Source organism: Pseudomonas sp. RAC1, assembly GCF_030658255.1.
Taxonomy (GTDB): Bacteria; Pseudomonadota; Gammaproteobacteria; order Pseudomonadales; family Pseudomonadaceae; genus Aquipseudomonas; species Aquipseudomonas boreofloridensis.
In genome coordinates, this window is sequence record NZ_JAUTXS020000027.1 from 113,605 (window position 1) to 225,964 (window position 112,360).

Here is a 112,360-nt window from a genome sequence, read left to right on the forward strand (position 1 = left end):
CAGTTCCAGCTCCAGCGGCACGAACGGCCGCATGGAACTGCCGCCCTTGCCCCGCGCCCGGCGCAAGACGGCACGCACACGGCCCTGGGGCGTGAAAAAATCCACCAGCGCACTGGTTTCCTTGTAGGCGCGGCTGTGCAGGACGTAGGCGAGTTGTGGTGTGGGTTGGTCCATGGCGATCTCACGCAGCGAAGATACCGGGAGGCGCGGGTGACCCCATGGAAGCGGCGACAGCGCCGCTTTCCCAGGTCAATCGCAGCGCCTGCCTACGCGCTCATAGAAAGCCGCGCCGTCGCGAGCCGTTTAGAGGTCGCCGTAACCCAGCGAGCGCAGCGCCCGCTCGTCATCGGACCAGCCGCCCTTGACCTTGACCCAGAGGTTGAGCATGACCTTGGCGTCGAACAGCACCTCCATGTCCTTGCGCGCATCGGAGCCGATGCGTTTGATGCGCTCGCCCTTGTCGCCAATGATGATCTTCTTCTGGCCGTCACGCTCGACCAGGATCAGGGCGTGAATGTGCAGCACATGCCCCTGCTGCTTGAACTCTTCGATTTCCACGGTGATCTGGTACGGCAGCTCGGCACCGAGCTGACGCATGATCTTTTCACGGACCAGTTCGGCGGCGAGGAAACGGCTGCTGCGGTCGGTGATCTGGTCTTCCGGGAAGAAATGCTCGTTCTCGGGCAGGTGCTTGGCGATCAGTGCCTCGAGAGACTCCAGGTTATGCCCCTGCTGCGCCGAGATCGGCACGATTTCGGCCTTCGGCAGTTGCGCCTGAAGCCATTGCAGGTGCGGGATCAACTCGGCTTTCTCGTCCATGCGGTCGGTCTTGTTGACCGCCAGGATCAGCGGGCCTTCCACGTACTGGACACGCTCGAGCACCAGTTGGTCCTCATCGGTCCAACGGGTACGGTCGACCACGAAGATCACCACATCGACGTCTTTCAAGGCCGCCGATGCGTTACGGTTCATGTAGCGGTTCAGGGCCTTGTCGTTGGCCTTGTGCATGCCGGGGGTGTCGACGTAGATCGCCTGCACATCGCCCTCGGTCTTGATGCCGAGCATGTTGTGGCGCGTGGTCTGCGGCTTGCGCGACGTAATCGCCAGCTTCTGCCCGAGAATATGGTTGAGCAGCGTGGACTTGCCCACGTTGGGACGGCCGACGATGGCCACATAGCCGCAACGGATCGGGGTGTTCTCAGTCATTGCCATTCTCCACGCCCAGGGCGATCAGTGCGGCGGCGGCAGCGACTTGCTCGGCGATACGCCGGCTAACGCCCTGTCCACGGCTCTTGTTGTTCAGCAGCACCACTTCGCATTCGACGAAGAACGTACGGCAGTGCGGTTCGCCCTGGATGTCCACCACTTCGTAGCGCGGCAACTCGCAGGCACGCGATTGCAGGAACTCCTGCAGGCGGGTCTTGGGATCTTTGTTGGTATCGACCAGGGTCAGGCCGTCGAACTCGCCCGCCAGCCAGGCGAGGATGCGCTCGCGGGCGGTCTGCATGTCGGCGTCCAGGTAGATGGCGCCGATCAGGGCTTCGAGGGCGTCGGCCAGGATCGATTCACGACGGAAGCCGCCGCTCTTGAGCTCGCCCGAACCCAGGCGCAGGTACTCGCCCAGGTCGAAGCCGCGTGCCAGACGGGCCAGTGTTTCACCCTTGACCAGGCGAGCGCGCAGACGCGAAAGCTGGCCTTCTCGCGCTTGGGGGAAACGCTCGAACAGCGCTTCGCCAGCCACGAAGTTGAGAATGGCATCGCCAAGAAACTCCAGGCGCTCGTTGTTGCGCCCGGCATAGCTGCGGTGCGTCAGCGCCAGGAGCATCTGCTCCCGGTCCCTGAAGGTGTAGCCGAGCTTGCGCTCGAGGCGCTCGAGGGAAGCGCTCATGCGGCCACCCCATCGTTGTTAAACGCGTTCAAATCAACATCCTGAAAGACTGTTTGGCCGTGTCGCACCACAACGTGGCGCTGGATTGATTCATCCCTGAGAACACAGCCTATGTCAGAAATGCATTCGGCGCCGTCCGTGGACAGCGCCGAGGGGTATCAATGGATCAGACCCACCCGCGACAGGTTCGGCAAGTGGCTGAGCTTGGGCTCTGGCCAGCTCATCCACACCGCGAAGGCCTTGCCGACGATGTTGCGGTCCGGGACCATGCCATGCAGCTCGCGAGGGATGTTCGGGTCGTCCCAGAAGCGGCTGTCATTGGAGTTGTCGCGGTTATCGCCCATCATGAAGTAATGCCCGGCCGGTACGGTCCATTGCTGGTCCGGCGGCATGCGGTAGCGGCTCATTTCCTTGCGGATCAGATGCTCGGTTTCGCCGAGTTTTTCCTTGTACAGCTCGGCGCTACCCAGCGAGCCAGCTTCGCTGCCGACCAACTGCTCGGCGACCAACTGGTCGTTGACGTACAGGCGCTTGTCGTTGGTGTAGCGGATCCGGTCGCCCGGCAGGCCGACCACACGCTTGATGTAGTTGACGTTCGGATCGCTCGGATAGCGGAACACCATGACGTCCCCGCGCTGCGGATCACCCACCTCGATGACCTTCTTGTCGATCACGGGTAGACGGATACCGTAGGAGAACTTGTTCACCAGGATGAAGTCGCCCACTTCCAGGGTCGGTTTCATCGACCCCGAAGGAATCTGGAAGGGCTCGACCAGAAACGAGCGCAACACCAGCACGATGAACAGCACCGGGAAGAAGGACTTGCCGTATTCGACCAGCAACGGCTCCTTGTTCAGGCGCTCGACGACGGCCACTTCGGGCTGGCTGACGCTGCCCTGGTAGTTGGCGATCGCCGCTCGCCGGCGCGGCGCCAGGAACAGCAGATCGATCAGACCCAACAGACCGCAGACGGCTACGGCGATGACGAGCAACAGCGGGAAATTTAGCGACATAGGACCTAGCTATCCAACCTGAGCACAGCAAGGAAGGCTTCCTGTGGAATCTCCACGTTGCCCACCTGCTTCATGCGTTTCTTACCGGCCTTCTGCTTCTCCAGCAGTTTTTTCTTACGGCTCACATCGCCGCCGTAACACTTGGCCAGTACGTTCTTTCTGAGCGCCTTGACAGTGGTCCGCGCAATGATCTGACCGCCGATGGCTGCCTGGATCGCCACATCGAACATCTGCCGAGGAATCAGTTCCTTCATCTTCTCGGTCAACGCACGGCCTTTGTAGGCCGCGTTGTCGCGGTGCACGATCAATGCCAGGGCATCGACCTTGTCGCCGTTGATCAGCACGTCCAGCTTGACCAGGTTGGCCGACTGGTAGCGATCGAAATGATAGTCCAGCGAGGCGTAACCACGGCTGGTGGATTTGAGGCGGTCGAAGAAGTCCAGCACCACCTCGTTCATCGGCATGTCGTAGCGCACCTGCACCTGGCTGCCGAGGAACTGCATGTCGCGCTGCACGCCACGCTTCTCGATGCACAGGGTGATCACGTTGCCCAAGTGTTCCTGGGGCACGAGGATGGTTGCGGTGACGATCGGTTCGCGGAAGTCGGTGACCGCCGAGACGTCCGGAAGCTTGGAGGGGTTGTCGACGACAATGGTTTCACCCGTCTTCAACTCCAGCTCGTAGATCACGCTTGGCGCGGTGGTGATCAGGTCCAGGTCGTATTCGCGCTCCAGGCGCTCCTGAATGATCTCCATGTGCAGCATGCCGAGGAAGCCGCAACGGAAGCCGAAGCCCAGGGCGTCGGAGCTTTCCGGCATGTACTGCAGCGACGAGTCGTTGAGCGTCAGCTTCTGCAGGGCATCGCGGAAGTCCTCGAAGTCGTCGGAACTGACCGGGAACAGACCCGCGTAGACCTGCGGCTGAATCTTCTTGAAGCCTGGCAGCACCTGGACTTCAGGCGTCGAGGAGAGGGTCAGGGTGTCACCCACCGGGGCCCCGTGAATGTCCTTGATGCTGGCAATGATGAAGCCCACCTCGCCAGCCTTCAGGTCAGCGGTGGCCGTGTGTTTCGGGGTGAAGACACCGACGCTGTCGACCAGGTGCACCTTGCCGGTGGACTTGACCAGGATCTTGTCGCCCTTCTTGACGCGACCCTGGCGCACACGCACCAGCGAGACGACACCCAGGTAGTTGTCGAACCAGGAATCGATGATCAGCGCCTGCAACGGCGCCTCGATGTCGCCCACCGGCGCCGGGATGGTCTGCACCAGGCGCTCGAGCACCTCGTCCACGCCCATGCCGCTCTTGGCGCTGCACGCCACGGCGTCGGTGGCGTCGATGCCGATGATCTTCTCGATCTCGTCCTTGACGCGGTCCGGATCCGCCTGGGGCAGGTCCATCTTGTTGAGCACCGGCATCACTTCCAGGCCCTGCTCGATGGCGGTGTAGCAGTTGGCGACCGACTGTGCCTCGACGCCCTGACCCGCATCGACCACCAGCAGCGCGCCTTCGCACGCCGCCAGCGAACGCGAAACTTCATAGGTGAAGTCGACGTGGCCGGGGGTGTCGATGAAGTTCAACTGATAGGTTTTGCCGTCCTGCGCCTTGTAGTGCAGGGTAACGCTGTGGGCTTTGATGGTGATACCGCGTTCACGCTCAAGGTCCATGGAGTCGAGGACCTGTGCTTCCATTTCGCGCGAGGTCAGGCCGCCGCACATCTGGATGAAACGGTCGGCCAGCGTCGACTTGCCATGGTCGATGTGGGCGATGATGGAGAAATTGCGGATATGACTCAAATCACTCACAGATCAACACTCGATAAGGCTGCGAGCCGGACGCCCGCCGAAAAATAGCCGGGCATTGTAACGCAAGCCGACGGGATATGGGAGGTTCCTGTATGGCCGCTGACCCGCTCGGTGCATTGGGGTTTTCAGGTCAAACCAGGTCCACTCGTGAAAAAGGGCAGCCGCAGCTGCCCTTCTCTCAGACTGAATCGATCACTCGGCCAGTTTGAAGGTGATGAAGCTGGCACGCCCTTGACGCAGTACGCGCATGGACACCGAGCGATTCTTCGGCAGTTCCTTGGCAATTTCAGTGAACTGCTTGGCCGAGCCGATCGCCTGGTTGTTCAGGTGGCTGATGACATCGCCTGGGCGCAGGCCGATCAGCGCCGCCGGACCGTCCTGCACTTCCTTGATGACCACCCCGCCCTTGAGTTCGAGCGACTTCTTCTGCTCATCGCTCAGGTCGGCCACCGATACACCGAGACGGTTGCTGTTGCGCTCGGCGCCGGCCTGGCCACCCGTGCCGATGTCGGCATCGTCCTCGGGCAACGCACCGATGGTCACGTCCAGGGTCTGGCGCTTGCCTTCGCGAATGATCTCCAGCTTGGCTTTCTGACCGTCCTTCAGACCTCCGACCAGATGCGGCAAGTCGGCGGACATGACGATCGGCTGGCCGTTCATGCTCAGGATGACGTCACCCACCTGCAGACCGCCCTTGGCCGCCGGACCGTTTTCCAGCACCTGCGCCACCAGCGCACCGGCCGGTTTGTCCAGGCCGAACGACTCAGCCAAGTCCTTGTTGACCTCCTGAATGACCACACCCAGCCAGCCACGGCTGACCTTGCCGTCTTTCTTCAACTGGTTGGAGACATCCAGCGCCACATCGATCGGGATGGCGAACGACAGGCCCATGAAACCACCGGAACGGGTAAAGATCTGCGAGTTGATACCTACCACCTCGCCCTTCATGTTGAACAGGGGGCCGCCGGAGTTGCCTGGGTTGATGGCCACATCGGTCTGGATGAACGGCACGTAGGTGTCGTTGGGCAGGGTACGCCCCTTGGCGCTGACGATACCTTTGGTCACCGAATGGTCGAAGCCGAACGGCGAGCCGATGGCCAGCACCCACTCACCGACCTTGAGCTTTTCCGAGTCGCCCAGCTTCACGGTCGGCAGATTCTTGCCATCGACCTTGAGCAGCGCCACGTCGGTACGCGGATCGGTGCCCACCAGCTTGGCCTGCAGCTCACTGCGATCGGAGAGACGCACGATGATCTCGTCGGCATCGGCGACCACATGGTTGTTGGTCAACACATAACCATCCGGGGAAATGATGAAGCCCGAGCCCAGCGACTGCGCCTCGCGCTGACGATCACCGCGCGGCGAGCGCGGCTGCTGCGGCATGTTGCGCTCGAAGAACTCGCGGAACATCGGCGGCAGACCTTCCAGATCCGGCATCTGACCGGCAGCCACACGACGATCGGGCAGCTTTTGCTTGGTACTGATGTTGACCACCGCTGGCGAGGCTTGCTCGACCAATGTGGTGAAGTCCGGCAGGGCCTCCTCCGCCTGGGCGGTGAGCACCTGGCCGAGCATCAGCACGGCGGCGAACATCGATAGGTAGGATTTCATGCGTGGTATTGACATACGGCTCCCGTCACAACGAGCGTAATTAGCAGAACGGCCTCTGCAGATACAGGAAAGGCCAGACCCCGGAGAGTCTGACCTATAGAAAATTTACCGGTCGAATGCAAATGACAATGCCTTAATTTGATGTCAGACGCACGCTGGACTAGCCGTACGAAACGTCCTCGCCAATCATTGCCGTGCCTGGATGTCCTGTGGCCGCATCGACAATGCCACACGCTCGGCAGTACCGAGGGGAATTTCACCGACCACCGTTACCATGACCTTGCCCGAAGGCGTGTTGAGGTGTCGCGAAACGGCTGCCGTTGGGCCGAGCTGCACACGCGTGTCGGTGCCCTTGTCGTCGATAGGTTCGAGAAACACCGAGAAGCGGGTGAGCCCGTCATCGTACATGAGGCTGCTGATCGAGCGCTTATCCGCAGAGTTGGTGCGCACTGCGCTGTTGATCAGCTCGAAGCCCGGGGGCAGCCAGTCGGAGCGCCAGCCAGCGACCGACTCGGACTTGGCTCCCGGCTCCGGCGCCACCGGCTTGCAGTCGGCACTGGGTTGCAGGTCGCGGTCACTGGGCAGGTTCGCGGTGTCCAATCGAGTCATCTGGAATCGTTCCAGCAATTGACCCTTGTCGTTGAGCATCAACGAGCGCAGGGGCAAGCCGGTTTCACGGTCCAGATGCAATTCGAAGGCATAACGATGTTGATCGCGAGGCGTCAAGGTAACGATCACGGCATCTCGACCGGCCACGCGGGACGTGCCCGCCATGCTCAGGTCGTACCAGCTCATCAGCTTGAGCGGATCGAGGACACGCGCAGCCGCGTCGGGTGGTGCCCCGACACCGTCGGCGAGTGCACCGCTGACGCACTGCACCTTGCCGTCGACGCGCACAATCTCCTGGGAAGCGCCATCGAGCTGAAGTAGCCGCTCGCTGACCTTGCCCGACTGGACGCGATGCCAGATATCGTGGGAAGAAAAACTGCGGTTACGCTCGTAGACGAAGGCGCCCTGGTAGCTCTGCTTCTGCTCGGCCTGTGCCAGCTTGGACAGCCATTCACCCGCCTCTGGCGAGGAATTGGCCGCCAACACCGGCACCGACATGCATCCGCCGAACAGCAGCGCCAGGAGAGGTAGCGCGCGCATGGTCCTCCTTACTTGGCAGGTTCCAGGCTAGCGGCGCGAGCGTAAGGAAGAGCGTTTTCAGCGCCCTTCAGCGCAGACTCCTGAGCGTGCTGGCGCAGGTAACCTGGCAGACGCTGATCCCAACCGGCTTGATTCTGCAACACGCCGTTGGCCATCGGGCCGGTCGGCTGGTCGCTGCTCTCGGTGTAGCCCGCCAGTACGGCCGGACCTTGCACCTGTGGCACGCTGACACCCTGCTGTACAGGCTGCTGCGAGGCAAGCTGGGCACCGGTGATCTCGTCCTGGTTGTAGAGGCGCACACCGGCCAGGACGGCAACGGTCACCGAGGCAGCTACGGCCAGACGACCGACACTGCGCCATGCCCCACGCTTGGGCTGCACCGGCGCAGCTTCATCAGCAAGCGCGGCCGACACGGCCGAAGCGATGTCGAGGTTGGGCAGCAGCAGCTCCTTGTGCATGGCTGCGCGAGCCACTTGGTAACGCGACCAGGTGGCACGGGTTTCGGCATCGTCGGCGGCGTTCAGCACGCGACGTAATTCCAGTTGGTCCGCTTCGTTATCCATTACCGCGGACAGCGATTCCTGCAAAGCTTCACGACTCATGGCGGTTCCTCTCTTGGCTGTCGCCGCTGTCTCAGGTTTCCTGCAACAGAGGCTGCAGGGCTTTGTCAATGGCCTCCCGAGCGCGGAAGATTCGAGAGCGCACGGTACCCACCGGACATTGCATGACACTTGCAATGTCTTCATAACTCAGGCCATCGAACTCACGCAGGGTCAATGCCGTACGCAAGTCTTCCGGTAGTTGCTGGATGGTGCGATGGACAGTGCCCTCGATTTCATCCCGCAACAACGAGCGCTCTGGTGACTCGAGATCCTTGAGGCCATGATCGCCGTCGTAGAACTCCGCATCCTCGGAGCTGACATCACTGTCTGGCGGCCGTCTTCCACGGGACACCAGGTAGTTCTTCGCCGTGTTGATGGCGATGCGGTACAGCCACGTGTAAAACGCACTGTCACCGCGGAAATTGCCTAGCGCTCTGTAGGCCTTGATGAAGGCTTCCTGCGCCACGTCTTGCGCTTCATGGGTGTCGTGAACAAAACGCACGATCAACCCGAGAATCTTGTGCTGATACTTCAGCACCAACAGATCGAACGCTCGCCTGTCACCACGCTGCACGCGCTCGACAAGCTGCTGATCCTCTTCCTGGGTTAGCATGAACACTCCTCAGTGAACTCAAAGGAGCGTTGCGAAAGCCATCGTTCAGGCTTGCAACCATAGACTCGGCCTTTGCGCAAAAGTTCTCCCCTCCAAGCAAGTTTCCTGCGGCCTCTGGTCGGCTCGCACGAAAAAGGCACAGCGCGGTCGCAGCCGGCTGCGTCGATAATCGGTGTTTCAGATACACAGGTGGCAGCCTGGATAGCGCCGCCGTCCTGCATCGCTTTGGCATTGGTGAAAGACGGGCAGCCTGCTTAAGATTTCCCGTGGTGCCGGAAAGTTCCCACAGCCGGGCTGTACATGCAGTCCCGCCATTGGAAATCTGGCGCTGGAGACTGCTATAAAGACAGCCCGACCGGATTCACGATAGTTTCACAATGCCATACGCGCATGACTATTGTGCCGCCCCCCATCCCCAGTTACTAGTGTCCCGACATGAGCCAACAATTCCAACATGATGTCCTGGTGATCGGCAGCGGCGCCGCCGGTCTCAGCTTGGCACTGAACCTCCCGGCTCATCTGCGCATCGCCGTGCTGAGCAAGGGCGAGCTGGCCAACGGCTCGACCTACTGGGCACAAGGCGGGGTCGCCGCCGTGCTCGATGACAGCGATACCGTGCAGTCTCACGTTGAAGACACCCTCGACGCCGGCGGCGGCCTGTGCCACGAAGCCGCGGTGCGCTTCACTGTGGAGCACAGCCGCGAGGCCATCGAGTGGCTCATCGAGCAGGGCGTGCCCTTCACCCGTGACGAGCAGCACGGCGTGGATGATGGCGGTTTCGAGTTCCATCTCACCCGCGAAGGCGGTCACAGCCACCGCCGCATCATCCATGCCGCCGACGCCACCGGGGCGGCGATCTTCACGACGCTGCTGGCGCAGGCGCGGCAACGTCCGAACATCGAGTTGCTCGAGCAACGCGTGGCCGTCGACCTGATCACCGAGCGGCGCCTGGGCCTGAGCGGCGACCGTTGCCTGGGTGCCTATGTGCTGAACCGCCACAGTGGCGAAGTGGACACCTTCGGCGCACGCTTCACCGTGCTGGCCACCGGCGGCGCCGCCAAGGTCTACCTCTACACCAGCAACCCCGATGGCGCCTGCGGCGATGGCATCGCCATGGCCTGGCGCGCCGGTTGCCGGGTGGCCAACCTGGAGTTCAACCAGTTTCATCCCACCTGCCTCTATCACCCCCAAGCCAAGAGTTTCCTCATTACCGAAGCCCTGCGCGGTGAGGGCGCGCTGTTGCGCCTGCCCAACGGGGAGCGTTTCATGCCGCGCTTCGATCGCCGCGAAGAACTGGCGCCACGGGACATCGTCGCGCGTGCCATCGACCATGAAATGAAACGCCTGGGCGTGGATTGCGTGTATCTGGACATCACCCACAAACCTGCCGACTTCATCAAGAGTCACTTCCCCACCGTCTACGAGCGCTGCCTGACCTTCGGCATCGACATCACCCGCCAGCCCATACCCGTGGTACCCGCGGCGCACTACACCTGTGGCGGCGTGGTGGTCGACGAGCGCGGTCGCACCGACGTTCCGGGCCTGTATGCCATCGGCGAAACCAGCTTCACCGGGCTGCACGGCGCCAACCGCATGGCCAGCAACTCGCTGCTCGAATGTTTCGTCTATGGCCGCGCAGCGGCTGCGCACATCCAGGCGCACCTGGAGCAGGTGCCGTCCCCGACCGCCCTGCCCTGCTGGGATGCCAGCCAGGTCACCGACTCGGACGAGGACGTGATCATCGCGCACAACTGGGACGAGCTGCGACGCTTCATGTGGGACTACGTGGGGATCGTGCGTACCAGCAAGCGCCTGCAACGCGCCGAACATCGCGTGCGGCTGCTGCTCGATGAGATCGATGAGTTCTACAGCAATTACAAGGTCAGCCGTGACCTGATCGAGTTGCGCAACCTGGCGCAGGTGGCCGAACTGATGATCCGCTGCGCCATGCAGCGCAAGGAAAGTCGCGGCCTGCACTACACCCTCGACTATCCCGCACTGCTGGAAACCGCCAGGGACACCGTGCTCAGCCCGTGCTGAGCCGAGCCCAGCGCCGCCGACTGAATTTCAGGCGCACCCGCAGCCGGCGATGCTCCTCGCCGGGCAGCGCATCGAAAGGAATGCATTGGCTTTCGCTCAGGCGGCGGCCCTGACGAACGAAGCGCAGGACGATCACCGCAGGCAGCGCCAGGCTGTCGCGGCGCAACTCGACCCGCTGCCAGCCATGGGCACGGCTGAACAACTGCCAGCCGCTCGCGTCGCGACGCAGGCCGCTCATGGCATCGGGATGGGTCAACAGGATACGCCGAGGGATCGTCCAGTAGGCGTGAGCCATGCAGAGGGAGTGCAGGCTGATGGACAACCACCAGGGCAGTGCACTCCACCACAAGGTGAGGAACACGAGCCCCTGGGCTGCAAGATAGGCCGTCAGCAGCAGGCGCGAGCCTTGCCAACGGCACTCGAACCGCTCACTTGGGCTGGACACGGTCCAGAATGATGCGAACCATGCGCTGCAGCTCCGCATCTTCCGACTCGGTGCGCTCCATGAACCAACCGAACATGTCCTGATCTTCGCAGGTCAACAGGCGGCGATACAGTTCGCGATCCGCTTCGCTCAGGCTCGGGTAGACCTCTTGAGTGAAGGGAACGAGCAGTACATCCAGCTCCAGCATGCCACGCCGGCTATGCCAGAAAAGCCGATTGAGTTCAGTTTGTTCGACCATGGGGCCCTCCTCGAATGGTCGCGCAGTATAGCGCGCCGCAACCGCAGCGGCACGGGGCATTGGTCTGCTCACCTACCTATTTTGTTACTGCCGTTCTATGATGGCCGCCAGTCTTTCTAGCGACCGCGATGACCCATGGCCGACTCCGCTTTTTTCTGCCCCCTGTCCCACGAGGGCATTCTCGCCGTACGCGGCTCCGACGCCGGTAAGTTCCTGCAAGGCCAACTGACCTGCAACCTCGACTATCTCAGCCTTGAGCATGCCAGCCTGGGGGCTCGGTGCATGGTCAAAGGCCGCATGCAATCGAGTTTCCGCATCCTGCCCGAAGGCGACGGTTTCCTGCTGGCCATGACCCGCGAACTGCTCGAACCGCAATTGGCAGACCTGAAGAAATACGCAGTGTTCTCCAAGGCCAAGCTGACCGACGAAAGCGACGCCTGGGCCCGCTTCGGCCTGCAGCACGCGGGCGCTGCGCTGCAGGCACTGGGGCTGGAGGAGCCTCAGGGCGCCGGCACCACCCTGCGCAACGAGGGATTGATGGTCATTGCCGTCTCGCCAGGACGCGCAGAACTCTGGGTGCCCGCCGAGCGCGCCGCCCAGGTGAGCGCGACGCTCGCCGAGGCCGTGCCCGAAGCGCCGTTGGCGGCCTGGTTGCTCGGCCAGATCCGTGCGGGCATCGGCCAGGTGATGGAGCAAACCCGTGAGCTGTTCATCCCGCAGATGATCAACCTGCAGGCCGTCGATGGCGTGAGCTTCAAAAAAGGCTGCTACACCGGCCAGGAAATCGTCGCGCGCATGCAGTACCTGGGCAAGCTCAAACGTCGCCAGTATCGGCTAGCCCTGGACGAGGAACAGGCCCCTGTTCCTGGCAGCGAAATCTTCTCCCCTACCCATGGTTCATCGGTCGGCGAAGTGGTGATCGCCGCACCTGCCGAACATGGCGTGGAACTGCTGGCGGTGCTTACTGCCGAAGCAGTGGCGGACGACAACCTGCACCTGGGCAGTCTCGAAGGCCCGCGCCTGAGGGTGCTGGACCTGCCTTACGAACTGGACCGCGACCGGGAAATTCAGCGCTGACCAGCCGGCCCCGCCGCCGTGCGGGGCAGCCCCACCACTGCGGTAGAGATGTTCATGAACAAGCTGGCCAAGATGGTTCAAGCGCAATTACTGGCGGCCATCGAGAACGACGACCTGGTGCTGCCCACACTGCCTGAAGTGGCCCTGAGCATCCGCGAAGCGGCTGAAGACAGCGAGATCAGCGTGGCCGCCCTGAGCCGCGTGATCGGACGCGACGCTGCGCTGTCGGCGCGCCTGATCAAGGTAGTCAACAGCCCGCTGCTGCGGGCGCTGGTCGAGGTCACCGACCTGCATACCGCAATCACCCGCCTGGGCGTCAACTACAGCTGCAACCTGGCCATCGGCCTGGTGATCGAGCAGATCTTCCACGCGCGCGCCCCTGCCGTGGAGCAAACCCTGCGCACTATCTGGGAGACCAGCCTGGAAGTGGCCGGGGTAAGTTACGAGATCTGCCGCCGTCACACCCATCTCAAGCCGGATCAGGCCGCACTCGGCGGCCTGGTGCACCAGATCGGCGCCCTGCCCGTGCTGATCTATGCCCAAGAGCACAACGAACTGCTGTCCGACCCGGTGTGCCTGCAGTTCGTCATCGAGCAGATCCAGCCCGTGCTGGGCGACAAGATCCTCAGCGCCTGGGACTTTCCCGAGCAACTGGTGCGCCTGCCCAGCCAGGTCCAGGACCTGGCGCGTCAGAGCGACAAGATCGACTACATCGGTATCGTGCAGATCGCCCGCGCCCTGTGCCTGCGCGAGCAGGACCAGGCACCGCAAGCGCTGGCCGCCTACCGTCACCTGCGCTTGCCTGAAGGCAAGGACCTGGACCTGAGCGAGCTGCTCGACGCCCGTGACATGCTGCGCTAAGCGCCCAGCCGCCCTTTTCAGTCGGCGATGAAGCTCACCCGCACTTTAAGACCACCGTTGTCGCCATCATGCAGACTGATCTGCGCCAGGTGCGCCCGGCAAATCTCGCCGACAATGGCCAGCCCCAACCCACTGCCTTGCGCGCTGCGCCGATAGAAGCGCTCGAACACCCGCTCGCGGTCATCCTCAGGGATACCCGGACCATCGTCCTCCACCTCCAGCACCGCAGGCGCCAGTACCCGCAAGATCACATTGCCGCCGGAGGGTGTGTGGGCCAGGGCATTGTCCACCAGATTGCTCAGCAGTTCGTTGAGCAAGGTCGGTTCGCCCTTGAGCCACACCGGCGCTTCGGCTTCCAACGCCAGAGCGACCCCGTGTGCATGGGCCAGCGGCGCCATGGCCATGCCCAGTTCGCGCGCCAACTGACTGAGATCCAGGCGCTGAGCGCCCCCCTCGGCAATGGCCCGAGCACCGTTTTCCACCCGCGCCAGCGACAGCAACTGATTGGCCAGGTGGGTCAGGCGATCGGTGCCCTGCGCCGCCGCCTCCAGCGTCTGGTGCCACTGCTGCGGCTCTCGCGAGCGCAACCCCAATTCGACACGCGCCTTGAGCGCCGCCAAGGGCGTGCGTAACTCGTGGGCAGCGTCGGCGATGAATTGCGCCTGGCGCTGGAACTGACCGCGCAAGCGCTCGGTGAAATGATTCAAGGCGCCCACCAGCGGCATCAGCTCATGCTGCACCTGCACCACCGGCAGGGCACGCAAATCGTCGGGCTGACGCTCCTCCACCGCCGTGCGCAACCGCTCCAGCGGGCGCAAGGCGGCACTGACCGCGAACCACACCAGCACCAGCGCACCCAGCGCCAGCATGCCCAGACGCAGCAGGGTATCGGCCATCAGGCTGCGCGCCATGCTGACCCGCGCCTCCTCGGTCTCGGCCACGCGAATCTCGGCCATACCGTTCATGTTCGGCTCGCTGACGGCCTTGAGCAGGCTGACCACGCGCACGTCCTGGCCCAGATAAGTGGCGTTGTAGAAGCGGGCCAGCGCCGGGTAATCGTCGGTGCGCGGCGTACCCGGCGGCGGCGGCGGCAGCTTTTCATAGCCGGAGATCAGCTTCTGGTCGATGTCCAGGACCTGATAGTAAATGCGTCCGGCACTGTCGTAGGCGAAGGTGTCCAGTGCCACGTAGGGTACGTCGGCGCTGAGCGTGCCGTCGCGCTGCGAAAGCCCGGCAGCGATGGTCCGCGCCGACGCCAGCAAGGTCCGGTCATAGGCCGTGTCGGCCGCTTCGCGGCCATTCCAGTAGGCGCTCAGACCACTGGCCAGCATCAACACCACCAGCAGCAGCGCAAGGTTGCCCAGCAAGCGCCCACGCAAGCTGCCGGCGTCACGCATCGCGGTGCTCGAGCAGGTAGCCCAGCCCACGGAACGTCACGATGGCTACCGAATGGCCGTCGAGCTTCTTGCGCAATCGGTGGATATAGATCTCGATGGCGTCGGGACTGGCCTCCTCGTCCAGACCGAACACTTGGGCGGCCAGTTGCTCCTTGCTCATCACCCGTCCGGGACGAGCGATCAACGCTTCGAGCACGCTCTGCTCGCGAGAGGTCAGGGTCAGCGCGTCGTCACCCAGGGTAAAGCGTCGAGTGTCGAGGTCGTAGACCAGCGGCCCACAACGCTGCTGACGCTCGCCGCCGAGCACGCTGCGCCGCAGCAAGGCCTTGACCCGCGCTTCGAGCTCGGTCAGTTCGAACGGCTTGGCCAGGTAATCGTCGGCCCCCAGGTTCAAGCCATGGACCCGATCCTTGACATCGCTGCGTGCGGTCAGCATCAACACCGGCAGTGTCTTGCCACGGGCGCGCAGGCGCGCCAGCACCTCGAAGCCGTCCAGGCGCGGCAGGCCGACATCGAGTACGGCCACGGCGTAATCCTCGCTGGCCAGGGCCAGGTCGGCCGCCACGCCGTCATGCAGCACGTCCACGGTCAGGCCGTGACTCTTGAGCGCCTGGGCCACGCTGTCGGCCAGCGGCAGGTGATCTTCGACCAGCAGCACACGCATCGGTTTATTCCTGCTCGGATTGGACAGTGGCCCGGAGTGTACCGCTGTCGCCGAGCCTGTGAAGCCCCTGGGTCACAAACCTTTCACGCTGAAAGGTTGGCGAAAGGTTCGTTACCTAGCATCGCCCCAAGGTCGCTCCACGCGCCCAATAAAGCACCAGCAAGGTGCAACGAATAAGAACAATAAACGGAGTCAGACAACGATGCCGTCTCTGCATCCCAACCGGTTCCTGTCCGGTCGCACCCCGAGGCTCGCCCCGCGCGCCCGCTCGAACACAGCCCTCAGCACTCCCCTGCAAGTACCGCGACCTGACCGTTGGCGATGAAGTGCGCCTGCCGATCAGCACACGCCTGACCCTGTGACACCCCATAACAACAACGTTCACGGAGACCTATCATGACCCCTTCACTGCGCCGACTCGTCCTGGCCACCGGTTGCCTGCTGCTGGCGGGCAACGCCCTGGCCGCCGAACCCAAACGCCCGGAATGCATCGCCCCGGCCTCGCCCGGTGGCGGCTTCGACCTGACCTGCAAACTGGCGCAGAGCGCTCTGGTGCAGGAGAAGATCCTCAGTAAGCCCATGCGCGTGACCTACATGCCCGGCGGCGTCGGCGCAGTGGCCTACAACGCCGTGGTCGCCCAGCGCCCGGCGGATGCCGGCACCCTGGTGGCCTGGTCCAGTGGCTCGTTGTTGAACCTGGCCCAGGGCAAGTTCGGCCGCTTCGACGAGAACGCCGTGAAATGGCTGGCCGCCGTCGGCACCAGCTACGGCGCCATCGCGGTCAAGAGCGATTCGCCCTACAAGACCTTGGATGACCTGGTCAAAGCACTGAAGAAGGACCCAGGCAGCGTGGTGATCGGCTCCGGTGGCACGGTCGGTAGCCAGGACTGGATGCAGACCGCGCTGATCGCCAAGGCTGCCGGCATCAACCCGCGCGACCTGCGTTACGTAGCCCTGGAAGGCGGCGGCGAAATCGCCACGGCACTGCTCGGCGGCCATATCCAGGTCGGTTCCACCGATATTTCCGACTCCATGCCGCACATCCAGAGCGGCAACATGCGCATCCTCGCGGTGTTCTCGGAAAACCGCCTGGACGAGCCGGAGATGAAGGACATTCCGACCGCCCGTGAACAGGGCTACGACATCGTCTGGCCGGTGGTGCGCGGCTTCTACCTCGGGCCGAAGGTGACCGATGAAGAATACGACTGGTGGAAAGCGTCGTTCGACAAGCTGCTGGCCTCGGAAGACTTCGCCAAGCTGCGTGACCAGCGCGAACTGTTCCCCTTCGCCATGACCGGCGAAGAGCTGGACGCCTACGTCAAGAAGCAAGTGGCCGACTACAAGACCCTTGCCAAGGAATTCGGCCTGATCCAGTAAGCCACCACGACCTTTCAGCGCTTCCTGTGGCCGCGGCGATCCTTCGCTGCGGCCACAGGCTCCGCGTTCACTGAGGACTCAGCAATGATCCTGCAACGTCTCTTCGCCCTGGCCATGCTCGCGGTCTGCGCGGCCCTGGCCGTGATGGCCTGGCCCTATCAGGCCGCTTTCTCCTACGAACCTGTCGGCCCACGGGCCTACCCGCTGCTGATGCTCGGTCTGATGGGGCTTGGCCTGTTGTACCTGGCCATCCGCCCCACGCCCATCGTGCGCAAGGACGATGAACCGGCCCTGGATCGCGAAACCCTGACCAAGATCGTCGCCTGCATCGGCCTGCTGATTCTGTTCGCCGCAACCTTCGAATCGCTCGGCTTCATCCTCAGCGCCGTGCTCGTCGGCGTGCCCATGGCGCGCCTGTACGGTGGCAGTTGGCTGCACAGCGCCGTGGTGGTGGTCGCCATGAGCCTGCTGCTGTACTGGTTGTTCGACCGGATGATGGACGTGCCCCTGCCCCTGGGTCTGCTGAGCGTACTGGAGAACTGACACATGGATACTTTGAGCTACCTGGGCCAGGGCTTCGGCGTCGCGCTGAGCCCGTACAACCTCGTCACGGCCTTGTGCGGCACGCTGATCGGTACCGTGGTCGGCCTGCTGCCGGGCCTGGGCCCGATCAACGGCGTGGCCCTGCTGATCCCCATCGCCTTCGCCCTCGGTCTGCCGCCGGAATCGGCTCTGATCCTGCTGGCGGCGGTATATCTGGGCTGCGAATACGGTGGACGGATCAGCTCGATCCTGCTGAACATCCCCGGCGAAGCCTCTACCGTGATGACCACCCTCGACGGCTACCCCATGGCACGCCAAGGCCTGGCCGGCGTGGCCTTGTCGCTGTCGGCCTGGAGTTCGTTCATCGGCGCCCTAATCGCCACCTGCGGCATGGTGCTGTTCGCACCGCTGCTGGCGAAATGGGCGATCGCCTTCGGACCGGCGGAGTACTTCGTGCTGATGGTGTTCGCCATCGTCTGCCTGGGCGGGATGGCCGGTGACAAGCCGTTGAAGACCTTCATCGCCGCCTTGATCGGCCTGTTCCTCTCAGCGGTCGGCATCGATGCCAACAGCGGTGTATACCGCTTCACCGGTGACAGCGTGCACTTGGCCGATGGCATCCAGTTCGTGGTGCTGGTGCTGGGCCTGTTCTCCATCAGCGAAATTCTTCTGCTGCTGGAAAAGACCCACCATGGCCACGAAGCGGTCAAGGCCACCGGACGCATGCTGTTCAACATGAAGGAAGCGGCCTCGGTGTTCGTGGTGAACATTCGCTGTGGTCTGCTGGGCTTCATCATGGGCGTGTTGCCCGGCGCGGGCGCGACCCTGGCCAGTGCCGTGGCCTACATGACCGAGAAACGCATCGCTGGCACCAGCGGCAAATTCGGCAAAGGCGACGCCCGTGGTCTGGCCGCACCCGAAACCGCCATCGGCGCCTCGTGCTGCGGCGCGCTGGTGCCCATGCTGACCCTCGGCGTGCCAGGCTCGGGCACTACTGCCGTGATGATCGGTGCGCTGACCCTGTACAACATCACGCCAGGTCCGATGCTGTTCGAGCAGCAGCCGGACATCGTCTGGGGCCTGATCGCCTCGCTGTTCATCGCCAACATCATGCTGGTGATCCTGAACATCCCGATGATCCGCATCTTCACCCGTATCCTCGCCGTGCCGAACTGGGCGCTGGTGCCGGTGATCGCGATCATCACCGCGATTGGCGTATACGCCGTGCATGCCACCACCTTCGACCTGTTCCTGATGGTCGGCATCGGCATCATGGGCTACATCCTGCGCAAGCTCGATTTCCCACTGTCGCCGATCCTGTTGGGCTTCATCCTCGGCGGTTTGATGGAGCAGAACCTGCGCCGGGCGCTGTCGATCTCCAACGGTGAACTGGGCATTCTCTGGTCGAGCCCGATCAGCCTGGGCGTGTGGGCATTGACCCTGTGCATGATGAGCCTGCCGCTGCTGCGTATCTGGCGCCGCCGCAGCCTGCAACGCCGAGCCATGGCCGATGCCTGATCGGTCGTTGCCGCTGTTCTGGGCAACCGGGCTGGTCGGCCTGACGGGCGGTTTCATCGCCAGTCAGGTCGGCTGGCCTTTGCCGTGGATGGTCGGCTCGCTACTGGCGATCATCGCCGTGCGCTGCCTGACACCCTGGCAACTGTCGGAAATTCCCAACGGCCGCAAATGCGGGCAATGGGTCATTGGTATCGGCATCGGCCTGCACTTCACCCCTGAGGTGATCGAGCAGGTCGCCGGCCATTTCGGCCTGATCTTTTTCGGCGCCCTGCTGACCACCCTGTCCAGCGTGGTCGGCGTCTGGCTGCTGCGCCGCGCCGGCGAAGACCGCGCCACGGCATTCTTCGCCAGCATGCCCGGGGGCTCGGGCGAGATGGTCAACCTCGGTGCGCGCAATGGCGCGCTGCTCAGCCAGGTGGCCGCCGCCCAGAGCCTGCGGGTACTGGCCGTGGTGCTGTGCGTGCCGGCACTGTTCAAGCTGCTGCTGGGTAACGGTGTGGCGCTCGATCACGCCGGCAGCGTCAGTTGGGGCTGGTTGGCGCTGATCGCGCCGCTGAGCATCGGCGTGGCGTTGCTCTGGCAACGTCTGCGCCAGCCCAACCCCTGGTTGTTCGGCCCGTTGCTGGTGGCCGCCAGCATCAGCCTGGCGGGCGATCTGCGCATCGGTCTGCCCAATGGGGCCAGTCAGATCGGCCAGTGGCTGATCGGCAGCGGCCTGGCCTGCCATTTCAACCGGGCCTTCTTCCGTCGCGCCCCGGCCTTCCTTGTCCGCACCCTGGTGGCCACGGCCTTGTGCATGCTGATCGCCGGTGGCGCAGCCTGGGTGCTGAGCCTGTTCAGCCACTTGGACCTGCGTTCGCTGACCTTGGGCATGATGCCTGGCGGCATCGCCGAGATGAGCCTGACCGCAGAGACCTTGCAGTTGTCGGTGCCGCTGGTGACTGCACTACAGGTGATGCGTTTGCTGTTCGTCCTGTTCCTGGCGGAGCCGCTGTTCCGTTACTGGGTGCGCAGACGCGGGTGAGCCCCGCGCGCCTCACAGCGGCGGCAAGGCCCAGTCGATGGGCGTCAGCCCGCGCTGCTCGAGGAAGCTGTTGGCGCGGCTGAAATGCCCGCAGCCGAAGAAGCCGCGGTACGCCGACAGCGGCGAGGGGTGCACCGACTTGAGCACCAGGTGGCGGGTGCCGTCGATCAGCTTCTGCTTGCTCTGCGCGTGCGAGCCCCAGAGCAGGAACACCACGCTTTCGCACTGCTCGCTGACCACCTCGATGATGCGGTCGGTAAAGTGCTCCCAGCCCTTCTTGGCGTGCGAGGCAGCGTTGGCGCGCTCGACGGTCATGGTGGTGTTGAGCAGCAGCACGCCCTGTTCGGCCCAGCTCTGCAGGTAGCCATGCGTGGGGATCGGCAGATTCAGGTCGCGTTGCAGTTCCTTGTAGATGTTCACCAGCGACGGCGGCGTCGGCACCCCGGGCTGGACCGAGAAGCACAGGCCATGGGCCTGGCCGGGACCGTGATAAGGGTCCTGGCCGAGGATCACCACCTTGACCTGCTCCAGCGGCGTGCTGTTGAGGGCATTGAAGATCAGCGGACCGGGCGGATAGATCTGCTTGCCGGCAGCGTATTCGCCGCGCAGGAATTCGCGCAACTGATGCATGTAGGGCTTGTCGAACTCGGCGCGCAGCGCAGCCTTCCAGCTGGGTTCGAGCTTGATGCGATCGTCGTCGGTCATGGTGCCATCCTGAATCGGTGAGGCGCGACACTAGGAAAGCCGTGCCAGCTTGTCAATCGCGCCGACCGATGACCAGCAGGATCGGCCAGGCCAGCCATACTTGAGCGACGATTCGCGCGAGGTGGTTCATGTCGATTCACTGCGAGCTACTCACCGGCGCCGATGGCGCCCGTCTCGGCATCGCCACACTGGATGCCGCCAAGACCCTCAACGCCCTCACCCTGCCCATGATCGAGGCGCTCGACACGCGCCTGCGCGAGTGGGCGAACGATCCGGGGGTGGTCTGCGTGCTGCTGCGCGGCAACGGTGCCAAGGCCTTCTGTGCCGGCGGCGACGTCCGCGCCCTGGCCCAGGCCTGCCGCGAATCGCCCGGCGGCGTGCCGCCGCTGGCCGCGACCTTCTTTGAACGCGAGTACCGTCTCGATCATCTGCTGCACACCTACCCCAAGCCGCTGCTGTGCTGGGGGCACGGCCATGTGCTGGGGGGCGGCATGGGCCTGTTGCAGGGCGCCAACCTGCGCATCGTCACGCCCAGTACGCGCCTGGCGATGCCGGAGGTGAGCATTGGCCTGTACCCGGATGTCGGGGCCAGTGGGTTCCTCAGTCGACTGCCGGGCAAGCTGGGACTGTTTCTGGGCCTGACCGGCTCGCCGATCAACGCCCGCGACGCCCTCGACCTGGGCCTGGCCGACCGCTTTCTCGGCGAAGGGCAGCAGGACGCGCTGATCGACGAGTTGCTGCAACTGAACTGGCAGGAACAGACCGAACTGCAGCTGTGCAGCCTGCTGCGGGCCGAGCAGCACCGGGCCCGCGCCGAGCTGCCCGAGCCGCAGTGGTTGCCGCGTCGGGCGCAGATCGACGCCTTGCTCGATGTCTGCGATCCGGTGGCGGCCTGGCGTGCAGTGTGCGGCTTGCAAGGCCACGCCGATCCACTGCTGGCTGCCGCGGGCGAACGCGTGCAGCAGGGCTGCCCGTTGACCGGCCATCTGCTCTGGGAGCAACTGCGGCGCGCCCGCACCTTGTCGCTGGCCCAGGTGTTCCAGATGGAGTACGCCATGAGCCTGAACTGCTGTCGGCACCCGGAATTCAGCGAAGGCGTGCGCGCGCGCTTGATCGACAAGGACCAGCAGCCGCGCTGGCATTGGCCGGACGTCGGCCAGGTGCCGGGGGCGGTCGTCCAGGCGCACTTCAGTCCCGTGTGGGAGGGCGCACATCCGCTGGCCGACCTGGGGCAACCGTCCGGCCTGCGAGCCAGTCCCTGAAGCATGACGCCACTGCGAGGCACGGCCTGTAGCCGCTATACTGCGCGCCTGCCTGCCCCCAGACACGATTTTGCGGACCCGCTCATGCACGACCCTCAACGCTGCCCCGCCTGTGGCGCCGCCAACCAGTGCGCACTGGCCGACCCCCGCAGCGCCACCCAGGCCTGCTGGTGCTACAGCGTCAGTATCGATCCTGCGCTGCTCCAAGCCCTGCCCGCCGAGCTGCGCAACCGATCCTGCCTGTGCCCGCGCTGCGCCGCGGTGGATGAGCAACTCAAGGCCGCGGCCACGCGGCAACACGACTGAGCGCCCGCCATGCGCGTGGACCGGTTTCTGGCCAACTTTCCCCAGTACAACCGCCAACAGGTGCGTATCCTGCTGGCGCAACGCAGCGTGCGCGTGGACGGTCTGACGGTCACCGATCCGCGCCATGAAGTGCGCGAGTTCAGCCAGGTCGAAGTGGCCGAGCAGGTTTTGCAGGCGGGACGCGCAGCGCGTTACCTGATGCTCAACAAGCCCGCCGGGTGCGTCAGCGCCACACGCGATCCGCAACACCCCACCGTGCTGGAGTTACTGCCCCCGCCACTGCGTGACGACCTGCACATCGCCGGGCGCCTGGACTACAACACCACCGGCCTGATGCTGTTGACCAACGACGGCCAGTGGTCGCGACGCCTGACCCAACCGCAGACCAAGCTGCCCAAGGTCTACCACGTGCAGACCGAAGACGAGATCGGCGCGCACTACATCGAGACTTTCCGCGCCGGCCTGTACTTCGCGTTCGAAGACCTCACCACCCTGCCCGCCCAGCTCGAGATCCTCGGCCCGCGCAACGCACGACTGGCGATCGTCGAAGGGCGCTATCACCAGGTCAAGCGCATGTTCGGTCACTTCGACAACAAAGTGATCGCCCTGCACCGAGAGCGCATGGGCCCGATCACGCTGGACCCGGACCTGGCGCCTGGTGCTTTCAGACTGCTGACCGCCGATGAGATCGCGGCGGTGTGAGCCGACTGCATCGATCCCCTTCAAGCGGCATAATGCTCAGTCGCCTTTCTTGACCCTGAACCACGCGGCATACAACGCCGGCAGGAACAGCAACGTCAGCGCCGTGGCGACGATCAGCCCGCCCATGATCGCCACGGCCATCGGCCCGTAGAACACGCTGCGCGACAGCGGGATCATCGCCAGCACTGCGGCCAGCGCCGTCAGCACGATGGGCCGGAACCGACGGACGGTGGCTTCGATGATCGCCTGCCAGCGGTCCAGGCCGGCGGCGATGTCCTGCTCGATCTGGTCCACCAGGATCACCGAGTTGCGCATGATCATGCCGGCCAGCGCGATGGTGCCGAGCATCGCCACGAAGCCGAACGGCTGGCGGAACACCAGCAGGAACAGGGTCACGCCGATCAGCCCCAAGGGCGCGGTGAGGAACACCATCAGCGTACGCGAGAAACTGCGCAGCTGGACCATCAGCAGGGTCAGCACCACCACGATGAACAACGGCATGCCGGCATTCACCGAACGCTGGCCGCGCTCGGCGTCCTCGACCGTGCCGCCGACCTCCAGCAGGTAGCCGTCCGGCAGGTGCTCACGTACTGACTGCAAGGTCGGCAGAATCTGCCGGACCAGGCTGTCGGGCTGCTCCTTACCATAGATATCACCGCGCACGGTGACCGTCGGCAGGCGATTGCGGTGCCAGATCACGCCCTCTTCGAAGCCATACTCCAAGGTGGCGATCTGTGACAGCGCCACGCTGCGGCCGTTGTCGGTAGGCACCGCGAGGCTGGACAGGCTGCCCAGGTCGCGACGCGTCTCGGCGGTGCCGCGCACCAAGATCTCGATCAGTTCGTTGTCTTCGCGGTACTGGCTCACCGTGCTGCCGCTCAAGGCGCTCTGCAGGAAGCTGGACAATTGCGCGGTGCTCACGCCCAGGGCGCGGGCGCGGTCCTGGTCGATCGCCAGGAACACCGCTTTGCTCGGCTCCTCCCAGTCCAGGTGCACGTTGACCAGGTGCGGGTTGTCGCGCACCTTGACCGCCACTTCGCGGGCCAGGGCGCGCACCTGGTCGATGTGCTCGCCGGTCACCCGGAACTGCACCGGGTAGCCCACCGGCGGGCCGTTCTCCAACCGTGTGACGCGCCAGCGCAACTGCGGAAACTCGTCGTCCAGCGTGGCGATGGCCCAGCGGCGCAGAACCTCGCGGTCCTCCAGCGACTTGGCCAGCACCACGAACTGGGCAAAGCTGGTGGCCGGCAATTGCTGGTCCAGCGGCAGGTAGTAGCGCGGCGAGCCGGTACCGACGTAGGCCACGTAGTTGTCGATGCCAGGCTGCTGCTTGAGCAGTGCCTCCAGGCGCTCGACCTGTTCGGTGGTGTTGGCCAGCGAAGCGCCTTCGGCCAGCTTCAGGTCGATCATCAGCTCCGGGCGCGCGGAGGCCGGGAAGAACTGCTGCGGCACGAAGCGGAACAACAGCAGGCTGCCGACGAACGCCGCCAGGGTCAGCAGGATCACCGTCTTGCGCCGGCGTACGCACCACTGCACCACCGCCCGTACGCGCCGATAGAACGGTGTGGCATAGGGGTCGGGACCGTGCTGAGCGCCCTGCGCGGCATGCCGCTTGGCCAGGTCCGGCAGCAGCCGGTCACCCAGGTAGGGCACGAACAGCACGGCGACGATCCATGAAGTCAGCAGTGCGATGGTCACGACCTGAAAGATCGAACGGGTGTACTCGCCGGTGCTCGAGGCTGCGGTGGCGATGGGCAAGAACCCCGCTGCGGTGATCAGGGTGCCGGTGAGCATCGGGAAGGCTGTGCTGGACCACGCGTAGCTGGCCGCCTTGAGCCGGTCGAAGCCCTGCTCCATCTTGATCGCCATCATTTCCACCGCGATGATCGCGTCGTCCACCAGCAGGCCCAAGGCCAGCACCAGCGCGCCCAGGGATATCTTGTGCAAGCCGATGCCGAGGTAGTGCATGGTGGCGAAGGTCATCGCCAGCACCAGCGGAATGGCCAGTGCCACCACCAGGCCGGTGCGCAGGCCCAGGGAGAAGAAGCTGACCAGCAGGACGATGACCAACGCCTCGACCAGCACTTGGACGAATTCGCCGACCCCGGCCTTGACCGCTGCGGGCTGGTCCGAGACCTTGCGCAACGCCATGCCCAGCGGCAGGTTCTGCGCCAGCCGGGTGAACTCGGCCTGCAACGCCTTGCCCAGCACCAAAATGTCGCCGCCGTCCTTCATCGACACCGCCAGGCCAATGGCATTCTCGCCCATGAAGCGCATGCGCGGTGCGGGCGGGTCGTTGAACCCCCGGTGCACGTCGGCCACGTCGCCGATGCGCAGCGTGCGCTCGCCCACCCGCAGGGGGAACTGGCGGATCTGCTCGACACTGTCGAAGCGCCCACTGACCCGCAGTTGCAGGCGCTCGCTGGGCGTTTCGAAGAAGCCTGCGGTGCTCACCGCGTTCTGCTCCTGAAGTGCCTGTTGCACGGCAGCCAGCGACAGGCCCAGAGTGGCCAGCTTGGTGTTGGACAGTTCGATCCAGATCTTTTCGTCCTGCAAGCCGAGCAATTCGACCTTGCCCACGTCCTTGACCCGCTGCAACTGGATCTGGATGCGATCGGCATAGTCCTTGAGCACGGCGTAATCGAAGCCCTCGCCACTGAGCGCATAGATGTTGCCGAAGGTGGTACCGAACTCGTCGTTGAAGAACGGCCCCTGAACCTCGGGCGGCAAGGTGTGGCGGATGTCCGCGATCTTCTTGCGGACCTGATACCACAGCGCCGGGATGTCGGCCGAATGCAGCGAGTCACGGGCCATGAAGGTGACCTGGGATTCACCGGGGCGCGAGGACGAGATGATTTTGTCGTACTCGCCGGTCTCCATCAGCTTCTTCTCGATGCGCTCGGTGACCTGTCGGGCCACTTCTTCGGCGGTAGCGCCCGGCCAGAGGGTGCGAATGACCATGGCCTTGAAGGTGAAGGGCGGATCCTCGCTCTGTCCCAGCTTGGTGTAGGACACAGCACCGATGGCTGCGAGCAGAATCATCAGGAACAGGACGATCTGGCGATTGCGCAACGCCCAGGCGGAGAGATTGAACCCCATCGCGACTTACTCCTTGGCCGCCAGGTCCACCCCTCGGTTGCTGCGATCCACCGGCCTCACCTCCTGGCCCTCGCGCAACACATGACCGCCGGCGGCAACCACCCAGTCACCCGCGTCGAGCCCGGCCAGCACCGGCACGCTCTCGGCGCCATAAGGCCCGATGCGCACCGGCGCGCGTTGCACCCGATGGTCGCGACCGACCCGCCAGACATACGCCTGTCCCTGCTCGGCAGTGACGGCCGAGAGCGGCACCGACAGCGGCGAGCGCTCGGCGCCGGCGATGTACACCTTGGCGCTCTGCCCCAACTGCGCGGGGATCGAGGTGGAGGCGAACGCCACCCGCGCGGCGAATGTACGCGAGCGTGGATCGGCCGCTGGCGACAGCTCGCGAATGCGGCCAACGAAGCGTTGGCCGGGCTGCGACCACAGCTCGACGCTGACCGGCTGGCCGACGGCGAAACGGGCGAACTGCTGCTCCGGCAAGCCGATGGCCACTTCCCGCTCGCCATCGGCAGCCAGGGTGAAGACCGTCTGCCCCGGCGCCACCACCTGGCCGACCTCGACCAGACGCTGGGCGATCACCCCGTCCTGCGGCGCACGCAGCACTGCGTAGGCGGCCTGGTTTCCGGCCACATCGACCTCGGCCTTGGCCTGCTTCAGGCGAGCGAGCCCGGCCCGGTAGAGGTTCTCGGCGTTGTCGTACTGGGAGCGGCTGACCATCTGCCGGTCGATCAGGCGCTGATAGCGATCGCGCTCGGCACGGACCAGCGCCAGGTTGGCCTCGGCCGCTGCCAACTGGGCACGACTCGCATCCAGTTGCAGGCGCACGTCTTGGGGGTCCAACTCAGCCAGTGGCTGGTCGGCCTTGACCCGCTGCCCCTCCTCCACCAGGCGCTTGCTCACCTTGCCGGCAATACGAAACGCCAGCGCCGGTTCGAAGCGGGCGCGCACTTCTCCGGGGTAGCTGTCGGCAGCGGCGACGGCAGGCTGGGGCTGAATCACCAGGGCCGGACGCGGGGCGACGGGCGTCGCGACCTCCGCGCCACAGGCAGTGAGCAGCAGGACACAAGCGAGCGACAACAGAGGCGAGGCGTGACGCAACATGATGACGGACCTTCCTGGCAGGGGACGCTTCTAATAATTGAACTGGCGGGTATATTAAGTCAGGGAACCGAACCGGGGAAGCCGTTGCCCTAGAGAAAAATCGTATTGACCGCATGACCCGGTAAGATGAGCGCCACCTCGGACAAACAAGGACTGCAATGCCCATCGACGCACCCACAGGCCCTGGCCGGCCCAAGGATCTCGCCAAGCGCGACGCCATCCTCGAAGCCGCCAAGTCGCTGTTCCTCAGCCTTGGCTACGCCAACACCAGCATGGATGCGGTCGCTGCGGCGGCAGGTGTTTCAAAACTCACGGTCTACAGCCACTTCAACGACAAACAGACGCTGTTCGGCACGGCGGTCATGGCGACTTGTCAGACGCAACTGCCTGACCTGATCTTCGAGCTGCCAGAGGGCGCCTCCCTCAAAGACGTCCTGCTGAGCATAGCCCGTGGTTTCCAGGCGCTGATCAGTAATGACGAGTCGGTCAAGCTGACACGGCTGATCATGGCCTTGGGTAATCAAGACCCTCGACTGGGGCAGTTTTTCTACGAGGCGGGACCCAGGCGGGTACTGGCTGGCATGGAGGGATTGCTGCGGGAGGTCGATGCACGGTCGATGCTGTCCATCGACCGTCCCGACAGGGCGGCGGAGCACTTCTTCTGCCTGGTCAAGGGGGCGCCGGATTACCGCTTGCTGCTCGGTTGCGCGCCGCCCTTGGCCGGCGAAGAGGCCGAGGTGCATCTGCGCGAGGTGGTGGCGCTGTTCATGCGTGCGTATCGGCGCGAGCCCTGAACGATTCGCGCCCTGCTTCACGGTCGAATCAAGCCTGGGGCTTGAGCGCCTTCTTGGGGTAGATGTCATAGCGGCTGGACTTGCCTTCCAGGCTGTGACTCGGCTTGGGTCCGTCGATGATCGGCGCCTTGCGCGGACGCTTGACCACCACGCGATGGCTCGCCAGTGCAAGGGCCGCTTCGAGCAGCGCCGGAGCGTCCAGGTCGTCGCCGACCAAGGGACGGAACACGCGCATTTCCTTCTTCACCAAGGCGCTCTTGTCGCGATGAGGGAACATCGGGTCGAGGTAGATCACCTGCGGCGCCTCGCCCTGCCATCCGCCCATGTGCGCGATGGCGTTACCCGTCAGCAGGTGCATGCGCTCGACGATCGACGCCACTTCAGCGTCCGAACGCCCTCGCGCCAGACCATCTTCGAGCAATGCTGCGATCAGCGGCTGGCGCTCGATCAGGGTCATCTGGCAGCCCAGGCTGGCCAGCACGAAGGCATCCTTGCCCAAACCGGCCGTGGCATCCAGCACCCGCGGCCGCACACCCTGGGCGATGCCCACCGCCTTGGCGATCATCTGCCCGCTGCCGCCGCCGAACAGCCGGCGGTGGGCTGCCTGACCTTCGACGAAGTCCACGCGCACCGCGCCCGGTGCCTGCGGCCCTAATTGCTGCAACTGCAGCCCCTCGGCACCGACCTGCAGGGCGAACGCCGCCGCGTCATCCACCAACGGCAGGCCCAGGCGCTGCGACCACGCCTGCGCCTGACTGTGAAACGGCGCCGACATTGCCTCGACCCTGATACCTGCGCCCTGCCCTTGCTCTGCCATGCGACCTGCACTCGAAAAAATTAATGAAACCCCGGCCACGGCCGATAGAAGCTCTATCCGCTATTCTGCCAGAGCACAACGCGCGCGACTTGCCATGTCAGAAACTCTTCCCATCGGTTTGACCTACTTGTCGCCTGTCGGCAACTACGGTCGGCAGAATTCCCAAGCCCTGGGCGGCGTCAGCCACCTGTGGCAGGACTTCTTCGCCCGCGCCATGGCCGAGCGCTCCGAGGAAGAGCAGGACAGCTTCAGCCAGGCGCTGACCCGCCAGTACGATCACGATAGCGGCGAACCCCTGGGCGGTGCCAAGGCCCTGGCTTTGATCGAAATCCAGCGTGCGCTGCCCGTGCAGGACCACGAAGTGCGTCCGCCCGAGCCGCTGTTCCTGCCCAAGGCGGAGCTGGAGGCCAACCTGCTGCCGCCTGCGCCGGAGCCGTTCAGCGCCAGCGAACTGATCGAGCAGCAGCGCCAGCTCGACCTCGACGGCAGTTGGCTGCGGCCACGGGTGATGAGCCAGGGCCATCCCCTTCCCGCCCCAGGCCCTGCGCCCTCACCGCGCCCGCTGCACCTGCCGATCGCCGAGCTGGAGCCGCAGTTGCTCGAGCCCGCAGCAGAACCCTTCGACGCGTCCACCCTGGCCCAGCAGCAGAACGCGCTGGAATTCGATACCCACTGGGCGCGACCGGTGGTGCTGAACAACGTGCGCGCCTACGCCTGAATCAGCGACAGACCTGCCAGCGTCCCATGTCCACATGGAAGTGATTGGCGTGGGCGGCGTTGTAGTCCGGCCCTAGTACGCCACTGAAACTGGCGCACGCCGCATCGCGCACCTCGCGCAGAAACTGCGCCTTGGCTCCGCCCGCTTGCCAGTCGCGCGCCAGCACGATGCGCTGGCCATCTTTCAAACGAAAGCCGCTGATGTCCAGGGCGTTTGCCGTGGCGTGCTGACTGAGCCTGCCTTGTGCCCGGTGGTACACATTGCGGCAAGCGAAACTGCCCAGGTGGTCCACCTGCGTGACCGGCTGCCCGAACACCCGCTGCGCGGCCGGCTGCAGACCGTGGATCTCGAACAGCGCATAGGCCACTGCCAGCGGGCAACTGGCGATGAAACTGCTGCTCAAGCGTGCCTCACCGCTTTCCACACGCCAGACATTGCGCAAAGGACAATCGGCTGAGGCCGGGCTGTCGGCCTGTGCCCGATAACGCAGCGCAGAGGTTTCCAGCGCTTGACGGCAAAGCGCCGGGTCATCGCGCAGACGCGAGAGTTTCCAGGCGGTCAGCAGGTTCGGCGGCTGCCGCACATCCAGCGGCGCCCAGGGATTCCACGGCGCCGGTGGCCGCCAGCCCAGATACCAAGCCTGCGCGCCGACCAGCAACAGGGCGCCGAGCAGCAGCGCGATCAGACGCACGCGAGTCAGCGGCGCAGCAAGTCGTTGAGCGCGTCGAACGGCATCGCCTGGTCGGCGTAGCTGAACGTGCCCTGATCACGAATCTCCAGCGCCGCCCGCTGGAAGGCGCCCAGCGCCGCACGCGCCAGCGACGAACCGACGCTGATGCGACGCACGCCCAGGTCCTGCAACTGATTGACGCCCAGCGGTACTCCCGCCAGCCCCATGAGTACGTTCACCGGCGTCGGCGCCACTGCCTGCACCACCGCACGAATTTCCTCGACGCTGCGCAGTCCCGGTGCGTACACCACATCGGCCCCGGCCTCGGCGTACGCCTGCAGGCGGCCAATGGTGTCGTCAAGGTCCATGCGCCCGTGCAGCAGGTTCTCGGCGCGGGCACATAGCGTGAAAGCAAACGGCAAGCTGCGCGCGGCCTGAACCGCCGCGCGCACCCGCTCCAACGACACAGCGAACTCGTAGATCGGCGCATCGGCCCGGCCGCTGGCGTCTTCGATCGAAGCGCCCACCAGGCCCACTTCAGCGGCGCGCAGAATGGCGTTGGCGCAGTCCTGCGGCGCGTCGCCGAAGCCGTTCTCCAGGTCGGCGGAGACGGGCAGCGCGGTGGCGTCGACGATACCCCTGGCGTTGTCGAGCACTTCGTCCAGGCCTAGGGCACCTTCGGCATCCGGCCGCCCCAGGCTGAAGGCCAGCCCCGCACTGGTGGTGGCCAGGGCTTCGAAGCCGAGCGCCGCCAGCATCCGTGCCGAGCCCGCATCCCAGGGGTTGGCGATGACGAAAGCGCCATCGCGCGCGTGCAGCGCCTTGAAGGCTTCGGCTCGCAGGGTTTGCACATCCATGATCACGTCTCCGGGAGGGTCAAAAGGGGTGTCAGAGCAGTCCCAGTTGTTCGACCTCAGGCGCACGAGGCAATTCCGGTAACGCGGCCAGGCCCGGCAAGCGCATCATCAAACGCTGGTGAAAACGCTGCGCCAGGGCGGCGGCCAGGCGGTTGTCGGCGGTGTGCAGGAACATGTACGGGCAGCGCCCTTGCTCGATCCACTCGGCGATCTTGTCCACCCAAGGCGTGAGGAATGGATCGTTGGCGTCCAGTTCGGGATGACCAATGAAGCGCACCTGCGGATGCTGACTGAACGCTGCGGGCCGAGGCGGCACCTTGGGTTTCTTCGACTGCGCGTGCAGCACCTCGGGCGAGCGCGACGTGCAACTGAACAATGCCCGCGAATCCAGGCAGATACGCTCCACCCCGCGCGCGTGCAACAGCCGGTTGAGCAGCCGTTCTTCGTCGCCTCGGGCGAAAAACGCATCGTTGCGCACCTCCACCGCCACGGGCACGCCGATGTCGTCGAGGAACTGGCTCAGTTCGGCCAGACGTCCCGGCCCGAAGGATGCCGGCAGTTGCAGCCAGTAAGGCGATACCCGTTCGCCCAGCGGCGCCAACAGGCGAGTGAAGTCGGCGGCCGAGTCCAGTTGCTGACGCAGATCGTCGCAGTGGCTGACCTCGCGGGGAAACTTGGCGGTGAAGCGGAAGCCTGCAGGCATCGACTGCGCCCAGCGCTCGACCGTGGCGGGTGCAGGGCGGGCATAGAAGGTGGTGTTACCCTCGACAGCGTTGAACACCTGGCAGTACAGCCCGAGAAACTGCGGGGATCGCGAATCGACGGGGTAGAGGTACTCGCGCCAGGCGTTTTCGCTCCAGGACGGGCATCCGAGGTGGTAAGGCAGTGGCGATGGGCTCATCGCTCAAATGTACAGGTCGAGCCCCAGCACTTCCATCTCCCAGTCGCTGAAGCCGGCGGTGCTCAGGTAGCTGGCCAAGGCGGTCGCCGTGCGACGATCACGGGCCCGAGGGAAGATCATGTCCTGCTGGCGGGCCGGCAGGCCAGCGCTGCGGCGCTGGGCGCGGGCGACCTGCACCGCTTCATCGTCGTCCTCGACGAGCTGCGCGTCTTCGATCGACTCGTCGCGCACCGGTCCCTTGCGCGGGGGGCGCTTGACCGGGTACGGCTGTGAGGAGAATCCGTCGATGCGCATGAGGGCATACTCAGAAACAGTAATGGCAATCTAGCAGCATCCGGCATCCATCACCAACGCGGCCGTGATAACTGGACCACAGTTTTTGCCAAATGTTTATCTCGAACCGCAATAGCCGACGAACTGCACTCAGCGCGCCTTTGGTGTGGCCACGTTGTCGCGCAGATACACCGGCTGCGCCTGGTCGGCGGCCACCGCTTCGCCGCGCGCCCAGGCATGCGCGGCGAGGCTGAGGATGTCCTGGGCATGGGGCAAGGCCTGGGCGTCGTGGCTGGCCACCTGAACCGCCAGTCGCTCGCCGTAGCCCCAGCCGGTGCCGGCGCCAAACCACTGACCGCCCTGAGGCAACACCACCTGTTCAGGGGCAATCACGCGTTCCGGTGCCAGCAGACGCATTTCGTCGCCCTGGGCCTGGTAGCAGCCCCAGTACACCTCGTCCATACGCGCATCGATGGCCGCCGCCACCTGCTGCACGCCGTGCTGACGCAACGCGCCCTGGGCCAGCGCCGCCAGGTTGGACACCGGCAGCACCGGACGCTGCAGGGCGAATGCCAGGCCTTGGACCACGCCAATGGCGATGCGCACGCCGGTGAAGGCGCCCGGCCCGCGACCGAAGGCGATGGCGTCCACCGCGTTCAGGGCCACCCCGGCGTCAGCCAACAATTGCTTGAGCATCGGCAGCAGTTTCTGCGCATGCTGGCGCGGAATCACCTCGTAGTGGCTGGTCACCTGGCCGTCATGCAGCAGGGCGACGGAACAGGCTTCGGTGGCGGTATCCAGGGCCAGCAGGGTGGTCATCGAACGTGTATCCAAAGGCGAAAGGGAAAAGGCCGGCAGTATAAACGACTACGGCCCGCAAGCGGGCCGTGGTGCACTGCAAGGGACGATCAGCTCAGGGCTTGCAGTACCTTGGCGGTGATCGACTCGACCGAGCCGACACCTGCGATATGGGCGTACTTGGGCTTGCCGTCATTCGCGGCGGACAGCTTCTGATAGAAGTCCACCAGCGGTTTGGTCTGGGTGTGATAGACCGACAGGCGATGACGCACCGTCTCTTCCTTGTCGTCGTCGCGCTGAATCAGTTCCTCGCCCGTGACGTCGTCCTTGCCCTCGACCTTCGGCGGGTTGTACTGGATGTGGTAGGTGCGACCGGAGGCCAGGTGAACGCGGCGACCGGCCATGCGCCCGACGATCTCTTCGTCGTCCACGGCGATTTCCACCACGGCATCGATGTCCACGCCTGCCGCGACCATGGCTTCAGCCTGCGGGATGGTCCGCGGGAAGCCATCGAACAGGCAGCCATTTTTGCAATCTGGCTGAGCGATGCGCTCCTTGACCAGACCGATGATGAGTTCGTCGGAGACCAGTTGACCGGCATCCATGACTTTCTTCAACTCCAGGCCCAGCGGGGTACCGGCCTTGACCGCGGCACGCAGCATGTCGCCCGTGGAGATTTGCGGAATACCGAACTTTTCGGTGATGAACTTTGCCTGAGTACCTTTACCGGCCCCGGGAGCTCCCAGCAGAATTACGCGCATCTTGTGCTCCTCATATTTTTTTATAGCAAAACAGTGGATTCGGCGGTTCAGGGCCAAGTCCGGAAAATCGGATAGACCGGAAAATCGGTCAAAAGGCTGCTCAAGATACACAGCGCCCGTCAGCCAGACAAGCGTGCGAAAGTGGCACGGACCGGCGTGCCATGCCCCTTTTCAGTGCGGGTTGCGCCCCTCGCAACCGCACCCCGCACCGCCTTGCAAGACACCGTCGCTTGCGCGCATTCGACGGTGCCTCGGCACCTCAGCCGGTGTTGCGCAAACCCGCCGCAATGCCGGCCACGGTGACCAGCAGGGCCTGCTCCAATGGGCTATCCAGAGCGGCTTCGCGCACCCGCGAGCGGGCCAGCAGTTCGGCCTGCAGGCGATGCAGCGGGTCCAGGTAGGTGTTGCGCAGACTGATGAATTCCAAGGTCTCGGGACTGTGGGCCAGTAGCACCGGCTGGCCGGTCAGGCTCAGCACCACCTGGCACGACTGCGACAATAGGTCGCGCAGATGCGACCCCAACGCCAGCAGTTGCGGTTGCACCAGACGTTCGTCGTAGGCTTTGGCGATTTCCGCATCGGCCTTGGCCAAGACCATCTCCAGCATGTCGATACGCGTACGGAAGAACGGCCACTGCGCACGCATCTGCGTCAGCAGGTCACCCTGCCCCCGGGCCAGAGCGTTGCTCAACGCGGTTTCCCAGCCCAGCCAGGCCGGCAGCATCAGCCGTGTCTGGGTCCAGCCGAAGATCCATGGGATCGCCCGCAGACTCTCGATGCCCCCGGCGCGGCGCTTGGCAGGCCGGCTACCCAACGGCAGACGTCCCAGTTCCTGCTCGGGCGTGGACTGCCGGAAATACTCGACGAAATCCGGGTTCTCGCGCACCACCGCGCGGTAGGCCTGGACGCCGTCGGCGGCCATCTGGTCCATCACCTCGCGCCAGGCGGGCTGCGGCGGCGGAGGCGGGAGCAAGGTCGCCTCCAGCACCGCCGCCAGATACAAGTTGAGGTTCTGTTCGGCGATGCCCGGCAGGCCGAACTTGAAGCGGATCATTTCGCCCTGCTCGGTGGTCCGGAAGCGTCCGGCCACCGAGCCCGGGGGCTGCGACAGGATCGCCGCGTGGGCAGGACCACCGCCACGCCCGACGGTGCCGCCGCGGCCATGGAACAGCAGCAATTCGACCTCATGTTCACGACAGATCCGCACCAGGTTTTCCTGTGCGCGGTACTGCGCCCAGGCCGCCGCCGTGGTGCCGGCGTCCTTGGCCGAGTCGGAATAGCCGATCATCACTTCCTGCGGACCGTGCAGCGTGTCGCGATAACCGGGCAAACCGAGCAGGCGCTCCATCACCGGGCCGGCGTTGTCCAGATCGGCCAGGGTCTCGAACAGCGGCACCACGCGCATCGGCCGGGTCAGCCCGGCTTCCTTCAACAGCAATTGCACTGCCAACACATCGGAGGCCGCGCCGGCCATGGAAATCACGTAGGACCCCAGCGAGGCAGCGGGCGCCGCCGCGATCTCGCGACAGGTCGCCAGCACCTCGGCGGTGTCCGCCTCGGGCTGGAAATAGCCAGGCAGCAGGGGTCGACGATTGGCCAGTTCGGCTTGCAGGAAGGCGATGCGCTGCTCTTCGTCCCAGTCGGCGTAGCGTCCCAGCCCCAGGTAGTCGGTGATTTCCGACAGTGCATCGCGGTGCCGGGCTGCGTCCTGGCGCACGTCCAGGCGCACCAGGAACAGGCCAAAGGTCACCGCCCGGCGCAGACAGTCGAGCAGCGGACCGTCGGCGATCACGCCCATGCCGCAGTCATGCAGCGACTGATGGCATCGCTCGAGGGGCTCGATCAGTTCGCGGTTGTTGACCAGCACCTGCGCCGAAGCAGGCTGTGGCCCGGCCAAGGAGGCATGGGCCCAGGCGCGGGTGGCGCGCAAGCGGTCGCGCAGTTGCTTGAGCACCGCGCGATAGGGCTCGGCGCTGTCACCGACCACTTCACGCAGCGCGGCGCTGGCCTGCTGCATGGACAAATCCGCCGCCAGCGCATCGATGTCGCGCAGGAACAGGTCAGCCGCCATCCAGCGCGCCAACAGCAGTACCTCACGGGTTACAGGCGCGGTGACGTTGGGGTTGCCGTCGCGGTCACCGCCCATCCATGAGGCGAAGCGGATCGGCGCGGCGCTCAGCGGCAGTCGCTGGCCGGTGGCGTCGAACAAGGCCTGGTCGACCTTGCGCAGGTGATTGGGAATGGCCTGCCACAGCGAGTGCTCGATCACTGCAAAGCCCCACTTGGCTTCATCGACCGGGGTGGGCCGGGTACGACGGATTTCCTCGGTATGCCAGGCCTCGGCGATAAGACGGCGCAGCCGCTCGCGAATCTGCTGGCGCTCGGCGGGCGTGAGGTCGCGATGGTCCTGGGCGGCGAGTTGGGCGGCGATCGCATCGTACTTCTGGATCAAGGTGCGCCGCGCCACTTCGGTGGGGTGCGCCGTCAGCACCAACTGGATGTCCAGTTCGGCCAACTGCCGGGCCAGGGTGTGATCGTCATGCCCGGCCTGGCGCAGCCGTGCCAGCAGTTCTGGCAAGGCGCGTTCCTCGAAGGGCGCCTGCTGCTCGGCACCGCGCCGATGGATCAACTGGTACTGCTCGGCGATGTTGGCCAGGTTGAGGAACTGGTTGAACGCACGGGCCACCGGCAGCAGGTCGTCATCGGCCAGATCGGCAAGGGTCGAACTCAACTGCTCGCCCGCACCGCGGCGATCGGCCTTGGCACTGTGGCGAATGTCCTCGATCTTCTGCAAAAAACCTTCGCCATGCTGCTGGCGAATGGTTTCCCCGAGCAGCTCACCCAATAGGTGGACATCTTCACGCAAGCGCACATCGATATCGGTCATTGGCTCTCCTTAGATCGCGCGGTCACCCCGCGCCAGCATCCCGGTCGATCCGCCAAGAGTGCCCACGACCGCCCGCCAAGACAAGCGACGCCACGCCAATGCAACTATTGCAACCTGCCGCGGTTCTCAACACAGACCGCGCCGTGGCACGTGCGATGGGCTTGAGTCAGCGGCCTGTGCGCACTGACCGATCAGTCAGAAAAAGTTGCGTTGCCTAGCTAAGTTTTTTCTGAACTATTCTTGAATCGCTCAAGTCGGAGCCAATAGCCATCACGCAAAAACCCTGCGCCCATGGTGTTTGGTGCACCGGCACAAGCCTATGTGATGTCAGGGAGCGATGGACTGTCACGGACATCGTTATCAGGAGTGTTCCAATGGAGTTGACCACCATGAAGACCCGCACCGCAAACTTCCCGTCCAACTCACTGCGCGGGCTGAAACTGGCCGCGCTGGCCCTGGGCAGCAGCCTGGTCCTGGCCGGCTGTGCTGGCAATCCGCCGACCGAACAGTACGCCGTGACCCAGTCCGCCGTGAATTCTGCGGTCAGCGCCGGCGGCACCGAGTACGCCGCAGTCGAGATGAAAGCTGCGCAGGACAAGTTCAAGCAGGCCGAAATCGCCATGCATGACAAGAAGTACGACGAAGCCAAGCGCCTGGCCGAACAGGCCGAGTGGGACGCCCGCGTCGCCGAGCGCAAGGCCCAGGCAGCCAAGGCCCAGAAGGCCGTGCAGGATGCCCGCCAAGGCGTCAATGACGTGCGTGAGGAAGGCCTGCGCAGCGCCCAGTAAGGCCTGCCTGACCGCCCACCTGCCTTCGTTATCGATCAAAGGATGAACACTATGCGCAACTACGTAATGATCCCCGCCCTTCTGGCCCTGAGCGTTGGCCTGGCTGCGTGCTCGCACGACCCGAACGCCAACCTGGAATCGGCCCGCACCAACTTCTCGTCGCTGCAGAGCGATCCGCAGGCGAGCAAAGTCGCGGCGCTGGAAACCAAGGACGCCCAGGACTGGCTGAACAAGGCCGACAAGGCCTACATGGACCGCGAAGACGAGAAGAAGGTCGACCAACTGGCCTATCTGACCAACCAACGTGTCGAAGTGGCCAAGCAGACCATCGCCCTGCGTACCGCCGAAGCTGACCTGAAGAACGCCGCCGCCCAGCGCGCCCAGGCCAAGCTGGACGCCCGCGACGCGCAGATCAAAGCCCTGCAGGACAAGCTCAACGCCAAGCAGACCGACCGCGGCACCCTGGTGACCTTCGGCGACGTGCTGTTCGACTTCAACAAGGCTGAGCTCAAGAGCAGCGCCCTGCCGAACATCACCACCCTGGCCACTTTCCTCCAGGAAAATCCAGAGCGTAAGGTGATCGTCGAAGGCTACACCGACAGCGTCGGTTCGCAGAGCTATAACCAGAGCCTGTCCGAGCGTCGCGCCAACAGCGTGCGCATGGCCCTGGTACGTGCCGGCATCGACCCAGCGCGCATCGTCGCCCAGGGTTACGGTAAGGAGTATCCGGTTGCGGACAACTCCAGCAATTCTGGCCGTGCCCAGAACCGTCGCGTGGAAGTCACCATCTCCAACGACAACCAACCGGTAGCGCCGCGTTCGACCATCCGTTGATAGCGTCTGCTCGGTAATATGAAAAAACCCGCCTCGATGGCGGGTTTTTTCATGCCTGCAGGTTTTATTGCACCTGTTGCGGCGTGTCCTGACCCATGCAGCGGATCGCCCGCTTGCGGTTGTCCACCAGCACGCCCGTCAGGCCCTTCTGCTGGGTATCGAACAGCACCAGCACGCCGTCGACGCACTGCGCCAATTGCGGCGAGGGCTCCAGCGATACCTTGTAGTCTTCGCCCGGGATGGTCTTGAGCATGGTGTAGTCCTGCAGCAGCAGCGCGTCTTCAGGCTTGGCGAAGTGCAGGTAACCGTAGTACCACAAGGCCCCCACGGTGACGATGATGGTGCCTACACCGGTCAGGATCAGCGGGATGGCGTTGCGTTCTTCACTCATTGCGGGTGGTTCTCGTCAGGGTAGTTCGGCACTTCCGCCAATCGGCGCAGGCCGTTGAAATGGCTGGGATCGTCGAGAAAACGCAGCATCACCTGACGCCAGGTCGGGTCGGCGAAGGTCTGCACATGATCGCCCCGGGTCAGTTGCAGCACGCGCGGCGGCGGTGCGTGCTGATACAGCCGGATGCCGTTGGCCATCGGCACCAGGTTGTCGTCGATGCTATGGAAGAACAGCTTCGGTGGGCTGTCCAGACGCTCGATGGAACGGATCGCGCTGTCGCCGTCGGGTACCAGCCAGGACAGCGGCACCTGCAGCGGCCAAGTCATCCACGAGGTGCTCAAGGCAAAGCGCCCGACATCGCGGTAGCTGGCTGGTACGCCGTCGAACACAAGGGCGCTGAAGCGCTGGCGTTGCTGGGGGTGTTCGGCCAGATAGTGGATGGCCATGGCCCCTCCCAGGCTCTGGCCCAGCAATACCAGCGGCTTGCCTTGGACCTCGGGCGCCTGCCCCAGCCAATCCAAAGCGGCTTCGATGTCCTGGTACACCGCCGGCAGCGTAGGCTTGCCGGCAGAGAGGCCATAGCCCCGGTAGTCGAGCATCAGCACCTGATAGCCCTGCTCAGGCAGCCAGTAGCTACCGCCCAGGTGCCAGGCCAGGTTGCCGCCGTTGCCATGCAGGTGCAGCACCGTACCCTTCACCGCGACGCCGGCTTTGGCCGGTAACCACCAGCCATGCAAGCGCGTGCCATCGCGCGCCGTCAGCGTCACGTCGCGGTACTGCAACTGCGCACGCTCTGGCGTGAACGGCTGACCGGGCTCGGGGTAGAACAGCAGACTGCTGCAACCGGCCAGGCACACCAGGCCGAGCCCCAGCAACAGCGTACGGCAGCGCTCAGAGAATGTTGGCGTAGTCGGCTTCAATGCGATCGAGGCTCAGGTGGTTGAGGAAGTTGGAGAAACACATCCAGGCCGACAGCGCGTTAAGGTCGCGGAACTGCTCGGGAAGGTACTTCGGTGGCGCCACCAGGCCCTCTTCGACCAATTGACGCAACGTGCGCATGTCTTCCAGCGTGGTCTTGCCGCAGAACAGCAGCGGGATCTGCTCCAGCTTGCCCTTCCTCACGGCCAACTGAATGTAGTTGTAGACCATGATGAAGCCCTTGAGATAGGACAAGTCTTTGGTGAATGGCAGGCCATTGGGCACGGAACCACGGAACACGCGACTGGCATTGCCGTAGCTGTCGGCCATTTCGAAGCCCTGGTCGCGGAAAAAAGCGTAGACCTGCATGAAGTCGGCGCCCTGCTCCACCATGTGGATGGCGCGGGTACGGTTGGTCAGTTTGCGCAAGCGGCTAGGGTAGGAGGCGAAGGCGATCACCTCCATGAGAATGGCCAGGCCCTCCTGGGTCACGGTGGACGATGGCGGGCCTTTGGAGAGGAAGGTGCAGATGGGCTGGTTGAGGCCGTTGAGGGTGGTGCCGACATGCACCAGCCCTTCATGCACCTCCAGCGCCCGCACGTCCCGGCTGTTGAACAGGGCGTCGCTGCGCACCTTGATGTAGTCGGCACCGGCCGCGGCATCGGCGACGATACCGTCGGACTCGAACACGCGGATGGTTTCTTCCGCCTCGCCGAACACCTTGTTCAGGCGACGCTGGAGAATTTCCACCGCTTCCTTGGCCGTGAGGTTCTTCGGCTCGTCCTTGAGGTCGCCGCGCCCGTCGATGTTGTTCAGGTAATCCGAAAGCATCAGCCCCAGGTCGGCCAGGGTCGGGTCACCCGCGTGGAAGGCATCGGACGCGGCGCCGTACAGCTCCTGGGAGATCAGGCCGAAGTCCTCGGTGCCGCGCGCTTCGAGCATGCGCACCACCATGCGGTACTCCTTGCACATGCGTCGCATGATCTGCCCGACTGGGTTGAACTGGCCGAGCTGGCGGGTGATGTCGCGCTCGATACTCTGGAATTCGGCTTTCACCGCGCTGGAGTCGAATGACAGCGGCCGGCTTTGATAGTAGGCGCGATCTACCGCCGGCGGTTCCTTGCCCTTGGTCTTGTAGAAGCCCTGGCGGATGCCGTCGTCCCACTTCACCGCATCCAGCACCCGTATCGGGGTCTGGGCGGCGACGATACGGTCGGACAGCGCGCGGATGGTCTGTTGGTAATCGTCCACCGGGAACTCCTTTCTGAAAAACGCTGGCCGTGCCGGGCTATAGCTTTGAGGCCAATAGCGAACGCTTCAGCCGCAAAGCGTCCGGCAGGTTTATTTGCTGGTCCGCTGGAACCGCGCCGCTTCCACGAACAGGTCGGAGTTGGCCGGGTCGTCCAGGTATGCCAGAACGCGTTCGGCCGAACTGTCGATCAACACGCCCGCGCCGTTGTCTTGCGGCACCTCGGTGCGGCGACCACTGAGTTCCTGCTTGTCCACGGCCTGCTGCATCTGTTCCACGTCCAGGTTGTAGACCACCAACTGTTTGCCATCGATCAGTTCGAAGCCGCCGATCACATAGTGGCCACCCAAGGACTTGGGCACCGCCGCCGACAGATACCAGCGGTTGCCATGGCGCGACACGGTGAAGTCGTAGGACTGTGGCGCCTTGCCCTGGGTGCGGGCCACCGCCTTGTAGGTGTCGCCAACCGTGCGGCTGATGGTCAACTGCAGCGGCTGGCCCCAGGCATCCTTGCTGCTCCAGTGACCCACCAGGCCCTTGGGCGCCGCCTGGTGCGCCGCCAGCGGTTCGTCGAACGTCACCAGACATCCGCCCAGCAGCAGGAACGACAGGGTCAGCAACAGCACACGCCAGGCTTTCATCGGGTTCTCCTTGAAGAAATCGGCTATGCCTTACACCGCAGCCAGCACCAAGTGCAGATAGCGGGTCAGGATAGCGAGCATCTGTTCGTCGGCCTGGGCATCGGGCGCATCGAGCAGGCCCTGATATTCCATCTGCTCGATGATGGCCGTCAACACCAGGGCGTCCTGTTGCGGCTGACGCGAGCCGACCACCTCGAGCATCTGCCGCGCACCATGCAGCAGGATCTGCTCATGGGCGCGCACCAGTTCGGCCAGACGCGGACACAGCAACGCCTCCTGGCGAAACGCCTGTTCGGCCAGCAGGAAGTCGCGGCGGTTGAGCAATTGGCGGCTCACATAGTCAGCGGTCATGCGCGCCACTTCGTCGGCCAGACGCGCCCGTGACAAGGCGCTGCAATCGCCCTGGGCGAGCAAATGACGCAACACCCCTTCGGTGTTGGCCCACAGCTTGGCCATGTAGGCGGCGCTGCGCTCGACGTACTGGGCGAAGCTGTCGGTGAGCAGGTCCTCGATGTCCTTGAAGTAATAGGTGGTGGCCGACAGGGGCACACCGGCCTCGGCGGCCACAGCGCGATGCCGCACGCCGCGCACACCATCACGCACGACGATGCGCATGGCGGCGTCGAGGATCTGCTGGCGGCGCTGCTCGCTGCCCTGGCGACTGGCCTTGCGGCCTTGATACTGGACGCTCTCGGCGACGGCATTGGCCACGCCGGCAGCCCCTTGCGGGGCAGTTGCGGGTGTCACGGGAAGTACCTCACGAAATGCAAGAAAAAGCCGCCTCGGGAGGCGGCTTGGTCAGTGGGCTCAGGCCTGCGGGCGCATGTGCGGGAAGAGGATCACATCGCGAATCGACGGCGAGTTGGTCAGCAGCATCACCAGGCGGTCGATACCGATCCCCTCACCGGCGGTCGGCGGCATGCCGTACTCCAGGGCGCGCACGAAGTCGGCGTCGTAGTGCATGGCTTCGTCGTCACCTGCATCCTTCTCGGCCACCTGGGCCAGGAAGCGCTCGGCCTGGTCCTCGGCGTCGTTGAGCTCGGAGTAGGCGTTGGCGATTTCGCGGCCGCCGATGAACAGCTCGAAACGGTCGGTGACGGCCGGGTTGTCATCGTTGCGGCGAGCCAGTGGCGAGACCTCGAACGGGTACTCGGTGATGAAGTGCGGTTGCTCCAGCTTGTGCTCGACCAGTTCTTCGAAAATCATCACCTGCAGCTTGCCCAGGCCCTCGTGGCCGAGCACCTTGGCACCGGCCTTCTTGGCGATGTCACGGGCCTTGTCGACATCCTGCAGGTCGGCCGCGGTCAGCTCCGGGTTGTACTTGAGGATCGAGTCGAACACGCTGAGGCGAGCGAACGGCTCACCGAAGTGGAACACCTTGTCGCCATAGGGCACGTCGGTGCTGCCCAGGACCAACTGTGCCAGCTCGCGGAACAGCTCTTCGGTCAGGTCCATGTTGTCGCGGTAATCGGCATAGGCCTGGTAGAACTCGAGCATGGTGAACTCGGGGTTGTGCCGGGTCGAGACGCCTTCGTTGCGGAAGTTGCGGTTGATCTCGAAGACTTTCTCGAAGCCACCGACCACCAGACGCTTGAGGTACAGCTCAGGCGCGATACGCAGGAACATGGCCATGTCCAGCGCATTGTGGTGGGTTTCGAAAGGCTTGGCGGCGGCGCCACCGGGAATGGTCTGCAGCATCGGCGTTTCGACTTCGAGGAAGTCGCGCTCGGCGAGGAACTTGCGGATGTGCGAGATCACCTGGGAGCGCACACGGAAGGTGTGGCGCGTGTCCTCGTTGACCATCAGGTCGACGTAGCGCTGACGATAGCGCTGTTCGGTGTCGGTCAGGCCATGGTGCTTGTCCGGCAGCGGACGCAGCGACTTGGTCAGCAGGCGCACGTCGGTCATCTCGACGTACAGGTCGCCCTTGCCGGAACGCGCCAGGGTCCCTTCAGCGCTGATGATGTCGCCCAGGTCCCAGGTCTTGACCGCTGCCAGAGTCTGCTCGGGCAGGGTCTTGCGGTTGACGTAGACCTGGATGCGCCCGGTCATGTCCTGGATGACCATGAACGCGCCACGGTTGAGCATGATGCGGCCGGCGACCTTGACCGGAATCGCGGCTGCTTCCAGTTCTTCCTTGGTCTTGTCCACGTACTGCTTCTGCAGGTCGTTGCAGTAGCTGTCGCGACGGAAGTCATTGGGGAAGGCATTACCCTTGGCCCGCTCGGCGGCAAGTTTGTCCTTGCGCAGGGCGATCAGGGTGTTTTCTTCCTGTTGCAGGTCTTGCGATTCGGTCTTCAGGTCGCTCATGTCGTCATTGGTTCCATCAGGTGTTCGTTGCCCCTGTCGGGCAGGCCACGCGACACCGGCCCCAGGCCAGGTATCGCGGCGGTGGTGTGCGGTTTACAGGCCCTGCTTGAGGCTCGCTTCGAGGTACTGATCGAGGTCGCCGTCGAGGACTTTCTGGCAATCGCTGCGCTCGACGCCGGTGCGCAGGTCTTTGATCCGCGAGTCGTCAAGCACGTAGGAGCGGATCTGGTGACCCCAGCCGATGTCCGACTTGCTATCTTCCAGCGCCTGGGAAGCGGCATTGCGCTTCTGCATTTCCAGCTCGTACAACTTGGCCCGCAGCATTTTCATGGCGGTGTCCTTGTTGGCGTGCTGGGAGCGTTCGTTCTGGCACGCCACCACGGTATTGGTCGGCACGTGGGTGATACGCACCGCCGAGTCGGTGGTGTTGACGTGCTGACCGCCCGCACCGGAGGAGCGGTAGGTGTCGACGCGCAGGTCGGACGGGTTGATCTCGATCTCGACCTTGTCGTCGATTTCCGGCGAAACGAACACCGCCGAGAACGAGGTGTGGCGACGGGCGCCGGAGTCGAACGGGCTCTTGCGTACCAGACGGTGGACGCCGATCTCGGTGCGCAACCAGCCGAAGGCATATTCGCCCTTGATGTGCACGGTGGCGCCCTTGATGCCGGCGACCTCGCCTTCGGACAGCTCGATGATGGTGGCATCGAAACCGCGCTTGTCGGCCCAGCGCAGGTACATGCGCAGCAGGATGTTGGCCCAGTCCTGCGCCTCGGTGCCGCCGGAACCTGCCTGGATGTCGAGGTAGGCGTTGTTCATGTCCATCTCGCCGCTGAACATGCGGCGGAACTCCAGTTGGGCGAGGGATTCCTCGAGCCCTTCGAGTTCCCCGATCACATCGCTGACGGCTGCGTCGTCACCCTCTTCCACGGCCATGTCGAGCAAGTCCTTGCAATCGGCCAGGCCGCCGGACAGCTTGTCCAGGGTCTCGACCACCTGCGCCAGCATGGCCCGCTCGCGGCCCAGGCTCTGGGCATACTCAGGCTTGTTCCAGACGGCCGGGTCTTCCAGTTCGCGGTTGACTTCGATCAGGCGATCACTTTTGTGATCGTAGTCAAAGATACCCCCGAATTGACTGGGAACGCTCGGTAAGGTCCTTGATGGTATTGAGGATCGGTTGGATTTCCATGGGCGGGCAGCTCTCGCGCGAATTCGGTGAAAAGCCCGCGAGTATATCGCAGTCCGTAGCGGTACGGCAGTGCGGGAGCGGCCATGTGTCGCGAAAGGGCGATCAATCGACCTGGGCACTCAGGCCATCGCCCCCGTTCCCGCAGACGCTGCTTTCAGGCGATACCCACCTGATTGCGACCGCTGTTCTTGGCCTGGTACAGGCCTTTGTCCGCCGCCGAGATCAGTTGCCGGCAATGGCTGCCGATCACCGGGGTCTGGGTGGCCAGGCCGATGCTCACGGTCAGGCTCGAGTCCGCCTGCGGTGCGCTGTGGGGAATCTTCAGCGCCAGGACGGTCTGGCGCAGCTTTTCCGCGATCAGGCGCGCGCCACCCGGTGAGGTGTTGGGCAGCACCAGGGCGAACTCCTCGCCGCCGTAGCGCGCCGGCAGGTCACTGGGCCGCGAACAGGAACCGCGAATGGCCTCGGCCACCTGGCGCAAGGCCTCGTCGCCGGCCAGATGGCCAAAGCTGTCGTTGTAGGCCTTGAAGTAGTCCACGTCGATCATCAGCAACGACAATTGCTGCTGCTCGCGCATGGCCCGGCGCCACTCGAGCTCCAGGTACTCGTCGAAGTGGCGGCGGTTCGACAGCCCGGTCAGACCATCGGAGTTCATCAGCCGCTGCAGCATCAGATTGGTGTCGAGCAACTGCTGCTGGCTCACCCGCAAGGCCCGGTAGGCCTCATCGCGCTGCAACAGGGTCAGGTAGGAACGCGAGTGATAGCGGATGCGCGCCACCAACTCGATGGTGTCCGGCAGCTTGACCAGGTAATCGTTGGCTCCGGCGGCGAAGGCGGCGCTCTTGACCAGCGGATCCTCCTTGGTCGAAAGGACGATGATCGGAATATCCTGGGTGGCGGGGTTGTTGCGGTATTCGCGCACCAGGGTCAGACCGTCCAGGCCTGGCATGATCAAATCCTGCAGGATCACCGTGGGCTTGATGCGCATCGCCTGGGCCACCGCCTGATGCGGGTCGGCGCAGAAGTGGAAGTCGATGTTCTCTTCATGGGACAGCCCGCGACGCACCGCCTCGCCGATCATCGCCTGGTCATCGACCAGCAGGACCATGGCGGCACCTTCGTTGATCGTCGTGAAACCTTCGATCGGTAGATCATTCATCTGTATTCACCAGATCACCACCGACCACTCGGCGTGACTCAACACATGTCGTCATTTCGGAAAGATTTCCACTAGTCGCCCGGCAATCCGTTCCAGCGGCCGAATCTCGACGGCCGCCTGGATCGCTGCGGCCGCTTTGGGCATGCCATATACCGCACTGCTCTGCTGGTCCTGGGCAATGGTCAGAAAGCCCTGTTCGCGCATCAGCTTCAAACCCTGGGCGCCGTCACGGCCCATGCCGGTGAGCAGCACCCCCACCGCCTCGCTGCGCCAGAAGCGCGCCACACTCTCGAAGAACACGTCGATCGAGGGTCGATAGATTTCGTTGACCGGCTCGGCGGTGTAAGCCAATTGGCCGTTCTGCAACAGCCGGATATGGTGGTTGGTGCCGGCCAGCAGCACCTGGCCCGGCTGCGGCGGCTCGCCCTCGCGCGCCAGGCGCACCGGCAGCCCGGACACCCCGCTGAGCCACTCGGCCATCCCGGCGGCGAACACCTGATCGACATGCTGGACCAGCACGATGGCGGCGGGAAAATCCCGCGGCAACGCCTTGAGCAGCACTTCCAGAGCCGCCGGACCACCGGCTGAGGAGCCGATGGCCACCAACGCACAGCGCGACGCCGGAGCACGCGCCGGTGCATCCAGCGAACGTGCCGCACTGGAGCGTTGCTGACCGATCAGCCAGCCGATATTGAGGATCTTGCGCAGCAACGGCGCGGCAGCCTCACGGGCATCGCCCGCGCCCAGCGCCGGCGTATCCACCACATCGAGCGCGCCGTGGCCCATGGCCTCGAACACGCGGTGCACGTTCTGCTTGCGATCCACCGTGACGATGACGATCGCGCAGGGCGTTTCGGCCATGATGCGTCGCGTCGCCTCGACGCCGTCCATCACCGGCATGATCAGGTCCATGAGGATCAGGTCGGGCGTGAGTTCGGCACACTTGCGCACGGCCTCCCCACCGTTACCCGCGACCCACACCACCTCATGGGCGGGCTCGAAGGCCAGCGCACGGCGCAAAGCTTCCACGGCCATGGGCATGTCATTGACGATGGCGATTTTCATCCTTGTGCCCCTCCGATCAGCTCCACCACGGCGTCCAGCAACGCATCGTCATGGAAGCTGGCCTTGGCCAGATAATAGTCGGCACCGGCGTCCAGACCACGTCGTCGGTCTTCTTCCCGGTCTTTGTATGACACCACCATCACCGGTAATGACTGCAATCGATTGTCGCGGCGAACCAAAGTCACCAGTTCGATGCCATCCATGCGCGGCATGTCGATGTCGGTGATCAACAGGTCGAAGTCCTCGCCCCGAAGCGCATTCCAGCCATCCATGCCATCGACCGCCACGGCCACCTCGTAGCCGCGCGTGCTGAGCAGCTTGCGCTGCAATTCGCGCACGGTGAGCGAATCGTCGACCACCAGCACGCGCTTGCGCGGTACGCCTCGACCAGCGCCCGCACTGCGCTCGATGCGCTCCAGGCGACCGGTGCTGAGCAGTTTGTCCACCGAGCGCAGCAAGTCTTCGACATCGATGATCAGCACCACCGAGCCGTCGTCGAGCAACGCCCCGGAAGAAATGTCCTGCACCTTGCCCAGGCGCGGATCCAGCGGCATCACCACCAGCACCCGCTCGCCGATCAGGCGCTCGACCGCCACCCCATAGAGCTGCTCGCGCTCACGGATGACCACTACGCGCAGACTGTCCGCATCAACCTGCGCGGGCGGACGATTGAGCAACTGGCTGGCGGCGACCAGGCCGATATGGCGGTCTTCGTGCCAAAAGTGCTGGCGCCCCTCGATCTGCACGATGGACTGCGCGGGCACGTCGAGGGTGCGCTCGATGTGCGCCAGCGGGAAGGCGTAGGCTTCGCTCCCGACCTCGACCACCAGGCTGCGCACCACCGACAGGGTCAGCGGTACTTCCATGTGGAAGCAGCAGCCGTGGCCTGGCGACTGGGTCAACTCGATCGAGCCGCGTAATTCGCGAACCATGTGCTGCACCGCATCCAGGCCCACCCCGCGTCCTGACACCTCGGTGACCTGCTCGCGCAGGCTGAAACCCGGCAGGAACAGGAAGGTGAGCAGTTCTGCTTCACTCATCTGTGCGACGGTTTCGGCCGGCGACAAGGCGCGCTCGACGATGCTGCGGCGCAGGCGCTCCAGGTCGATACCGGCACCATCGTCGGTCAGCTCGAGGATCAACAAGCCGGCCTGATGGGACGCGCGCAAGCGCAAGGTGCCATCGGCCGGCTTGCCCGCCAGCAAGCGCTGTTCCGGCGACTCGATGCCGTGGTCGACGGCGTTGCGCAGCAAATGGGTGAGCGGTGCATCCAGGCGCTCCAGCACATCACGGTCGACCTGCGTCTTGTCGCCCTCGATCAGCAACTGCACCTGCTTGCCGAGCGACCGGCCGAGGTCGCGGACCATGCGGCTCTGCCCGGTGAGTACATCGGCGAACGGCCGCATGCGGCACGCCAGCGCCGTGTCATACAGCAATTGAGCGCGTTGACTGGCCTGCCAGCCGAACTCGTCGAGGTCGGCGGCCTGCTGCTGGAGGATCTGCTGGGTTTCGGCCAGCAGGCGTTGGGTCTGGGCCAGGGCCTCGAGCACCTCGACGTTCTGAGCGCTGCCCTCGAGCTGGCCCCTGAGCCCGTCCAGCGCACGCATGCCCTGGCCATGCATGCGCTTGAGGCGCTGCAGGGTGGCCAGGTAAGGCTTCAGACGTTGGGTTTCCACCAGGGATTTGCTCGAGAGGTCAAGCAAGCTGTTCAAGCGATCGGCGGTGACCCGCAATACCCGCTCGCCGCCCTCACCGCCTCGCCTGCTGGTCTTGGTAACCGTCGCCGCTTCGGATTCGGGTTCGCGCTCGACCGAGGCCACCGGCAACGCCGGCGGGTACGCTGGGGGCGGGGCGGGCGCAGGCTCGGCGGGCAGACTCGGGCGCGGCACGATGGGCGTGGTGGGATCGAGCAGCGCCGCCATCTGCACCAGGAACGCCGGTACCGCTGCCTCGCCTTGCAGATCGCCCGGGGTGGCGATTCGCATGAGCAGATCGGTGCCCTGCAACAGAGCGTCGATGTGCTCCGGGCGCAGCAGCAGTCGCTGTTCCTGAGCCGCCACCAGGCAGTCTTCCATGACATGAGCCACGCTGACGCCCGCATCGATCCCGACGATTCGCGCGGCGCCCTTGAGCGAGTGCGCGGCACGCATGCAGGCCTCGAGCTGATCGGCCTGGGCCGGATTGCGCTCCAATGCCAGCAGGCCGGCACTGAGCACCTGGGTCTGGGCCTCGGCCTCCAGGCTGAACAGTTCGAGCAGCGAAGCGTCGCGCATTTGCTCCGGGGTCATGACAGGCTCCGCTTCACGGCAGACAGAAGTTGGCGCTCATCCAGCACGCGCACGCTGCGGGCACGCCACTGCAGTACCGCCAGGGTGAAGGTCGCGGCGTCGCGCTCGTCCTGCGCCTGCGCGAGGTCCAGACGATGGATGCCGTCGACCTCGTCCACCGGCAACACCACCGGCCCGCCCTCGGCGGCAAGGATCAGCATGCGCGGCATGATTCGGCCCGGGCGCTCAGCGCCTGAGACTGCGGCCACGCCCAGCAGGTCGGCGAAGGACAGGCACGGCACCAGCGCACCGCGCACGTTGGCCACCCCCTGCAGGACTCGCGAGCGTTGGTGCGGCAGCGAATGTACCGGCAGCAGCGGTTCGATCTCCGCCAGGCAGGCTGTGGCCAGCGCCAGCCACTCCTCGCCCAGCCGAAACAGCAGCATGGAGCGTCCCGCAGCCCTCGGCTCGACGCTGACGGCCTCGACCTGCTCGTCCTGTTGCAGCGCGTAGCGGTCCAGCAGGCGGGTGGCCGCAGCGGCGTGCACTTCGCAGTTGCGACAGTGGATATGCCGTTCAAGCAACGGGCATTGCTTGTCGCCATGAACACCGATGCGGTTCCAGCAATCATCGATATCGTCGTCGGCCCGGGCGATCAGTGGCAGGCCCTGTTGCTCGCTCATCGTTCAGACTCCCGGTCCGCCTTAGCCGCACGCGCCTGCAGGCGCCGTGCGCCGGCACTGTCGCCCTGGGAGGCCAACAACGCGGCCAGGTGCATCAGTGCCTCGGCATGCTGCGGCTCCAGATACAGCGCCTTGCGGTAATGCTTGAGCGCCTCGCCGGCGTCGCCCTGGGTATCGCTGAGCAAGCCCAGCCAGTAATACACCTGGGCCTTGGGCGCGAACTGGCGCAAGTAACGCTCGCAACTGGCGCGGGCCTGGTCGCTGGCGCCGCTGTTGGCCAAGCGCGCAATGCTCGCCAGCAGTTCGGGCTCACCCTCGCTCGCCGCCGGTACTGGCAGCGGCCTGATCGGCGCTGTCAGGGTGCGTGTAGCCTGCAGCGCATTCGGCGCCCAGGCAGTCGCTCGCGGTGGCGGTGCGGGCGTCGCCGCCACACGCACGACAGGTGCGGGACTGGGCGGCGCAGTGACGCTGGCGGGATCCTGGCGCACATAGGCGAACGACTGCGCGATACCGACCGGGCGCATGCCCAGGCGTGCCAGCAAGCTGCCCTCGGCCGGGCCGATGAACAATACGCCGTCGTCGTGCAGCAACAACTTCAATACCTCGAACACGCGCTGCTGAGTCGGGATGTCGAAATAGATCAGCAGGTTGCGGCAGAACACGATGTCATACAGTCCACTGCGCGCGCGCAACGCCGGGTCGAGCACGTTGGCCGCTTCCAGGCTGACCTGCCGGCGGACCCGCTCGGACAACTGGTAGCTGTCGTTGACGCCTTCGAAGTGCCGGTCACGGAAGGCCAGATCGCTGCCGCGAAACGAATTGCGTCCATACACCGCGAGTTCGGCGCGCGCGATGGAGCTGGGGCTGATGTCCATGGCGTCGACGCGGAAGGCAGAGGGCGCAAAGCCCGCATCGAGCAACGCCATGGAAATCGAATAGGGCTCTTCGCCGGTCGAGCACGGCAGGCTGAGCAGGCGCAAGGGCCGGGCACCGGCCAGTTCGGCCAGGCGCTTACGGGCCAAGGTGGCCAGCGCGGTGAACGACTCGGGGTATCGGAAAAACCAGGTCTCCGGCACGATCACCGCCTCGATCAGCGCCTGCTGCTCGACGGTCGATTGCTGCAGGCACAGCCAGTAGTGGTCGAGGTCGCCGGCCGCCGACGCCGCACAGCGTTGGCGCAAGGCGCGCTCCACCATCGAGGCGCCCACCGACTCCACGTCCAGCCCGATGCGCTCCTGGAGGAAGCGGAAAAAGCGCTGCTCGCTCATTCAGCCTCCGTTTCAGAGACTTGGGGGAACAGCAGCCGGCGCACATCCTCATCGAGCAAATCATCGACCTGAATGCGCTGCAGCAGGCCATGTTCGTCCTGTCGTACCGGGCCGAGATAGCGTGCTTCGCGGTTATCCACGCCATACGGCAGGAACTCATCGGGTTGGCTGCGCAGGGTGTGGGTGGCCTGTTCCAGCACCAGGCCCAGGCGAAGCGGCGCGCGCAGGGGATCGCCTTGATAGTGCACCAACACCAGACGCGTACTGGTGCGGCGCGGCGCAGGTGTGCCGAAGCTCAGCGCCGACAGGTCGATGACCGGCACCAGCGTACCGCGATGACCAAGAATTCCGGCCACCCAATGCGGTGCCTGGGCGATGGGCTTGAGCGGGCGCAGCGGCAGCACCTCGATCACCTCGCGCACGTCCAGGGCGAAGCGCTGCTGGCCAATGCTGAACTGCAGGTACAACACGCCCTTGTTCGCGGTCTGGCGCTGCTCGTGCGATTGCGGCTCGGCCATCGTCGTCAGACTTTGAAGCGCGAGACGCCGCCGCGCAGTCCGGCTGCCACCTGACTCAATTCGTCGATGGCGAAGCTGGCCTGACGCAGCGACTCGACCGTTTGCGTGCTGGCATCGCTCAACTGAGCCAGCGCCTGGTTGATCTGCTCGGCACCGGTGGCTTGCGCCTGCATGCCTTCGTTGACCATCAGCACGCGCGGCGCCAGGGCCTGCACCTGATGGATGATCTGGGTGAGCTGCTCGCCCACCTGCTGCACCTCGAACATGCCGCGGCGCACTTCTTCGGAGAACTTGTCCATGCCCATGACCCCAGCCGACACCGCAGACTGGATCTCGCGCACCATCTGCTCGATGTCGTAGGTGGCCACCGCGGTCTGATCGGCCAGGCGACGCACCTCAGTGGCCACCACGGCGAAGCCACGGCCATACTCACCGGCCTTCTCGGCTTCGATGGCGGCGTTGAGCGACAGCAGGTTGGTCTGGTCGGCCACCTTGACGATGGTCACCACCACCTGATTGATGTTGCCGGCCTTCTCGTTGAGGATGCCCAGCTTGGCGTTGACCAGGTCGGCCGCGCCCATCACCTGGTGCATGGTTTCCTCCATGCGCGCCAGACCTTGCTGACCGGAGCCGGCCAGGCTGGAGGCCTGATCAGCGGCGCTGGTGACCTCGGTCATGGTGCGCACCAGGTCGCGAGAGGTCGCGGCGATCTCGCGCGAGGTCGCGCCGATTTCAGTGGTGGTGGCTGCGGTTTCGGTGGCGGTGGCCTGTTGCTGCTTGGAGGTGGCAGCAATCTCGGTGACCGAAGTCGTGACCTGGACCGACGAGCGCTGGGCCTGGGCGACCAGGTTGGCCAATGCCTCGGCCATGTCGTTGAAGCCGGTCTCGATGGCGCCGAACTCATCCTTGCGCGCCATGCTCAGGCGCACGCTGAGGTCGCCAGAGCTGAGTTTGTCCAGGGCCTGCACGATGCTGCGCATGGGCGCGCTGATGACCCGCATCAGCAGCAGGCCGCAGATGCCGGCGGCGAGAATCGCCAGGATCAGCGATACCACCATGCTCACCTTGGCCGTGGCCACCGCATCGACGATGTCCCGCGTGGCGGCATTGGCTGCTTCGGTGTTGCGGTCGATGACCGTGTTCAGGTGCTTGCGGCCAGCGGTCCAGGCCGGCGTGAGCACCTCGATGATCAGGCGCTCGGCTTCGGCATAGTTCCCTGCTCGATAGGCACCCAGTACCTGATCGATGGCCTTCTCGTACGCTTGTTCAAGCCCCACGAAGGTATCGAAGGAGGCTTGATCCTGGGCATCCTGGATGGTGCCCTGGTAGTTGGCCATCTGTTCTTTGAGCCGGTCGTGGAAGCCCTTGAACAACTCGGCGTCGGCCGAGCTCAGCTCGCGGTGCTCGGACAGGCCGACCAACTGCTGGGTCGCGACGTAGCTGTCGACCCAGGCGCTGCGGATCATCGAGCTGTAGTAGATGCCGGGAATGCTGTCGGACCCCACCGCTTCCTCGCTGGACTCGATGGTCACCAAACGCGAGTAGGCGGCCACGATCATCAACAGCATGATGGCGATGATCACGGCAAAGCTTGCCAGGATCCGTTGGCGCAAGGTCCAGTTCTTCACAATCAGCCCTCAGGAAAGCTTCACGAGCGGGAAAATCGTCGAAGTATAGCCCAGGCGCCTGACGCTTTATCGGGAGAATTGAAGGCTTACCGGGCTTGCGTGCCCGATGGGTAGCTCAAAGCCATCTCAGGGTGTCGATACCTGCCTGACCTGCAGTTCAAGTTCCTCGCGCAATGCGGGTTCCAGGCGCAGTTGGCGAGCCAATTCGTCGAGGTAAGCACGTTCCATGAAGTGCTCCTGATCGACCATCATCACGCTGGCCAGGTACATCTCGGCGGCCATTTCCGGCGTTTGCGCCGCACGCGCCACCTCTGCCGGATCGAGCGGCTTGTTCAGTTCGCCCTGCAACCAGCGCTGCAGCTCTGGGTCGCTGTCCAGGCGCGTGAACTCGCCCTCGATCAGCTCACGCTCACGCGCATCGATATGGCCATCGGCCTTGGCGGCGGCCACCAGGGCCTTGAGTACGGCCTGGCTGTGTTGCTCGGCCTGGGCTGGCGGCAGTCGGTCGAGCGTCTGCGGCTCGCCAGCATCGCCCTGGCCCTGGCGCGCCTGCCAGTTGCCGTAGGCCTTGTAGGCCAGCACGCCCAGTGCGGCGAGGCCACCGTAGGTCAGCACCTTGCCACCGACCTTGCGCACCTTCTTGTTGCCCATCAGCAGGCCCATGGCGCCGGCCGCCAAGGCGCCGCCACCGGCGCCGGAAACCAGGCCTCCCAGACCGCCGGCCTTGCCGCCGAGCAGATCGCCGAGCCCCGACACCTTGCCGGTACCGGGCTTGCCCGACGAATTCTGCAGCAGCGATTGACCGGATTTGAGCAATTGATCGAGCAGACCACGGGTATTCATCTGGCGAACCCTCAAGGACAGGAAAGCGCCAGATTACGACCGCAGTCTGAATCCAGGCTTAATCGCGCAAATCCGACTCGTGAATCGGGTTGGCGCGATGAGTGGCGCGCTGGTACTGGGCAGGCCAGGTCGCCTTGTTGCCGCCCAGGTCATCGTCGGCATGCAGCGGCCAGTAAGGGTCGCGCAGCAGCTCGCGGGCCAGGAAGATCAGGTCGGCCTGACCGGTGCGCAGGATGTGCTCGGCCTGGGCCGGTTCGGTGATCATGCCGACGGTGCCGGTGGCGATTTCCGACTCCTTGCGCACCCGTTCGGCGAAGCGCGTCTGATAACCGGGCCCGGTGGGAATCTCGGCGTTGACCGAGGTACCGCCAGAGGACACATCGATCAGGTCCACGCCCAGCGCCCGCAACCGGCGCGCCAGCTCCACCGTCTCGTCAGGGTTCCAGCCATCCTCGACCCAATCGGTGGCCGACACCCGTACGAACAGCGGCAGTTCCTTGGGCCAGACCTCGCGCACCGCTTCGGTCACCTGCAAGGTCAGGCGGATGCGGTTGTCGAAGGAACTGCCATAGTCGTCACAGCGCTGATTGCTCAATGGCGAGAGGAATTGATGCAGCAGGTAGCCGTGGGCGGCGTGCAATTCCACCACTTTGAAGCCCGCGGCCAGGGCGCGCCGCGCGGCCTCCACGAACGCCTCGACGACCTCCTGGATGTCATCGTGGCTCAGTTCGCGCGGTGCGGTGTGCTGGGGGTCGAAGGCGATCTTCGACGGCCCCACCGGCTGCCATCCACCGTCCTGCGGCGCGACGCTGCCGTGCTTGCCGAGCCAGGGCCGATGGGTACTGGCCTTGCGCCCGGCGTGGGCCAGCTGGATACCCGGAACCGCGCCCTGAGCGGTGATGAAACGGGTGATGCGTTGCAGCGCAGCGATCTGTTCGTCGTTCCACAACCCAAGGTCTTCTGCGGTGATGCGTCCGTCGGCGGTCACAGCGACGGCCTCCGTGATCACCAGGCCAGCGCCGCCGACAGCGCGACTGCCCAAGTGGACCAGGTGCCAGTCGTTGGCCAGGCCATCGACGCTCGAGTACTGGCACATCGGCGAAACGGCGATGCGATTGGGCAACGTCAGCTGACGCAGGGTATAGGGCTCAAGCAGCATGCTCATGGGAGGGCCTCCGAAGGTCTGCAATGACGGTCCGGCCCAGGCGCTGTGGTGCGATCCTGGACCGTTACCGGCGTTCCTTGAGACTAGACCAGATTACCCTGGGGATCGGTTCCCGAAAATTCAGGCCATGGCACCTGCACGGTCATCGGTCGCGACCTGGCGCCGCCATCCCGAGCGAATGCGCCGAGCCCTCAGCGCGGCTCCATATGCGCAATCATCAACTGCACACTTTCGTTACCGCGAAACTCGTTCACATCCAGTTTGTAGGCCAGCTCCACCCAGCGCACCGTCGGGTTGGGCCATACCTCGCGGTCGACGCTGAAAGCGATGCCGTCAAGACGCAGCGAACCGCACTCGCTCTTGAGCACCACTTTCAGATGGCGCTCGCCGACCACCCGTTGCTCCACCAACTCGAACACGCCGTGGAACAACGGCTCGGGAAAATGCTGCCCCCAGGGGCCGGCATTACGCAGGGCGCGGGCAAGGTCGAGGTGGAACTCCTCGACCGCCAGGCTGCCGTCGGACAGCAACCGACCGGTCAGATCGTCCTCATCCAATTGGCGTCGCACCTCCTGGTCGAACGCCTCGGCGAACACCGGGAAGTGCTCAGCCGGCAGCGACAAGCCTGCCGCCATGGCATGTCCGCCGAACTTGCTGATCAACTGGGGGTGCCGCGCCGCCACCGCGTCCAGGGCATCGCGAATGTGAAACCCCGGTACCGAGCGCGCCGAGCCCTTGAGCATGCCTTCGCCGGCGTCGGCGAAGGCGATGGTCGGACGGTGATAGCGCTCCTTCAAGCGCGAAGCGAGGATGCCGATCACGCCCTGGTGCCATTCGGAGTCGAACAGGCACAACCCATAGGGCATGGCGTCGAGCGGCAGGTCCTTGAGCTGGGCCAACGCTTCGCGCTGCATGCCTTGTTCGATGGACTTGCGGTCCTGGTTGAGCCCATCCAGTTGCGCAGCCATGTCCAACGCCGTGGCGGGGTCTTCGCAGAGCAGGCATTCGATGCCCAGGCTCATGTCGTCCAGACGCCCCGCTGCATTGAGCCGAGGCCCGAGGATGAAGCCCAGGTCGGTTGAGGTGATGCGCCGGTGATCGCGCCGCGCGACCTCAAGGATGGCCTTCAGGCCTGGCCGGGCACGGCCCGCACGGATGCGCTCGAGTCCCTGGTGAACCAGGATGCGGTTGTTGGCATCCAGCGGCACCACATCGGCGACGCTGCCCAGGGCCACCAGATCGAGCAACTCCCCGATGTTCGGTTGCGCCTGGGTCTCGTAGCGGCCCAGGCTGCGCAAGCGCGCGCGCAGCGCCATGAGCACGTAGAAGATCACCCCCACCCCGGCCAGCGATTTGCTGGGGAAGGTGCAACCGGGCTGGTTCGGGTTGACGATGGCATCGGCCTGCGGCAACTGCTCGCCCGGCAGGTGGTGGTCGGTGACCAGCACCTTGAGCCCGGCCGCCTTCGCCGCAGCGACGCCTTCGACGCTGGAGATCCCGTTGTCCACCGTCACCAGCAGGTGCGGCTCGCGCTGCAGCGCCACCTCGACGATTTCCGGCGTCAGGCCGTAACCGTACTCGAAGCGATTAGGCACCAGGTAATCGACCTGGGCTGCACCGAGCAGACGCAGGCCGAGCACGCCGACGGTGCTGGCCGTAGCGCCATCAGCGTCGAAGTCGCCGACGATGAGGATGCGCTGGCGCCGGTCCAGGGCCTCCACCAGCAGATCCACGGCAGCGTCGATGCCCTTGAGCTGCTGATAGGGCAGCAAGCGCGCCAGGCTCTTGTCCAACTCCAGTTCACTCTGCACACCACGGGCGGCGTACAGACGGGTCAGCAGGGGCGGCAGTTGGCCGAGAAATGGCAGGGTTGCAGGCAGGGGGCGGGGCTCGATGCGCATGGGGCTCTTCAGTCAGGTCGAATCAGGTCAGCCGCGCTCGCCGAGCAGCCACTGCAGTTGGACTTCGTGCTGACCCCGGTCGTCGGTCACGAAGAGCGTGCCTTCGCTGATCATCACGTCCCACTTGATGGTCCGCGGCATGTCGGTGGCCAGCACATCCAGCACCTCTTGCGGCACCGCTGCGATGCTCAGGTTCTTCAGGCCCTTGACCGCCGGCACCACCTTGCCCTCCCACACCCGCAGGCTGCCGTAGGCCAGCAGACTGGTGCGCTCGGTGCGACGCGAGCACCAGGTCAGGCGATCGGCATCGGGCTGGCCCACTTCGATCCAATGCAGGATCCGATCATCCAGGCTCTTCTCCCACACCGCAGCCTCATCGACGTCCGACAGACCGCGCCCGAAGGCCAACTGTTCGTTGTACCAGAGCGCGTAGGCGAGCAAGCGAACAGCCATGCGCTCCTCGGTCTCGGACGGATGACGGGCGATGGTCCGGCGTACGTTTTCGTACACGCCACGGTCGAGGTCGGTGAGATTGAGTTCGAACTTGTAGGTGGTGGACGGCTGGGCCATGGGGCAGAGGCTTCTTCGAAGAAAGTCGGAGAGTTTACCCGATCCACGTGCGCAGAGGGGCTCGTGTCGTCCGTCATTGCGCACAGGCACGCAACCGCTGTCGGGAGCCATTACCTGCATCGAGCCAGCTGTGATAAAACCAAGCCCTCTTTTCAACCGTCACGGATCCACCATGTCCAGTCCTGCCAAACCCCTCGCCGGCCTCAAGGTGATCGAGCTCGGTACCCTGATCGCCGGACCCTTCGCCTCGCGCATCTGCGCCGAGTTCGGCGCCGAGGTGATCAAGGTCGAATCGCCGGACGGCGGCGATCCGCTGCGCAAGTGGCGCAAGCTCTACGAGGGCACGTCGTTGTGGTGGTTCGTGCAGGCGCGCAACAAACAGTCGCTCACCCTGAATCTCAAAGACCCGGAGGGTCGCGAGGTGCTCAAGCGGCTGCTGGCAGAGGCCGACATCCTGATCGAGAACTTCCGCCCCGGCGTGCTGGAAAAGCTCGGCCTGGGCTGGGACGTGCTGCACGCCCTCAACCCGCGACTGGTGATGGTCCGCCTTTCCGGCTTCGGCCAGAGTGGGCCGATGAAGGACCAGCCCGGCTTCGGTGCGGTCGGCGAATCCATGGGCGGCCTGCGCTACATCACCGGCTTCGACGACCGGCCACCGGTGCGTACGGGCATCTCCATCGGAGACTCGATCGCCGCCTTGTGGGGCGTGATCGGTGCGCTGATGGCCTTGCGTCATCGGGAAGTCAACGGGGGCCAGGGACAGGTGGTGGACGTGGCCTTGTACGAAGCGATCTTCGCCATGATGGAAAGCATGGTGCCGGAATTCGACGTGTTCGGTTTCATTCGCGAACGCACCGGCAACATCATGCCGGGCATCACCCCGTCGTGTATCCACACCAGTGCCGACGGCCGCCATGTGCAGATCGGCGCCAATGGCGATGCGATCTTCAAGCGCTTCATGCAGGCCATCGGCCGTAACGACCTTGCCGACGACCCCACTCTTTCCAGCAATGACGGTCGCGACCTGCGCCGGGACGAGTTGTATGGCGTGATCGACCGTTGGGTCAACGGTTTGCCGCTGGATCAGGTGATGCAGGTGCTGAACGACGCCGGTGTGCCCGCCAGTCGCATCTATTCAGCCGAAGACATGCTCCACGACCCGCAGTTTCTCGCTCGGGAAATGTTCGTCCAGGCTCGGCTGCCAGACGGCAAGCCGTTCAAGATGCCGGGCATCGTTCCCAAGCTTTCGGACACGCCCGGCTCTACCGAATGGGTGGGACCGGCCCTTGGCGAGCACACCGCCACGTTGCTGACCCGCCTGGGCTACAGCGAGGCCGACATTGCCCGACTGCGCGAACAGGGGGCCATCTGATTCAACTTCAAAGGGCCGCGCAGCGCCTGCTGCTGTGCATCCTGCCGCTACTGGCGCTGCAACCTGCGAAGGCGGGTGAGCGCCTGACCTGGCTGGTACGTGACCTACCGCCGTTCACCATCTACGAAGGCACGGAAAAAGGTCAGGGTGTGATCGACAGCCTGCTACCCCAGTTGATCGAGCAGTTGCCGGAGTACCAACACAGCATCGTGCGCGTCAACCGCCCGCGTGGCATCCAGATGCTGCAGGACCCTACCCTCACCTGCGATCCGACGCTGCTGTGGACGCCGGAGCGGGCCAGCTTCGCGAAATTTTCCCAGCCTTTGCTACCGATCGTGAGCAGTGGCGTGATCGTACGCAGACAGGACCTGGCAGCACTGAACCTGTCCGCAGGCCAGATCTCCGTGGACCTCACGCAATTGCTCGGCGCGCCGGGTCTGAAACTGGGCGTCGTCGCCGGCCGCAGCTACGGGCAAGAAACCGATGCGATCCTCAGCCAGATGCCTGACTCGGCGTTGAGTCGGCACTACGGCAACGATGCCACCGCCAATCTATTGCAGATGCAGCAGTTGGGGCGGTTGCACGTGGTATTGGGTTACTGGCCTGAAGCACGCTATCTGCTTCAACAGCAAGGCAACGCGTTGGACGCGTATGCGTTTCTCTCGATCAAGGGCGCCAAACGCTATCAACTGATCCACGTCGGTTGCTCCGACACCCCGGCAGGTCGAGAGGCCATCGCCAAGATCGACCGACTCCTGCCCCATCTGCGCTCAGCGGAGCTGCTTGAGCGCTATGCCCGATGGCTGGATCCCGACCTGCGCGAACACTACCTGAAACAGGCGCAGCGGCTGTTGCAAGCAGAGCAGCCAGAGGACGCCGCCCCTCAGCGCTGATCGCTAAAAAAGAAACCCCGCAGGCTGTCGCACAGCCAACGGGGTCAAGCAAAGGCCTTGCGGGCCTTGCGCCCTGGGTCGATACCACCGGAGCAAAGCAGTATCACCACAGGGTCAAGAAATGTGACGGGGCGCTTACGCGAAGGTTCCCTGAGTTTGCACAGGCTGACGCAGCGCCGCGATCACGCACGGTTGCAAGCGGCCTTCGACGATCTGCAGGTCGCGGTGCAGACCGTCCACCAGATCCACCAGCAGCCGCTGATCCTGCAACTGCAACAGGCTGACCGAGCGCCGCAGCACGGATGTGCCGCGCATATCGACGACGCTCAACTGGCGGTGGCCGCTGGCGTCCACGGCATCGAGCTGGACCTGATAGGGGGACAGGGCATCATTGAGCAGGGTGCAGATTCTTTCCATCCGGCGTACTCGCTTTGTCGGTAACCTAACGAAACTGACCGCCAAGCGAAGCGGAAAGTTCGCTTGACGGTCGCCGCGTCATCGAGCATGGAGGCTGGAGGTGACAGTTTCGATATCCCGCGTCTGCAGCCCACCGATCGCCGGACGCAAGCGCAACAGCGCAGCGTGCAAGGCCGGCATCGAGAGCGGCCAGGAAAGGTTGGCGACCACCCACAACCCTCTGCGCCAGGCTTCCACGGACAGGTTCGGTGCCCCCGCCGGTGGCGCGCCGATGAACAGCACCGCACGCACTTGCCCTTGACGCACGATGCTTTTCAATAGCGCCTGAACGGCCAGGGTGGGCATGCCATGATCGATGAGCACCGCATCCGGCGCTTGGGCCAGACTCGCCTTGGCGTTGTGCAGGTCGTTGACCACCCGCACCTTGAACACGCCCAGCGCGTTGCAGGCTTGGTGGAGGGTGATCTGGTGAGAGGGACGGGACTGGACGACGAGAAGATCGAGGCGCTGCATGAGCCGCTCCTGAGGGCTGCTGGCCCTGGTGGACAGGGCGCCCACTCTAGAAAGGCGATACAGAAACTCCTATAGGAAGAAACTGATAGTGCAGGATGAATCTTCGCAGAACCCCCTCCATTCGAACGAAAACGGGGCAAGCCGGATGACCGACTTGCCCCGCTTGGCCTCTCGACCAGAACGCCTTACAGCGGCTTGCCGCGATTACCGTGCTGGCTGACGAACGCCTGGACCGCTTTCAGATCGTTGGCCAGCACCGTGCAACGCTCCTCACGGCTGAACAGGTCGCTCAGGTGCACCGGCAACTCCAGCGCCTTGCCGACGCCCGCCTGCTCGACCGCCTCGGGGAACTTCACCGGGTGTGCAGTGCCCAGCACCACCATCGGCGTATCCAGGCTACGGCGGCACTCGCGAGCAGCCTTGACACCGATTGCGGTGTGCGGATCGAGCACCTCGCCGGTGGCCTTGAACACCTCGGCAATGGTGTCGCACGTCTGCTCGTCGCTCACCGCCAGTGAGTCGAACAGCTTGCGCGCCTCGGTCCAGCGGTCCTGCTCGACGCTGAAACCGCCGCCTTGCTTGAAGTTGGCCATCAACTCGGCAATCGCCGCGCCATTGCGACCGTGCAGGTCGAACAGCAGGCGCTCGAAGTTCGACGAAACCATGATGTCCATCGACGGCGACAGGGTCGGGTGCAGGGCGTCCTTGACGTACTGGTTGCCACTCATGAAGCGGTGCAGGATGTCATTGCGGTTGGTCGCCACGACCAACTGGCTGATCGGTAGACCCATGTTGCGCGCCAGGTAACCGGCGAAGATGTCGCCGAAGTTGCCGGTCGGCACCGAGAACGCCACGGAACGGGCCGGGCCACCCAGCTGCAGCGCCGCATGGAAGTAGTAGACGATCTGAGCCATGATCCGCGCCCAGTTGATCGAATTGACCGCCACCAGCCGGGTGCCTTTGAGGAAGGACTGGTCGGCGAAACTCGCCTTGACCATCTCCTGGCAGTCGTCGAAGTTGCCCTCGATGGCGATGTTGTGGATGTTGTCGCCCAGGATGGTGGTCATCTGGCGGCGCTGGACTTCCGACACACGCTGGTGCGGGTGCAGGATGAAGATATCGACGTTGTCGCAGCGGCGGCAGCCTTCGATGGCAGCCGAGCCGGTGTCGCCGCTGGTGGCGCCGACGATCACCACACGCTCGCCACGCTTGAGCAAGACGTGGTCGAGCAGACGACCCAGCAGTTGCAGGGCGAAATCCTTGAACGCCAGGGTCGGGCCGTGGAACAGCTCCATCACCCACTCATTGCCATTGAGTTGGCGCAGCGGCGCCACCGCAGCGTGGGCGAAGACGCCGTAGGTTTCCTCGAGAATCTTCTTGAAATCGGCATCGGCGATGCTGCCTGCCACGAAGGGGCGCATCACGCGGAACGCCAGCTCGTGATACGGCAGGCCGGCCCAGGAAGCGATCTCTTCCTGGGTGAAGCGCGGCAGGTTTTCCGGTACGTACAGGCCGCCGTCGCTGGCGAGGCCCGCCAGCAGAACGTCTTCGAAATTCAACGCCGGAGCCTGGCCCCGAGTACTGATATAGCGCATGGGTGCAAACCTTTCATTTGAGCTGCAAGCTGTAAGCGCCAAGCCACGAGAAAAGCCGATTGGCGTTGCTCTCGCGCTGTGCTTCTCACCTTGCCGCGAATGGACTCTGTTGAAAGCCTCAACACCGCGCCGCTTTTACTGGCAGCTCGCAGCGTGAGGCTTGCCGCTTAATTGAGCTGTTCGACGCGGATGCGTACCACGCTGCCGACCACGTCCTGCAGCGCTTCCAGGGCGACGATGGCGTCGTCGATGCGCTGTTCGATGACCCGGTGAGTGAGCAGGATCATCGGCACCAGGCCATCCTGCTCCTCGGCTTCCTTCTGCATGATCGACTCTATGTTGATGCCACGCTCGGAAAGGATGCTCGCCACCTGGGCCAGCACGCCCGGGTGATCCTTGGCCTGGATGCGCAGGTAGTAGGCGCTTTCGCAGGCCTCGATCGGCAGGATCGGGTGCGCCGACAGCGAGTCGGGCTGGAACGCCAGGTGCGGGACGCGGTTCTCCGGGTCGGCGGTCATGGCGCGCACCACATCGACCAGGTCGGCGACCACCGAAGAGGCGGTCGGCTCCATGCCGGCACCGGCGCCGTAGTACAAGGTCGAGCCGGCGGCATCGCCGTTGACCATCACCGCGTTCATCACGCCGTTGACGTTGGCGATCAGGCGGTCGCTGGGAATCAGGGTCGGGTGGACGCGCAGCTCGATGCCATCGACGGTACGGCGCGCCACGCCCAGGTGCTTGATGCGATAGCCCAGGGCCTCGGCGTAGTTGACGTCGGCGGTGGTCAGACGGGTGATGCCTTCGGTATAGGCCTTGTCGAACTGCAGCGGAATGCCAAAGGCGATGGACGCCAGGATGGTCAGCTTGTGCGCAGCATCGATACCCTCGACATCGAAGGTCGGATCGGCCTCGGCATAGCCCAGCGCCTGGGCCTCGGCCAGCACATCAGGGAAGGCACGGCCCTTCTCGCGCATTTCGGTGAGGATGAAGTTGCCGGTGCCGTTGATGATGCCGGCCAGCCAATTGATACGGTTGGCAGACAGCCCCTCGCGAATGGCCTTGATCACCGGGATGCCACCAGCGACTGCGGCTTCGAAGGCGACGATCACGCCCTTTTCGCGGGCTTTGGCGAAGATCTCGTTGCCGTGGACGGCAATCAGCGCCTTGTTGGCCGTGACCACGTGCTTGCCGTTTTCGATGGCCTTGAGCACCAGATCGCGGGCAATGGTATAGCCACCGATCAGCTCGATGACGATGTCGATCTCGGGGTTGGTCGCAACGTCGAACACATCAGCGGTAATGGGGGTACCGGTAATCTGGCAGTTCGGGTTCTGCGAGCGCATGGCGATCTGGGCCACTTCAATACCGCGCCCGGCACGGCGGGCGATCTCCTCGGCGTTGCGCTGAAGCACATTGAAGGTACCGCCACCGACGGTCCCCAACCCACAGATGCCTACTTTGACCGGTTTCACTGTGAACTCCCCATAGAACGACCGGCACTGTGCCGACCGTGAAACATGCCGTCACCCCATGACGACGGCGTACTGAATGAATTACTTGGCCGCTTGCGCCTGGCCGGCCAACGCCAGCTTGGCCACTTGCGGTGCCGGCTGGTAGCCCGGAATCACCTGACCGCTTTCGAGCACGATCGCTGGCGTACCGTTGACGCCGATCGACTGGCCAAGGTGGAACTGTTTGCTGACCGGGTTGGCGCATTTGGCCGCCTTGATTTCCTTGCCATCGACCATCTTGTCCATCGCCGCGACTCGATCGCTGGAGCACCACACGGCCTGCAACTGCTCGTCACCCGGCGAGCCCAGGCCTTGGCGCGGGAAGGCCACGTACCGCACCTCGATACCGCGCTTGTTCAGCTCCGGTACCTCAGCATGCAGCTTGTGGCAGTACGGGCACGTGGTGTCGGTGAACACGGTGATGTGCGAGCGGGTTTCGCCCTTGGCCGGGTAAACGACCATTTCAGCCTTGGGAATGCCGTTGATCAGCTTGGCGATGCCTTGGCGCTCGGTCTTCTCGGTGAGATTGACCGGCTTGCCGTCCTGCAGTTGATACAGGTAACCCTGCATGACGTACTGGCCGTCACCACTGGCATAGAGCACCCGACCGCCTTGCAGCTTGACTTCGTACAGACCACCGACCGGGCTGTTGGAGACGCTCTCGATCGGCACTTCCAGTTCAAGGGTCTTGAGCGTGTTGCGAATGGCCTGCTCGGCGCCTGCGTTGGCACCGGCACTGGCCTCGGTGGCCGCGGCGGCGGCAAAGGTACTGGCCAACGCCAGAGCGGCGGCGGCAAAAATCTGGGTCACGCGCATGGGGTACTCCTGAAGACGGACGGGGACCGGAGGACATCGCCTGCGGGAAAAGCGCGGCGACTAGAGCGGTCCCTGATGCAAACCGCCCAAGACTACCACATCAGGCGGGGACGAAATCAGTGTCTGGAAAGCCGCCGAGCGGAACATGAGGATCATTCATCCACGCGGGTGGTGCTGGGCGTGCAACTGCTGCAAGCGCGCCTTGGCCACATGGGTGTAGATCTGCGTGGTGGACAGGTCGCTGTGGCCCAGCAGCATTTGCACCACGCGCAGGTCGGCGCCGTGGTTGAGCAAATGCGTGGCGAAGGCATGGCGCAAGGTGTGCGGCGACAGCGGCTTGTCGATCCCGGCCACGCGCGCATGGTGCTTGATACGGTGCCAGAAGGTCTGTCGGGTCATTTCCTCTCCACGCAGACTGGGAAACAGCACGTCGCTGGGACGACCGTTGAGCAGATCGGCGCGGCCACCGCGCAGGTAGCGCTCGATCCACAGCACCGCCTCCTCACCCATCGGCACCAGGCGCTCCTTGCTACCCTTGCCCATCACCCGCAAGACGCCTTGCCTCAGGTTGACCTGGTCCAAGGTCAGGCTGACCAACTCGGTCACCCGCAGGCCGCAGGCATACAGCACCTCCAGCATGGCGCGGTCACGCTGGCCGATGGCCTCACCCAGATCCGGCGCCTTGAGCAGGGCCTCGACATCCGCTTCCGACAGCGACTTGGGCAACGGTCGGCCCAGTTGCGGCATGTCCACCTGCAAGGTGGGATCGAGGGCAATCAGCTTCTCGCGCAGCAGATAGCGATAGAAACCCCGTACTCCGGACAGAAAGCGGGCGGTGGAGCGTGGCTTGTAGCCCTGGTCCAGACGCCAGGCAAGGTGATCGAGGATGGCGGCACGGCCCGCCTCGGGCAAGGCCAGGCCCTGCTCCTGCAGCCAACCGTTGAACAGGGCCAGATCACTGCGGTAGGAAACACGGGTATTGTCCGACAGCCCTTTTTCCAGCCAGAGGGCATCGAGGAATTGGTCGATCAGCGGATGGTCCAGAGCAGGCATTTAACGGGTCTGTGGCGAAAAAGTGCGCCTAGTCTTCCACACGGGACAACGCTTGTCTGCAATGGCCTGGCGACGCATCTTTTCACGGACGCAGAACGCAAAAAAGCAGCCCGAAGGCTGCTCTTTCTCTCGCAAGGTGGCCGAGGCCACCGGTCAAACTGCACTCAGGACAGTTTTTCCTTGATGCGAGCGGCTTTGCCGGACAGGTCGCGCAGGTAGTACAGCTTGGCTTTACGCACGTCACCACGACGTTTCACGGCCAGGCTGTCGATCTGCGGGCTGTAGGTCTGGAAGGTACGCTCGACGCCAACGCCGCTGGAGATCTTGCGCACGGTGAAGGCGCTGTTCAGACCGCGGTTACGCTTGGCGATGACGACGCCTTCGAACGCCTGCAGACGGGAACGCTCACCTTCCTTCACTTTGACCTGGACGACAATGGTGTCGCCGGGTGCGAAGGCTGGGATTTCCTTGCTCATCTGCTCGGCTTCGAGCTGCTGGATGATCTTGTTGGTCATGCTGTGCTCCTAAGATGGATACGCGATCCACCATCGATACGTTTAACTATCGTCCCGCTCGCGGAGGTATTCCTCGAGCAGCTTCTTCTCTTCTCCAGAAAGCGAGCGACTTTCCAGAAGATCGGCGCGTCGTTCGAAGGTCCTACCAAGGGACTGCTTCATTCTCCAACGCCGGATGTGTGCATGGTTGCCACTGAGCAACACGTCGGGTACACGCTGATCCGCATACACCTCAGGTCGGGTGTAGTGCGGGCAATCGAGCAGACCGTCGGTGAAGGAGTCTTCCTCCGCCGAGTCCACATGCCCTAAAGCTCCGGGCAGCAGCCGTGTAACCGCATCGATCAACACCATGGCCGGCAGCTCGCCACCGGAAAGCACATAGTCGCCAATCGACCACTCCTCATCGACATGAGCCTCGATAAAGCGCTCGTCGATGCCTTCGTAACGGCCCGCGATCAGGATCAACGATTCCTGTTCGGCCAGACCTTTGACCGCCTGCTGAGTCAGCTTGCGGCCTTGTGGCGAGAGGTAGATCACCTTCGCCGCTGCTCCGGTCGCGTGCCTGGCACTGGCCAGGGCGTCTTCCAGAGGCTTGATTTTCATCACCATGCCCGGACCACCGCCAAAAGGCCGATCGTCCACCGTATGGTGACGATCCGTGGTGTAGTCCCGCGGATTCCAGCAGGTCACCTGAAGCAACCCCTGTTTCACCGCGCGGCTGGTAATGCCGTACTCCGTGATGGCCGAGAACATCTCCGGGAACAACGTGACGACTTCTACGCGAAGGTTACCCATCGTCTAGAAATCCGCGTCCCATTCGACTCGCATCACGCCTGCTTCCAGGTCGATGGCCAGCACGCATTGCGCCGTATAGGGCAACAAACGCTCGCGATCGTCCAGGCTGCCAGCGCAAGGCTTGACCACCATGACATCGTTCGCACCGGTCTCCAACAGGTGATCGACCTTGCCGAACAGCTGTTCGTCCTGGTTGATGACCTTCAGACCTACCAACTGGTACCAGTAGTACTCGTCAGCGGCCAGGTTGGGCAAAAGGCTCCGCGGTATGCAGATTTCGTAACCGCTCAGAAGACGGGCTTCATCACGATCCTCGAGACCTTTCAACTTCACGACCAGGCCCTTCTGGGAGCCACGACCGTTGACCAGCTCGACCTGTTTTACCTTGCCTTCGTGCCTGAGCGTCCAGCGCGGATAATCCAACAGGTTTTCAATCGGATCGGTAAAGGAATACACCTTCACCTCGCCGCGAACGCCGTGAACCGAAAAAATCTTGCCGACGACGATGAGATCGTCAGGCTTTTCTGGCGTCGCGTTCATACTGCTCAGGCGGCGGCCTTGGCAGCGTCCTTCAGCAGCTGAGCAACACGCTCAGACGGCTGCGCGCCCTGGCTCAGCCAGTAGGTGACGCGTTCCTGGTTGACCGACAGCTTGACTTCGGCGCCCGATGCGATCGGGTTGAAGAAGCCAACGCGCTCAACGAAACGGCCGTCACGGGCGTTACGCGAGTTGGTCACGGTCAGGTGGTAGAAGGGGCGCTTTTTCGAGCCGCCACGGGCCAGACGAATGGTTACCATGTGAACATCGTTCCTATAGTCGGTACTGCAGTCGGTGCTGCAAATCTGAATGCCAAATAGGCACACGGGTGCCCAAAAGGCCGCATATTCTCGGGGAATACACGGACATTTGCAAATGGCTTTTTCGCAAAAGCCTTGCAATGCCGGCCAGACCTGCCGGTTAAGCCGCGCTGAGGCGGCCGGTTTTCCCGCCGAAGCGGGGTCGGATCGGCTGCCTCGCGAGGCGAGCAGCCGATCGGATTCCTTACAGTTTCGGCATGCCGCCACCGGGCAGCATCCCGCCCAGGCCGCGCATCATCTTGGCCATGCCGCCTTTGGCGGAGAATTTCTTCATCATCTTCTGCATCTGCTTGTGCTGCTTGATCAGCCGGCCGATGTCCTGCACCTGGGTGCCGGAACCCATGGCGATGCGACGCTTGCGCGACCCGCTGATCAGGTCGGGATCGCGGCGCTCGGCCGGGGTCATGGAATTGATGATCGCTTCCATCTGCTTGAACTGCTTCTCGGCCGCGCCCTGGGCATTGCCCATCTGCGACAGATTGACCCCGCCGATGCTCGGCAGCTTGTCCATCAAGCCGCCCAGGCCGCCCATGTTCTTCATCTGCTGCAGCTGGTCGCGGAAGTCTTCGAGGTCGAAGCCCTTGCCCTTCTTCAGCTTCTTGGCGAGTTTGTCGGCCTTGGCCTTGTCGATGTTCTGCTCGGCCTGCTCGATCAGGCTGAGCACATCGCCCATACCGAGGATGCGCGAAGCGATGCGGTCGGGATGGAACGGCTCGAGCGCCTCGCTCTTCTCGCCCATGCCGATGAACTTGATCGGCTTGCCGGTAATGGCACGCACCGACAGCGCGGCACCGCCGCGGGCGTCACCGTCGACCTTGGTCAGCACCACGCCGGTCAGCGGCAGCGCTTCGCCGAACGCCTTGGCGGTGTTGGCGGCGTCCTGGCCGGTCATGGCGTCGACCACGAACAGGGTTTCCACCGGCTTGACCGCGGCATGCAGGGCCTTGATCTCGTCCATCATGTCGGCGTCGATGTGCAGACGACCGGCGGTGTCGAGAATGACCACGTCGATGAACTTGATCTTGGCTTCGCGAATCGCCGCCTCGGCGATATCCACCGGCTTCTGGCTGATATCGGACGGGAAGAAAGTTACGCCGATGTCGTTGGCCAGGGTTTCGAGCTGCTTGATCGCCGCGGGACGGTAGACGTCGGCGGACACCACCATCACGCTCTTCTTCTTGCGCTCCTTGAGAAAGCGCGCCAGCTTGCCGGCAGTGGTGGTCTTGCCCGCACCTTGCAGACCGGCCATCAGCACCACGGCCGGCGGGGCTGCATTGAGCGCCAGGTCTTCGTTGGCCGCGCCCATCAGGCTTTCGAGCTCGGCCTGGACGATCTTCACGAAAGCCTGGCCCGGGGTGAGGCTGCGCGACACTTCGGTGCCGACTGCACGTTCCTTGATGCTGTTGACGAAGTCCTTGACCACCGGCAGGGCGACATCGGCCTCGAGCAGGGCCATGCGCACTTCGCGCAGGGTGTCCTTGATGTTCTCTTCGGTCAGCTTGGCCTTGCCGGTGACATGGCGCAGCGTCTGTGACAGACGGTCGGTCAGGTTTTCGAACATGGTGATCCTTTCAGGCCCAGTGAAGCCGAGGTTGTTCAGGCGCCCCGGCAAACATCGCACGCCGAGGGCACAGCAAGCCGGGCAGTATAACGGAGAGCGACGAAGGCGCGAAGCGGCAAGCGGCAAGCGGCAAGCGGCAAGCGAGTTTGGCGCGATCCGCTCCTGCTTGCCGCTCCACGCTTGAAGCCCGCGGCTTCTTGAAGCTTGCAGCTTGCAGCTTGCAGCTTGACGGTGCGAAACTCCCCTCCTTTAAGGGCTCGCCTCCCAGGACCTATGCTCTCCTCACCCAGCCTCATCCCCAACCTGATCGCAGCCATTCTCTACATCGCCGCGACCGTCCATCAGGGCACGCGCCTGGCACAGGGCAACAAAGCGGACAAACGGCTGCTCGGCTTGCTGGGCGTGGTCGCCGTGCTTGCCCAAGGCAGCGCCTTGTTCTTCCAGTTGCTCACCCCGCTGGGGCTGAGCCTCGACTTCTTCAGTGCGGCCAGCCTGATCGCCACGGCGGTCATCGCACTCACCTTGCTGGCTTGCCTGAGCATTCCGGTGGAGAACCTGCTGGTCCTGCTGTTCCCGCTCGGCGCCATCACTGCGTTGCTGTCGCAGTTCGCGCCGGCCGGTACGGTGCCACTGGTCAACGAAGAGCCCGGCATCCTTGCGCACATCCTGTTGTCGATCCTCGCCTACGGCCTGTTCACCATCGCCGTGGTGCAGTCGCTGCTGTTGCTGTTGCAGGATCATCAGCTCAAGCACAAGCACCCTTCCGGACTGATCCGTAACTTCCCGCCGCTGCAGACCATGGAAAGCCTGCTGTTCGGCTTCCTCTGGGCCGGGTGGATCTTGCTGTCGCTGTCGCTGATTTCCGGCTGGCTGTTCCTGGACAACCTGTTCGCCCAGCACCTGGTGCACAAGACCTCGTTGTCGTGCCTGGCGTGGATCGTGTTCAGCGTGCTGCTGTGGGGACGCACCCGCCTGGGCTGGCGCGGACACAAGGCAATCCGCTGGACACTGGCCGGTTTCTGCCTGCTGATGCTGGCCTATTTCGGCAGCAAGCTGGTTCGTGAATTCATCCTGCACATCTGACGAGCGGTCATGAACACTCTGCCGTATGCCCCTCTGCTCGGCACCCTGACACTGGCGCTGCTGTGGTCGGCGCTGTTCAGCGCCGTCGACGCCGCCCGCCAGCACCTGCTTGGCCAGCCCCGCCACAACGACATGCCAGCCCCTGCCCTGCCCGCCCAGGCCTTGGTGCTATGCGCCAGCCTGGGCCGATTGCTGGTCCTGGGCCTGGCCTGCCTGATCGGCCAGCGCCATAGCGGCGAACACGGGTTTTGGCTGGGCGGACTCGGCGCCACGCTGGCGCTGCTGGTGCTGGCCGAGTACCTGCCGCGCCGCCTGGCCCGGCGTAACCCCCAAGCCTTCGTCAGCCTCGGCGCCAGCCTGCTGAAACTGCCACTGACGCTGCTGCAGCCACTGGCCTGCCTGCTAGACGGGATGGCCAAGCTCATTTTGCGCCCGTTCCGTGTACAGCCTGCCGCCGTCGCCCTGCACCCACAGGACGAGGAGCGTTTCGACGAACACGAGCCCCACGAAGCCCCCCGCCAGGGCCTGGCCGAGGGCTTGCAAGCGTTGGACAAGATCACTGTCAACGACATCCTGGTGCCACGCAACGAAGTCGATGGCATCAACCTCGACGACCCGCTCGAACAGATCGTCCGGCAATTGATTGTCAGCCGCCACACGCGGCTGCCGGTCTATCACAACGACATCAATCAGGTCGAAGCCATCCTCAACACCAAGCTCATCAGTCACTTGCTGGCCAGCGCCGAGCTGACCCTGGAGAGCCTGAAGAGCGCCTGCTACGACCCCTATTTCGTCCCCGAAAGCACGCCCCTGCATCTGCAATTGCTGAATTTCCACAAGCAGCAGCGGCGCATGGGTGTGGTGGTGGACGAATATGGCGAGGTGCTGGGCCTGGTGACGCTCGAAGACATCCTCGAAGAAATCGTCGGCGAGTTCGAGGAAGAGCAGGGTCTGGACAATCCGCACATTCACCCGCAGGTCGATGGCCGCTTCGTCATCGACGGCACCGCTTCGTTGCGCGAGCTCAACCGCAGTCTTGGCTGGCACCTGCCCTGCGACGGCGGCCCGAAAACCCTCAACGGCCTGGTCACCGAAGCCCTGGAAAGCATTCCCCCCAGCGCGGTCTGCCTGAAGATTGGTCGCTATCGCCTGGAGATCCTCGAAATCGAAGACAACTGTGCGAGCAAGGTGCTGGTCTGGGCCGTCACTCGCTAGCTATACTCGGCCCACGCTTACCCAGCCCTGCCGTCCCGCCCGCTATCCGCATCGGCGGCTCACGGCCAGTCCGCTGCTGACGAGCCTGCGGTCCTGCCACCTATCCCGAACAGCATCCGCACCCTGCCATCCCTGGGTCTTCGTCAGCCTGGCGAACCACAATAATACGCGGTGGCCTGCGCGTGCAGCCTCGCGAACGACTGCTCAGGGACTTTCGCATGACAACCAGCAGCACCTACGCCGAGCCTGCCTCGGCGACTCCGGTCAACTCACCTGCCCGCGTGGCGACCGCCAGCTTCATCGGCACCGCCATCGAGTTCTACGATTTCTACGTCTATGCGACTGCCGCGGCACTGGTCATCGGCCCGGTATTCTTCCCCTCAGGCTCAGGCACCGCGCAGATGCTGGCGGCCTTTCTCACCTTCGGCATCGCCTTTCTCGCCCGCCCGCTGGGCTCGGCCCTGTTCGGCCACTTCGGCGACCGTATTGGACGCAAGTCGACGCTGGTGGCCTCGCTGCTGCTGATGGGCGTATCGACCACCCTGATCGGCGTGCTGCCTGGCTACGACAGCATCGGCGTGTGGGCACCGATCATCCTCTGTGTACTGCGCTTCGGCCAGGGCCTGGGGCTGGGCGGGGAATGGGGCGGCGCGGCGCTGCTGGCCACCGAGAATGCGCCTGAAGGCAAGCGCGCCTGGTTCGGCATGTTTCCCCAGCTCGGGCCGTCGATCGGTTTCCTGGCCGCCAATGGCCTGTTCCTGACACTGGCCTTGCTGCTCAGCGACGAGCAATTCCGTGAATGGGGCTGGCGCATTCCCTTCCTGCTCAGCGCGGCGCTGGTGCTGGTCGGTCTCTATGTACGACTCAAGCTCGAGGAAAGCCCAGTGTTCGCCAAGGCCGTGGCGCGTCACGAGCGGGTGAAGATGCCGGTGGTCGACCTGTTCGCCCACCACTGGCGCCCCACCCTGCTCGGCGCGGCGGCGATGGTGGTGTGCTACGCACTGTTCTACATCTCCACGGTGTTCTCGCTCAGCTATGGCGTCTCGACGCTGGGCTACAGCCGCGAGACCTTCCTCGGCCTGCTGTGCTTCGCCGTGGTGTTCATGGCCCTGGCCACGCCGCTGTCGGCCTGGCTCAGCGATCGCTACGGGCGCAAGCCGGTGTTGGTGGTCGGCGGACTGCTGGCGATCGCGTCGGGTTTCACCATGGAGCCGCTGCTGACCTCTGGCTCCACGACCGGCGTGGCGCTGTTCCTGGCCCTCGAGCTGTTCCTGATGGGCGTGACCTTCGCACCGATGGGGGCCTTGCTGCCAGAGCTGTTCCCCACCCACGTGCGCTACACCGGCGCCTCGGCGGCCTACAACCTGGGCGGCATCGTCGGCGCCTCGGCCGCGCCATTCTTCGCCCAGAAGCTGGTGAGCCTGGGTGGATTGAGTTGGGTAGGCGGGTATGTGTCGGCAGCCGCGCTCATCAGCGTGATCGCGGTACTGTGCCTGAAGGAGACCCGGCAGACGCAGCTTTAAGCCTGGGCCTGCGGCCAGTTGCAAGCGGCAAGCGGCAAGCGGCAAGCTACAAGCTGCAAGCTGCAAGAGGATCCGCACCCGCCGCGGATCGCTCTTTCTTGCCGCTTGTAGCTTGTAGCTTGTAGCTTGCGGCTTGTAGCTTGCCGCTCGTGGTTTAAAAGTCGACGTGGACTGCCTGGGCGGCGCGGGTGGCCTTGGCGCGGGCGGCTTCGATCGACTCGTCGCGTGCCAGGCACACGCCCATGCGTCGGGTGCCGTTGATTTCCGGCTTGCCGAACAGGCGAATGGCGGTGTCGGGCTCGCTCAGCGCGGCGCCAAGGTTGGCGAACGCGGTCTGCTGCGACTGACCTTCCGGCAGGATCACCGCCGAGGCCGACGGGCCGAACTGGCGGACCACCGGAATTGGCAGGCCCAGGATAGCGCGAGCATGCAGGGCGAACTGCGACAAATCCTGGGAAATCAGAGTGACCAGGCCGGTGTCGTGAGGGCGCGGCGACACTTCGCTGAACCACACCTGATCGCCCTTGACGAACAGCTCGACCCCGAACAGACCACGACCGCCCAGCGCATCGGTGACCGCCTGCGCTACGCGCTGCGACTCGGCCAAGGCCTTCGGGCTCATGGCCTGGGGCTGCCAGGACTCCTGATAGTCGCCCTTCTCCTGACGGTGGCCGACTGGCGCGAGGAACGTGGTCCCGCCGACGTGTCGGACAGTCAGCAGGGTAATTTCATACTCGAAATCGATGAAGCCCTCGACGATTACCCGGCCCTTGCCGGCACGGCCGCCCTCTTGGGCGTAATCCCAAGCTTTCTGCAGGTCGGCATCGCTGCGCAGCAAGCTCTGGCCTTTGCCCGACGAGCTCATGACCGGCTTGACCACGCACGGATAGCCCACATCGGCCACGCCCTTGGCGAAGTCTTCATAGGTATCGGCGAAGTGATACGGCGAGGTCGGCAACTCCAGCTCTTCGGCGGCCAGGCGGCGGATGCCTTCGCGGTTCATGGTCAACTGGGTGGCGCGGGCCGTCGGCACCACGTTGAAGCCTTCGTTTTCCAGCTCCACCAGCGTGGCCGTGGCGATGGCTTCGATCTCCGGCACGATGTAATGCGGTTTTTCCGCTTCGATCACAGCGCGCAGGGCGACGCCATCGAGCATGTTGATCACGTGGCTACGGTGGGCCACCTGCATGGCCGGCGCATTGGCGTAACGGTCCACGGCAATCACTTCGACGCCCAGGCGCTGCAGCTCGATCACCACTTCCTTGCCCAGCTCGCCGCAGCCACACAGCAGTACGCGGGTCGCGGTGGGCGACAATGGGGTTCCGATACGGGTCATTTCAGGTCCTCGTAGGCGTCCGGGGCGCGCCGGCAGGGGCTGCCCGCTGAAAAAGGACCGGTATTCTACATCAATCGTGTGCACTTCAACCTGCTGCCAGCAAGCGGCGAGCACGCCAGGCCATGATCAGCCAGACTGCGGTCACCCCGGCGAACTTGGAGGTCATGGCCGTGCCGATCACCGCTGGAGTGAGTGCGCCGATCATGCCGAAGAAGATGAACGTGTCCACCGGAATGCTCAGGGCCGAGCTCAGCCAGAGGCGATCGCGCAGTGGCCTGCGGGTGATGCTGAACACCAGCCAGTCGATCAGCTCGGACACGAAGAACGCCGTGGCACTGGCCAGGGCGATGGCCGGTTCGGAGGTGGCGTAGGACAGCACCAGCGCGACCAGCATGGCGATCAGGGCACCATGGCCGAAGCGGGTCTGGACCATGTCGCGCAGGATGAACACCAGCCCGCCCCAGGCGGACCAGATCACGTCCAGGTGCGGCGCACTGGAGAAGGCGTAGTTGATCAGCACCACGCTGCTGATGTAGGCGATGAGATAGAACATGATTGGAGATTCTGTGGGCAAGCCGGACAGATTAGCGGGGAGTGAATCGCCGGTAAACCCGCTGCTGCGCAACCCCGCCCGCAGACACGCTCAACCGATGACCAGGCCCGCCGCCAGCGCCCGCTCGTGACAACGCACCAGCACTGCCCGGCGCTGGTCGTTGTCCAGGCGTGTCCATTGGCTGATTTCCGCCACGGTACGCTGGCAACCCGTGCAAATGTCCTGCTCGTCCAGGGCGCAGACGTTGACGCAGGGTGAGCCGACCGGCCGCTCGTCAGTCTTCATCGAGCACCAACTCGCGCCCATAACGCTCGGCGTTGTGCACGTAATGCGCAGCGCTGGCCTCAAGCATGCGCTTCTGCTGCTCGGTGAGCTCGCGCACCACCTTGCCCGGCGAGCCCATCACCAGCGAGCCGTCGGGAATTTCCTTGCCCTCGGGGATGAGTGCGTTGGCGCCGATGATGCAGTGTCGACCGATGCGCGCGCCGTTAAGAATTACCGCGTTGATGCCGATCAGGCTGTAGTCGCCGACGCTGCAGCCATGCAGCATGGCGTTATGGCCGATGGTCACACCCTTGCCCAGGGTCAGCGGCGAGCCCAGGTCGGTGTGCATCACCGTACCGTCCTGGACGTTGCTGTCCTCGCCGATGTCGATCAGCTCGTTGTCGCCACGCAGCACGGCACCGAACCAGACACTGGCCCGCGCCTGCAGGCGCACCTTGCCGATCAACGTGGCGGTGGGCGCGGCCCAACTGCTGGGATGGGCTTCGACGCGCAGGTCGCCCAGGCGGTATTTCATATGTGCTTCCTCACGATTGGCTGCGGTTGGCGGGTGGACCCCGCTCAGTGCTCGATGAAACGCTCGGGCGGCCGGTGCAAGCTGATGCCGGCGTCGAACAGCAGGTTGACCAGTTCGACGATCATGATCGCCGACAAGCCCCAGATCTTGTAGTCGCCATAGCGGTAGCTGGGCACGTACCAACTGCGGCCCTGGTAGTCGATACGGTGGGTGTGATCGCGAGGGTCCTGGCGAAAGAACGACAGCGGCACCGTGAACACCGCAGCGATCTCGGCATCGTTGGCGCGGTATTCGACGTAATCCGGAATCACGCCGACGAACGGCGTTACCTTCAAGCCATGCAGGGAAACCAGCGGGCTCAGCGGACCCAGCACTTCCACCAAGCCGGGCGGCAGGCCGATTTCTTCTTCGGCCTCACGTAAGGCGGTGAAGACCAGGTCAGGGTCCTCGGGGTCGCGCCTTCCACCTGGAAAGGCCACTTCGCCGCCATGGGTCGACAGGCCCTGGGCGCGCAAGGTCAGGACCAGCTCGGGCTCTTCGCTGCGGGTGATGGGCAACAGCACCGCCGCCTCCGGAAAACGGCGGTCCGCCTCCAGGGGCACGGGGATATGGTTGCTCATACGGCGAAGAAGCTCGTCCAGCATCGCGCACTCTCGATTCCAAAGCCTACCCGGCATGATGCACCAAAAGCCCGGGAGCACCCAAGCCCTGGCCGCTTGCGGCAACCCACCAGGCCGCGCCAAGATAGCCACCCACACAGGACGATCAGCATGAAATTCTGCAGTGCGTGCGGCAACCCGGTCATTCAACAGATTCCCGAGGGCGACAGCCGGCTGCGCTATGTTTGCCCGGCCTGTCACACCATTCATTACCAGAACCCCAACATCGTCGCCGGGGTGCTGCCGACCTGTGGCACGCAGGTGCTGCTGTGCCGCCGCGCCATCGAACCGCGTCGCGGCTTCTGGACCTTGCCGGCCGGCTTCATGGAAAACGGCGAGACGCTCGATCAGGCCGCCCGTCGCGAAACCGTCGAGGAAGCCTGCGCGCGGGTCGGCCCGACTACCCTCTATCAGTTGTTCGACTTGCCGCACATCAACCAGGTGCATGTGTTCTTCCGCGCCGAACTGGCCGACCTGGATTTCGCCGTCGGCGTCGAGAGCCTGGAGGTGCGACTGTTCGAGGAACACGAAATCCCCTGGGACGCGCTGGCTTTTCGCACCGTGAGCAGGACACTAGAATGCTACTATCGCGACCGCATCAGGCAGCATTTCCCCTTGGGGCATGAATCGCTGCCGCCGATGCTGGTGTCGTCGTCCAACTAGCTCTTTCAGGATACGTGTGATGCGTTGCTTGCTTGCCCTCTTCTGCCTGTGCGTGGCCTCGGTATCGCAGGCTGCGTTCACCGAAACCATCATCCGCAAGCCTGCGTCCGCGAACACGCCGCCGGTTGCGCAGCCACACGTCTTGCCGCCGCGCAGTGCGAGCCAGCCGTTGATCGACAAGGTGCTGGTGCTCAAGTCCGAACGTCGCCTGCAACTGATCAGCCGCGGCGAGCCGCTCAAGACCTACCGCATCTCCCTGGGCAAGCAGCCCAAGGGCGCCAAGGAGCGCGAGGGCGACAAGCGCACCCCCGAAGGTTTCTACTGGCTCGACTGGCGCAAGGCCAGCGACCGTTACAACCTGGCGATGCACATTTCCTACCCGAACATCAGCGATGCCGCCAAGGCACGCCGTGACGGGGTGAACGCCGGCAGCATGATCATGATCCACGGCACGCCGATCAACGACGAGTACCCGGAGTGGTACTTCCATACCCTGGACTGGACCGAGGGCTGCATCGCCATGCGCAACGCCGACATGCGCGAAGTGTGGAGCATGGTCAAGGACGGCACCATGATCGAGATCCGTCCCTGACGGCCACCTGCGTCAGCCCTTCGCCCGTCGGGCCTTGAAGAATTCGCTGAGGATCGCCCCGCACGCCTCGGCCAGCACCCCGCCCTCGAACAGCACCCGGTGGTTGAGAAAACCCTGGGTGAAGAACTGGCCCTGGCTCTGCACCACGCCAGCCTTGGGTTCGAGCGCGCCGAACACCACCCGCTCGATGCGCGAATGGACGATCAGCCCAGCGCACATGCTGCACGGTTCGAGGGTCACATACAGGGTGCTGCCCGGCAGCCGGTAGTTGTTCGCCGCCCGCGCCGCCGCGCGGATGGCGATCATCTCGGCATGGGCACTGGGATCGCTGTCGATGATGGGTCGATTGAAGCCCTGGCCCAGCACCTCGCCGTGCTGCACCAGCACCGCCCCCACCGGCACCTCGCCCAGCGCCGCGCCCTGGGCCGCGAGCGTCAGCGCCAGGCGCATGAATTCCTCGTCGCGGCTGCGATCGATGATCCGCGGACGCATCACACCACCGCAATCGCGGCCATCAGGCCGGTTTCCATGTGGTCGATCACATGGCAATGGAACATCCAGGTGCCGGGGTTATCCGCCACCAAGGCCACTTGGGCACGTTCGTTGCGGCCCAGCAGGTAGGTATCGGTGAACCAGGGCTCGGTGATCTTGTGCCGATTGGAGGCGATCACCTTGAAGCTCATGCCGTGCAGATGGATCGGGTGCTGGTACTGGGTCATGTTCTTCAGCTCGAAGATATAGCTCTTGCCCTTTTTCAGCGTGGCGATGGGACGGTCGGCGCAGGTCTTGTCGGTGATGTCCCAGGCCTGCCCGTTGATCTGCCAGAGGCTCGGTGGCCTGCCGTTGTCGGTGTCCACCGAGACCTTGCCTGCCCACTCGAAATTGAAGTTGAGCTTCTCGGCGTTTTCCAGATCCGGCTCGGCGATGGGATTGGGCGGCAGGGCTTCGGGCCAGTCGCCTGGGGCCTCACTGCTGGCCACCGAACGCAGCGTACCGAGACGCACGAAACCATCACGCAACGAGATTTCCTCGCCCGCCTCGGGAATGCGAATGGCCAGGCAGATGCGCATGCCGGGGCCGAGCCAGTACTCGTCCTCCAGCGGTCTCGGCGTGACCGGGTTGCCATCGAGGGCGTAGACCTTGGCCTCGCAATTACCCTTGAGGTTGATGCGATAGGTCCAGGTGTTGTCCAGATTGAGCAGCCGCACGCGCACGACTTGCCCGGCCGGCAGCTCGGTGACCGCCTCGGCCTGGCCGTTGATGGTGATCAGCCGCCCGGCCGTTCCATTGCGCGCCGCCTCGCGCGGTACGCTGAAGGGCATGAAGGCGCCCTGCTCGTCCACGTGCCAGGTTTTCAGGCTCAGCGTGCGCTCGTGAAGAAAGCCGGTGGGCTCGCGTTCCTCGACAATCAACGGCCCCACCAGGCCGCGGCCCAGCTCTTCGGAACTGCTGACATGCGGGTGATACCAGTAGCTGCCGGCATCCGGCACGCGGAACTTGTAGTCGAAGAACTCACCCGGCTTGACCGGCAGTTGCGACACGTAGGGCACGCCATCCATTTCCAGCGGCAGACGAATGCCGTGCCAATGGATGGTGGTTTCCACCGGCAGGTGATTGATGAAGCGCACCCGCAGCCAGGTTCCCTGGCGCACCCGCAGCTCGGTGCCCGGCGCCGAAGGCCCGAAGGCCCAGGCTTCGGTATTGAAGCCCGGGACCAGTTCGACGTCCAGGGGGGCGGCGATCAGCTCGTAGTCGTGCCCGGCATTTTCGTCTTCGACCTTGCCCAGCCAGTAACGCGCCGCACCTCCGGCGCCCAGGCCAACCACCACGAGACCGGTCAGGCCTTTGAGCATTTGTCGACGGGTAAAGGACATCGGTGCAGGTACCTCGTAGCGCAATCAAATGGCCATTATCGGCCAGTGACGGAAGGGCGAATACGATACACCTGCAACTGAGAAAGATTAAGTGCGCGATTGTCGCGCGGTAGCCGAGCCAGCCCTGATCGAGGCTGGGAAGAAACGTGGCGTCGGTGGCGCGAAACGCCATGGGTTTCTGAGCGCACCGAATCGAAATGAAGGACCTGTGTCGCATTTCTGAAATATCTGGCCGCGCGCTGAATGGATAGTGGTTAATTGCCATCTTCGTTCGTGTAAATTCACGCGCGCTTGATTCAGCACTCACTGAAAAGCTGGCAGGGATGCCAACAGTAGACGCCAATGCGGATCGTTCCCTGCCAGTCTCTGCCTGTAAGGATACTGCTTTGACTATTTCCCCTCTGCGCCGCTCACTGTTGGCGCTCTCCGTGGCGGCTGTCGTTGCCCCACTCCAAGCTGCAACCCTGAACAATCTGAATCACGATCTGAGTACTGGGGGCTACCTTAGTACCGGTGAAGTTTTCAATAATGCCACCTTCACCGGCACCTCCCAGAACGCAGGGGTTAGGTTTAATGACGTCACCCTGGCAGGTAACGTAATAAACCGAGGCACAATCAACCGAGCAGATAGCTCAAAAGGATTCGCAGCAGGAATCTCGATCGACGGCTTGTACGCCAACATCGCTGGCGACGTGATCAACCAGGGTGACATCACGGTGAGCGGTGATCTCGGCGGCGGTCTGCAAATGTATCGGACCAAGATCGCAGGCGAGGTGAATAACTCCGGCAATATCACCGTCACGGGTGAAGAGGCCGAAGGCATGTGGATCAGCTCGACTCAAGCGCGCATCAACAACACCGGCACCATAACGGCACGTGGCACCGACGCTGAGGGCATCGTGCTCGAGAAAGCCCAATTCACCGGTAACGCGCCGGGCTCTCCTTATCAGTCCGACGTCAACAACAGTGGGACTATTTCAGCCGACGGTGTAGGTATCCACGTCATCGATGCCAGCACCCCCGGCAACCTGCTCAGCATCACCCAGACCAGCGGCCTGATCGAAGGCGGCGTCGCAGCGATTCTGGCCGACGACGATGCACCTAATACCTACTTTTACTGGCGCGGCGGCCAAGTGAAGGGAGACCTGCAGGGCCTGGGCGGTGTCCTGGTCAAAGGCGATGCACAGTTCGATGGCTCGACCATTCGCAGCGGCTTCGTCGATATCGACGGGGGCCGCCTGACGCTGCTGCGCCCACAGACCACGATCGTCGGCGACCTCGACCTGGACAGCGACACCGCACGCCTGCGCCTGTTGCTGGACAACGACACACAGCCCAACACGCCGATCCTGAAAGTCACCGGCAATACCTACTTCTCCAAAGGCAGCCAGGTTGAGCTGCAAGCGCGCTCTGACGATTTCCGCACATCCGCCCAAGGCACACGCTACACGCTGATCAATTCCGGCACCTGGGAAGAACAACAGAACCTCTCGGTGGTGTCGTCGTCGGCCCTGCTCGAAGTCAAGAACTTCGGTATCGAAGGCCAGGACGTCAAAGCATTGGTGACCACCCGCAGCGATGAGGAGGTCGCACAGAACGTGGTGGAGGCCAGCGGTTCGGACAACGCGGTCAACGCCGTGAATCCGCTGAAGAACACGATCATGGGCCAGATCGCCGAAAGCGACCCGGTCTTCCAGCGTTTCGCCAGCGCCGCCAGCAACGCCGAACTCGCCCAACTGGCCGAAACCCTGACGCCGGACGTCAGCCGTGGCGTGATCAACGCCGCCACCGACAGTCAGAACCTGGTGGCCAATGCCATTCACGCGCGCGCCAGCAAAGCGCGTAGCGGCCTGTCTTCCGGTGACGTACTGGCAGAGCAAGGCGCCTGGCTGCAAGCGCTGTCCAGCGATGCCAACCAGGACAACCGCCACGGCGTCCAGGGCTACGACGCCAAGACCAAGGGCATCGCCCTGGGTGCCGATGGCAAGCTCAATGCCGACACCACCCTGGGCCTGGCCTACAGCTACCTGACCAGCAACGTCAAATCCGACCTCGGCCGCAAAACCGATGTCAGCGGCCATGCCCTGACCTTGTACGGCAACTGGACGCGCGGCAACGTCTTCGTCGACACCTCGCTGATGTATGGCTGGAACGACAACGAGTCCAAACGCTACATTGCTGGCACCCGCGCCAAAGCCGACTACGACAGCGAGATCTTCGGCGTCAATGCATTGGCCGGCTACCGCTTCCAACTCGACAAGCAGTGGCTTGTGGAACCGCAGGTCGGGGCACGCTACGCCAACGTGTCGATCGATTCGTACCGGGAAAAAGGCAGCTCGGCCGCCCTCAAAGTCGGCAGCCAGCGCTATGAAATCGGCGAAATGGGCCTGGGCGCTCGCCTGGCGGCAGCCTTCGACGTGGGCGTGGGCAGCCTGGAACCGGAAGCCAAGTTGATGGCTTGGCACGACTTCATCGGCGACAAGGCCAGCACCACCTCGACCTTCGTGCTCGGCGGCAACGCGTTCACCACCACCGGCGCCACACCGGCGCGTGACAGCTACGAGCTGGGACTCGGCGCGACCTATCGCGTGGGCGCATGGAGCGTAGGTGGAAGTTACAACTACCTGGCCCGCAGTGGTTTCGACGCAAACAGTTTCATGGCCAATGTGCGTTATGACTTCTGATTGAACGTCTTTGCCTGAAACAACGAAGCCCGTATTTACGGTAATGCTGTTCGCTCAAAGAATGCTGGGGCCGCTTCGCGGCCCTTTCGCGGCACAAGGCCGCTCCCACCACGTTCGCGTGAACCCCGAAACATGGGGCTCAGCTCACTTCTAAGACAGGGCATAAAAAGCGAATGACGCTAGCCCACTAGCATGGCGCTACGGGTGCTTGCATTGTTCTTTTCTTGAATGCAATGACCCAGAGCATGATGAAAGCGGCTGGAGGTATCACAGCGGTCAAACACCACCATCCGCTGTAGCCAGACTTCTTGAGAATTACAAAGATTGAAAAGATCGGCATCACAAGGTGGAGCAGGACCAACGTGACGTTTTGAGGAACGGCCAGGAAGTACCTATTGGGTAATTCATTTCTGGAAGGCCATGCCCTGAGGGCGAGAATCGGGAAGCCAATCCATGCGCCCACCGGTATACCGAATGGGACAATCATGAACATCAACGACCAATACGGAGAGAGCCCCGCCTTTTTAAGTAAAAAGGCATAGGGAATACCAAGCAAAACAAACACCAGCACAGCATCCTGCACGTAAAACATGTTAGGCATCCTTATACATCATCATGAGTACATCCCAAGCTGCGAGCACTGGCCGGACAAGCGTAGTGTAAATCACCTAAGGCTATCCGTGTTTTGGGGTTAGGTAGTTTAGCCATTCGCGGAAACTGCATTCGTGGTATTCAATACAGTCGGTGATTCTATAACGCATCAAAAACACTGCACAGCGTTACTTATTCCCAACTTCCAAAAACCCAAAGCCCGCAGGGACGCGGGCTTTGGGTGTCGCTTCTACTACTTGATACCGGTCTAAACCGAACGCGGGATCATTCCCACTCAATCGTCGCCGGCGGCTTGCTCGACACGTCGTAGGTCACCCGCGAGATGCCTTCGATCTCGTTGATGATACGCCCGCTCACGGTCTCCAGCAGCTCGTAAGGCAGGTGCGCCCAGCGTGCGGTCATGAAGTCCACGGTCTCCACCGCGCGCAGGGCAACGACCCAGGCGTAGCGGCGGCCGTCGCCGACGACGCCTACCGACTTCACCGGCTGGAATACGACGAAGGCCTGGCTGGTCTTGTGGTACCAGTCAGCCTTGCGCAGTTCTTCGATGAAGATGTGGTCGGCGCGGCGCAGGATGTCGGCATAGTCCTTCTTCACTTCGCCGAGGATGCGCACGCCCAGGCCCGGGCCTGGGAACGGGTGGCGGTAGACCATGTCGTACGGCAGGCCCAACTCCAGGCCGATCTTGCGCACTTCGTCCTTGAACAGTTCGCGCAGCGGCTCGACCAGCTTGAGGTTCATTTCCTCCGGCAGGCCGCCGACGTTGTGGTGCGACTTGATCACGTGGGCCTTGCCGCTCTTGGCGCCGGCCGACTCGATCACGTCGGGGTAGATGGTGCCTTGGGCGAGGAACTGGATGTTGGGCAGCTTGCTGGCCTCGGCATCGAACACGTCGATGAAGGTGCGGCCGATGATCTTGCGCTTCTTCTCCGGATCGGCTTCGCCGGCCAGGTTGTCCAGGAACTGCTGCTCAGCGTCGGCGCGGATCACCTTGACGCCCATGTTCTCCTTGAACATGGCCATCACCTGGTCGCCCTCGTGCAGGCGCAGCAGGCCGTTGTCGACGAACACGCACGTCAGTTGGTCGCCGATGGCGCGGTGCAGCAGCGCCGCGACCACCGAGCTGTCGACACCGCCGGACAGGCCCAGCAGGACGTTGGCCGAACCCACTTGCTCGCGCACTTGAGCGATGGCGTCTTCGACGATGTTGGAGGGCGTCCACAGGGCTTCGCAGCCGCAGATGTCTTGGACGAAACGCGACAGGATGCGACCGCCCTGCTTGGTGTGGGTCACTTCCGGGTGGAACTGCACGCCGTAGTAGCCGCGCGCGTCGTCGAACATGCCAGCAATCGGGCAGCTCGGGGTGCTGGCCAGCACGTGGAAGTCGGCCGGCATCTGGGTGACCTTGTCGCCGTGGCTCATCCACACGTCCAGCCCCAGCACGCCGTCGGCATCGACATGGTCTTCGATGCCGTCGAGCAGGCGGCTCTTGCCGACCACATCGACTCGGGCATAACCGAACTCACGCAGCTCGGAGCCGGCGACCTTGCCGCCCATCTGCTCGGCCATCGTCTGCATGCCGTAGCAGATGCCCAGCACCGGCACCTTCAGGTCGAACACGGCCTGCGGCGCGCGTGGGCTGTTGGCTTCGTGAACCGACTCGGGACCACCGGCGAGGATGATGCCGCGTGGGTTGAATTCGCGAATCGCCTCATCGTCCATGTCGAACGGGTGCAGTTCGCAATACACGCCGATCTCGCGCACACGGCGGGCGATCAACTGGGTGTACTGGGAACCGAAATCGAGGATCAGGATGCGGTGAGCGTGAATGTCGAGGGCCATGGGGGAATCTCTGATTCAGCTGCGAGCTTGAAGCTGCAAGCTGCAAGTTGATCGGGGGAAAAACACGATGGCTGCATCGACGCAGCCATCGTTTGTCACATGTGGCGAAGCCGCGCGGCGCGGCTTCCGGGGTCAGCCGACCCGGTAGTTCGGCGCTTCCTTGGTGATCTGCACGTCGTGCACGTGGGACTCGGCCATGCCAGCGCCGGTGATGCGCACGAACTCAGGCTTGGTGCGCATCTCTTCGATGGTCGCGCTGCCGGTGTAGCCCATGGACGAACGCAGGCCGCCCATCAGCTGGTGGATGATCGCGGCCAGGGCGCCCTTGTACGGTACCCGGCCTTCGATACCTTCCGGCACCAGCTTCTCGGCGCCGGCCGAGGAGTCCTGGAAGTAGCGGTCGGACGAGCCTTGCGCCTGCGCCATGGCACCCAGTGAGCCCATGCCGCGGTAGGCCTTGTAGGAACGTCCCTGGAACAGCTCGACTTCGCCTGGAGCCTCTTCGGTACCGGCGAACATCGAACCCATCATGACGCAGGAAGCACCGGCAACGATGGCCTTGGACAAGTCACCGGAGAAGCGGATACCGCCGTCGGCGATCAGCGGCACGCCTGTGCCTTCCAGCGCAGCGGCAACGTTGGCGATGGCGCTGATCTGCGGCACGCCGACACCGGCGACGATACGGGTGGTGCAGATCGAGCCTGGTCCGATACCGACCTTGACCGCATCGGCGCCCGCTTCGGCCAGGGCCTTGGCGGCGGCGCCAGTGGCGATGTTGCCGCCGATCACCTGCACCTGCGGGTAGGTTTGCTTGACCCAGCGAACGCGTTCGATCACACCCTTGGAGTGGCCGTGGGCGGTGTCGACCACCACCACGTCGACGCCAGCGGCCACCAGCGCAGCGACACGCTCGCCGGTGTCCTTGCCGGTGCCGACCGCCGCGCCGACGCGCAGGCGACCCTGGTCGTCCTTGCTGGCCAGCGGGTAGGCCTTGGCTTTTTCGATGTCCTTGACGGTCATCATGCCCTTGAGGGCGAACTTGTCGTCGACGATCAGTACTTTTTCCAGACGATGCTTGTGCAGCAGCTCGCGGACTTCGTTCTTGTCGGCGCCTTCACGCACGGTGACCAGACGCTCTTTGGGCGTCATCACGTCGCGTACCTTGGCGTCCAGACGCGATTCGAAGCGCACGTCGCGGGAGGTGACGATACCCACCAGATCACCGTTTTCCAGCACTGGAACACCGGAGATGTTGTTCAGACGGGTGAGGTCGAACAGGTCGCGCACGGTGGCGTCGGCCTCGATGGTGATCGGATCCTTGACCACGCCAGCCTCGAACTTCTTGACCTTGCGCACTTCGCCGGCCTGCTGCTCGATGGTCATGTTCTTGTGGATGATGCCGATGCCGCCTTCCTGGGCCATGGCGATGGCCAGGCGCGCTTCGGTGACGGTGTCCATGGCAGCGGACACCAGCGGGATGTTCAGCTCGATGCCGCGGGTCAATCGGGTCTTGAGGCTGACTTCATTGGGCAGTACCTCGGAATAACCGGGTACAAGGAGAATGTCGTCGAAGGTCAGGGCTTCTTGGCTGATACGCAGCATCGCGGGGGCTCCCGGGCGGGAAAAATGGAAGCGCGCCATTATACTCATGCAGGGCCCGGGGCTCAATGGGCAGCAGGCCTCACCGCTCAGCCCACCCTGACCACCGCCACCGGTTGATCCAGCCAGTCGGCGAAGTTGTCGAGAAAAGCCTGGGTGAACCCGGCCTCGCCCCAGTTGTTGAAGATGAAGCCCAGGTTGGAGAACGCGCACGGCTGCAGATACAGGAAGCCGTTGATGTCGTCCTCGAAGCCGCACAGCGGGCAGGTGAAGTTGTCACTCACCGCTGGCATCCACTCCTCCAGGCTTTCGAACAGCGGTTCGCCCACTTCGCGGCGACACTCAGGGCAGCCGGCTTCCTCCAGAAAGCCGTCAGTCGGGGTATAGATGCAGCGCTTGAGCATCACTTCCAGACCATTGACCGGCTCGCCGAACGGCAGACGCTCCGGGTGCAGGGCCACCTTGCGTGCCCCCTCGGCCAATGCATGGCCCATGCGGTTGCCGGTGCGCCCGCAGGTGCTCAGGTGTTCCTCGACGATTTTCTCGCGTACCAGCCAGCGCACGATGGCCCGGGCGCGGGCCTCGTGCGCGGGTACGGTGGACAGTTTGGGGACAATGATGCTGTGGATGTTCATGAAGGGTCAGGCCTGAAACTGTAGCGATCGCGCAAGTCTACGCCCTGCTCAGCCCGTGAGGTAGCGACCGATCAGCGCCAGCCCACTGGCCAGCACCAACCAGGTGACCAGACGCACGAAGGCCTCGCGGGACAGGCGCAGGCTCAGGCGCCGCCCCAGCCACAAGCCGATCGCCATCACCGGCAGCAAGCACACCGCCAGCCACAGCAAGCGACTGTCAGCATACACCCCGGCCACCAGGAACAGCGCCAGGCGCACCAGGGTGCTGCAACTGATCAATGCGCTCTGCGTCGCCCGCACGTGCTCCTTGGCCGTCAGCCGCGCACTGAGGTAGATCGCATAGAGAAAGCCGCCACTGCCGAACAATGCCCCGAACAGCCCACCCACCGTCCCCATGGGCACCGCCCAGGCGGCGGCCAGACGCTGCGGGCGAGCCTTCACGCAGAGGCTGTAGAGCGCGTAAGCGGTGACGAACAGCCCCATGAGCAAGAGCAGCAGGTCCGACTTCAGGTGCAGCAGGAACGCCACGCCCAAGGTGCAGCCCAGCGCCATGCACGGCAGCAGGCGCAGCAGTTCGCTGCGCACCACATCACGTCGCGACGGCAGCAGGTTGCCGAAAGCGGCGACGAAATCGAGCAACACCAGCAGCGGAATGATCCGCGACAACGGCATGAAATGGATCAACACCGGCCCGGCAATCAGCGCGGTGCCGAAGCCGGCAATGCCAAAGACGACGTAAGCGGCAGCAATGCCTAATAGGATCGGCAGCCACTCCAAGCCTGTAAAAGGAAGCGCAATGACCATGTGCAGGTTTCCTGGAAAGACAGCACAAGGTTAGCCAGCCTTAAGCCATGCCGACTAATATGCCTTGACCCCCATACCCATCTCGAAAAGGCATATCAAGGATGACCTCGCTCCGCCAACTGCGCTACTTCGTGGAAATCGCCGACAGCGGCAGCTTCACGGCGGCTGCCGAGCGGCTGTACGTCGCCCAATCGGCCTTGAGCCGCCAGATCAAGGAACTGGAGCAACATCTCGGTACACCGCTGTTCGAGCGCACCGCACGCCAGCCTCGATTGACCCCGGCCGGCGAAGCGTTTCTCGGTCGGGCTCGGCAACTCCTGGCAGACCTGGACAGCGCACAGCGCCTGGCGCTGGAGGTCGGACAAGGTCTGCGCGGCAGCCTGCAGTTGAGTCATTCCAGCACCGTCCCCCTCACGGGCGAGCTGCTGACGCGCCTGAGCAGCTATCTGCGAAACCATCCAGAGGTCAACCTGGAAATCGCCCAGCAGTCATCGGAGGCGCAACTGCTGGACATCGCCGAAGGACGCCTGGACATCGGCTTGCTGCGCCTGCCCGTGCTGCGCCAGCACGATGGCGTCGAACTGCACGAGCTGTTCAGCGAACCGCTGTTGCTGGCTGTCGCGGCCGAGCATCCGCTGGCTGCCGTGTCTGAAGTCGCGCTGGAGCGCTTGAAGGACGAACGCTTCGTGTCCGTTCCCCACCGGCATCGAGGCGGACTGAGTTACTTGTCGGCTTCGCTGTGCCTGGACGCAGGATTCTTTCCCAAGGCCGCCCAGGTGGTGTCACGCAAGACCACCCAGCTTCAATTGATCGAGGCCGGTTTGGGCGTGGCGCTGTTGCCGGCCTGCATGCGCGACATTGCCCCGGCTTCGCTGAAGTTCATCACACTGAAACCACGCTGTGACAGCACGGTGGCCTTGGCCTGTCGCGCTGACTCGAGCGTGCTGGTGAGGCAGTTCGTGGCGGCGATGACGGCGTGAGGTCGGCTGATGGAGGGCACCACCCCTGCGTATCCCTCGCTGCCACCCGAGGGGCGGACACAGACAATCGCAAGCGTTGTCCTTTATGATGCCCGCCATGATCAGAGACCCTTTCGAACGACTCGGCCTGGACCGCGAGGTCCTCACCGTCACCCAGCTCAACGGGCGCGCCCGCGTGCTGCTCGAGGACGTGTTCCGCAGTGTCTGGGTGGAAGGCGAGATATCCAACCTCGCCCGCCCAGCCTCCGGCCACCTCTACTTCACCCTGAAAGACAGTGGTGCCCAGGTGCGCTGCGCGCTGTTCCGGCAGAACGCTGCGCGGGTTCGCCAGGCCCTGCGTGACGGTCTGGCGGTGAAGGTACGCGGCAAGGTGTCGCTGTTCGAGGGCCGTGGCGACTACCAGTTGATCGTCGACAGCGTCGAGCCGGCCGGCGATGGCGCCCTGCGCCTGGCCTTCGAAGCCCTGAAGGAAAAACTGGGCGAACAGGGCCTGTTCGCCGCCGAGCGCAAACAGCCGCTGCCGGCGCATCCGCGGCGCATCGGCATCGTCACCTCGCCCACCGGCGCGGTGATCCGCGACATCATCAGCGTCTTCGCTCGCCGCGCACCGCAGGTGGAACTCAACCTGATTCCCACGGCGGTGCAGGGGCGCGAAGCCGTCGGGCAGATCGTGCGCGCGCTGCAGCGGGCCGACAGCCTTGGCTTCGACGCGCTGATTCTGGCCCGTGGCGGTGGCTCGCTGGAAGACTTGTGGTGCTTCAACGAAGAACCGGTGGCGCGCGCCATCGCGGCCTGCGTCACGCCGATCGTCAGCGCGGTGGGGCATGAGACCGATGTGTCGATCAGCGACTTCGTCGCCGATGTGCGGGCCCCCACGCCCTCGGCGGCCGCCGAATTGCTGGCGCCCGACAGCAGCGGTCTGCTGCAACGCCTGGACAGCCTGCAACGCCGTCTGCTGTTGCGCATGAATGCCCGCTTGAGCCACGACCGTCTGCGCCTCGACGGCCTGGCCCGACGCCTGCGCCATCCACGCGAGCGACTGCGCCAGCAGGCCCAGCGCCTAGACGACCTGGACATGCGCCTGCGCCGCGCCTTCATGCTCGACCTGAACCAGCGCCAGCAGCGCCTGGGCCGTCTCGACACGCGCCTGGCCGCGCAGCATCCCGGGCGCACCCTGGCCCTGCTGGGACAGCGCCTGGACAGCCTGGGCGAACGTTTGCCCAGGGCCATGCAGGCAGTGCTTCGTGACCGTCGCCAGCGCTTCCAGGCGCAGTTGCAAACGTTGCAGATCGTCAGCCCCCTGGCCACCCTGGCGCGCGGCTACAGCATCCTGCTCGACGACCGTGGCCAAGCGATCCGCAGCGCTGCCCAGACTCACAACGGCCAACGCCTGACCGCACGCCTGGATCAGGGCGAGTTGCAGGTGCGGGTCGAAGACAACCATCAGACCCCGGTCACCCTCTCGCTTCTGGACTGACACATGCCCCGTCTGCTCGCCCCCCTGCTCGCCCTTTGCGCCCTGCTGCTGACCGCTACGGCCCAGGCCAGCTACATCACCCGCACCTTGAACAAACCCGTGCCTGGCGGCGTTGCGGTGGTCGATCTGGGCCCTGCCGCCAGCGCCCCGAGCGCTCGCTTCGAGGGCAAGCCGGTGCTGGTGGTCAAAGAGCAAGACCGCTGGCTGGCCATCGTCGGCCTCCCTCTCACCCAGAAGCCCGGTCCTGCCAGCCTTACCCAGGGCACGCGCACCTTGCCCTTCAGCGTCGGCAGCAAGAAGTACCCAGAGCAACGCATCACCCTGAAGAACACGCGCCAGGTCAATCCTGAGCCGGACGACCTCAAGCGCATCGACCGCGAATTGGCCGAACAGATCAAGGCGTACCGCAGCTTCAGCCCAGGCGTGCCCAGCAACCTGATCCTCGACAAGCCAGTCAATGGTCCCCTGTCGAGCAAATTTGGTGTGCGCCGCTTCTTCAACGGCGAGGAGCGCAATCCTCACGCGGGTCTGGACTTCGCCGTGCCCGCCGGCACGCCGATCAAGACCCCAGCCAACGGCAAGGTGATTCTGGTGGGCGATTATTTCTTCAATGGCCGCACGGTGTTCGTCGACCATGGCCAGGGCTTCATCAGCATGTTCTGTCACATGTCCAAGGTGGACGTGCAGCCGGGGCAGGTAGTGCGCCGTGGCGACGTCGTCGGGCGGGTGGGCTCTACAGGACGGGCCACCGGGCCGCACATGCATTGGAACGTCAGCCTGAACGATGCGCGGGTGGACCCGGCGATTTTCATCGGTGCGTTTCAGCCTTGAGTGCAGTGGCGGCCGTTCGCAGGTGAATCCACGAAAGGCCGCCCGCTCAACAAAACCGAGTTGCGCCATCCAAAAATACCGCGCAACAATTAAAAACTCTTTATTAGAATTCAGCTATTTAATCTCGCCGAAAGGCTTTATTTAAGCATTTCTCTCAATTTTTTCCCGCCGCTTGCCAACCCCCATGCCACTGGTTAGGGTTGAGGGCATGAAAACCGCCAACACCCTCATTCTGCTCCGCCAACACCGCAGCCTTTGCCTGGTCAGTGCACGACTACCTGGCTAAACCGCATCGCCCCGCCGCGTCATCTCGTCACCGCTTGGCAGGCCCGATCAGGCCGCACATTTAAAGGATTGCTCCAATGACCATGCTCAAAGACCCTTCCAAGAAGTACCGCGCCTTCCCCACCATCGACCTGCCCGACCGCACCTGGCCTTCGCAAACCCTCACCCAGGCGCCAATCTGGTGCAGCTCCGACCTGCGTGACGGCAACCAGTCGCTGATCGAACCGATGGATGCGGAAAAGAAGCTGCGCTTCTGGAAGACCTTGGTGCAGGTCGGTGTGAAAGAAATCGAAGCGGCCTTCCCCTCGGCCTCGCAGACCGATTTCGACTTCGTGCGCACCCTGATCGAAGATGGCCACATCCCCGACGACACCACCATCCAGGTGCTCACCCAGGCCCGCGAAGACCTGATCGCACGTACCTTCGAGTCCCTGCGCGGGGCCAAGAAAGCCATTGTTCACCTGTATAACGCCACTTGTCCGTCATTCCGCCGCATCGTCTTCAACCAGGACAAGCAAGGCGTGAAGGACATCGCAGTGAATGCCGCCAAGCTGTTCGTCAAGTACGCCGCACAGCAGCCAGACACCCAGTGGACCTTCCAGTATTCCCCGGAAACCTTCAGCGCCACTGAAATGGCGTTCGCCAAGGAAGTGTGCGATGCGGTGATCGAGGTGTGGAACCCGACGCCGGAACACAAGATCATCCTCAACCTGCCAGCCACCGTCGAAGTGGCCACGCCGAACGTCTACGCCGACCAGATCGAATGGTTCTGCCGCCACGTCAACCGTCGCGACAGCGTCATCATCAGCCTGCACACCCATAACGACCGTGGCACCGGCATCGCCGCCACCGAGCTGGGCTTGATGGCCGGCGCCGACCGCGCCGAAGGCTGCCTGTTCGGCAACGGCGAGCGCACCGGCAACGTCGACTTGGTCACCCTGGCGCTGAACCTGTACACCCAGGGCATCGACCCGCAACTGGACTTCTCCGACATCGACGGCGTGCGCAAGGTCGTCGAAGAGTGCAACCAACTGCCCGTGCACCCACGTCATCCGTATGTGGGCGACCTCGTGCACACCGCCTTCTCCGGCTCTCACCAGGACGCCATCCGCAAGGGCTTCACCCAGCAGAAGGACGGTGAATTGTGGGAAGTGCCGTACCTGCCGATCGACCCGGCCGACATCGGCCGCAGCTACGAGGCGGTGATCCGCGTCAACAGCCAGTCCGGCAAAGGCGGCATCACCTACCTGCTGGAGCAGGAATACGGCATCAGCCTGCCGCGTCGCATGCAGATCGAATTCAGCCAAGTGGTGCAAGGCGAGACCGATCGCCTGGGCCTGGAAATGACCGCTCAGCAGATCTACAGCCTGCTGCACAAAGAGTACCTGCAAGCCAACGCACCCTACGCGCTGGTCAGCCATCGCCTGCAGGAAGAGAACGGCAGCAGCGCCGTGGAAGTGGAGGTGGCCGGTGAAGGCGAAACCACCCTGCACTGGCGCGGCAAGGGCAACGGCGCCCTGGAAGCCTTGGTCGCCGGCCTGCCGGTCGCGGTCGAGATCATGGACTACAACGAGCACGCCATCGGTGCTGGCACCAACGCCAAGGCCGCAGCCTACATCGAACTGCGCGTGGCCGGCGGTCGTCCGGTGCATGGCGTGGGTATCGACGAGAACATCACCACGGCCAGCTTCAAGGCCCTGTTCAGCGCCCTGAACCGCTCGCTGAGCCAGCAGTCTGCCAAAGCGGCCTGATTGCCAGCGCTCTACCCGCAGAGCCCGCCTCGCAAGACGCGGGCTTTTTGTTGTGCGCAGGACAGTCGCTCGTGCGCAGCAGACCGCCTCCCCCAGCAGAAACTGGCGTCACAGGTCTGAGCACGACAACGGCTGGTCTCGCAATTCAAGGTCGCCTGATCGTCGAATCACAGGCAAAAAAAGGGGCGCCGACCAAGCGCCCCACAAGCCGTACAGCACACAACGAAATTCGTATCAGCCCAGCAACGCCATGGCCTCGGCGCTGCACGCCTCGATCCGCGCCCAGTCGCCGCTCTTGACCCAACTGCTGTCGAGCATCCAGGTGCCGCCAACGCACATCACGTTCGGCAAGGCCATGTAGCTGCGGGCATTGGCCGGATTGACGCCGCCGGTAGGGCAAAAACGGATGTCGCCGAACGGGCCGCCATAGGCCTTGATCGCGGCGACGCCACCGACTACTTCTGCCGGGAACAGTTTGAAGCGGCGATAGCCCAGCGCGTAACCGGCCATGATTTCCGATGGCGTGCTGATGCCTGGCAGCAGCGGGATGTCGCTGCGAACACCGGCCTCGAGCACCTCAGCCGTGATGCCCGGCGTCACCACGAACTGCGCGCCCGCGACTTCGACGGCGGCGAACATCGCCGGGTCGAGCACGGTGCCAGCGCCGATGCACAGCTCGGGGCGCTGTTCGCGCAGTACGCGGATGGCCTTCAAGCCGTGCTCGGAGCGCAAGGTCACCTCCAAGGTGCGAATGCCACCGGCGGCCAGCGCGTCGGCCAACGGCAGGATGTCCTGCTCGCGGGCGATGGTGATCACCGGCAGGATGCGCGCCTGGGCGCAGATCTGGTCGATGCGGGCGGCTTTTTCGGCCATCGAGCGCAGCGGTTGGGGGCGTTCAAGGGTGGTCATGACAGTGGATCCTTGGCTCATGGGCACCAGTAGATGTCCAGGGGGTCGTGAAGAAAGGCGCGAATCGGCATCTGCGCGGCATCATTGGCGGCCAATGCAGCGCGTAGGGCGGCGAGCTTACCCGGGCCTTGCACCGACAAGGCAGTGAAGGCGGCGCTGGACAGCAGCGCGCGGGTCATCGACAGGCGCTGGTGCGGCACGCTTGGCGCCAGCATCGGCAGGCAGCGACGGCTGGCGCCAGGGTCCAGGCCCTCGGCCAGGTGCGGACTGTCCGGGAACAGCGAAGCGGTATGGCCATCATCGCCCATGCCCAGGATCAGCACGTCGATGGGCGGCAACTCGGCCAGTGCTTGGTCCGCCGCCTCTGCTGCGGCCTCAAGGTTGTCGCCGCGCTGGTAAAGACCGAGGAAACGAGCCTTGGCCGCCGCGCCCTTGAACAAGTGACGGGCCAGCAGCCCGGCGTTGCTGTCGGCATGCTCGACCGGCACCCAGCGCTCGTCGGCCAGCGATACCGTGACCTTTGACCAATCCAGCGAGGCGCTGGAAAGCTGCTCCAGGAATGCCACAGGGCTGCGCCCACCGGACACCACCAGGCACGCCTGGCCCTTGGCGGCCACGGCCGAAGACAGCCACTCGGCCACATCGGCGGCCAACGCCGCCGCCAGCCGCTTGCTGTCGGCCAGTTCATGGACCTTCACGTTGCTCGGCAGTCGCAGTTCAGATATCGCCATACCAGGCTCTCCCATCGCGAGTGATCAGTGCAATCGAGCTCATCGGGCCCCAGGACCCTGCCGCATAAGGCTTGGGCGCATCGCCAGCGTTCTTCCAGCCGGCGATCAACTGGTCGCACCAGGTCCAGGCGTACTCGATCTCGTCCTTGCGCACGAACAGGTTCTGGTTGCCGCGCATCACTTCGAGCAACAAACGCTCGTAGGCATCCGGAATCCGCGCGCTGCGCCAGGTGTCGGAAAAATTCAGTTGAAGTGGGCCACTGCGCAGGTGCATGCCCTTGTCCAGCCCCTGCTCCTTGGTCATCACCCGCAGCGAGATGCCTTCGTCCGGTTGCAGGCGGATGATCAGCTTGTTGCCGATCTGCAGACGCTGCTCCGGAGCGAAGATGTAGTGCGGGGTTTCCTTGAAGTGGATGACGATCTGCGACAGTTTCTGCGGCATGCGCTTGCCGGTACGCAGATAGAACGGCACGCCGGACCAGCGCCAGTTGCGGATATCGGCACGCAGGGCGACGAAGGTTTCGGTGTCGCTCTGGGCATTGGCATTGTCTTCTTCCAGGTAACCGGGCACCGGCTTGCCGTCGCTGTAGCCGGCAATGTACTGGCCGCGCACGACCCGGGTGCTCAGCCCGTCGCCGGTGATCGGCGCCAGCGCCTTGAGCACCTTGACCTTCTCGTCGCGGATGCTGTCGGCCGACAGGTCGCTGGGCGGGTCCATGGCGATCAGGCACAGCAGCTGCAACAGGTGATTCTGGATCATGTCGCGCAATTGGCCAGCCTTGTCGAAGTAGCCCCAGCGACCTTCGATACCGACTTTCTCGGCGACGGTGATCTCCACGTGGGAGATGGAGTTCTGGTTCCACTGGGTTTCGAACAGACTGTTGGCAAAACGCAGGGCGATCAGGTTCTGGACCGTCTCCTTGCCCAGGTAATGGTCGATGCGATAGACCCGGCTCTCGGGGAAGAAGCGCGCCACGGCGTCGTTGACCCGACGCGAGGACTCAAGGTCATGACCGATGGGTTTTTCCAGCACCACGCGGGTGCGCTCGGCCAAACCGACCTTGTCGAGGTTTTCGCAGATGGCGCCATACACCGCTGCCGCCGTGGCGAAATAGGCGATCAGCGGCAGGCCCTCGCCGGCCTGCTCGGCCAGCGCGGTATAGCCCTCGGCCTGGACGAAATCCAGGTGCAGGTAACTCAGGCGCGCGATGAAGCGCTGCAAGGTCTGGGGGTCGATATCGGCATCTGGCACGAAGCGCCGCAACTGGGCTTCGATGGTCGCCAGATGATCGTCGGCGCTGCCCGGCTCACGGGCCAAGGCCAACAGGCGCGTGTCGGCGTGCAGCAGGCCGGCGCGGTCGAGCTGATAGAGGGCAGGAAACAGCTTGCGCAACGCCAGGTCGCCGAGGGCGCCGAATAGGGCGAAAGTGCAAGGTTCTACGCTAATGGCCGCCATGATGTTGGTTCTTTTATTAAAGTGGACGTAGGAATACCGTTTTCAGGCGTACTTTTCAAGAAGGATGTAGTAAAAACAACAACATTACCCCTAAGTGGTACAGACGTGTGGTATGACACACCCACCCTCAGTACGATAGACAACCCTGCAACATGCCGGCAGTTCCCGTAGCCGGCCGCGTTTCCGACCCAAGGACAACCCATGGACCGTGTGCGAAACCTCCTGGAGCAGATCCAGGGACGCCTCGACGAGCTGAACAAGGCCGAACGCAAAGTCGCCGAGGTCATCCTCCTCAACCCGCAGCAGGCCACGCGCTTCAGCATCGCCGCCCTGGCCCAAGCGGCCAAGGTCAGCGAACCGACCGTCAACCGCTTCTGCCGCTCCTTCGGCGTCAGCGGCTATCCCGAACTCAAGCTGCAACTGGCACAAAGCCTGGCCAGCGGCGCGGCTTACGTGAGCCGCGCGGTGGAAGCCGACGACGACCCGGCCGCCTACACCCAGAAGATCTTCGCCAGCGCCATCGCCTCGCTCGACAGCGCGTGCCAGCAGATCGATCCGCAGCAGGTCAGCCGCGCCGTGGACATGATGATCCAGGCGCGCCAGATCCACTTCTTCGGCCTCGGCGCCTCGGCCCCGGTGGCCATGGACGCGCAGCACAAATTCTTCCGCTTCAACCTGGCCGTGTCGGCCCACCCCGATGTGCTGATGCAGCGCATGCTGGCATCGGTCGCGCACACCGGTGACCTGTTCGTGATCATCTCCTACACCGGACGCACCCGCGAACTGGTGGAAGTAGCCCGCCAGGCTCGGGAAAACGGCGCCTCGGTGCTGGGCATCACCGCCGCCGGTTCGCCGCTGGCCAGCACTTGCAGCCTGAGCCTGCACTTGCCGCTGCCGGAAGACACCGACATCTACATGCCCATGACTTCACGCATCATCCAGCTGACCGTGCTCGACGTCCTGGCCACCGGCATGACCCTGCGCCGGGGCTCGGACTTCCAGCCGCACCTGCGCAAGATCAAGGAAAGCCTCAACGCCAGCCGCTACCCCGCCGAGGACAACGAGCTCAACTGAGCCGATGGGCCTGCAGCGTCAACTGCGCGCGCTGCCCGGGCGCCAGTCTCAGCCCCTCGGCGCTGCCGCTGGCGGCCTCGACGCAGACGAAACCCTGGCTCTCGCGACCGCTAACCCCCATCAGCGGCCGATTGCCGGGATGCCAGACCACGGTGTCGTCGCTGTCGCTGGTGTCGATGTACAACTCGCGCTCCCAGGCCGGGTCGTGCAACTGCACCTTCGGCGTGCCCGGATACACCTTCTGGCAGCCCCCGTTGAGGGTCAGCGCGCCTTCTTCGCGGCAGGCCTGGCGGTTGAGCCGGTCATAGCCGTCGATGTCCTCGAGACCCGACAAGGCGATCTGCGACACGTCGCTGATGCGCCAGAACGCCAGCAGCGCATGGCTCAACTGGCACGGCTGGCTGTCCTGGTGCTCGGTGCTCAAGCGCAGCTCCATGCTCGCACCCAGCCGCGCATGCAGGTCCACCTGCCAGTCGCACAAGTCCAGGCGCCAGGTGAGACTCACCCCCTGCTCGTCCTCGCAACTATCCAGCAGCTTCCAGTCCAGCAGCCGGCCCCAGCCGTGGGCCGGCCACAAGTCCTCGCTGGGATGACGGCCATACCACGGCCAGCACACCGGTACCCCACCCCGAATCGCACCCACCTGCGGCCACTGCTCGGCGCACCACAACCACGGCTTTTCACCGGTCGGCTGGAAGTGCAACAGCTGCGCCCCCTGGCGACTGAACACCGCCTGGCAGCGAGGATGATCGATGATCAGGACATCGCGCTGCTGGTGACGCTCCCACTCGAAAACCGGTCTCGGCCGTTGCGAAGTGAAGAAGCGCTGGAGCGGATGTTCGGACATTTCATGGACACTCTTGTTGTTGAGACAGCGCTATCTCAGCCCTGGAAAAAACATCCACTGCCAGGCAGTGGATGTCGGGGTGAGAGGCGATGGCGTAAATTTACAACAATCGGTCTCAGAATGACGACTGAATCTTCAGGCCGGCGACCAGCGCGTTGTCGACTTCGTCCACACCGCCCGGACGCTTGATGTACTGCAGGTTCGGGCGCACGGTCAGCCAGTTGGTGACGTGGAAGCCGTAGTACAACTCAGCGTTGTACTCGGTGCGCTGCAGCGGCAGGAAGGCCGGGTTGTCATAGTCGTCGATGCCGTTGAAGGCATTGATCTGCTCGGCGCGCTTCTTCACATCGTCGTTGACATGAATGCGGGCGATGCCGAAGCCGATGTCATCCTTGGGCCGTGCATCGAAGGCGCCTTTGTAGACCATGCCCACTTGCTGGTAGTTGTCGACCACGTTGGTGGCCTTGTCGTGCACGGTGAAGTTGGCGAACAGATTCAGGCCGCGACTGGCGTCGCCGTTGTGCGCGGTGACCTGCTGCTGGGCCACCACCCACCAGCCATGCTTGCTGGAATGCGACTTGAAGTCGGTGCCCGAGATACCCTGCGGGTTGCCATTGATGTCCTTGTACACGTCGGTGGCGTCGGCGGTGCTGTAGTAGTAGCCCAGGCGGTACTCGCCCGGCAGGCCGTTGACCTTTGGCGACCAGACCATCTCCACCGGCAGGATCGCGCCCTTGGTGCCACTGCCGCTGAGCTTGAAGCCGTTGCCGGTTTCCAGGTTCGAAGGGTTCTGCTCGAAGGCGCCGACCTGAACGAAGAACTCCGGGGTAATGTTGTACTTCACGCGCAGCGCCCACTGGCTCACCGGCCAGTTGTACCAGATGCCGCCCACCCAGTTGCCCACCTGCGAGCCGCAGAACGCCAAATTCTGGAAGTCGCAGGGGAAGCTGTTGAAGTCCTCGCCCGGACCGTAGCGGCCGAATTTGACGTCCAGCGCACCGTCGAAGTACTTCTGCTTGACCCACATCTGGGTCAGGCGCCAGGTCTGGCCACGGCCCCAGACTTCCTGCACCGAGCTGAACTGCCCGGCGCGTGGATCGCTGATGCGGTCGTTGGACAGGTTGCGCCCGCTGCGCTCGGTGATCGCCAGCTTGAACTCGGCGTCGTGCCATCCCAGGATCTTCTGCAGGTCCAGGTGCGCGCCGAGGGCGAACTGGTCGCTGTAGCGCGCGGTCTTGTCGTGGTTGTAGCCACCGCGCAGATTGCCGGCCACCTCGCCGACATAGTCCACGCTGAAGTCATAGCCTTTTTCCAGCAACTCGGTGCGCGTGCCGCCCCAGTCGCCGGTCATCCATTTCGAGTCGCTGGAAAACGCCTCGGCGGCGTGCGCGCCGGTGCTGCCGAACAGGGCAAGCAGGGTCAGCGATCCCAGAGCCTTGATACGTTTGCGATGTTCCATCCGTTGGTTCCTCTTTTCTTGTTATCGATGGGGGTGTACTTCAGCGGCCTTTGAAACGCGCGACGTTTTCCTTGATCGTCGCGTCGGTCGCCGGCAGATCCAGGCGCTCGCCGGTGGCTGCGTCGAACAGCAGGACCCGCGCCGGGTCGAACTGCAGGTTGAGGCTGTCACCGACACGGCAGGCGACATCCGGCGCCAGTCGGCAGCAAACCTTGGTCTGGTTGAGGGTGACGAACACCAGCAGGTCCGGGCCGGTGGGCTCGAGTACCTGCACCTCGGCGCGCACGGCCGGCAGGCCATTGCCCTCGGAGGCGCCCAAGGCGATCTGTTCAGGTCGTACGCCGAGAATCACCTCGCGTCCTTCCAGCCCATCGCCGTGCACGCCCAACGGCAGTTCGCAGCGGGCCTGGCCGCTGTCGAGCTGGGCGAATAAGCGACCGTCCTGGCGGCTCAGATGCACCGGAATGAAGTTCATCGGCGGCGAACCGATGAAACTGGCGACGAACAGGTTCGCCGGATCGTTGTAGATCTGCTGCGGGGTGCCGAACTGCTGGATGATGCCGTCCTTCATCACCGCCACCTTGTCGCCCAGGGTCATGGCCTCGATCTGGTCGTGGGTCACGTACACCGTGGTGGTCTTCAGGCGCTGGTGCATCAGTTTCATTTCGGTGCGCATCTCGACCCGCAGCTTGGCGTCGAGGTTGGACAGCGGCTCGTCGAACAGGTAGATCTTCGGTCGCCGCGCCAGCGCCCGGCCCATGGCCACGCGTTGCTGCTGACCACCGGAGAGCTGGCTCGGCTTGCGCGTGAGCAGGTGCTCGATCTGCAGCAGCTTGGCCACCCGCGCCACCTCTTCGTCGATGGCGGCCTGGGGCATCTTGCGAATCTTCAGGCCGAACTCGATGTTCTCGCGCACGCTCATGGTCGGGTACAGCGCATAGGACTGAAACACCATGGCGATGTCCCGGTCCTTGGGGCTCATGCCACTGACGTCCTCGCCATCGATCAGGATCGCACCGCCGGTGATCTGCTCGAGCCCGGCGATGCAGTTCATCAGCGTCGACTTGCCGCAGCCGGAAGGGCCGACCAGGATCAGGAACTCTCCGTCGCCGATGGCCAACTGGATGTCCTTGAGGGTATCTGGCAGGCCGCTGCCGTAGGTCTTGTTTACATTGCGAAGTTCGAGCGTTGCCATGACTTACCCCTTGACTGCGCCGGCGGTCAGGCCGCGCACGAAATACTTGCCCGCCACCACGTAGACCAACAGCGTCGGCAGCGCGGCGATCATCGCGGCGGCCATGTCGACGTTGTATTCCTTGGCGCCGGTGCTGGTGTTGACCAGATTGTTCAAGGCCACGGTGATCGGCTGCGAGTCGCCGCTGGAGAACACCACGCCGAACAGGAAATCGTTCCAGATCTGGGTGAACTGCCAGATCAGGCAGACCATGATGATCGGCGTCGACATCGGCAGGATGATGCGCCGGAAGATGGTGAAGAACCCGGCACCATCCAGGCGCGCCGCCTTGACCAGCGCCTCGGGAATGCTCACGTAGTAGTTGCGGAAGAACAGTGTGGTGAAGGCCAGGCCGTAGACCACATGCACCAGCACCAGACCTGACGTGGTGCTGGCCAGGCCCAGCTTGCCGAGGGTGAACGAGGCTGGCAGCAGCACGGTCTGGAACGGCAGGAAGCAGCCGAACAGCAGCAGACCGAAGAACAGCTGCGAGCCGCGAAAGCGCCACATCGACAGCACGTAGCCGTTCAGCGCGCCGATGGTGGTGGAAATCAGCACGGCCGGCACGGTGATCAGGATCGAGTTGAGAAAATAGCCGTTGACCGTGGCCCAGGCCTTGGTCCAGCCGATGGCCGTGAACATCTGCGGCCAGCTCAACAGGTTGCCGGTGCTGATGTCTTCCGGGGTCTTGAAGCTGGTCAACAGCATGACCACCAGCGGCACCAGGTACAGCAGCACGGCCACCAGCAACACCGCGTGGATGGCCACGCGCCCCACGCTCAGGCCGGGTTTGGCGACGACGTCAGTCATGGCGTTTGCTCCGCAGCTCGGAATACAGGTAAGGCACGAGGATCGCGAGGATCGCCCCGAGCATCAGGATCGCGCTGGCCGAGCCCATGCCCATCTGCCCACGGCTGAAGGTGAACGAGTACATGAACATCGCCGGCAGGTCGGAGGAGTAGCCCGGACCGCCAGCGGTCATGGCCGCCACCAGGTCGAAACTCTTGATGGCGATGTGCGAGAGGATCATCAGCGAGCTGAAGAACACCGGGCGCAGACTCGGCAGCACCACGGACCAATAGATGCGCGGCAGGCTCGCGCCGTCGATCTGCGCGGCGCGGATGATCGAGGGGTCGACGCCGCGCAGGCCGGCGAGAAACATCGCCATGATGAAGCCCGACGCTTGCCACACGGCAGCGATCACCAGGCAGTACACCACTCGGTCAGGGTCGATCAGCCAGTCGAAGCGGAAACCGTCCCAGCCCCAGTCGCGCAGCAGCTTGTCCAGGCCCATGCCTGGGTTGAGCAGCCATTTCCAAGCGGTGCCGGTGACGATCATCGACAGCGCCATGGGATACAGATAGATGGTGCGGATCATGCCCTCGCGGCGGATGCGCTGGTCGAGAAATACCGCCAGCAGCACACCGATCACCAGGGTGACGCCGATGAACAGGCCACCGAACACCAGCAGGTTCTTGCTCGCCACCCACCAGCGGTCGTTGTCGAACAGCCGCATGTACTGGGCCAGGCCCGCCCATTTGTAGGTGGGCAGGAAGGTCGAGGTGGTGAACGAGAGAACGAAGGTCCACAGGATGTAGCCGTAGAAACCCACCAGCACGATGAACATGCTCGGCGCCAGCACCAGCTTGGGTAGCCAGCGCTGCAACGCGTCCAGGGGTGAGGCCCGCAGGCGGGCGGTGGTCGTGGTCATGGAAGGGATACCCCGATGGAAGAAAGCACACACGCTGCAGGCGCGGCGATTGGCCGCCCCTGCACAGCCTCAGCTATTGGGCAGACTTGATCGCTGCCGCCAGCTTCTTCGCCGCGTCGGCCGGCTCGGCTTTCGGGTCGTTCATGTAGTTGGTGATGACATCGAAGAAGGCGCCCTGCACGGCGAGCGTGGTCGCCATGTTGTGCGCCATGCTCGGCTGCAGTCCACCGGACTTGGCATCGGCCAGGAAGTCCTTGGCAGCGGTCTGCGCGCAACTGTCGAAGCCGAACGTGTCCATGTGCTCGAGCATGTCGTTACGCACGGGGATCGAGCCCTTGTTGATGCTGAAGGTCTTCTGGAAGTCCTCGCCCAGCACCTTGCGCGCGATGTCTTTCTGGCCCTCGGCGGTGCCTTTGTCTTTCTGCTTGAACACCGCCAGCGAGTCGATGTTGTACAGGAAACCCTTGCCGGTACCGGGGAAGGGCACGCACTGGTAGTCCTTGCCCGCGACCTTCTTGGCCAGGGTCCACTCGCTTTTGGCCCAATCACCCATCATCTGCATGCCGGCCTTGCCGTTGATGACCTTGGCCGCTTCCAGGTTCCAGTCCTGGCCCTTGCCGTCCGGGTCCATGTAGCTGGCGACTTTCTTGAGTTCGGTGAGCGCCTTGATCATCTCAGGGCCGGTGAGGGTCTTCTCGTCGAGGTCGACCATCGCCTTCTTGTAGCCATCCGCGCCCATCACGGCGAACACGACGGTCTCGAATACGGTGCTGTCCTGCCACGGCTGGCCACCATGGGCCAGGGGAATGAAGCCTGCGGCCTTGAGCTTGTCGGCGGCGGCGTAGAACTCTTCGAGGGTCTTGGGCGGCTGTTCGATGCCGGCCTTCTTGAACACTTCAGGGTTGATCCACAGCCAGTTGATGCGGTGGATGTTGACCGGAACGGCCACGTAGTCACCGTCGTACTTGACGGTGTCGGCAACCTTCTTGTCGAGCAGGCTGTCCCACTTTTCGTCCTTGGCGACATCCTTGAGCACGTCGGTGTCGAGCAGCCCCGTAGACGCCCATTCCTGGATGTCGGGGCCTTTGATCTGGGCGACGCCGGGTGGATTGCCGGCCACGGCGCGGCTCTTGAGCACGGTCATGGCCGTGGCACCACCGCCACCGGCGACCGCGCCGTCCTTCCAGGTGAAACCGTCCTGCTCGACCTGGGCCTTGAGGACATCGACGGCGGCTTTTTCACCGCCCGACGTCCACCAGTGAACCACCTCCACACTCCCTTTGGAGTCGGCGGCCTGGGCACTGAGCGGCAGAAGCGAGGCGAGGGAAATAGCGGCGGCGAGACAGAGCTTGGAATTCATTGGAGTACCTTTCTTCTTGTTATGCAGGGCAAGACTGGCGCTTGCGTTGCATCGATTCTAGAGAGCGAGGCCGCCCCGTCAGGTAACGAAGCGATGCCTGAATGTCATCGTTTGGTGACATTCGCCTGGGCCAGGGCTGTAGTCAGACTTGGCGCCAGGGCCAGGCGCGGCAGCAGCACGGCCTGATAGGCATGGTACAGGTCCGGTTTTCCGCCCCAGATGCTTGCGCCAGGGCGGTTCTGCGGATCCAGCTCATGGTGCCAGCTACCGTGGACCAGATCGATGAAATGCATCGCGATGAAGTCCCAGAAGCGGCGATACCACTGCTCATAGTCGGTTTGTCCGGTACGGCGCAGCAGCGCGGCGGCGGTGGCGCAGGCTTCGGCGTGCACCCAATGCAGACGCGCGCGCACCACCGGGCGATTGTGCCAGTCGAGGGTGTAGACCAGCCCTGGCGCACCATCGACGTTCCAGGCGTGGCGGCAGGCCCCGGCGAACAGTGACCGGGCAGCCTCGCACAGCCAGGCGGGCACTTGCAGCCCGGCGCGCTGGCGCGATGCCTCCAGGTGCAGCAGCAGGCGTGCCCATTCGAAGGCATGGCCCGGCGTGCTGCCGAAGGGACGGAAGCCGTCGGCGGGATTGTCGTGGTTGTAGTCCGGCAGCGGCTGCCAGTGGGCATCGAAGTGCTCGACCACCACGAAGTCGTGAGCCGCGGCGTGATGCTGGATCAGCCGCTCGGCGATGCGCAGGGCGCGATCCAGCCAGCGGGTCTGGCCGGTGACATCGGCCAGGGCGAGAAACGCTTCGGTGGCGTGCATGTTGCTGTTGGCGCCCCGATACGCCTCGGCCTGCGACCAGTCCTCGGCGAAGGATTCGCACAGTGCGCCCTCGTCCTCGCGCCAGAAGTGCGCCTCGATCACCGCGATGGCATCGTCCAGCAAGGGCCGGGCACCGGCAGCACCGGCCACCACCGCCGAACTGGCGGCCAAGGCGACGAAGGCGTGCAGGTAGGCGGTCTTGCTGCGCTCGCCCTGCTCCCGCGCATCGATGTACCAGCCGTCATGGCGCGCATCGCGCAGCGGGCCATCGAGCAACTCGGCCACGCCGTGGGCGACCAGCGGCAGGCAGCCGGGAATGCCCTGCACGTGGGCCATGGCGAAGCAGTGGATCATGCGGGTGGTGTTCAGGGTGTCGGCCATCGCTGCGTCGGGCAGCGCACCGCGGGCATCGAGGCCGGCGAAGCCACCGGGCAGGCGCGAGGCCTTGGCGAAGCTGACCAGCCGCTGGCCTTCGCCCAGCAGCCAAGCCTGGTGGGCCGGCGAATCGAGCCAGCGGCCGGTGGGAAAATCGAGGCTGTCCATCAGCGGCGTGGTCCTTGCCAGGGACAGGCCGGATGCCTGTCGTCAGCGGATTCTAGCCAGCCCTCTGCGCGAGCATGTCACGAAGGCCCGCGCGAATGTCACCAGGTCGTGACATCCGCGCCTCGCCCCTCTCAGCTCACTCCATCAGCCGCGGCAGGCACAGCGTCACCCGCAGCCCGCCTTCGCGCAGGTTCAGCAGGCTCACCTCGCCGCCGTGGCTGTGGGCGATGTTGCGGGCGATGCCCAGGCCCAGGCCATAGCCCTGCTGCTGCGCCGCCAGGCGAAAGTGCGGTTCGAATACCTGTTCCAGGCGCTGTTCCGGCACGCCGGGGCCCTGGTCGTCGACCTGCAACACGAAAGCCTCTGGGCCGTCGATGATCCGCAAGTGCGCGCGCTCGCCGTACTTGATGGCGTTGTCGATGAGGTTGCCGATGCAGCGGCGCAGCGCCAGTGGCTTGCCCTGATAGGGCGCCAGCACTTTTCCCTCGACGGTGATGCGTCCGTCGCGCAGGTAGGGTTCGGCAAGAATCTCCAGCACCTGGTTGAGGTCGACCGGCTCGATGTTCTCGTGAATGTCGGTGTCCTTGACGCACTGCAGCGCCCCCTTGACCAGCAGCTCCAGCTCGTCGAGGTCACGGCTGAACTTGGCCTGCAACGCCTCGTCCTCGAGCAGCTCGACACGCAGGCGCAGGCGGGTGATCGGCGTACGCAGGTCGTGGGAGATGGCGCTGAACAACTGCGAGCGTTCGGTCAGGTAACGGCTGATGCGCTCGCGCATGGCATTGAACGCCCGCCCCACTTCCACTACTTCGCTGCCGCCCGCCTCGGCCACCGGCGGCACGTCGGCGCCCAGCGACATCTCCCGGGCGGTACGTGCCAGGCGCTTGAGCGGCAGGCTCTGCCAGTGCACCAGCAAGCCGATGAACAGCAGCAGCAAGGCGGTGGTCAGGACGATGAAACCGATCTGCTGACGCGGCAGGCCCTGAGGTTCGAGCCCCGTGTAGGGCTCGGGCAGCAACGAAGCGATGTACAGCCACTCGCCCTCGTCGAGGCGGATCTGGGTCACCAGCACCGGTGGATTCAGCGGTTCCAGGGTCAAGGCGTAGTGCGCCCAGGAGCGCGGCAGCTCATCGAGCTTCAGACCGCTGTTGAAGATGCGCAGGTCATCGGGGCTGACGAATTCGACGGAGATTTCCATGCCCTGGCCCAGGCGCTCATGCAGCACCTCACTCACCACTTCGATCACCGCCTGCTTGCGCGAGGTGACGGGCAGCACCGACATGTCCAGCGGTTTGTCGTTGAGCGAAACGAAGAAACGCGTGCCGCCCATGCTGCGCAGTTGATCGAGCACCATCGGCCGGTAGGCCACCGGCAAGGAGCGAAAATAGCTAACGCTGGCGCTCATGGAATGGGCCAGGCTGCTGGCGCTGGCGCGCAGCCCCTGTACCTGGCTGGCGCGCAGTTGGGCCAGCCAGATCAGGCTCGACAGGCCTTGGGCGATCAGCACCACCAGCAAGGTGAGCAGCAGCATGCGCCCCAGCAACGAGCGCGGCAGCAGGCGCCAGCGGCGCTCGACGCCCTGTTCAGCCGGCACAGCAGACATTCGCCGCGAGCAGGTAGCCACTGCCGCGCACGGTGCGGATCAGCCGAGGCGGTTTGTCGGTGTCGCGCAGCCGTTGGCGCAGGCGGCTCACCGCCATGTCGACGATGCGGTCCAAGGGCATCGGTTCACGGCCACGGGTGGCATTGCCGATGGTGTCGCGGTCGAGGATCTGCTGGGGATGATCGAGAAACAGCTTGAGCAGGGCGAAGTCGGCACCGGAGAGAATCACCTCCTCGCCGTCTCGGTGGAACAGCCGGTGGCTGACCGTGTCCAGGCGCCAGTCGTCGAAGGCCAGCACTGCGCTGGCGGGGCTCGCCGTGGTGAAGTCGCAGCGGCGCAGCAAGGCCTTGATCCGCGCTTGCAGCTCGCGCGGGCTGAACGGCTTGCCCAGGTAGTCGTCGGCGCCGAGCTCCAGGCCGATGATGCGGTCGGCCTCATCGGAACTGGCGGTCAGCATGATGATCGGCACCCGCGACTGGCGTGGATGCTGACGCACCCAACGGCACAGGCTGAAGCCGTCTTCGTCGGGCAGCATCACGTCGAGGATCAGCAGGTCGTAGTTCCCGGCTTCCAGGGCGCGGCGAAAACCCTGTCCGTCGGGTTCGGCCTGAACCTGCAAGCCGCAGCGGCTGAGGTAGGTTTGCAACAGCTCGCGAATATCCTGGTCGTCGTCGACCATGAGGATGGTCTTACCGGCAGTGCTCACAATGGAATCCCTTTGGTGGGGGCAGGTCTTGGTGCCTGCTGGGGGCATTGTATAAGCGCTGAGGCGGGCGCGGGGCAAGTCCGTGCGGTGTTGCGCCGCCAAGGACCGCCCCGCGCGATGGGGTTCACGGCATCAGTGGGCGAGCACCTGCTGCAACGCGACGCCGGCGCCGAGAAGCCCCGAGAACTCGGCTGTCACCAGCCACACCGGTACGCCGGGGAAGTAGCCGCTCATGCAGCCTTTGTCGGCGAAACTGGTGGCGAAGCCGCTGCGCAGGAACAGCTCGACGAAGCGCGGGATCACGCCGCCGACGATGTACACGCCGCCCCGCGCGCCGAGTGTCAGCACATTGTTGCCCGCCACCCGGCCGAGGAAGCGCGAAAACTGCTCGATCACCGCCAGCGCACGCGGCTCGCCGCCCAGTGCCGCCTCGGTGATCTGCGCCGGGGTCTTGTGCTGCGCCACGGCGCCGTCCAGCGCGCAGATCGCCTGGTACAGGCGCACCAGTCCGCCACCGCTGAGCACGGTTTCGGCACTGACGTGACCGATCTGACCCTGGATGTGCTGGTGGATCGCCGCCTCACGGGCGTTGCCCACCGGCAGGTCGACGTGGCCGCCCTCGCCTGGCAACGCCATCCAGTGCTTGTTCAGGTTGAGCAAGGTGCCCACCCCCAGGCCAGTGCCCGGTCCGATGATGAGCGCCGGACGCGCCTGATCGGCCTGACCCGGACACACCTCGACGAACTCGCCCGGCTTGAGCCGGGTCATGCCCAGGGCCATGGCGGAAAAGTCGTTGAGCAGCAGCAGGCGCTGGACCTGCAGGGTGTTGCAGAACGTCGTGCGGTTCAGCCGCCAATGGTTGTTGGTGAAGCGAAAGTCGTCGCCGTCCACCGGCCCGGCCACCGACAGGCAGACATCCGACACGCCGCCACGGGCGATGCCCTGCTCGTGCAGATAGGCCTCGATGGCCTGCTCGGGGCTGGAATAATCCGCCGTGGCCAACACCTGCACCGCGTGCAGGTCGTTGTCGCGCCACAGGGCAAAGCGTGCGTTGGTCCCACCAATGTCGCCGACCAGCAAGGCCTTCATTTGAATCGCTCCAAAGCCGAGGTAAAGGCGCTGGCGCCCTGCTCTGCCGGGCTGAATGCCATGCGCATGAAGCCGAACAGCTCGCGGCCGCAGCCCAGGTCGTTGCCCTGGGGTGCTTCAGGCTGATCGCGCCCGGCCAGTTCTTCGGCCGACACCATCAGTTGCAGCGTACCTTCGACACCGTCGACGCGCACGATATCACCGTCGCGCACCTTTGCCAGCGGGCCGCCATCAAAGGCTTCCGGGCACACGTGGATCGCTGCCGGGATCTTGCCCGAGGCGCCGGACATGCGCCCGTCGGTGACCAGCGCGACCTTGTAGCCACGGTCCTGCAACACCCCGAGGAACGGCGTGAGCTTGTGCAGCTCGGGCATGCCGTTGCAACGCGGGCCCTGGAAGCGCACCACGGCGACGAAATCACGCTCCAGTTCGCCCGCCTTGAAGGCATCGGCCAGCGACTGCTGATCGTGGAAAATGCGCGCGGGGGCTTCGACCACCTGGTGCTCCGGGGCAACGGCGGAGACTTTCATCACGCCACGGCCAAGGTTGCCCTCCATGACCCGCAGCCCGCCCTCGGCCGAGAACGGCCGTGCCACCGGGCGCAGGATGCTTTCATCCAGACTCTGCAACGGACCCTCGCGCCAGACCAGCTTGCCGTCCTCCAGGAACGGCTCCTGGGTGTAGCGACGCAGACCATGTCCGGCCACGGTATTGACGTCCTCGTGCAGCAGCCCGGCATCGAGCAACTCGCGGATCAGCAAGCTCATGCCGCCGGCCGCCTGGAAGTGATTGATATCGGCCTTGCCGTTGGGGTACACGTGCGACAGGGTCGGCACCACCTCGGACAGGTCGGCCATGTCCTGCCAGGTGAGCTGGATACCCGCGGCCTGGGCGATGGCTGGAATGTGCAGGGTGTGGTTGGTCGACCCCCCGGTGGCATGCAGCGCGACGATGGAATTGACCAGCGCCTTCTCGTCGACGATTTCGCCCAAGGGCATGAAGTTGCCGCTGGCCTTGGTCATGCGCGTGACCTGCTGCGCCGCCTCGGCGGTGAGGGCATCGCGCAGCGGCGTGTAGGGGTTCACGAACGAGGCGCCCGGCAGGTGCAGGCCCATCACCTCCATGACCAGTTGGTTGGTGTTGGCGGTGCCGTAGAAGGTGCAGGTGCCGGGACTGTGGTAGGACTTCATCTCCGATTCCAGCAGTTCTTCGCGGCTGGCCTTGCCCTCGGCGTAGCGCTGGCGCACGTCGGCCTTTTCCTTGTTGGAAATGCCCGAGGGCATCGGCCCGCCTGGCACGAAGACGGTCGGCAGGTGACCGAAGCGCAGCGCGCCCATCATCAGCCCAGGCACGATCTTGTCGCAGATGCCAAGCATCAGCGCGGCATCGAACATGTTGTGGGAAAGGGCGATGGCCGTGGACATGGCGATCACTTCGCGGCTGGCGATCGCCAGCTCCATGCCTGGCTCGCCCTGGGTGACGCCGTCGCACATGGCCGGCACGCCACCGGCGAACTGACCGACCGAGCCGATCTCGCGCAGGGCCTGTTTGATCTGTTCAGGGAAATGCTGGTAGGGCTGGTGCGCCGAGAGCATGTCGTTGTAGGCCGAGACGATGGCGACGTTGGCCGCGTTCATCATCTTCAGACTCTGCTTGTCCTGGCTGCCGCAGCCGGCCACGCCGTGGGCGAAGTTGGCGCATTGCAGGCTGGCGCGCATCGGTCCTTCGCTGGCCGCGCCGCGAATGAGCTGAAGGTAGCGTTCACGGGTGGCACGGCTGCGTTCGGTCAGCCGGGCGGTGACCTCGAGGATGCGCGGATGCATGTACTGAACTCCAGGCTAGGGTAAGGGCGATCTGAACCGATTTCGGCGCTGGCGGCCATTGCCACCTAGGCTCAAGGCAGGGGCGAAAGGCTCGCCGGGACGCCCGGCTCGATCACTCGTTGTAGATTTACAAAAATATTGCCACTAAAAATGCTTGTTTTCTATCAGGGAGTGAATAATCTTGTAATTCCTATAACAAAACCGTTTCAGTGAGGCTGTCGCGTCTTTGTGCCACAAGCTTCACCCGAACTGCCAGAGGTAATGCCATGACCCTTCGCATCGCGATCAACGGATTCGGCCGCATCGGACGCAACGTCCTTCGCGCACTCTATACCCAAGGCTACCGTCAGGACCTGCAGGTCGTCGCCATCAACGACCTGGGCGACAGCGCCATGAACGCCCACCTGCTCAAGTACGACAGCGTTCACGGCACCTTCGACGCCAGTGTCGAGGCCGACCACGAAAGCATCACGGTCAACGGCGACCGCATCAGCGTGAGCGCCATCCGCAACCCTGCCGAACTGCCCTGGAAAGCCGAAGCCATCGACGTCGTGTTCGAATGCACGGGGCTGTTCACCGAACGCGAAAAAGCCGCTGCGCACCTGAGCGCCGGCGCCGGCAAGGTCATCATCTCGGCACCGGCCAAGGGCGTGGATGCCACCGTGGTGTATGGCGTCAACCACGACGTGCTGCGCGCCTCGCACCAGATCATCTCCAACGCGTCGTGCACCACCAACTGCCTGGCGCCGATCGCCCAGGTGCTGCAGCGTGAGTTCGGCATCGAACAGGGCTTGATGACCACTATCCACGCCTACACCAACGACCAGGTACTCACCGACGTCTACCACAGCGATCCGTACCGCGCGCGCTCGGCCACCCAATCGATGATTCCGAGCAAGACCGGCGCCGCCGAGGCCGTGGGCCTGGTGCTGCCGGAGCTGGCAGGCAAGCTCACCGGCATGGCCGTGCGGGTGCCGGTGATCAACGTGTCGCTGGTGGACCTGACCGTCAACCTCAAGCGCGAGGTCTCGGCCGACGACGTCAACGCGCTGTTCCTGGAAGCCAGTCGCCATTCGCGGGTGCTGGGTTACAACAACCTGCCGCTGGTGTCGTGCGACTTCAACCACAACCCGCTGTCGTCGATCTTCGACGCCAACCACACTCGCGCCAACGGGCGCATGCTCAAGGTGCTGGCCTGGTACGACAACGAATGGGGCTTCTCCAACCGCATGCTCGACAACTGCCTGGCACTGTTCAACGCGCGCTGAGTCGCGTCACGGGCTGGCGCTCAGGCTGTTCGACGCGTCCAAGGCTGGCTCGCGGTCGAGCAGCTTGCTGCGCCAAGCTGGAATAGCGGCGTCTTCTACATCCAGGCGTTTCAGCCACTGGTCAGCGG

At 64.2% G+C, this 112,360-nt stretch carries 107 protein-coding genes and 1 pseudogene (1 of these 108 cut by a window edge); 28 read left to right on the forward strand and 80 right to left on the reverse strand.

The genetic code is table 11. The features are described 5' to 3' along the window. The 9 genes from recO to rpoE form a co-directional block, all read right to left on the reverse strand. Positions 1–174: the beginning of a DNA repair protein RecO gene (gene recO / locus Q7C30_RS08360; RefSeq protein WP_317871242.1), read on the reverse strand. It extends 510 nt beyond the left edge of the window; 174 of the gene's 684 nt are visible here — the first part of the coding sequence; the start codon lies at positions 172–174; its stop codon lies beyond the left edge, outside the window. 129 nt (positions 175–303) lie between these two features. Next, positions 304–1,206, reverse strand: coding sequence for a GTPase Era (gene era, locus Q7C30_RS08365; RefSeq protein ID WP_317871243.1), 903 nt, complete (start codon positions 1,204–1,206; stop codon positions 304–306). Next, positions 1,199–1,888, reverse strand: coding sequence for a ribonuclease III (gene rnc, locus Q7C30_RS08370; RefSeq protein ID WP_039575871.1), 690 nt, complete (start codon positions 1,886–1,888; stop codon positions 1,199–1,201). The genes era and rnc overlap by 8 nt, the downstream gene beginning before the upstream one ends. 158 nt (positions 1,889–2,046) lie before the next feature. Then, the gene (gene lepB, locus Q7C30_RS08375; protein WP_029613915.1) at positions 2,047–2,901 is read right to left on the reverse strand and encodes a signal peptidase I; all 855 of its coding nucleotides are present in this window, start codon (positions 2,899–2,901) and stop codon (positions 2,047–2,049) included. 5 nt (positions 2,902–2,906) lie between these two features. Next, positions 2,907–4,706, reverse strand: a complete 1,800-nt coding sequence (gene lepA / locus Q7C30_RS08380) for a translation elongation factor 4 (RefSeq protein ID WP_029613914.1) — start codon at positions 4,704–4,706, stop codon at positions 2,907–2,909. 192 nt (positions 4,707–4,898) lie between these two features. Then, a complete protein-coding gene (locus tag Q7C30_RS08385; protein WP_295481306.1) occupies positions 4,899–6,332 on the reverse strand; it encodes a DegQ family serine endoprotease in 1,434 nt (477 codons plus the stop codon). Between the two features lie 171 nt (positions 6,333–6,503). Continuing rightward, positions 6,504–7,466: a MucB/RseB C-terminal domain-containing protein gene (locus Q7C30_RS08390; protein WP_317871244.1), complete on the reverse strand. Its 963-nt coding sequence runs from the start codon at positions 7,464–7,466 to the stop codon at positions 6,504–6,506. 8 nt (positions 7,467–7,474) lie between these two features. Then, entirely contained in the window at positions 7,475–8,068 is a 594-nt protein-coding gene (locus Q7C30_RS08395; RefSeq protein ID WP_317871245.1) for an RseA family anti-sigma factor, read from the reverse strand. 31 nt (positions 8,069–8,099) lie between these two features. Next, entirely contained in the window at positions 8,100–8,681 is a 582-nt protein-coding gene (gene rpoE / locus Q7C30_RS08400) for an RNA polymerase sigma factor RpoE (protein WP_003252049.1), read from the reverse strand. Between the two features lie 435 nt (positions 8,682–9,116). Here rpoE and nadB point away from each other — a divergent pair, with 435 nt between their 5' ends. Then, the gene (nadB, locus tag Q7C30_RS08405; protein WP_317871246.1) at positions 9,117–10,721 is read left to right on the forward strand and encodes an L-aspartate oxidase; all 1,605 of its coding nucleotides are present in this window, start codon (positions 9,117–9,119) and stop codon (positions 10,719–10,721) included. Here nadB and Q7C30_RS08410 read toward each other — a convergent pair. Then, the gene (locus Q7C30_RS08410) at positions 10,708–11,166 is read right to left on the reverse strand and encodes a protein YgfX (RefSeq protein WP_317871247.1); all 459 of its coding nucleotides are present in this window, start codon (positions 11,164–11,166) and stop codon (positions 10,708–10,710) included. The genes nadB and Q7C30_RS08410 overlap by 14 nt on opposite strands. Next, complete coding sequence (locus Q7C30_RS08415) at positions 11,150–11,404, reverse strand: succinate dehydrogenase assembly factor 2 (RefSeq protein WP_029613909.1); 255 nt, start codon at positions 11,402–11,404, stop codon at positions 11,150–11,152. The genes Q7C30_RS08410 and Q7C30_RS08415 overlap by 17 nt, the downstream gene beginning before the upstream one ends. A 135-nt stretch (positions 11,405–11,539) precedes the next feature. Between Q7C30_RS08415 and Q7C30_RS08420 the strand changes: the two genes are divergently transcribed. After that, the gene (locus Q7C30_RS08420) at positions 11,540–12,481 is read left to right on the forward strand and encodes a folate-binding protein YgfZ (RefSeq protein WP_317871248.1); all 942 of its coding nucleotides are present in this window, start codon (positions 11,540–11,542) and stop codon (positions 12,479–12,481) included. A 54-nt stretch (positions 12,482–12,535) separates the two neighbouring features. Beyond that, positions 12,536–13,342 (forward strand): HDOD domain-containing protein, encoded by an 807-nt coding sequence (locus Q7C30_RS08425; protein WP_317871249.1) that lies wholly within the window; start codon positions 12,536–12,538, stop codon positions 13,340–13,342. Positions 13,343–13,359: 17 nt separating this feature from the next. Here the strand turns inward: Q7C30_RS08425 and Q7C30_RS08430 are convergent, their stop codons facing one another. Continuing rightward, positions 13,360–14,739 (reverse strand): sensor histidine kinase, encoded by a 1,380-nt coding sequence (locus Q7C30_RS08430; RefSeq protein WP_116887678.1) that lies wholly within the window; start codon positions 14,737–14,739, stop codon positions 13,360–13,362. After that, complete coding sequence (locus Q7C30_RS08435; protein ID WP_039575847.1) at positions 14,732–15,403, reverse strand: response regulator; 672 nt, start codon at positions 15,401–15,403, stop codon at positions 14,732–14,734. Before Q7C30_RS08435 ends, Q7C30_RS08430 begins: the two co-directional genes overlap by 8 nt. A 396-nt stretch (positions 15,404–15,799) precedes the next feature. On the opposite strand from Q7C30_RS08435, the gene Q7C30_RS08440 reads away from it, so the two are divergent. The 4 genes from Q7C30_RS08440 (at position 15,800) to Q7C30_RS08455 (ending at position 19,865) form a co-directional block, all read left to right on the forward strand. Next, a complete protein-coding gene (locus tag Q7C30_RS08440) occupies positions 15,800–16,780 on the forward strand; it encodes a tripartite tricarboxylate transporter substrate binding protein (RefSeq protein ID WP_039575844.1) in 981 nt (326 codons plus the stop codon). Positions 16,781–16,864: 84 nt separating this feature from the next. After that, on the forward strand, positions 16,865–17,323 hold the full coding sequence (locus tag Q7C30_RS08445; protein WP_029613905.1) for a tripartite tricarboxylate transporter TctB family protein: 459 nt from the start codon (positions 16,865–16,867) through the stop codon (positions 17,321–17,323). Positions 17,324–17,326: 3 nt separating this feature from the next. Further along, positions 17,327–18,841 (forward strand): tripartite tricarboxylate transporter permease, encoded by a 1,515-nt coding sequence (locus tag Q7C30_RS08450; protein ID WP_116887677.1) that lies wholly within the window; start codon positions 17,327–17,329, stop codon positions 18,839–18,841. Next, on the forward strand, positions 18,834–19,865 hold the full coding sequence (locus tag Q7C30_RS08455; RefSeq protein WP_317871250.1) for an AbrB family transcriptional regulator: 1,032 nt from the start codon (positions 18,834–18,836) through the stop codon (positions 19,863–19,865). The genes Q7C30_RS08450 and Q7C30_RS08455 overlap by 8 nt, the downstream gene beginning before the upstream one ends. 12 nt (positions 19,866–19,877) lie before the next feature. Here the strand turns inward: Q7C30_RS08455 and ung are convergent, their stop codons facing one another. Then, complete coding sequence (gene ung, locus Q7C30_RS08460) at positions 19,878–20,570, reverse strand: uracil-DNA glycosylase (protein WP_029613490.1); 693 nt, start codon at positions 20,568–20,570, stop codon at positions 19,878–19,880. Between the two features lie 128 nt (positions 20,571–20,698). On the opposite strand from ung, the gene Q7C30_RS08465 reads away from it, so the two are divergent. From Q7C30_RS08465 to Q7C30_RS08475, 3 genes are all read left to right on the forward strand, one after another. Further along, positions 20,699–21,832: an enoyl-CoA hydratase/isomerase family protein gene (locus Q7C30_RS08465; protein WP_295481301.1), complete on the forward strand. Its 1,134-nt coding sequence runs from the start codon at positions 20,699–20,701 to the stop codon at positions 21,830–21,832. An 84-nt stretch (positions 21,833–21,916) separates the two neighbouring features. After that, the gene (locus tag Q7C30_RS08470; RefSeq protein WP_039575835.1) at positions 21,917–22,138 is read left to right on the forward strand and encodes a cysteine-rich CWC family protein; all 222 of its coding nucleotides are present in this window, start codon (positions 21,917–21,919) and stop codon (positions 22,136–22,138) included. A gap of 9 nt (positions 22,139–22,147) precedes the next feature. Further along, entirely contained in the window at positions 22,148–22,840 is a 693-nt protein-coding gene (locus Q7C30_RS08475; RefSeq protein WP_317871251.1) for a pseudouridine synthase, read from the forward strand. 36 nt (positions 22,841–22,876) lie between these two features. Here Q7C30_RS08475 and Q7C30_RS08480 read toward each other — a convergent pair whose 3' ends face one another. Both Q7C30_RS08480 and Q7C30_RS08485 read right to left on the reverse strand, forming a co-directional pair. Further along, the gene (locus tag Q7C30_RS08480) at positions 22,877–25,939 is read right to left on the reverse strand and encodes an efflux RND transporter permease subunit (protein WP_317871252.1); all 3,063 of its coding nucleotides are present in this window, start codon (positions 25,937–25,939) and stop codon (positions 22,877–22,879) included. A 6-nt stretch (positions 25,940–25,945) separates the two neighbouring features. Next, positions 25,946–27,043 (reverse strand): efflux RND transporter periplasmic adaptor subunit, encoded by a 1,098-nt coding sequence (locus tag Q7C30_RS08485; protein ID WP_317871253.1) that lies wholly within the window; start codon positions 27,041–27,043, stop codon positions 25,946–25,948. A gap of 158 nt (positions 27,044–27,201) precedes the next feature. Between Q7C30_RS08485 and Q7C30_RS08490 the strand changes: the two genes are divergently transcribed. Further along, positions 27,202–27,837: a TetR/AcrR family transcriptional regulator gene (locus Q7C30_RS08490; protein WP_317871254.1), complete on the forward strand. Its 636-nt coding sequence runs from the start codon at positions 27,202–27,204 to the stop codon at positions 27,835–27,837. A 28-nt stretch (positions 27,838–27,865) separates the two neighbouring features. Here Q7C30_RS08490 and Q7C30_RS08495 read toward each other — a convergent pair whose 3' ends face one another. After that, a complete protein-coding gene (locus Q7C30_RS08495) occupies positions 27,866–28,654 on the reverse strand; it encodes a class I SAM-dependent methyltransferase (protein ID WP_317871255.1) in 789 nt (262 codons plus the stop codon). A gap of 94 nt (positions 28,655–28,748) precedes the next feature. Between Q7C30_RS08495 and Q7C30_RS08500 the strand changes: the two genes are divergently transcribed. Then, positions 28,749–29,372, forward strand: coding sequence for an energy transducer TonB (locus Q7C30_RS08500; protein ID WP_317871256.1), 624 nt, complete (start codon positions 28,749–28,751; stop codon positions 29,370–29,372). 1 nt (position 29,373) lies between these two features. Here Q7C30_RS08500 and Q7C30_RS08505 read toward each other — a convergent pair whose 3' ends face one another. The 7 genes from Q7C30_RS08505 to ppc all read right to left on the reverse strand — a co-directional run bounded on the left by Q7C30_RS08505 (position 29,374) and on the right by ppc (position 36,519). Further along, positions 29,374–30,063, reverse strand: coding sequence for an extensin family protein (locus tag Q7C30_RS08505; RefSeq protein WP_295481295.1), 690 nt, complete (start codon positions 30,061–30,063; stop codon positions 29,374–29,376). Between the two features lie 5 nt (positions 30,064–30,068). Further along, the gene (locus Q7C30_RS08510; RefSeq protein ID WP_317871257.1) at positions 30,069–30,899 is read right to left on the reverse strand and encodes an isocitrate lyase/phosphoenolpyruvate mutase family protein; all 831 of its coding nucleotides are present in this window, start codon (positions 30,897–30,899) and stop codon (positions 30,069–30,071) included. 31 nt (positions 30,900–30,930) lie between these two features. Next, positions 30,931–31,800, reverse strand: a complete 870-nt coding sequence (locus Q7C30_RS08515; protein WP_317871258.1) for a DUF72 domain-containing protein — start codon at positions 31,798–31,800, stop codon at positions 30,931–30,933. Between the two features lie 3 nt (positions 31,801–31,803). Next, positions 31,804–32,094, reverse strand: coding sequence for a hypothetical protein (locus tag Q7C30_RS08520; RefSeq protein ID WP_029613483.1), 291 nt, complete (start codon positions 32,092–32,094; stop codon positions 31,804–31,806). Positions 32,095–32,223: 129 nt separating this feature from the next. Next, on the reverse strand, positions 32,224–32,892 hold the full coding sequence (gene tsaB, locus Q7C30_RS08525) for a tRNA (adenosine(37)-N6)-threonylcarbamoyltransferase complex dimerization subunit type 1 TsaB (protein WP_317871259.1): 669 nt from the start codon (positions 32,890–32,892) through the stop codon (positions 32,224–32,226). An 89-nt stretch (positions 32,893–32,981) separates the two neighbouring features. Next, a complete protein-coding gene (adk, locus tag Q7C30_RS08530; protein ID WP_039575810.1) occupies positions 32,982–33,632 on the reverse strand; it encodes an adenylate kinase in 651 nt (216 codons plus the stop codon). Between the two features lie 259 nt (positions 33,633–33,891). Beyond that, a complete protein-coding gene (gene ppc, locus Q7C30_RS08535) occupies positions 33,892–36,519 on the reverse strand; it encodes a phosphoenolpyruvate carboxylase (protein WP_317871260.1) in 2,628 nt (875 codons plus the stop codon). A 374-nt stretch (positions 36,520–36,893) separates the two neighbouring features. Between ppc and Q7C30_RS08540 the strand changes: the two genes are divergently transcribed. Next, the gene (locus tag Q7C30_RS08540) at positions 36,894–37,307 is read left to right on the forward strand and encodes a DUF4398 domain-containing protein (protein ID WP_317871261.1); all 414 of its coding nucleotides are present in this window, start codon (positions 36,894–36,896) and stop codon (positions 37,305–37,307) included. Between the two features lie 51 nt (positions 37,308–37,358). Further along, positions 37,359–38,141, forward strand: coding sequence for an OmpA family protein (locus Q7C30_RS08545; RefSeq protein WP_029613481.1), 783 nt, complete (start codon positions 37,359–37,361; stop codon positions 38,139–38,141). 64 nt (positions 38,142–38,205) lie between these two features. Here Q7C30_RS08545 and Q7C30_RS08550 read toward each other — a convergent pair whose 3' ends face one another. From Q7C30_RS08550 to Q7C30_RS08635, 18 genes are all read right to left on the reverse strand, one after another. Continuing rightward, on the reverse strand, positions 38,206–38,532 hold the full coding sequence (locus tag Q7C30_RS08550; RefSeq protein WP_029613480.1) for a hypothetical protein: 327 nt from the start codon (positions 38,530–38,532) through the stop codon (positions 38,206–38,208). Continuing rightward, positions 38,529–39,452 carry an alpha/beta hydrolase gene (locus Q7C30_RS08555; RefSeq protein ID WP_029613479.1) on the reverse strand — a complete coding sequence of 308 codons (924 nt, stop codon included), beginning with the start codon at positions 39,450–39,452 and terminating at the stop codon, positions 38,529–38,531. Before Q7C30_RS08555 ends, Q7C30_RS08550 begins: the two co-directional genes overlap by 4 nt. Further along, positions 39,424–40,701 (reverse strand): flavohemoglobin expression-modulating QEGLA motif protein, encoded by a 1,278-nt coding sequence (locus Q7C30_RS08560; protein ID WP_039575801.1) that lies wholly within the window; start codon positions 40,699–40,701, stop codon positions 39,424–39,426. Before Q7C30_RS08560 ends, Q7C30_RS08555 begins: the two co-directional genes overlap by 29 nt. A 90-nt stretch (positions 40,702–40,791) precedes the next feature. After that, positions 40,792–41,340 (reverse strand): hypothetical protein, encoded by a 549-nt coding sequence (locus Q7C30_RS08565; protein WP_317871262.1) that lies wholly within the window; start codon positions 41,338–41,340, stop codon positions 40,792–40,794. 30 nt (positions 41,341–41,370) lie between these two features. Further along, complete coding sequence (locus Q7C30_RS08570) at positions 41,371–42,087, reverse strand: TetR family transcriptional regulator (RefSeq protein WP_295481290.1); 717 nt, start codon at positions 42,085–42,087, stop codon at positions 41,371–41,373. 60 nt (positions 42,088–42,147) lie between these two features. Then, positions 42,148–43,650 carry a lysine--tRNA ligase gene (gene lysS, locus Q7C30_RS08575; protein WP_039575795.1) on the reverse strand — a complete coding sequence of 501 codons (1,503 nt, stop codon included), beginning with the start codon at positions 43,648–43,650 and terminating at the stop codon, positions 42,148–42,150. Between the two features lie 93 nt (positions 43,651–43,743). Next, positions 43,744–44,839 (reverse strand): peptide chain release factor 2 gene (prfB, locus tag Q7C30_RS08580; protein WP_116887664.1). Its coding sequence is split into 2 segments (ribosomal slippage): positions 43,744–44,766 and positions 44,768–44,839, totalling 1,095 coding nucleotides; the frame shifts between segments, so codons are not numbered across the junction. A gap of 154 nt (positions 44,840–44,993) precedes the next feature. Beyond that, positions 44,994–45,998 carry a PleD family two-component system response regulator gene (locus tag Q7C30_RS08585; RefSeq protein ID WP_317871263.1) on the reverse strand — a complete coding sequence of 335 codons (1,005 nt, stop codon included), beginning with the start codon at positions 45,996–45,998 and terminating at the stop codon, positions 44,994–44,996. 51 nt (positions 45,999–46,049) lie between these two features. Beyond that, positions 46,050–47,063 (reverse strand): chemotaxis response regulator protein-glutamate methylesterase, encoded by a 1,014-nt coding sequence (locus Q7C30_RS08590; protein ID WP_317871264.1) that lies wholly within the window; start codon positions 47,061–47,063, stop codon positions 46,050–46,052. Continuing rightward, a complete protein-coding gene (locus Q7C30_RS08595) occupies positions 47,060–49,351 on the reverse strand; it encodes a hybrid sensor histidine kinase/response regulator (RefSeq protein WP_317871265.1) in 2,292 nt (763 codons plus the stop codon). The genes Q7C30_RS08590 and Q7C30_RS08595 overlap by 4 nt, the downstream gene beginning before the upstream one ends. Next, positions 49,348–50,013, reverse strand: coding sequence for a chemotaxis protein CheW (locus Q7C30_RS08600; RefSeq protein ID WP_039575784.1), 666 nt, complete (start codon positions 50,011–50,013; stop codon positions 49,348–49,350). Before Q7C30_RS08600 ends, Q7C30_RS08595 begins: the two co-directional genes overlap by 4 nt. Further along, positions 50,010–51,281, reverse strand: coding sequence for a CheR family methyltransferase (locus tag Q7C30_RS08605; protein WP_317871266.1), 1,272 nt, complete (start codon positions 51,279–51,281; stop codon positions 50,010–50,012). Before Q7C30_RS08605 ends, Q7C30_RS08600 begins: the two co-directional genes overlap by 4 nt. After that, positions 51,278–51,799: a chemotaxis protein CheW gene (locus tag Q7C30_RS08610; RefSeq protein ID WP_317871267.1), complete on the reverse strand. Its 522-nt coding sequence runs from the start codon at positions 51,797–51,799 to the stop codon at positions 51,278–51,280. The genes Q7C30_RS08605 and Q7C30_RS08610 overlap by 4 nt, the downstream gene beginning before the upstream one ends. Positions 51,800–51,804: 5 nt before the next feature. Then, a complete protein-coding gene (locus tag Q7C30_RS08615) occupies positions 51,805–53,427 on the reverse strand; it encodes a methyl-accepting chemotaxis protein (RefSeq protein ID WP_317871268.1) in 1,623 nt (540 codons plus the stop codon). A gap of 126 nt (positions 53,428–53,553) precedes the next feature. After that, positions 53,554–54,270 (reverse strand): tellurite resistance TerB family protein, encoded by a 717-nt coding sequence (locus Q7C30_RS08620; protein ID WP_317871269.1) that lies wholly within the window; start codon positions 54,268–54,270, stop codon positions 53,554–53,556. Between the two features lie 58 nt (positions 54,271–54,328). Further along, positions 54,329–55,435, reverse strand: coding sequence for an NADH:flavin oxidoreductase/NADH oxidase (locus Q7C30_RS08625; protein WP_317871270.1), 1,107 nt, complete (start codon positions 55,433–55,435; stop codon positions 54,329–54,331). A 191-nt stretch (positions 55,436–55,626) separates the two neighbouring features. Then, a complete protein-coding gene (recJ, locus tag Q7C30_RS08630) occupies positions 55,627–57,336 on the reverse strand; it encodes a single-stranded-DNA-specific exonuclease RecJ (protein WP_317871271.1) in 1,710 nt (569 codons plus the stop codon). 27 nt (positions 57,337–57,363) lie between these two features. After that, a complete protein-coding gene (locus Q7C30_RS08635) occupies positions 57,364–57,906 on the reverse strand; it encodes a YaeQ family protein (RefSeq protein ID WP_039575775.1) in 543 nt (180 codons plus the stop codon). Between the two features lie 172 nt (positions 57,907–58,078). Between Q7C30_RS08635 and Q7C30_RS08640 the strand changes: the two genes are divergently transcribed. Then, positions 58,079–59,278: a CaiB/BaiF CoA-transferase family protein gene (locus Q7C30_RS08640; protein WP_317871272.1), complete on the forward strand. Its 1,200-nt coding sequence runs from the start codon at positions 58,079–58,081 to the stop codon at positions 59,276–59,278. Beyond that, a complete protein-coding gene (locus Q7C30_RS08645; RefSeq protein ID WP_317871296.1) occupies positions 59,278–60,171 on the forward strand; it encodes a TIGR02285 family protein in 894 nt (297 codons plus the stop codon). Before Q7C30_RS08640 ends, Q7C30_RS08645 begins: the two co-directional genes overlap by 1 nt. 135 nt (positions 60,172–60,306) lie before the next feature. Here Q7C30_RS08645 and Q7C30_RS08650 read toward each other — a convergent pair whose 3' ends face one another. The 11 genes from Q7C30_RS08650 to ffh form a co-directional block, all read right to left on the reverse strand. Next, on the reverse strand, positions 60,307–60,588 hold the full coding sequence (locus Q7C30_RS08650) for a DUF3509 domain-containing protein (protein WP_029613342.1): 282 nt from the start codon (positions 60,586–60,588) through the stop codon (positions 60,307–60,309). Positions 60,589–60,666: 78 nt separating this feature from the next. Next, the gene (locus Q7C30_RS08655; RefSeq protein WP_029613343.1) at positions 60,667–61,101 is read right to left on the reverse strand and encodes a hypothetical protein; all 435 of its coding nucleotides are present in this window, start codon (positions 61,099–61,101) and stop codon (positions 60,667–60,669) included. Positions 61,102–61,286: 185 nt separating this feature from the next. Beyond that, positions 61,287–62,696 carry a threonine synthase gene (gene thrC, locus Q7C30_RS08660; protein WP_039575767.1) on the reverse strand — a complete coding sequence of 470 codons (1,410 nt, stop codon included), beginning with the start codon at positions 62,694–62,696 and terminating at the stop codon, positions 61,287–61,289. A gap of 167 nt (positions 62,697–62,863) precedes the next feature. After that, the gene (locus Q7C30_RS08665; protein ID WP_317871273.1) at positions 62,864–64,168 is read right to left on the reverse strand and encodes a homoserine dehydrogenase; all 1,305 of its coding nucleotides are present in this window, start codon (positions 64,166–64,168) and stop codon (positions 62,864–62,866) included. Between the two features lie 81 nt (positions 64,169–64,249). Further along, positions 64,250–65,023: a DsbC family protein gene (locus Q7C30_RS08670; protein WP_304483907.1), complete on the reverse strand. Its 774-nt coding sequence runs from the start codon at positions 65,021–65,023 to the stop codon at positions 64,250–64,252. A gap of 156 nt (positions 65,024–65,179) precedes the next feature. After that, positions 65,180–66,076 carry a site-specific tyrosine recombinase XerD gene (gene xerD / locus Q7C30_RS08675; protein ID WP_039575759.1) on the reverse strand — a complete coding sequence of 299 codons (897 nt, stop codon included), beginning with the start codon at positions 66,074–66,076 and terminating at the stop codon, positions 65,180–65,182. 164 nt (positions 66,077–66,240) lie between these two features. Next, a complete protein-coding gene (gene rplS / locus Q7C30_RS08680; RefSeq protein WP_029613346.1) occupies positions 66,241–66,591 on the reverse strand; it encodes a 50S ribosomal protein L19 in 351 nt (116 codons plus the stop codon). Between the two features lie 42 nt (positions 66,592–66,633). Further along, positions 66,634–67,386, reverse strand: coding sequence for a tRNA (guanosine(37)-N1)-methyltransferase TrmD (gene trmD / locus Q7C30_RS08685; protein WP_317871274.1), 753 nt, complete (start codon positions 67,384–67,386; stop codon positions 66,634–66,636). Between the two features lie 3 nt (positions 67,387–67,389). Further along, entirely contained in the window at positions 67,390–67,926 is a 537-nt protein-coding gene (gene rimM, locus Q7C30_RS08690; protein ID WP_029613348.1) for a ribosome maturation factor RimM, read from the reverse strand. A 5-nt stretch (positions 67,927–67,931) separates the two neighbouring features. Continuing rightward, positions 67,932–68,183, reverse strand: coding sequence for a 30S ribosomal protein S16 (gene rpsP, locus Q7C30_RS08695; RefSeq protein ID WP_008094480.1), 252 nt, complete (start codon positions 68,181–68,183; stop codon positions 67,932–67,934). A 244-nt stretch (positions 68,184–68,427) separates the two neighbouring features. Beyond that, positions 68,428–69,804: a signal recognition particle protein gene (gene ffh / locus Q7C30_RS08700; protein WP_029613349.1), complete on the reverse strand. Its 1,377-nt coding sequence runs from the start codon at positions 69,802–69,804 to the stop codon at positions 68,428–68,430. Positions 69,805–70,077: 273 nt separating this feature from the next. Between ffh and ccsA the strand changes: the two genes are divergently transcribed. From ccsA to Q7C30_RS08715, 3 genes are all read left to right on the forward strand, one after another. Continuing rightward, positions 70,078–70,887, forward strand: a complete 810-nt coding sequence (ccsA, locus tag Q7C30_RS08705) for a cytochrome c biogenesis protein CcsA (RefSeq protein WP_029613350.1) — start codon at positions 70,078–70,080, stop codon at positions 70,885–70,887. A 9-nt stretch (positions 70,888–70,896) separates the two neighbouring features. Continuing rightward, complete coding sequence (locus Q7C30_RS08710) at positions 70,897–72,102, forward strand: transporter associated domain-containing protein (RefSeq protein WP_295484230.1); 1,206 nt, start codon at positions 70,897–70,899, stop codon at positions 72,100–72,102. A 218-nt stretch (positions 72,103–72,320) separates the two neighbouring features. After that, complete coding sequence (locus Q7C30_RS08715) at positions 72,321–73,625, forward strand: MFS transporter (protein WP_304483903.1); 1,305 nt, start codon at positions 72,321–72,323, stop codon at positions 73,623–73,625. 154 nt (positions 73,626–73,779) lie between these two features. Here the strand turns inward: Q7C30_RS08715 and purT are convergent, their stop codons facing one another. The 5 genes from purT to Q7C30_RS08740 all read right to left on the reverse strand — a co-directional run bounded on the left by purT (position 73,780) and on the right by Q7C30_RS08740 (position 76,957). After that, positions 73,780–74,961 carry a formate-dependent phosphoribosylglycinamide formyltransferase gene (purT, locus tag Q7C30_RS08720; RefSeq protein ID WP_116887655.1) on the reverse strand — a complete coding sequence of 394 codons (1,182 nt, stop codon included), beginning with the start codon at positions 74,959–74,961 and terminating at the stop codon, positions 73,780–73,782. Positions 74,962–75,046: 85 nt separating this feature from the next. Next, positions 75,047–75,514 (reverse strand): VUT family protein, encoded by a 468-nt coding sequence (locus Q7C30_RS08725; RefSeq protein WP_317871275.1) that lies wholly within the window; start codon positions 75,512–75,514, stop codon positions 75,047–75,049. Between the two features lie 90 nt (positions 75,515–75,604). Beyond that, positions 75,605–75,799: a DUF1289 domain-containing protein gene (locus Q7C30_RS08730; protein ID WP_317871276.1), complete on the reverse strand. Its 195-nt coding sequence runs from the start codon at positions 75,797–75,799 to the stop codon at positions 75,605–75,607. Further along, positions 75,789–76,313 (reverse strand): gamma carbonic anhydrase family protein, encoded by a 525-nt coding sequence (locus tag Q7C30_RS08735; protein ID WP_317871277.1) that lies wholly within the window; start codon positions 76,311–76,313, stop codon positions 75,789–75,791. Before Q7C30_RS08735 ends, Q7C30_RS08730 begins: the two co-directional genes overlap by 11 nt. Before the next feature lie 44 nt (positions 76,314–76,357). Further along, positions 76,358–76,957: a CoA pyrophosphatase gene (locus Q7C30_RS08740; RefSeq protein ID WP_029613355.1), complete on the reverse strand. Its 600-nt coding sequence runs from the start codon at positions 76,955–76,957 to the stop codon at positions 76,358–76,360. A gap of 126 nt (positions 76,958–77,083) precedes the next feature. Here Q7C30_RS08740 and Q7C30_RS08745 point away from each other — a divergent pair, with 126 nt between their 5' ends. Further along, a complete protein-coding gene (locus tag Q7C30_RS08745; protein ID WP_317871278.1) occupies positions 77,084–77,635 on the forward strand; it encodes an NUDIX hydrolase in 552 nt (183 codons plus the stop codon). Between the two features lie 19 nt (positions 77,636–77,654). Further along, positions 77,655–78,227, forward strand: coding sequence for a L,D-transpeptidase family protein (locus Q7C30_RS08750; RefSeq protein ID WP_116887653.1), 573 nt, complete (start codon positions 77,655–77,657; stop codon positions 78,225–78,227). Positions 78,228–78,239: 12 nt separating this feature from the next. Here Q7C30_RS08750 and tadA read toward each other — a convergent pair whose 3' ends face one another. Together tadA and Q7C30_RS08760 are read right to left on the reverse strand one after the other, a co-directional pair. Next, the gene (gene tadA, locus Q7C30_RS08755; RefSeq protein WP_317871279.1) at positions 78,240–78,719 is read right to left on the reverse strand and encodes a tRNA adenosine(34) deaminase TadA; all 480 of its coding nucleotides are present in this window, start codon (positions 78,717–78,719) and stop codon (positions 78,240–78,242) included. Beyond that, on the reverse strand, positions 78,719–80,101 hold the full coding sequence (locus tag Q7C30_RS08760) for a multicopper oxidase family protein (RefSeq protein ID WP_317871280.1): 1,383 nt from the start codon (positions 80,099–80,101) through the stop codon (positions 78,719–78,721). The genes tadA and Q7C30_RS08760 overlap by 1 nt, the downstream gene beginning before the upstream one ends. Positions 80,102–80,487: 386 nt before the next feature. On the opposite strand from Q7C30_RS08760, the gene Q7C30_RS08765 reads away from it, so the two are divergent. Continuing rightward, positions 80,488–82,785, forward strand: a complete 2,298-nt coding sequence (locus Q7C30_RS08765; protein ID WP_317871281.1) for an autotransporter domain-containing protein — start codon at positions 80,488–80,490, stop codon at positions 82,783–82,785. A gap of 187 nt (positions 82,786–82,972) precedes the next feature. Here the strand turns inward: Q7C30_RS08765 and Q7C30_RS08770 are convergent, their stop codons facing one another. From Q7C30_RS08770 to Q7C30_RS08790, 5 genes are all read right to left on the reverse strand, one after another. Continuing rightward, positions 82,973–83,377, reverse strand: coding sequence for a hypothetical protein (locus Q7C30_RS08770; protein WP_317871282.1), 405 nt, complete (start codon positions 83,375–83,377; stop codon positions 82,973–82,975). Positions 83,378–83,661: 284 nt separating this feature from the next. Next, positions 83,662–85,239, reverse strand: coding sequence for a glutamine-hydrolyzing GMP synthase (guaA, locus tag Q7C30_RS08775; protein ID WP_317871283.1), 1,578 nt, complete (start codon positions 85,237–85,239; stop codon positions 83,662–83,664). 132 nt (positions 85,240–85,371) lie between these two features. Further along, positions 85,372–86,841 (reverse strand): IMP dehydrogenase, encoded by a 1,470-nt coding sequence (guaB, locus tag Q7C30_RS08780; RefSeq protein WP_039575726.1) that lies wholly within the window; start codon positions 86,839–86,841, stop codon positions 85,372–85,374. A gap of 86 nt (positions 86,842–86,927) precedes the next feature. After that, entirely contained in the window at positions 86,928–87,473 is a 546-nt protein-coding gene (locus tag Q7C30_RS08785) for a hypothetical protein (RefSeq protein ID WP_039575723.1), read from the reverse strand. Between the two features lie 48 nt (positions 87,474–87,521). Then, a complete protein-coding gene (locus tag Q7C30_RS08790; protein ID WP_317871284.1) occupies positions 87,522–88,277 on the reverse strand; it encodes a sulfite exporter TauE/SafE family protein in 756 nt (251 codons plus the stop codon). A 101-nt stretch (positions 88,278–88,378) separates the two neighbouring features. On the opposite strand from Q7C30_RS08790, the gene Q7C30_RS08795 reads away from it, so the two are divergent. The 4 genes from Q7C30_RS08795 to leuA all read left to right on the forward strand — a co-directional run bounded on the left by Q7C30_RS08795 (position 88,379) and on the right by leuA (position 93,601). After that, positions 88,379–89,257 (forward strand): LysR substrate-binding domain-containing protein, encoded by an 879-nt coding sequence (locus Q7C30_RS08795; RefSeq protein ID WP_317871285.1) that lies wholly within the window; start codon positions 88,379–88,381, stop codon positions 89,255–89,257. A 97-nt stretch (positions 89,258–89,354) separates the two neighbouring features. Continuing rightward, the gene (gene xseA / locus Q7C30_RS08800) at positions 89,355–90,734 is read left to right on the forward strand and encodes an exodeoxyribonuclease VII large subunit (RefSeq protein WP_039583057.1); all 1,380 of its coding nucleotides are present in this window, start codon (positions 89,355–89,357) and stop codon (positions 90,732–90,734) included. Between the two features lie 3 nt (positions 90,735–90,737). Further along, entirely contained in the window at positions 90,738–91,565 is an 828-nt protein-coding gene (locus tag Q7C30_RS08805) for a peptidoglycan DD-metalloendopeptidase family protein (RefSeq protein ID WP_317871286.1), read from the forward strand. Positions 91,566–91,927: 362 nt separating this feature from the next. Further along, positions 91,928–93,601 carry a 2-isopropylmalate synthase gene (leuA, locus tag Q7C30_RS08810; RefSeq protein ID WP_029613363.1) on the forward strand — a complete coding sequence of 558 codons (1,674 nt, stop codon included), beginning with the start codon at positions 91,928–91,930 and terminating at the stop codon, positions 93,599–93,601. Positions 93,602–93,835: 234 nt separating this feature from the next. On the opposite strand, the gene Q7C30_RS08815 is transcribed toward leuA, so the two are convergent. Genes Q7C30_RS08815 through zwf form a run of 3 tightly spaced genes read right to left on the reverse strand, consistent with a single transcriptional unit; the run spans position 93,836 to position 96,697 of the window. Then, positions 93,836–94,510, reverse strand: a complete 675-nt coding sequence (locus Q7C30_RS08815; protein ID WP_317871287.1) for a bifunctional 4-hydroxy-2-oxoglutarate aldolase/2-dehydro-3-deoxy-phosphogluconate aldolase — start codon at positions 94,508–94,510, stop codon at positions 93,836–93,838. A gap of 17 nt (positions 94,511–94,527) precedes the next feature. Next, the gene (gene pgl, locus Q7C30_RS08820; RefSeq protein WP_317871288.1) at positions 94,528–95,241 is read right to left on the reverse strand and encodes a 6-phosphogluconolactonase; all 714 of its coding nucleotides are present in this window, start codon (positions 95,239–95,241) and stop codon (positions 94,528–94,530) included. After that, positions 95,228–96,697, reverse strand: a complete 1,470-nt coding sequence (gene zwf / locus Q7C30_RS08825) for a glucose-6-phosphate dehydrogenase (protein WP_029613366.1) — start codon at positions 96,695–96,697, stop codon at positions 95,228–95,230. The genes pgl and zwf overlap by 14 nt, the downstream gene beginning before the upstream one ends. 210 nt (positions 96,698–96,907) lie before the next feature. Here zwf and hexR point away from each other — a divergent pair, with 210 nt between their 5' ends. Further along, positions 96,908–97,771: a DNA-binding transcriptional regulator HexR gene (gene hexR / locus Q7C30_RS08830; RefSeq protein ID WP_317871297.1), complete on the forward strand. Its 864-nt coding sequence runs from the start codon at positions 96,908–96,910 to the stop codon at positions 97,769–97,771. On the opposite strand, the gene Q7C30_RS08835 is transcribed toward hexR, so the two are convergent. The 11 genes from Q7C30_RS08835 to edd form a co-directional block, all read right to left on the reverse strand. Next, positions 97,764–98,618 carry a D-hexose-6-phosphate mutarotase gene (locus Q7C30_RS08835; RefSeq protein ID WP_116887646.1) on the reverse strand — a complete coding sequence of 285 codons (855 nt, stop codon included), beginning with the start codon at positions 98,616–98,618 and terminating at the stop codon, positions 97,764–97,766. The genes hexR and Q7C30_RS08835 overlap by 8 nt on opposite strands. A 115-nt stretch (positions 98,619–98,733) precedes the next feature. After that, on the reverse strand, positions 98,734–100,077 hold the full coding sequence (locus tag Q7C30_RS08840) for a carbohydrate porin (protein WP_039575705.1): 1,344 nt from the start codon (positions 100,075–100,077) through the stop codon (positions 98,734–98,736). Between the two features lie 40 nt (positions 100,078–100,117). Further along, complete coding sequence (gene ugpC, locus Q7C30_RS08845) at positions 100,118–101,272, reverse strand: sn-glycerol-3-phosphate ABC transporter ATP-binding protein UgpC (RefSeq protein ID WP_317871289.1); 1,155 nt, start codon at positions 101,270–101,272, stop codon at positions 100,118–100,120. A 3-nt stretch (positions 101,273–101,275) separates the two neighbouring features. Then, entirely contained in the window at positions 101,276–102,121 is an 846-nt protein-coding gene (locus Q7C30_RS08850; protein WP_317871290.1) for a carbohydrate ABC transporter permease, read from the reverse strand. Then, a complete protein-coding gene (locus Q7C30_RS08855) occupies positions 102,114–103,022 on the reverse strand; it encodes a sugar ABC transporter permease (RefSeq protein WP_029613368.1) in 909 nt (302 codons plus the stop codon). Before Q7C30_RS08855 ends, Q7C30_RS08850 begins: the two co-directional genes overlap by 8 nt. A gap of 73 nt (positions 103,023–103,095) precedes the next feature. Then, positions 103,096–104,382 carry an ABC transporter substrate-binding protein gene (locus Q7C30_RS08860; RefSeq protein WP_317871291.1) on the reverse strand — a complete coding sequence of 429 codons (1,287 nt, stop codon included), beginning with the start codon at positions 104,380–104,382 and terminating at the stop codon, positions 103,096–103,098. 104 nt (positions 104,383–104,486) lie between these two features. Next, on the reverse strand, positions 104,487–105,743 hold the full coding sequence (locus Q7C30_RS08865) for an AGE family epimerase/isomerase (protein ID WP_317871292.1): 1,257 nt from the start codon (positions 105,741–105,743) through the stop codon (positions 104,487–104,489). A 136-nt stretch (positions 105,744–105,879) separates the two neighbouring features. Continuing rightward, complete coding sequence (locus Q7C30_RS08870) at positions 105,880–107,346, reverse strand: ATP-binding protein (protein ID WP_039575696.1); 1,467 nt, start codon at positions 107,344–107,346, stop codon at positions 105,880–105,882. Continuing rightward, positions 107,327–108,052, reverse strand: a complete 726-nt coding sequence (locus Q7C30_RS08875; RefSeq protein WP_029613372.1) for a response regulator transcription factor — start codon at positions 108,050–108,052, stop codon at positions 107,327–107,329. Before Q7C30_RS08875 ends, Q7C30_RS08870 begins: the two co-directional genes overlap by 20 nt. A 132-nt stretch (positions 108,053–108,184) precedes the next feature. Then, the gene (locus Q7C30_RS08880; RefSeq protein WP_317871293.1) at positions 108,185–109,141 is read right to left on the reverse strand and encodes a glucokinase; all 957 of its coding nucleotides are present in this window, start codon (positions 109,139–109,141) and stop codon (positions 108,185–108,187) included. After that, the gene (gene edd, locus Q7C30_RS08885) at positions 109,138–110,964 is read right to left on the reverse strand and encodes a phosphogluconate dehydratase (RefSeq protein ID WP_039575691.1); all 1,827 of its coding nucleotides are present in this window, start codon (positions 110,962–110,964) and stop codon (positions 109,138–109,140) included. The genes Q7C30_RS08880 and edd overlap by 4 nt, the downstream gene beginning before the upstream one ends. A gap of 266 nt (positions 110,965–111,230) precedes the next feature. Between edd and gap the strand changes: the two genes are divergently transcribed. Next, positions 111,231–112,232, forward strand: a complete 1,002-nt coding sequence (gene gap, locus Q7C30_RS08890) for a type I glyceraldehyde-3-phosphate dehydrogenase (protein ID WP_029613373.1) — start codon at positions 111,231–111,233, stop codon at positions 112,230–112,232. Positions 112,233–112,238: 6 nt separating this feature from the next. Here the strand turns inward: gap and Q7C30_RS08895 are convergent. Then, positions 112,239–112,360, reverse strand: a pseudogene (locus Q7C30_RS08895) (DUF3396 domain-containing protein); the annotation flags it as partial.

Excerpts from the sequence above, each read along its gene's own strand:
- era (WP_317871243.1), bottom strand. The coding sequence starts at position 1,206 with ATGACTGAGAACACCCCGATCCGTTGCGGCTATGTGGCCATCGTCGGC.
- rnc (WP_039575871.1), bottom strand. The coding sequence starts at position 1,888 with ATGAGCGCTTCCCTCGAGCGCCTCGAGCGCAAGCTCGGCTACACCTTC.
- lepB (WP_029613915.1), bottom strand. The coding sequence starts at position 2,901 with ATGTCGCTAAATTTCCCGCTGTTGCTCGTCATCGCCGTAGCCGTCTGC.
- Q7C30_RS08385 (WP_295481306.1), bottom strand. The coding sequence starts at position 6,332 with ATGTCAATACCACGCATGAAATCCTACCTATCGATGTTCGCCGCCGTG.
- Q7C30_RS08390 (WP_317871244.1), bottom strand. The coding sequence starts at position 7,466 with ATGCGCGCGCTACCTCTCCTGGCGCTGCTGTTCGGCGGATGCATGTCG.
- Q7C30_RS08395 (WP_317871245.1), bottom strand. The coding sequence starts at position 8,068 with ATGAGTCGTGAAGCTTTGCAGGAATCGCTGTCCGCGGTAATGGATAAC.
- rpoE (WP_003252049.1), bottom strand. The coding sequence starts at position 8,681 with ATGCTAACCCAGGAAGAGGATCAGCAGCTTGTCGAGCGCGTGCAGCGT.
- nadB (WP_317871246.1), top strand. The coding sequence starts at position 9,117 with ATGAGCCAACAATTCCAACATGATGTCCTGGTGATCGGCAGCGGCGCC.
- Q7C30_RS08415 (WP_029613909.1), bottom strand. The coding sequence starts at position 11,404 with ATGGTCGAACAAACTGAACTCAATCGGCTTTTCTGGCATAGCCGGCGT.
- Q7C30_RS08420 (WP_317871248.1), top strand. The coding sequence starts at position 11,540 with ATGGCCGACTCCGCTTTTTTCTGCCCCCTGTCCCACGAGGGCATTCTC.
- Q7C30_RS08425 (WP_317871249.1), top strand. The coding sequence starts at position 12,536 with ATGAACAAGCTGGCCAAGATGGTTCAAGCGCAATTACTGGCGGCCATC.
- Q7C30_RS08430 (WP_116887678.1), bottom strand. The coding sequence starts at position 14,739 with ATGCGTGACGCCGGCAGCTTGCGTGGGCGCTTGCTGGGCAACCTTGCG.
- Q7C30_RS08435 (WP_039575847.1), bottom strand. The coding sequence starts at position 15,403 with ATGCGTGTGCTGCTGGTCGAAGATCACCTGCCGCTGGCCGACAGCGTG.
- Q7C30_RS08440 (WP_039575844.1), top strand. The coding sequence starts at position 15,800 with ATGACCCCTTCACTGCGCCGACTCGTCCTGGCCACCGGTTGCCTGCTG.
- Q7C30_RS08445 (WP_029613905.1), top strand. The coding sequence starts at position 16,865 with ATGATCCTGCAACGTCTCTTCGCCCTGGCCATGCTCGCGGTCTGCGCG.
- Q7C30_RS08450 (WP_116887677.1), top strand. The coding sequence starts at position 17,327 with ATGGATACTTTGAGCTACCTGGGCCAGGGCTTCGGCGTCGCGCTGAGC.
- Q7C30_RS08455 (WP_317871250.1), top strand. The coding sequence starts at position 18,834 with ATGCCTGATCGGTCGTTGCCGCTGTTCTGGGCAACCGGGCTGGTCGGC.
- ung (WP_029613490.1), bottom strand. The coding sequence starts at position 20,570 with ATGACCGACGACGATCGCATCAAGCTCGAACCCAGCTGGAAGGCTGCG.
- Q7C30_RS08465 (WP_295481301.1), top strand. The coding sequence starts at position 20,699 with ATGTCGATTCACTGCGAGCTACTCACCGGCGCCGATGGCGCCCGTCTC.
- Q7C30_RS08470 (WP_039575835.1), top strand. The coding sequence starts at position 21,917 with ATGCACGACCCTCAACGCTGCCCCGCCTGTGGCGCCGCCAACCAGTGC.
- Q7C30_RS08475 (WP_317871251.1), top strand. The coding sequence starts at position 22,148 with ATGCGCGTGGACCGGTTTCTGGCCAACTTTCCCCAGTACAACCGCCAA.
- Q7C30_RS08480 (WP_317871252.1), bottom strand. The coding sequence starts at position 25,939 with ATGGGGTTCAATCTCTCCGCCTGGGCGTTGCGCAATCGCCAGATCGTC.
- Q7C30_RS08485 (WP_317871253.1), bottom strand. The coding sequence starts at position 27,043 with ATGTTGCGTCACGCCTCGCCTCTGTTGTCGCTCGCTTGTGTCCTGCTG.
- Q7C30_RS08490 (WP_317871254.1), top strand. The coding sequence starts at position 27,202 with ATGCCCATCGACGCACCCACAGGCCCTGGCCGGCCCAAGGATCTCGCC.
- Q7C30_RS08495 (WP_317871255.1), bottom strand. The coding sequence starts at position 28,654 with ATGGCAGAGCAAGGGCAGGGCGCAGGTATCAGGGTCGAGGCAATGTCG.
- Q7C30_RS08500 (WP_317871256.1), top strand. The coding sequence starts at position 28,749 with ATGTCAGAAACTCTTCCCATCGGTTTGACCTACTTGTCGCCTGTCGGC.
- Q7C30_RS08510 (WP_317871257.1), bottom strand. The coding sequence starts at position 30,899 with ATGGATGTGCAAACCCTGCGAGCCGAAGCCTTCAAGGCGCTGCACGCG.
- Q7C30_RS08515 (WP_317871258.1), bottom strand. The coding sequence starts at position 31,800 with ATGAGCCCATCGCCACTGCCTTACCACCTCGGATGCCCGTCCTGGAGC.
- Q7C30_RS08520 (WP_029613483.1), bottom strand. The coding sequence starts at position 32,094 with ATGCGCATCGACGGATTCTCCTCACAGCCGTACCCGGTCAAGCGCCCC.
- tsaB (WP_317871259.1), bottom strand. The coding sequence starts at position 32,892 with ATGACCACCCTGCTGGCCCTGGATACCGCCACCGAAGCCTGTTCCGTC.
- adk (WP_039575810.1), bottom strand. The coding sequence starts at position 33,632 with ATGCGCGTAATTCTGCTGGGAGCTCCCGGGGCCGGTAAAGGTACTCAG.
- ppc (WP_317871260.1), bottom strand. The coding sequence starts at position 36,519 with ATGACCGATATCGATGTGCGCTTGCGTGAAGATGTCCACCTATTGGGT.
- Q7C30_RS08540 (WP_317871261.1), top strand. The coding sequence starts at position 36,894 with ATGGAGTTGACCACCATGAAGACCCGCACCGCAAACTTCCCGTCCAAC.
- Q7C30_RS08545 (WP_029613481.1), top strand. The coding sequence starts at position 37,359 with ATGCGCAACTACGTAATGATCCCCGCCCTTCTGGCCCTGAGCGTTGGC.
- Q7C30_RS08550 (WP_029613480.1), bottom strand. The coding sequence starts at position 38,532 with ATGAGTGAAGAACGCAACGCCATCCCGCTGATCCTGACCGGTGTAGGC.
- Q7C30_RS08565 (WP_317871262.1), bottom strand. The coding sequence starts at position 41,340 with ATGAAAGCCTGGCGTGTGCTGTTGCTGACCCTGTCGTTCCTGCTGCTG.
- lysS (WP_039575795.1), bottom strand. The coding sequence starts at position 43,650 with ATGAGCGACCTGAAGACCGAATCGCAAGACCTGCAACAGGAAGAAAAC.
- Q7C30_RS08585 (WP_317871263.1), bottom strand. The coding sequence starts at position 45,998 with ATGAATGATCTACCGATCGAAGGTTTCACGACGATCAACGAAGGTGCC.
- Q7C30_RS08590 (WP_317871264.1), bottom strand. The coding sequence starts at position 47,063 with ATGAAAATCGCCATCGTCAATGACATGCCCATGGCCGTGGAAGCTTTG.
- Q7C30_RS08595 (WP_317871265.1), bottom strand. The coding sequence starts at position 49,351 with ATGACCCCGGAGCAAATGCGCGACGCTTCGCTGCTCGAACTGTTCAGC.
- Q7C30_RS08600 (WP_039575784.1), bottom strand. The coding sequence starts at position 50,013 with ATGAGCGAGCAACAGGGCCTGCCACTGATCGCCCGGGCCGACGACGAT.
- Q7C30_RS08605 (WP_317871266.1), bottom strand. The coding sequence starts at position 51,281 with ATGAGCGAGCAGCGCTTTTTCCGCTTCCTCCAGGAGCGCATCGGGCTG.
- Q7C30_RS08610 (WP_317871267.1), bottom strand. The coding sequence starts at position 51,799 with ATGGCCGAGCCGCAATCGCACGAGCAGCGCCAGACCGCGAACAAGGGC.
- Q7C30_RS08620 (WP_317871269.1), bottom strand. The coding sequence starts at position 54,270 with ATGAATACCCGTGGTCTGCTCGATCAATTGCTCAAATCCGGTCAATCG.
- Q7C30_RS08625 (WP_317871270.1), bottom strand. The coding sequence starts at position 55,435 with ATGAGCATGCTGCTTGAGCCCTATACCCTGCGTCAGCTGACGTTGCCC.
- recJ (WP_317871271.1), bottom strand. The coding sequence starts at position 57,336 with ATGCGCATCGAGCCCCGCCCCCTGCCTGCAACCCTGCCATTTCTCGGC.
- Q7C30_RS08635 (WP_039575775.1), bottom strand. The coding sequence starts at position 57,906 with ATGGCCCAGCCGTCCACCACCTACAAGTTCGAACTCAATCTCACCGAC.
- Q7C30_RS08640 (WP_317871272.1), top strand. The coding sequence starts at position 58,079 with ATGTCCAGTCCTGCCAAACCCCTCGCCGGCCTCAAGGTGATCGAGCTC.
- Q7C30_RS08650 (WP_029613342.1), bottom strand. The coding sequence starts at position 60,588 with ATGGAAAGAATCTGCACCCTGCTCAATGATGCCCTGTCCCCCTATCAG.
- Q7C30_RS08655 (WP_029613343.1), bottom strand. The coding sequence starts at position 61,101 with ATGCAGCGCCTCGATCTTCTCGTCGTCCAGTCCCGTCCCTCTCACCAG.
- thrC (WP_039575767.1), bottom strand. The coding sequence starts at position 62,696 with ATGCGCTATATCAGTACTCGGGGCCAGGCTCCGGCGTTGAATTTCGAA.
- Q7C30_RS08670 (WP_304483907.1), bottom strand. The coding sequence starts at position 65,023 with ATGCGCGTGACCCAGATTTTTGCCGCCGCCGCTCTGGCGTTGGCCAGT.
- xerD (WP_039575759.1), bottom strand. The coding sequence starts at position 66,076 with ATGCCTGCTCTGGACCATCCGCTGATCGACCAATTCCTCGATGCCCTC.
- rplS (WP_029613346.1), bottom strand. The coding sequence starts at position 66,591 with ATGACCAACAAGATCATCCAGCAGCTCGAAGCCGAGCAGATGAGCAAG.
- trmD (WP_317871274.1), bottom strand. The coding sequence starts at position 67,386 with ATGGGTAACCTTCGCGTAGAAGTCGTCACGTTGTTCCCGGAGATGTTC.
- rimM (WP_029613348.1), bottom strand. The coding sequence starts at position 67,926 with ATGAACGCGACGCCAGAAAAGCCTGACGATCTCATCGTCGTCGGCAAG.
- rpsP (WP_008094480.1), bottom strand. The coding sequence starts at position 68,183 with ATGGTAACCATTCGTCTGGCCCGTGGCGGCTCGAAAAAGCGCCCCTTC.
- ffh (WP_029613349.1), bottom strand. The coding sequence starts at position 69,804 with ATGTTCGAAAACCTGACCGACCGTCTGTCACAGACGCTGCGCCATGTC.
- ccsA (WP_029613350.1), top strand. The coding sequence starts at position 70,078 with ATGCTCTCCTCACCCAGCCTCATCCCCAACCTGATCGCAGCCATTCTC.
- Q7C30_RS08710 (WP_295484230.1), top strand. The coding sequence starts at position 70,897 with ATGAACACTCTGCCGTATGCCCCTCTGCTCGGCACCCTGACACTGGCG.
- Q7C30_RS08715 (WP_304483903.1), top strand. The coding sequence starts at position 72,321 with ATGACAACCAGCAGCACCTACGCCGAGCCTGCCTCGGCGACTCCGGTC.
- purT (WP_116887655.1), bottom strand. The coding sequence starts at position 74,961 with ATGACCCGTATCGGAACCCCATTGTCGCCCACCGCGACCCGCGTACTG.
- Q7C30_RS08725 (WP_317871275.1), bottom strand. The coding sequence starts at position 75,514 with ATGTTCTATCTCATCGCCTACATCAGCAGCGTGGTGCTGATCAACTAC.
- Q7C30_RS08730 (WP_317871276.1), bottom strand. The coding sequence starts at position 75,799 with ATGAAGACTGACGAGCGGCCGGTCGGCTCACCCTGCGTCAACGTCTGC.
- Q7C30_RS08735 (WP_317871277.1), bottom strand. The coding sequence starts at position 76,313 with ATGAAATACCGCCTGGGCGACCTGCGCGTCGAAGCCCATCCCAGCAGT.
- Q7C30_RS08740 (WP_029613355.1), bottom strand. The coding sequence starts at position 76,957 with ATGCTGGACGAGCTTCTTCGCCGTATGAGCAACCATATCCCCGTGCCC.
- Q7C30_RS08745 (WP_317871278.1), top strand. The coding sequence starts at position 77,084 with ATGAAATTCTGCAGTGCGTGCGGCAACCCGGTCATTCAACAGATTCCC.
- Q7C30_RS08750 (WP_116887653.1), top strand. The coding sequence starts at position 77,655 with ATGCGTTGCTTGCTTGCCCTCTTCTGCCTGTGCGTGGCCTCGGTATCG.
- tadA (WP_317871279.1), bottom strand. The coding sequence starts at position 78,719 with ATGCGTCCGCGGATCATCGATCGCAGCCGCGACGAGGAATTCATGCGC.
- Q7C30_RS08760 (WP_317871280.1), bottom strand. The coding sequence starts at position 80,101 with ATGTCCTTTACCCGTCGACAAATGCTCAAAGGCCTGACCGGTCTCGTG.
- Q7C30_RS08770 (WP_317871282.1), bottom strand. The coding sequence starts at position 83,377 with ATGTTTTACGTGCAGGATGCTGTGCTGGTGTTTGTTTTGCTTGGTATT.
- guaA (WP_317871283.1), bottom strand. The coding sequence starts at position 85,239 with ATGGCCCTCGACATTCACGCTCACCGCATCCTGATCCTCGATTTCGGT.
- guaB (WP_039575726.1), bottom strand. The coding sequence starts at position 86,841 with ATGCTGCGTATCAGCCAAGAAGCCCTGACCTTCGACGACATTCTCCTT.
- Q7C30_RS08785 (WP_039575723.1), bottom strand. The coding sequence starts at position 87,473 with ATGAACATCCACAGCATCATTGTCCCCAAACTGTCCACCGTACCCGCG.
- Q7C30_RS08790 (WP_317871284.1), bottom strand. The coding sequence starts at position 88,277 with ATGGTCATTGCGCTTCCTTTTACAGGCTTGGAGTGGCTGCCGATCCTA.
- Q7C30_RS08795 (WP_317871285.1), top strand. The coding sequence starts at position 88,379 with ATGACCTCGCTCCGCCAACTGCGCTACTTCGTGGAAATCGCCGACAGC.
- xseA (WP_039583057.1), top strand. The coding sequence starts at position 89,355 with ATGATCAGAGACCCTTTCGAACGACTCGGCCTGGACCGCGAGGTCCTC.
- Q7C30_RS08805 (WP_317871286.1), top strand. The coding sequence starts at position 90,738 with ATGCCCCGTCTGCTCGCCCCCCTGCTCGCCCTTTGCGCCCTGCTGCTG.
- leuA (WP_029613363.1), top strand. The coding sequence starts at position 91,928 with ATGACCATGCTCAAAGACCCTTCCAAGAAGTACCGCGCCTTCCCCACC.
- Q7C30_RS08815 (WP_317871287.1), bottom strand. The coding sequence starts at position 94,510 with ATGACCACCCTTGAACGCCCCCAACCGCTGCGCTCGATGGCCGAAAAA.
- pgl (WP_317871288.1), bottom strand. The coding sequence starts at position 95,241 with ATGGCGATATCTGAACTGCGACTGCCGAGCAACGTGAAGGTCCATGAA.
- zwf (WP_029613366.1), bottom strand. The coding sequence starts at position 96,697 with ATGGCGGCCATTAGCGTAGAACCTTGCACTTTCGCCCTATTCGGCGCC.
- Q7C30_RS08835 (WP_116887646.1), bottom strand. The coding sequence starts at position 98,618 with ATGTCCGAACATCCGCTCCAGCGCTTCTTCACTTCGCAACGGCCGAGA.
- Q7C30_RS08840 (WP_039575705.1), bottom strand. The coding sequence starts at position 100,077 with ATGGAACATCGCAAACGTATCAAGGCTCTGGGATCGCTGACCCTGCTT.
- ugpC (WP_317871289.1), bottom strand. The coding sequence starts at position 101,272 with ATGGCAACGCTCGAACTTCGCAATGTAAACAAGACCTACGGCAGCGGC.
- Q7C30_RS08850 (WP_317871290.1), bottom strand. The coding sequence starts at position 102,121 with ATGACTGACGTCGTCGCCAAACCCGGCCTGAGCGTGGGGCGCGTGGCC.
- Q7C30_RS08855 (WP_029613368.1), bottom strand. The coding sequence starts at position 103,022 with ATGACCACGACCACCGCCCGCCTGCGGGCCTCACCCCTGGACGCGTTG.
- Q7C30_RS08860 (WP_317871291.1), bottom strand. The coding sequence starts at position 104,382 with ATGAATTCCAAGCTCTGTCTCGCCGCCGCTATTTCCCTCGCCTCGCTT.
- Q7C30_RS08865 (WP_317871292.1), bottom strand. The coding sequence starts at position 105,743 with ATGGACAGCCTCGATTTTCCCACCGGCCGCTGGCTCGATTCGCCGGCC.
- Q7C30_RS08870 (WP_039575696.1), bottom strand. The coding sequence starts at position 107,346 with ATGTCTGCTGTGCCGGCTGAACAGGGCGTCGAGCGCCGCTGGCGCCTG.
- Q7C30_RS08880 (WP_317871293.1), bottom strand. The coding sequence starts at position 109,141 with ATGAAGGCCTTGCTGGTCGGCGACATTGGTGGGACCAACGCACGCTTT.
- edd (WP_039575691.1), bottom strand. The coding sequence starts at position 110,964 with ATGCATCCGCGCATCCTCGAGGTCACCGCCCGGCTGACCGAACGCAGC.
- gap (WP_029613373.1), top strand. The coding sequence starts at position 111,231 with ATGACCCTTCGCATCGCGATCAACGGATTCGGCCGCATCGGACGCAAC.